This is a genomic window from Streptomyces kunmingensis (genome assembly GCF_039533535.1).
Classification (GTDB): Bacteria; Actinomycetota; Actinomycetes; order Streptomycetales; family Streptomycetaceae; genus Streptomyces; species Streptomyces kunmingensis.
In genome coordinates, this window is the sequence record NZ_BAAATS010000067.1 from 1 (window position 1) to 94,365 (window position 94,365).

The 94,365-nt window shown below is 69.6% G+C and carries 74 protein-coding genes and 6 pseudogenes; 33 read left to right on the forward strand and 47 right to left on the reverse strand.

The window, feature by feature from the left end:
- Nucleotides 1-156 precede the first annotated feature (156 nt).
- Nucleotides 157-818, forward strand: a pseudogene (locus tag ABD366_RS42000) (IS5 family transposase); the annotation flags it as partial.
- 39 nt (nucleotides 819-857) lie between these two features.
- Here the strand turns inward: ABD366_RS42000 and ABD366_RS42005 are convergent.
- A complete protein-coding gene (locus ABD366_RS42005; RefSeq protein WP_324770310.1) occupies nucleotides 858-1,706 on the reverse strand; it encodes a LysR family transcriptional regulator in 849 nt (282 codons plus the stop codon).
- A gap of 148 nt (nucleotides 1,707-1,854) precedes the next feature.
- On the opposite strand from ABD366_RS42005, the gene ABD366_RS42010 reads away from it, so the two are divergent.
- Nucleotides 1,855-2,592: an NADPH-dependent F420 reductase gene (locus ABD366_RS42010; RefSeq protein WP_324770308.1), complete on the forward strand. Its 738-nt coding sequence runs from the start codon at nucleotides 1,855-1,857 to the stop codon at nucleotides 2,590-2,592.
- A gap of 645 nt (nucleotides 2,593-3,237) precedes the next feature.
- On the opposite strand, the gene ABD366_RS42015 is transcribed toward ABD366_RS42010, so the two are convergent.
- Nucleotides 3,238-6,027, reverse strand: coding sequence for a helix-turn-helix transcriptional regulator (locus ABD366_RS42015; protein ID WP_324770307.1), 2,790 nt, complete (start codon nucleotides 6,025-6,027; stop codon nucleotides 3,238-3,240).
- 180 nt (nucleotides 6,028-6,207) lie between these two features.
- Between ABD366_RS42015 and ABD366_RS42020 the strand changes: the two genes are divergently transcribed.
- The 5 genes from ABD366_RS42020 (at nucleotide 6,208) to ABD366_RS42040 (ending at nucleotide 11,100) form a co-directional block, all read left to right on the forward strand.
- Nucleotides 6,208-7,119, forward strand: a complete 912-nt coding sequence (locus tag ABD366_RS42020) for an MBL fold metallo-hydrolase (protein WP_324770306.1) — start codon at nucleotides 6,208-6,210, stop codon at nucleotides 7,117-7,119.
- Nucleotides 7,120-7,165: 46 nt separating this feature from the next.
- Entirely contained in the window at nucleotides 7,166-8,689 is a 1,524-nt protein-coding gene (locus tag ABD366_RS42025) for a carboxylesterase/lipase family protein (RefSeq protein ID WP_324770304.1), read from the forward strand.
- Complete coding sequence (locus tag ABD366_RS42030; protein ID WP_324770303.1) at nucleotides 8,686-9,069, forward strand: RidA family protein; 384 nt, start codon at nucleotides 8,686-8,688, stop codon at nucleotides 9,067-9,069. The genes ABD366_RS42025 and ABD366_RS42030 overlap by 4 nt, the downstream gene beginning before the upstream one ends.
- An 876-nt stretch (nucleotides 9,070-9,945) precedes the next feature.
- Entirely contained in the window at nucleotides 9,946-10,677 is a 732-nt protein-coding gene (locus ABD366_RS42035) for an SDR family NAD(P)-dependent oxidoreductase (protein WP_324770302.1), read from the forward strand.
- A 126-nt stretch (nucleotides 10,678-10,803) separates the two neighbouring features.
- Nucleotides 10,804-11,100, forward strand: coding sequence for a hypothetical protein (locus ABD366_RS42040; RefSeq protein ID WP_324770301.1), 297 nt, complete (start codon nucleotides 10,804-10,806; stop codon nucleotides 11,098-11,100).
- 442 nt (nucleotides 11,101-11,542) lie between these two features.
- Here the strand turns inward: ABD366_RS42040 and ABD366_RS42045 are convergent, their stop codons facing one another.
- The 4 genes from ABD366_RS42045 to ABD366_RS42060 all read right to left on the reverse strand — a co-directional run bounded on the left by ABD366_RS42045 (nucleotide 11,543) and on the right by ABD366_RS42060 (nucleotide 13,868).
- Entirely contained in the window at nucleotides 11,543-12,133 is a 591-nt protein-coding gene (locus ABD366_RS42045) for a DUF4265 domain-containing protein (protein WP_344443567.1), read from the reverse strand.
- 62 nt (nucleotides 12,134-12,195) lie between these two features.
- Nucleotides 12,196-12,495, reverse strand: a complete 300-nt coding sequence (locus tag ABD366_RS42050; RefSeq protein ID WP_324770300.1) for a hypothetical protein — start codon at nucleotides 12,493-12,495, stop codon at nucleotides 12,196-12,198.
- A gap of 216 nt (nucleotides 12,496-12,711) precedes the next feature.
- Entirely contained in the window at nucleotides 12,712-13,362 is a 651-nt protein-coding gene (locus ABD366_RS42055; RefSeq protein WP_324770299.1) for a class F sortase, read from the reverse strand.
- 113 nt (nucleotides 13,363-13,475) lie between these two features.
- Nucleotides 13,476-13,868 (reverse strand): excalibur calcium-binding domain-containing protein, encoded by a 393-nt coding sequence (locus ABD366_RS42060; RefSeq protein ID WP_324770298.1) that lies wholly within the window; start codon nucleotides 13,866-13,868, stop codon nucleotides 13,476-13,478.
- Between the two features lie 1,274 nt (nucleotides 13,869-15,142).
- Here ABD366_RS42060 and ABD366_RS42065 point away from each other — a divergent pair.
- Together ABD366_RS42065 and ABD366_RS42070 are read left to right on the forward strand one after the other, a co-directional pair.
- A complete protein-coding gene (locus ABD366_RS42065) occupies nucleotides 15,143-15,688 on the forward strand; it encodes a hypothetical protein (protein WP_324770297.1) in 546 nt (181 codons plus the stop codon).
- Nucleotides 15,689-15,713: 25 nt separating this feature from the next.
- Nucleotides 15,714-19,775, forward strand: a complete 4,062-nt coding sequence (locus tag ABD366_RS42070) for an nSTAND1 domain-containing NTPase (protein ID WP_324770296.1) — start codon at nucleotides 15,714-15,716, stop codon at nucleotides 19,773-19,775.
- 544 nt (nucleotides 19,776-20,319) lie between these two features.
- Here ABD366_RS42070 and ABD366_RS42075 read toward each other — a convergent pair.
- The 5 genes and pseudogenes from ABD366_RS42075 to ABD366_RS42095 form a co-directional block, all read right to left on the reverse strand.
- Nucleotides 20,320-20,760: a hypothetical protein gene (locus tag ABD366_RS42075; protein WP_324770295.1), complete on the reverse strand. Its 441-nt coding sequence runs from the start codon at nucleotides 20,758-20,760 to the stop codon at nucleotides 20,320-20,322.
- A gap of 987 nt (nucleotides 20,761-21,747) precedes the next feature.
- A pseudogene (locus ABD366_RS42080) lies at nucleotides 21,748-21,880 on the reverse strand (cupin domain-containing protein); the annotation flags it as partial.
- 99 nt (nucleotides 21,881-21,979) lie between these two features.
- Complete coding sequence (locus tag ABD366_RS42085; protein WP_324770293.1) at nucleotides 21,980-22,549, reverse strand: TetR/AcrR family transcriptional regulator; 570 nt, start codon at nucleotides 22,547-22,549, stop codon at nucleotides 21,980-21,982.
- A gap of 184 nt (nucleotides 22,550-22,733) precedes the next feature.
- Nucleotides 22,734-23,195 (reverse strand): hypothetical protein, encoded by a 462-nt coding sequence (locus ABD366_RS42090; RefSeq protein ID WP_324770291.1) that lies wholly within the window; start codon nucleotides 23,193-23,195, stop codon nucleotides 22,734-22,736.
- A gap of 259 nt (nucleotides 23,196-23,454) precedes the next feature.
- The gene (locus ABD366_RS42095) at nucleotides 23,455-23,949 is read right to left on the reverse strand and encodes a MarR family winged helix-turn-helix transcriptional regulator (protein WP_324770290.1); all 495 of its coding nucleotides are present in this window, start codon (nucleotides 23,947-23,949) and stop codon (nucleotides 23,455-23,457) included.
- A 297-nt stretch (nucleotides 23,950-24,246) separates the two neighbouring features.
- Here ABD366_RS42095 and ABD366_RS42100 point away from each other — a divergent pair, with 297 nt between their 5' ends.
- From ABD366_RS42100 to ABD366_RS42120, 5 genes are all read left to right on the forward strand, one after another.
- Entirely contained in the window at nucleotides 24,247-25,419 is a 1,173-nt protein-coding gene (locus ABD366_RS42100) for a PP2C family protein-serine/threonine phosphatase (RefSeq protein ID WP_324770288.1), read from the forward strand.
- 422 nt (nucleotides 25,420-25,841) lie between these two features.
- Nucleotides 25,842-26,174 carry an STAS domain-containing protein gene (locus tag ABD366_RS42105; protein ID WP_344443582.1) on the forward strand — a complete coding sequence of 111 codons (333 nt, stop codon included), beginning with the start codon at nucleotides 25,842-25,844 and terminating at the stop codon, nucleotides 26,172-26,174.
- Nucleotides 26,175-26,387: 213 nt separating this feature from the next.
- Entirely contained in the window at nucleotides 26,388-27,626 is a 1,239-nt protein-coding gene (locus ABD366_RS42110) for a hypothetical protein (RefSeq protein WP_324770285.1), read from the forward strand.
- Nucleotides 27,627-27,913: 287 nt separating this feature from the next.
- The gene (locus tag ABD366_RS42115) at nucleotides 27,914-28,435 is read left to right on the forward strand and encodes a hypothetical protein (RefSeq protein ID WP_324770284.1); all 522 of its coding nucleotides are present in this window, start codon (nucleotides 27,914-27,916) and stop codon (nucleotides 28,433-28,435) included.
- Nucleotides 28,436-28,520: 85 nt separating this feature from the next.
- Nucleotides 28,521-28,796 carry a dsRBD fold-containing protein gene (locus ABD366_RS42120; protein ID WP_324770283.1) on the forward strand — a complete coding sequence of 92 codons (276 nt, stop codon included), beginning with the start codon at nucleotides 28,521-28,523 and terminating at the stop codon, nucleotides 28,794-28,796.
- Between the two features lie 401 nt (nucleotides 28,797-29,197).
- Here the strand turns inward: ABD366_RS42120 and hypE are convergent, their stop codons facing one another.
- The 19 genes and pseudogenes from hypE to ABD366_RS42215 all read right to left on the reverse strand — a co-directional run bounded on the left by hypE (nucleotide 29,198) and on the right by ABD366_RS42215 (nucleotide 48,138).
- Entirely contained in the window at nucleotides 29,198-30,232 is a 1,035-nt protein-coding gene (gene hypE, locus ABD366_RS42125) for a hydrogenase expression/formation protein HypE (RefSeq protein ID WP_324770281.1), read from the reverse strand.
- Complete coding sequence (hypD, locus tag ABD366_RS42130) at nucleotides 30,229-31,395, reverse strand: hydrogenase formation protein HypD (protein ID WP_324770280.1); 1,167 nt, start codon at nucleotides 31,393-31,395, stop codon at nucleotides 30,229-30,231. Before hypD ends, hypE begins: the two co-directional genes overlap by 4 nt.
- Complete coding sequence (locus ABD366_RS42135; protein WP_324770279.1) at nucleotides 31,392-32,051, reverse strand: CBS domain-containing protein; 660 nt, start codon at nucleotides 32,049-32,051, stop codon at nucleotides 31,392-31,394. The genes hypD and ABD366_RS42135 overlap by 4 nt, the downstream gene beginning before the upstream one ends.
- Nucleotides 32,048-33,406 (reverse strand): Ni/Fe hydrogenase subunit alpha, encoded by a 1,359-nt coding sequence (locus ABD366_RS42140; protein ID WP_324770277.1) that lies wholly within the window; start codon nucleotides 33,404-33,406, stop codon nucleotides 32,048-32,050. The genes ABD366_RS42135 and ABD366_RS42140 overlap by 4 nt, the downstream gene beginning before the upstream one ends.
- Nucleotides 33,403-34,179: an NADH-quinone oxidoreductase subunit B family protein gene (locus ABD366_RS42145; protein WP_324770275.1), complete on the reverse strand. Its 777-nt coding sequence runs from the start codon at nucleotides 34,177-34,179 to the stop codon at nucleotides 33,403-33,405. The genes ABD366_RS42140 and ABD366_RS42145 overlap by 4 nt, the downstream gene beginning before the upstream one ends.
- A gap of 5 nt (nucleotides 34,180-34,184) precedes the next feature.
- Nucleotides 34,185-34,997, reverse strand: a complete 813-nt coding sequence (locus ABD366_RS42150) for an FAD/NAD(P)-binding protein (RefSeq protein WP_324770274.1) — start codon at nucleotides 34,995-34,997, stop codon at nucleotides 34,185-34,187.
- On the reverse strand, nucleotides 34,994-35,458 hold the full coding sequence (locus tag ABD366_RS42155) for a Crp/Fnr family transcriptional regulator (protein ID WP_324770273.1): 465 nt from the start codon (nucleotides 35,456-35,458) through the stop codon (nucleotides 34,994-34,996). The genes ABD366_RS42150 and ABD366_RS42155 overlap by 4 nt, the downstream gene beginning before the upstream one ends.
- The gene (locus tag ABD366_RS42160; protein ID WP_324770271.1) at nucleotides 35,455-36,582 is read right to left on the reverse strand and encodes a 4Fe-4S dicluster domain-containing protein; all 1,128 of its coding nucleotides are present in this window, start codon (nucleotides 36,580-36,582) and stop codon (nucleotides 35,455-35,457) included. Before ABD366_RS42160 ends, ABD366_RS42155 begins: the two co-directional genes overlap by 4 nt.
- Before the next feature lie 62 nt (nucleotides 36,583-36,644).
- A complete protein-coding gene (locus ABD366_RS42165; RefSeq protein WP_324770270.1) occupies nucleotides 36,645-37,175 on the reverse strand; it encodes a flavodoxin domain-containing protein in 531 nt (176 codons plus the stop codon).
- 5 nt (nucleotides 37,176-37,180) lie between these two features.
- A complete protein-coding gene (locus ABD366_RS42170) occupies nucleotides 37,181-37,444 on the reverse strand; it encodes an SHOCT domain-containing protein (protein WP_324770268.1) in 264 nt (87 codons plus the stop codon).
- A 31-nt stretch (nucleotides 37,445-37,475) separates the two neighbouring features.
- Nucleotides 37,476-38,210 (reverse strand): CBS domain-containing protein, encoded by a 735-nt coding sequence (locus tag ABD366_RS42175; protein ID WP_324770267.1) that lies wholly within the window; start codon nucleotides 38,208-38,210, stop codon nucleotides 37,476-37,478.
- 36 nt (nucleotides 38,211-38,246) lie between these two features.
- Complete coding sequence (locus ABD366_RS42180; protein WP_324770266.1) at nucleotides 38,247-40,943, reverse strand: bifunctional acetate--CoA ligase family protein/GNAT family N-acetyltransferase; 2,697 nt, start codon at nucleotides 40,941-40,943, stop codon at nucleotides 38,247-38,249.
- A 112-nt stretch (nucleotides 40,944-41,055) separates the two neighbouring features.
- Nucleotides 41,056-41,352, reverse strand: a complete 297-nt coding sequence (locus ABD366_RS42185) for a HypC/HybG/HupF family hydrogenase formation chaperone (protein WP_324770265.1) — start codon at nucleotides 41,350-41,352, stop codon at nucleotides 41,056-41,058.
- 9 nt (nucleotides 41,353-41,361) lie between these two features.
- Entirely contained in the window at nucleotides 41,362-43,659 is a 2,298-nt protein-coding gene (gene hypF, locus ABD366_RS42190) for a carbamoyltransferase HypF (protein ID WP_344443572.1), read from the reverse strand.
- Between the two features lie 4 nt (nucleotides 43,660-43,663).
- A complete protein-coding gene (locus ABD366_RS42195) occupies nucleotides 43,664-44,164 on the reverse strand; it encodes a hydrogenase maturation protease (RefSeq protein ID WP_324770263.1) in 501 nt (166 codons plus the stop codon).
- 129 nt (nucleotides 44,165-44,293) lie between these two features.
- Nucleotides 44,294-44,770 (reverse strand): annotated as a pseudogene (locus ABD366_RS42200) (response regulator); the annotation flags it as partial.
- Nucleotides 44,771-44,931: 161 nt separating this feature from the next.
- On the reverse strand, nucleotides 44,932-45,855 hold the full coding sequence (locus ABD366_RS42205) for a universal stress protein (RefSeq protein WP_324770262.1): 924 nt from the start codon (nucleotides 45,853-45,855) through the stop codon (nucleotides 44,932-44,934).
- 93 nt (nucleotides 45,856-45,948) lie between these two features.
- Entirely contained in the window at nucleotides 45,949-46,950 is a 1,002-nt protein-coding gene (locus ABD366_RS42210; protein WP_324770261.1) for an Acg family FMN-binding oxidoreductase, read from the reverse strand.
- Nucleotides 46,951-47,127: 177 nt separating this feature from the next.
- The gene (locus tag ABD366_RS42215) at nucleotides 47,128-48,138 is read right to left on the reverse strand and encodes an Acg family FMN-binding oxidoreductase (protein ID WP_324770260.1); all 1,011 of its coding nucleotides are present in this window, start codon (nucleotides 48,136-48,138) and stop codon (nucleotides 47,128-47,130) included.
- A 257-nt stretch (nucleotides 48,139-48,395) separates the two neighbouring features.
- On the opposite strand from ABD366_RS42215, the gene ABD366_RS42220 reads away from it, so the two are divergent.
- The gene (locus tag ABD366_RS42220) at nucleotides 48,396-49,259 is read left to right on the forward strand and encodes a universal stress protein (protein WP_324770259.1); all 864 of its coding nucleotides are present in this window, start codon (nucleotides 48,396-48,398) and stop codon (nucleotides 49,257-49,259) included.
- A gap of 103 nt (nucleotides 49,260-49,362) precedes the next feature.
- Here the strand turns inward: ABD366_RS42220 and ABD366_RS42225 are convergent, their stop codons facing one another.
- The 3 genes from ABD366_RS42225 to ABD366_RS42235 are packed head-to-tail and all read right to left on the reverse strand — an operon-like array spanning nucleotide 49,363 to nucleotide 53,920.
- The gene (locus ABD366_RS42225; protein ID WP_324770258.1) at nucleotides 49,363-50,280 is read right to left on the reverse strand and encodes a universal stress protein; all 918 of its coding nucleotides are present in this window, start codon (nucleotides 50,278-50,280) and stop codon (nucleotides 49,363-49,365) included.
- Nucleotides 50,281-50,290: 10 nt separating this feature from the next.
- The gene (ppdK, locus tag ABD366_RS42230; protein WP_324770257.1) at nucleotides 50,291-52,975 is read right to left on the reverse strand and encodes a pyruvate, phosphate dikinase; all 2,685 of its coding nucleotides are present in this window, start codon (nucleotides 52,973-52,975) and stop codon (nucleotides 50,291-50,293) included.
- 12 nt (nucleotides 52,976-52,987) lie between these two features.
- Nucleotides 52,988-53,920 (reverse strand): universal stress protein, encoded by a 933-nt coding sequence (locus ABD366_RS42235; protein ID WP_324770256.1) that lies wholly within the window; start codon nucleotides 53,918-53,920, stop codon nucleotides 52,988-52,990.
- Between the two features lie 199 nt (nucleotides 53,921-54,119).
- Between ABD366_RS42235 and ppk2 the strand changes: the two genes are divergently transcribed.
- The 3 genes from ppk2 to ABD366_RS42250 all read left to right on the forward strand — a co-directional run bounded on the left by ppk2 (nucleotide 54,120) and on the right by ABD366_RS42250 (nucleotide 59,047).
- Nucleotides 54,120-54,902: a polyphosphate kinase 2 gene (gene ppk2, locus ABD366_RS42240; RefSeq protein ID WP_324770255.1), complete on the forward strand. Its 783-nt coding sequence runs from the start codon at nucleotides 54,120-54,122 to the stop codon at nucleotides 54,900-54,902.
- A 332-nt stretch (nucleotides 54,903-55,234) separates the two neighbouring features.
- Nucleotides 55,235-55,621 (forward strand): hypothetical protein, encoded by a 387-nt coding sequence (locus tag ABD366_RS42245; protein WP_324770254.1) that lies wholly within the window; start codon nucleotides 55,235-55,237, stop codon nucleotides 55,619-55,621.
- Between the two features lie 741 nt (nucleotides 55,622-56,362).
- Entirely contained in the window at nucleotides 56,363-59,047 is a 2,685-nt protein-coding gene (locus ABD366_RS42250) for a SpoIIE family protein phosphatase (RefSeq protein WP_324770253.1), read from the forward strand.
- Here the strand turns inward: ABD366_RS42250 and ABD366_RS42255 are convergent.
- Nucleotides 58,993-59,379, reverse strand: a pseudogene (locus ABD366_RS42255) (transposase); the annotation flags it as partial. The gene ABD366_RS42250 and the pseudogene ABD366_RS42255 sit on opposite strands and share 55 nt — an antisense overlap.
- A gap of 136 nt (nucleotides 59,380-59,515) precedes the next feature.
- Entirely contained in the window at nucleotides 59,516-59,866 is a 351-nt protein-coding gene (locus ABD366_RS42260) for a putative quinol monooxygenase (RefSeq protein WP_324770252.1), read from the reverse strand.
- A gap of 165 nt (nucleotides 59,867-60,031) precedes the next feature.
- Between ABD366_RS42260 and ABD366_RS42265 the strand changes: the two genes are divergently transcribed.
- The 3 genes from ABD366_RS42265 (at nucleotide 60,032) to ABD366_RS42275 (ending at nucleotide 66,298) form a co-directional block, all read left to right on the forward strand.
- Nucleotides 60,032-60,409 (forward strand): MerR family transcriptional regulator, encoded by a 378-nt coding sequence (locus ABD366_RS42265; RefSeq protein WP_324770251.1) that lies wholly within the window; start codon nucleotides 60,032-60,034, stop codon nucleotides 60,407-60,409.
- 948 nt (nucleotides 60,410-61,357) lie between these two features.
- On the forward strand, nucleotides 61,358-61,762 hold the full coding sequence (locus ABD366_RS42270; RefSeq protein WP_324770249.1) for a CU044_2847 family protein: 405 nt from the start codon (nucleotides 61,358-61,360) through the stop codon (nucleotides 61,760-61,762).
- A gap of 90 nt (nucleotides 61,763-61,852) precedes the next feature.
- Nucleotides 61,853-66,298, forward strand: a complete 4,446-nt coding sequence (locus tag ABD366_RS42275) for an nSTAND1 domain-containing NTPase (RefSeq protein WP_324770247.1) — start codon at nucleotides 61,853-61,855, stop codon at nucleotides 66,296-66,298.
- A 106-nt stretch (nucleotides 66,299-66,404) separates the two neighbouring features.
- Here the strand turns inward: ABD366_RS42275 and ABD366_RS42280 are convergent, their stop codons facing one another.
- Both ABD366_RS42280 and ABD366_RS42285 read right to left on the reverse strand, forming a co-directional pair.
- Complete coding sequence (locus ABD366_RS42280; RefSeq protein ID WP_324770246.1) at nucleotides 66,405-66,695, reverse strand: hypothetical protein; 291 nt, start codon at nucleotides 66,693-66,695, stop codon at nucleotides 66,405-66,407.
- A 320-nt stretch (nucleotides 66,696-67,015) separates the two neighbouring features.
- Nucleotides 67,016-68,065, reverse strand: a complete 1,050-nt coding sequence (locus ABD366_RS42285) for a PLL family lectin (RefSeq protein ID WP_324770244.1) — start codon at nucleotides 68,063-68,065, stop codon at nucleotides 67,016-67,018.
- Between the two features lie 1,219 nt (nucleotides 68,066-69,284).
- Between ABD366_RS42285 and ABD366_RS42290 the strand changes: the two genes are divergently transcribed.
- From ABD366_RS42290 to ABD366_RS42300, 3 genes are read left to right on the forward strand one after another with little or no spacing between them, the layout of a single operon-like run.
- Complete coding sequence (locus tag ABD366_RS42290; RefSeq protein WP_324770242.1) at nucleotides 69,285-69,722, forward strand: GntR family transcriptional regulator; 438 nt, start codon at nucleotides 69,285-69,287, stop codon at nucleotides 69,720-69,722.
- Nucleotides 69,723-69,726: 4 nt separating this feature from the next.
- Nucleotides 69,727-70,662 (forward strand): ABC transporter ATP-binding protein, encoded by a 936-nt coding sequence (locus ABD366_RS42295; protein WP_324770311.1) that lies wholly within the window; start codon nucleotides 69,727-69,729, stop codon nucleotides 70,660-70,662.
- A complete protein-coding gene (locus ABD366_RS42300; protein WP_324770241.1) occupies nucleotides 70,659-71,630 on the forward strand; it encodes an ABC transporter permease subunit in 972 nt (323 codons plus the stop codon). The genes ABD366_RS42295 and ABD366_RS42300 overlap by 4 nt, the downstream gene beginning before the upstream one ends.
- A gap of 658 nt (nucleotides 71,631-72,288) precedes the next feature.
- On the opposite strand, the gene ABD366_RS42305 is transcribed toward ABD366_RS42300, so the two are convergent.
- Nucleotides 72,289-73,050, reverse strand: coding sequence for an SDR family oxidoreductase (locus tag ABD366_RS42305; protein WP_324770240.1), 762 nt, complete (start codon nucleotides 73,048-73,050; stop codon nucleotides 72,289-72,291).
- 189 nt (nucleotides 73,051-73,239) lie between these two features.
- Between ABD366_RS42305 and ABD366_RS42310 the strand changes: the two genes are divergently transcribed.
- Nucleotides 73,240-74,421, forward strand: a complete 1,182-nt coding sequence (locus ABD366_RS42310) for an FCD domain-containing protein (protein WP_324770239.1) — start codon at nucleotides 73,240-73,242, stop codon at nucleotides 74,419-74,421.
- A gap of 474 nt (nucleotides 74,422-74,895) precedes the next feature.
- On the opposite strand, the gene ABD366_RS42315 is transcribed toward ABD366_RS42310, so the two are convergent.
- Both ABD366_RS42315 and ABD366_RS42320 read right to left on the reverse strand, forming a co-directional pair.
- Nucleotides 74,896-75,312: a nuclear transport factor 2 family protein gene (locus ABD366_RS42315; protein WP_324770238.1), complete on the reverse strand. Its 417-nt coding sequence runs from the start codon at nucleotides 75,310-75,312 to the stop codon at nucleotides 74,896-74,898.
- 192 nt (nucleotides 75,313-75,504) lie between these two features.
- Nucleotides 75,505-75,660, reverse strand: a pseudogene (locus tag ABD366_RS42320) (SDR family oxidoreductase); the annotation flags it as partial.
- Here ABD366_RS42320 and ABD366_RS42325 point away from each other — a divergent pair.
- From ABD366_RS42325 to ABD366_RS42350, 6 genes and pseudogenes are all read left to right on the forward strand, one after another.
- On the forward strand, nucleotides 75,660-75,884 hold the full coding sequence (locus ABD366_RS42325; protein ID WP_324770237.1) for a TOBE domain-containing protein: 225 nt from the start codon (nucleotides 75,660-75,662) through the stop codon (nucleotides 75,882-75,884). The pseudogene ABD366_RS42320 and the gene ABD366_RS42325 overlap by 1 nt on opposite strands.
- 180 nt (nucleotides 75,885-76,064) lie before the next feature.
- Nucleotides 76,065-76,316 (forward strand): hypothetical protein, encoded by a 252-nt coding sequence (locus ABD366_RS42330; RefSeq protein ID WP_324770236.1) that lies wholly within the window; start codon nucleotides 76,065-76,067, stop codon nucleotides 76,314-76,316.
- Nucleotides 76,317-76,533: 217 nt separating this feature from the next.
- Nucleotides 76,534-77,292 (forward strand): hypothetical protein, encoded by a 759-nt coding sequence (locus tag ABD366_RS42335; protein ID WP_324770235.1) that lies wholly within the window; start codon nucleotides 76,534-76,536, stop codon nucleotides 77,290-77,292.
- Nucleotides 77,293-77,398: 106 nt separating this feature from the next.
- Nucleotides 77,399-78,091, forward strand: a complete 693-nt coding sequence (locus ABD366_RS42340; RefSeq protein WP_324770234.1) for an ABC transporter permease subunit — start codon at nucleotides 77,399-77,401, stop codon at nucleotides 78,089-78,091.
- Nucleotides 78,088-78,974: pseudogene (locus tag ABD366_RS42345) on the forward strand (carbohydrate ABC transporter permease). The gene ABD366_RS42340 and the pseudogene ABD366_RS42345 overlap by 4 nt, the downstream one beginning before the upstream one ends.
- Nucleotides 78,975-79,020: 46 nt before the next feature.
- Complete coding sequence (locus tag ABD366_RS42350; RefSeq protein WP_324770233.1) at nucleotides 79,021-80,670, forward strand: type 2 periplasmic-binding domain-containing protein; 1,650 nt, start codon at nucleotides 79,021-79,023, stop codon at nucleotides 80,668-80,670.
- 410 nt (nucleotides 80,671-81,080) lie between these two features.
- Here ABD366_RS42350 and ABD366_RS42355 read toward each other — a convergent pair whose 3' ends face one another.
- The 6 genes from ABD366_RS42355 to ABD366_RS42380 all read right to left on the reverse strand — a co-directional run bounded on the left by ABD366_RS42355 (nucleotide 81,081) and on the right by ABD366_RS42380 (nucleotide 87,459).
- Nucleotides 81,081-81,932 carry a class II fructose-bisphosphate aldolase gene (locus ABD366_RS42355; protein ID WP_344443578.1) on the reverse strand — a complete coding sequence of 284 codons (852 nt, stop codon included), beginning with the start codon at nucleotides 81,930-81,932 and terminating at the stop codon, nucleotides 81,081-81,083.
- 95 nt (nucleotides 81,933-82,027) lie between these two features.
- On the reverse strand, nucleotides 82,028-82,978 hold the full coding sequence (locus ABD366_RS42360) for a DMT family transporter (protein WP_324768807.1): 951 nt from the start codon (nucleotides 82,976-82,978) through the stop codon (nucleotides 82,028-82,030).
- The gene (locus ABD366_RS42365) at nucleotides 82,975-83,967 is read right to left on the reverse strand and encodes an N-acetylglucosamine kinase (protein WP_324768806.1); all 993 of its coding nucleotides are present in this window, start codon (nucleotides 83,965-83,967) and stop codon (nucleotides 82,975-82,977) included. Before ABD366_RS42365 ends, ABD366_RS42360 begins: the two co-directional genes overlap by 4 nt.
- A gap of 49 nt (nucleotides 83,968-84,016) precedes the next feature.
- Nucleotides 84,017-85,180: an SIS domain-containing protein gene (locus ABD366_RS42370; RefSeq protein ID WP_324768805.1), complete on the reverse strand. Its 1,164-nt coding sequence runs from the start codon at nucleotides 85,178-85,180 to the stop codon at nucleotides 84,017-84,019.
- Nucleotides 85,177-86,472, reverse strand: a complete 1,296-nt coding sequence (locus tag ABD366_RS42375; protein ID WP_324768804.1) for a D-tagatose-bisphosphate aldolase, class II, non-catalytic subunit — start codon at nucleotides 86,470-86,472, stop codon at nucleotides 85,177-85,179. Before ABD366_RS42375 ends, ABD366_RS42370 begins: the two co-directional genes overlap by 4 nt.
- A gap of 198 nt (nucleotides 86,473-86,670) precedes the next feature.
- Complete coding sequence (locus tag ABD366_RS42380) at nucleotides 86,671-87,459, reverse strand: GntR family transcriptional regulator (protein WP_324768803.1); 789 nt, start codon at nucleotides 87,457-87,459, stop codon at nucleotides 86,671-86,673.
- 429 nt (nucleotides 87,460-87,888) lie between these two features.
- Between ABD366_RS42380 and ABD366_RS42385 the strand changes: the two genes are divergently transcribed.
- On the forward strand, nucleotides 87,889-89,964 hold the full coding sequence (locus tag ABD366_RS42385) for a glycoside hydrolase family 36 protein (protein ID WP_324768802.1): 2,076 nt from the start codon (nucleotides 87,889-87,891) through the stop codon (nucleotides 89,962-89,964).
- A gap of 399 nt (nucleotides 89,965-90,363) precedes the next feature.
- On the opposite strand, the gene ABD366_RS42390 is transcribed toward ABD366_RS42385, so the two are convergent.
- Nucleotides 90,364-91,194 carry a hypothetical protein gene (locus tag ABD366_RS42390; RefSeq protein ID WP_324768801.1) on the reverse strand — a complete coding sequence of 277 codons (831 nt, stop codon included), beginning with the start codon at nucleotides 91,192-91,194 and terminating at the stop codon, nucleotides 90,364-90,366.
- A gap of 628 nt (nucleotides 91,195-91,822) precedes the next feature.
- Here ABD366_RS42390 and ABD366_RS42395 point away from each other — a divergent pair.
- Entirely contained in the window at nucleotides 91,823-93,883 is a 2,061-nt protein-coding gene (locus ABD366_RS42395) for an ATP-binding protein (protein WP_324768800.1), read from the forward strand.
- Nucleotides 93,884-94,365 lie beyond the last annotated feature (482 nt).

A 94,365-nucleotide genomic window follows, 5' to 3' on the forward strand; every position in this document is an offset into this window, starting at 1 on the left:
ACCACCGCCAGCGACCGCCGTCAGCACCCCGACAAGATCACCAACAGAGTCACGGCATTGCGATTAGGCGCTGTTTCTCGGATCGCCTGACGTGACAGGGTTGTTGAGGTCAGGCTGGAGCCATGGGTCGTGGGGATTTAACGAAAGCGGAGTGGGATCGGCTGGGACGTGTCGGTGGACTCCACCGCGTTGCGAGCTCCTCAGCACGCCGCCGGCGCCCGCAACGCACCGCCCACTGCGGTCCCCCAAAAGAGGGCCCGCACAGGGACGAACCAGCCCGATCCGGTCCTACGGAAGCTGGCCGTCCGGCTGGCGGAGGTGGTCGCATCGGCGAATGCCTGGGACGTTCCCGCGGTGGCTTCACCATCAAGATTCATCTCGCGGCCGACGGAGACTGCCGGCCCCTCGCCCTCCTGCTGACTCGCGGCCACCACGGTGACGACCCCCAACTCGAGCCCGTACTACGACAGATAGCCGTCCCCCGCACCGGAGTCGGACGGCCGCGCACCAGACCTGACCGCGACCTGGCCGACAAGGCCTACACATCTCGGGCCAACCGTCGCTACCTGCGACGACGCGGCATTTCCCACACCATTCCCGAGCGGCGTGACCAGCGCAGACACCGGCTCAACCGCGGCTCCCGCGGCGGCCGGCCCACCGGATTCGACGACGAGCACTACAAGAAGCGCAACACCGTCGAACGTGCCATCAACCGCCTGAAAGGCTTCCGCGCCGTCGCCACCCGCTACGAGAAGCGAGCCTACATCTACCTCGGCACCGTCACCCTCGCCGCACTCATCATCTGGCTCCGCACATGATCCGAGAAACAGTGCCCAGCCCTCGCCCGAGGCGGAAGTTCAGTCCGCGAACGCGGCCACGTACGACGCCACGCACGGCTCCGGGGTGGCAAAGGAGGTGACGACGTGGCCATCGACGGTCACCGGCGGGTCGAGCGGCCTCTGGAGCAGCCGCTCGGAGCGGGACACATCGAGCTGCTCGGCCGGCATCAGCGTCCAACCCTCGGCGTCCCGGCCCACCTCGAACAGCACGTTGAGCATGTCCCCGGCAGGAGGCCGCAGCGGAGCCAAGGGCAGGGCGGCGAGGATCGCGTCATGCATCGGCGGGTCACTGTCTCGGGCGGGAAGCCGCAGACCGTTCGGGTCGAGGTCGTGCAGGCTGACCACGGGCTTGTCGGCGGCCGGGTGTTCACGCGGGAGCACCGCGTGCAGCGGCTCGGACCAGGCGCGCACCACCGTCACCGCCGCGGAGGTGAGTGCGCCCCGCACCAGCGCCAGGTCCAGCTCTCCGTCGCGGACGGCGTCGAGTCGCGCGGCCACCGGCAGGTCGACCAATTTCGGCTCGGCGGGGCGTTCGCCGGCGCTCAGGCGGCCCACCGCCCGGTCGAGCCGTCGGGTGACGCAGGACGCCACACCGATCCGCAGGACGGCCGCCGGTTCTCCGGCAACCACCCGCACCCGGGCCGCCGCAGCGAGGGTCCTACGGGCCGCGGCGAGCACTCGCTCGCCGGCCGGGGTGAGCCGTACCCGGCGCGAGGTGCGGTCGAGCAGGCGCACGCCGAGCTCGCGTTCGAGCCGGGCGATCTGCTGGCTGACCGCCGGCTGCACAATGCCCAGCCGTTGCGCCGCGCGCCCGAAATGCAGTTCCTCGGCCACGGCCACAAAGTACTGCAGCGCTCTCAGTTCCATCTGCCTGATCTATCACATGATGTGATTACTGCCGGGCGCTTCTGATCATTGTTCGCACAGGCCACTCCGGCTGTGATGGGTACAAGCCCGCCTGGGCGGCCCTGCCCGCCGGATGCCGCGACGCGGGGACACGCGAACGGAGAACAGAGTGAGCACAACAACCCTCGGCGTCATCGGCACCGGCATGGTCGGCCTCGGGGCCGCCCGCCGCGCCGTCGACGCCGGCCTGAACGTCGTCCTGAGCAACTCACGCGGCCCCGAAACGCTGGCCGGTCTCGTTTCGGAGCTCGGCGAGCGGGCACGCGCGGCCACCCCGGCCGAAGCAGCAAGGGCCGGCAATCCTGTCATCGCGTCCGTGCCGCTGGCCGCCTACGAGCGGTTGCCCCGGGCGGAGCTTTCCGGCAAGACCGTCATCGACCCGATGAACTACGCGCCACATAGCGAATTCGGAGTACCGGAACTCGACAGCGACGAGCTGACCTCCAGCCAACTGGTGCAACGCCACCTCGCAGATGCCCAGGTGGTGAAGGCACTGCACAACATCGGCCCCAAGCAGTTGTTGGAGCTGTTCCGCCCGGCCGGAGCCCCCGACCGCACCGCGCTGCCACTTTCCGGCGACGACCCGGACGCAATGAAGGAGGTGGCCGACCTACTGAATGTCCTCGGCTTCGATGCGGTGGACCTCGGCCCCCTGGCCGAAAGCTGGCGCAGCGAACCGAACACCCCTCTGTACGCCATCCCGTACGTGGGACAGCCGCCGTCCGGCCTCACCATCATGGAATTCGTGGCTTGGGTCCAACAGGCACCCGGTGTGCCCGTACCCGTCGCCCGGATCAAGGAGCTCGCTGCCGCCGCGGTGCGAGGGCCCGCGGGGTTCCGGATGTAACAGCGGGCGATCAGTCCCTCAGTCGCGTGCGAAGCCACGGCCGAGACCAACGTGAGCTAGCGGAGGCGCCCAGCTTGGAACCGCCGTCAGCCGCGCGGCCGGGATACCTGGCCGCGCGGCTGTCCATACCGCTCGCCGTCACACAACAGCGATCACTTGTTGCGACAGTCCTCGGAATCCGTCCGGCCGCCGTCAGCATTCCGCCACGACTCGATCAACGCTCGGGCGCACCGGCAACTGCTCTGTGACGTCGAGGAGTTGCTTGTAGCTTCCGTAGGTTGGTGAGCGCCTGCGCGACGGGGCGCGTGATGGTCGGAAGGCGGGGTGGCTCCTGCGGGGCGGCGGTATTGCGCCCGGGCTCTCGCTCTGCCGTCGATTTCCAGTTCCCGGGAGTTCATAGGTGCTGCGGAGACACTGACGGCATGCCAGAGACAGTCGCCGTCGCCGCACGACGGACGACGGGAACCAGCCGGGGGCCGGGTCTGCATCGACTCGGGCAAGTGTCTCTCTCAGGGGCATGAACGCATGAACGGGTGCCGCACTGACCTACGTCGACCTGGTTTCGCCGCTCAGCACCTGCCCGCTCCTGCCCGCATCGGCCGGACCCCGCCGAGACGGGACACCACCCCACGGCCCGGGATGCCTTTATTCCTGGTGGCCGGCCGTCACGAGGGCGCCCTCGATGAGGTCGCGCAGCTGAGATCGGGCGGTGATGCCCAGCTTGGGGAAGCTGCGGTAGAGGTGCGAGCTGACCGTGCGCGGGGAGAGGAAGAGCTTTTCGCCGATCTCTCGGTTGGTCAGCCCGCGGGCGGCTAGCCGGATGATCTGCTGCTGTTGCGGGGAGAGTTCGGCAAGCGCGTCGGGGGCCGCATCTGTGACGTCGAGGCCGGCGGCGCGTGACTCGGCCCGGGCGCGCTCGATCCACGGCCGGGCGCCTAGGCGACGGAAGATCTCCAGGGCCTGGGTCAGCGGCGCACGCGCCTCCGCGATGCGCCGACGGCGCCGCAACCACTCGGCGAGGTCGAGCAGGGTCTGTGCGCGTTCGAAGGGCCAGTACTCCAGTACCGGATCCGCCAGGGCCGCCCGGAAGTGCGGTTCGGCGTCGTCGGGGTCCGCCAGCAGGCCACGGGCTCGGCTGATCAGCGCACGCAGACGAGGTGAAGCGTTGTCCGCCAGCGCAGATGCCGAGCGCTCGACGATCGCGACAGCCTCCTCACGGCGGCCGCAGCGCACAGCGGCGGCGGCCAGATCCGCGAGGGCCGGGTAGGAGGCGTGGTAGTGCACGGGCGCGCCGTCTACCGTGAAGACCATACGGAGTTCGCCGTACGCGGTCTCGTAGGCGCCTTCCGCAACTGCCGCGGCACCGAGCGCACGACGGGCATAAACGAAGACCGAACGGCTTTCCAGCGGATCGATCAGGACGAGCGCGTCCTCAGCCCGGGCACGGGCCGAGGACGCATCGCCCTGGAAGGCCAGCACGGTGGCATCCACGGTGGCCGCACAGGCCACCGCGTGGTCGAGGCCGGCCGCCCGGCCGACCGCGATGGTGCGGGCACATGCCTCACGGGCCTGATCCCACCTTCCTCGCTCCAGGTAGGCCCAGGCGACCGCGCCGCCCAGACCCTCGGGCAGCGCTCCCTGCAACTCCCATCGGTCGAAGGCCTCGTCGAAGGCGCGGACGGCCTGTGGGGTCTCGTCCAGGAGCCACGCCATGATTCCGACGGCGGTGAGCCGTTCCGGCCGGGCTTCCGCATCGGTGGCCAACTGCGGTAACAGGCGTATGAGTTGGGCCCGGTCGTCGAAAGGGTCCGACACGGCCCTCACCCAGGTACGCAGACCTGCGTGTGAGGCTTTCTCGGGAAGGCGCCGCAGGACGTCCTGGATGCGATGGCGCTGTGTGTCCTCTCCGGAGTAGAAACGGACCACGGCAGCGCCGGCCACGAGATCCAGCCCGGCGGCGGGCTGGGAGACCGCCAACTGCTCGGCATCGTCGGCCAGTCGGGAGAAGACCACGGTGTGGCGCACGGTCAGGACCGCCAGCCGTCCCGCCTGCACGGCGGCGGAGGCCAGCAGGGTTGCGTCATCCGTGCGCGCGCGTGCCGCGGCGACCAGTTCCTCGACCCAGGCGATGTCTCCGGTGAACACGGCCGCCGCGGCGGCTTCAACCAGCAGCCGGGCACTGTCCTCGCGCTGCGGTGCGAGTTCCGCGGCGCGCTGCAGGGCCTGGGCCGCCGCCGCATGGCCGCCGCGGCGGCGGGCCCGGCCGGCGGTCCGCTCCAGTTCCGCTGACGCGGCCGCGTCCGGATGCGGGCAGGCGGCGGCAAGATGCCAGGCACGCCGGTCCGGTTCGTCCCGCAGCATCTCGGCGAGCGCCAGGTGAGCCTCGCGCCGGGCGGCCAAGGACGCGGCGTGATACACGGCGGACCGGACCAGTGGATGGCGGAACCGGACGTCCCGGCCGGTCCGCCGGACCAGCCCGGCCTGCTCGGCCGGCAGCCAGGCCGCGTCCTCGGCGCGCGGCAGCCCCGCCGAGACAGCGATCGCAGAGTCGGGGCTGTCCATGGCGGCCAGGAGCAGCAGAACCCGCGTGGTGGAGGCGGGCAGACTGTTCAGGCGAGCGGCGAAGATCCGCTCCAGGTGATCGGTGAGCCGAAGCGGACCGGCAGACGGCAGCCCCGCAGCCGTGTCCTGTGCCGAGGCTGTACTCGCCAGTTCCAACAGCGCCAGCGGGTTGCCACCTGCCTGGTCGAGGATCCGCGACCTGGTGTGCCCGGTGGGGCTCTTCGGCTGCAGGTCCAGCAGGTGATCGGCCGCAGCTTTGTCAAGCGATCCCAGGGTGAGCATCGGCACGTGCCGGTCGAATCCCGGAAGGTGATCGCCGCCACGGGCACCGATCAGCATCGTGACCGGTTCACCTTCCAACCGTCTGGCAACGAAGGACAGCGCATCCAGGGAAGCACGATCGAGCCACTGCGCATCGTCCAGCACCACGAGCACGGGATGGTGGTCGCCCAGGCCTGACAACAGACTCAGGACGGCGATCCCGACCAGCATGAGATCGGGTCCCGGCGTGGCCGCCCCCTCGCCGAGGGCCTCCTGCAGCGCCGCGCGCTGCCTCCCCGGCAGTGCGTCCACCTCGGCCGGCACCGGCCGCAGCAACTGATGCAGTGCGGAGAATGCCAGGCTCGACTCCGACTCGCTCCCCTCGGCACGCAGTACGCGAGCGCCGCCGGCTTCAGCCCGGTGCACCGCGTGCTCCAGCAGCGCGCTCTTCCCCGTGCCCATGTCACCGACCAGCATCAGCACCGGGTCGGCCGACACGGAGTCCACCGCACGAAAGAGGCGTGCCAATTCCGCGTCCCGGCCCACGATCAGCTCCCCCGGATCCGGCTCCGGTCCCATGACCGCACCGCGGTCGCCTGTGTGCTCGTCCACGGAGTCTCCCGGAATCGCGGCTGTCGATCAGAGTCGCCTTGCCCTGCCCCGTCCAGGCTACAAGCGCGGCCTGGCCCGGTGCCCGGGCCATGCGCGCAGGTGCAGTCACGTTACGGATACCGCGCGCGCCGAGGCCGCTCGTACGGTTCCAGGAAACTTCCACATTCCCAAGGACACCCCATGGAACAAATCGCGCTCGGCAATGTCACCATCACACGGATATGGGAGTACTTCGGTTCCGTCGAAATGACGCCCGAAACCTTCTTCCCCGAAAGTCCGAAGGAAGTGTGGAACGGCGCCGCCTCATGGCTGGACCCGCATTTTCTCGATTCCGAGACCAATATCGTCAATTCCGCGATCCAGACCTGGCTGCTGCGCAGCGGAGGCAAGACCATCCTCGTCGACACCGGCGTGGGCAATCACAAGGACCGCCCATACGCGCCCGTCTGGAACCGCCTCGAAACAGACTTCCTGGCCAATCTCGCGCGCGCCGGTGTCGCGCCCGAGGACGTGGACATCGTGATCAACACACATCTCCACGTCGATCACGTCGGCTGGAACACGTACCTGAGCGGCCGACAGTGGATACCTACTTTTCCCAACGCCACCTATCTTATGCCGAAGGACGACTTCGACTTCTGGAATCCCGAGAACAGCCACAGGTCGCTCGGCAGCGGCAACCAGAATGTCTTCGAGGACAGCGTGGCCCCGGTGCACCGGGCCGGCCAGACGCTGCTGTGGGAAAACAGCCACCAGATCGACGCAGACCTCCGCCTCGACGCGGCTCCCGGGCACACCCCCGGCTCCTCCGTACTGACCCTCACCTCCGGGACCGACCGCGCGGTGTTCGTCGGCGACATGCTGCACAGCCCCGTGCAGATCATCGAGCCCGACTCCAACAGCTGCTTCTGCGAGGACCCCGCGGGCGCCCGCGCCACTCGCCGCAAGGTGCTGGGCTGGGCGGCCGACAACAACGCGCTCGTGATCCCCGCACACCTGGGCGGGCACGGTGCCGCCGAAGTGGCGCGCGAGGGAGACAAGTTCGCCATCAAGGGCTGGGCCCCCTTCACCCCATACACCGGGAAGGCATGAGCCCTACGGAAAGAGCAGGCCTGAGTCCTACGGAAAGACACGAGACATGAGCCACCACACCGACGCCATCGTGACCACGGCGCAGGGAGCCGTCCGCGGCCTGCGCCAAGGCGACACCACCGCTTTCCTGAACATCCCCTACGCCGCCCCGCCCCGCGGCGCCGGCCGGTTCGAGCCGCCGCAGCCGCACGAACCGTGGGACGGTGTACGGGACGCCACCGTACCGGGGCCCAACGCACCGCAGCCCGAGCGCAAGCTCGGCAGCGTGGACATGTCCCCCTACTTCGGCACCGGTTGGAGCCGCGGCGAGGACCACCTCACCGTCAACGTCTGGACGTCCGCCGCCTCCGGCGGCGACCTGCCCGTCATGGTGTTCGTCCACGGCGGCGGATTCGTCGCCGGATCGACGCGGTCCGCGCTGTACGACGGCTCCGCCTTCGCCCGCGACGGCGTCGTCCTCGTCACCCTCAACTACCGGCTCGGCATCGCCGGCTTCCTCGACATCCCCGGCGCGCCGGCCAACCGCGGCCTGCTCGACGTCGTCGCCGCACTGGGCTGGGTGCGGGAGAACATCGCCGCTTTCGGCGGTGACCCGCACAACGTCACCCTCTTCGGGCAATCGGCCGGGGCGACCATCGTCAGCGGCATCCTTGCCACCCCCGAAGCCGCAGGCCTCTTCCGCCGGGCGATCGTCCAAAGCGGCAGCGGCCTGGGGGCTTTCACCACCGAGCAGGCCGCCCGCGTCACCCGGGCAGCGGCCGAGGCCCTGGGCATCGAACCCCGCGCCGAGGCCTTTGCGAACATCTCCGACGACCGCCTGGTCGAGGCCGCCTCCCGGCTCACGGACATCGACCTGCAGACCGAGACGCACCACGATCCGCTGATCGGACTCAGCCCCTTCAGCCTGGTCCTCGACACGCAGCCCGCCGAATCCGTCGCCGCCGGCCTCGGCGACGACATCGACCTGCTCATCGGGACCAACACCGAGGAAGGAAACCTCTACCTGGTCCCCGTGGACAAGTACGCCACCTCGACCACCGGGGACGTCGGCGACGCGGCGGCGCGCTCGCACCCGAAGCCGGCGCAACTCGTCGAGACGTACCGCAAGGCACGCTCCGGTGCGTCCTTCGGCGAGCTGCGCTCCGCCATCATGGGCGACGCACTGTTCGGCGCGGGCAGCTGGGCCCTGACCGACGCACATGCCACCCGCCCCCAATCCGCCACCTACGCCTACGAGTTCGCCTGGCGCTCCCACGCTCTGGACGAGGAGCTCGGCGCCACCCACACGGTCGAACTGCCCTTCGTCTTCGATCTCGCGCACCTCCCCGAGCTGCACGGCCCATCCGCCCTGCTCGGCCCCGACAAGCCCCCCACGGACCTTGCCGCCCGTATGCACGCCGCCTGGGTCCGGTTCGCCAGGACCGGCAACCCCGGCTGGGACTCGTACGACGACGAGCGGCGGGCCACGATGCGCATCGATGCCGAGTGGACCCAGGTCGACGACCCCCGCAGCCAGGAACGACAGGCGTGGCACTGGCCTCCGGCCACCCTTCCCAAGGACACACCGTGACCAGAACCGTCATCACCTCCGAGAACGCACCCGCCCTGGCAGCCCCGCTGTCCCAAGGCATTCGCAAGGGCCCCGTCCTGCAGGTTTCCGGGCAGCTTCCGCTCGATCCGGACACGGGCGAGGTCGTCGGCACCACGGTCGCCGAGCAGACCGAGCAGACCCTGCGCAACGTCACAGCCGTACTCAATGCGGGCGGTGCGGGCCTGGAGGACGTCGTGATGCTCCGCGTGTACCTCACTGATCCCGCCCACCTGGCCGAGATGAACGGGGCGTACGCGGCAGCCGTCGGCGAGCCTTTCCCCGCCCGCACCACCGTCTACATGCAGCTTCCGCCGGGACTGCTCGTGGAGTGCGACGCCCTGGCAGTGCTGGACGACTGACGCGGCCATGGACGTGCAGGCGGGACCTTCTGGACGGACTCGCCGCGCACACTCTGGTGGAGGAGATCGCCGAACTCCCCCGTGTCACTGGGGCCGACACCACGCCGATGGGGTACGCGCCGCGCTGTACCGGGGCCTGGGCAACCTCGCGGAGGCCCTTCTGGAAGTGTCGGAGTCGACCCCGACACCCCTGGACTGGACTGTCGACGACAACAGCGAGAGGTACGCCACCGCGGTGATCGACGGGATGGCGTACGGCCTACTGATCGAGACGGAACAGAACGCGTCCTCGGCCGCCGCGCCCGTCTGGTATCACCCCGCGCTCCCTGCCGCACGCATCGCCTGGCAGTGGCGGATCGCGAGCGGGCCGGCCGACCGGCGCCCGGCTCACGGTGGGTCATCGAGGACGATCCGTTCTTTCTCAAGCGCATGGAGGATCCGCAGGCACGGGCCCAGTCCGGGTCGCTGGGGCCCGATCTGCGCTCGCTGCTCGCCTCGGGAACGCGAGAGGGCCCCGGCGCATGGCTGCGTGAGCACGGCTGGTCGTGGAGTCGCGGCTCCTGCGCACCGTGGCCCGGGAGTACGGCCGGGTGCTGATCCCGATCGGCGACCGAATCAACGGACAGTTCGTACTGACCAACACCCGCAAGGTGTGCGGCCCGAGGCCGTGCCGAAATCTGATGGGCGATAGCTTGGTCAAGCACCCACTACAACATCGGTGTGCGGGCGCCTCGGCCGCACAACCAGGACCGCCTCAAGCGCGACACTCGTCGAGCCAGACTCCGGCACGGGTCCTGGTCCGACCTCAACTAGTGATCACCCGTTCCTGAACGGAGTTCCTGCCCGGACCCTGTCCGGGCTGATTGGAGACGAGCAGTGCCGACCATCGCCATCGTAGGTGCCGGGCCGCAGCTGGGCCTCGCCATCGGGGAGACATTCGGGCGGAAGGGCGGCTTCGATGTCGCCCTCGTGGCGCGGGGCGAAGCGCAACTCGCCCGCATGGTACGCAGGTTACGCGACCAAGGGATCCGAGCCGCGGCCTTCCCGGCCGACGTCACCGACCGCCCGAAGCTCGCCGAGGCACTCGCCGCCGCGGAGAGTCACTTCGGATCCGTCGACGTCCTGGAATACTCACCAGCCCCCACACTGACGGACCTGGCGGCGCACCCCCTCGTCGAGGCCGCCGACCTCACGGTCGAGGCCGTACTGCCCGAACTGGAGAGGTACTTCTTCGGCGCCCTCGCGGCCGTGCGTCAGGTGCTCCCCGGCATGATCGACCGCGGGAACGGGACGATCCTCGCGACGAGCGGCAGCGGATCCGGTCCCATGGTCGTACCGCAGGTCGCCAATGCGAACGCGGCGAACGCCGCCATGCGCAACTGGCTGCTGGCGTTGAACGAGTCGGTGGCGGCCAAGGGAGTGCACGTCGCGCACATCGCCCTGGGCGCGGCGATCGGCTGCGGCAGGCCGAACTCGGAGCCGGACGTCATCGCCGGTGTCTACTGGAAGGCCCACGTCGAGCCGGACTCTGCCGAGGTCTTCCACTTTGATCTGCCCGAAGACTTCGCGTTCCAGCTCGCCGACAAGTTCATGGCCGACGGGGACTAGCCTCCTCGCTCCCGAATGCGCGGTGCACGCCGCGACGCCCTCGGCCGGTTGGCAAGGCCGCGGCCAAGACTGCGGCGGCCGGCCGGCGCGGGCGCCCGGCGTCGGGTGAGAAGCCCAACCGCAAGCGTGCCACGTAACGCCTTGATCGCCGGGGCTGACTTCGTCGTCTGGGACGGCCTGGTCCCGGCCAGCCGGCACGCAGGCGTCTTTCGGGGGCGAATGCAGCACTCCTTGAAGCGCGGCCACACGATCGATGGCCTGGGCGACAGTGTCGACCTCCTCAAGCTGGCCGGGGAAGAGCCGCTTCGTACCGGATCTATCGACGCGGTGGACAGGTCATCCTGGTTCACGATCTTCCTGAACTCCACGGCGGCAGCAGTGGTGGCCTGCTGCGGCGGACGCCGACCCACCACCATCGAGTAGGCCGACACCCCCGAGTCCAATGCCCAACCTCGCAGTAACAACAGCCTGTCGATATGCCCCTGCTCGCACGCGCGAGGCCCTGGCCAAGCTGTCAGGGCGCCCGAGCAGGTGGCCGTTGAGTTTGAGGAACGCCTGCACGACTCCTGCGAGCTGGGGCAGATGGTGGTGGTCACCGCCGACGGCGCAGACGTCGCTGAGCAGACGGTGCAGACGATACGGAACAAGAGGGGGCGGCCGAAGAGGATGAGCGGCCCGTGAAGCGGACGCAGGACCATCAGCGGGCCCTCAACCTCGCCGCCCGCCAATTCCACGCACGCGAAGGACATCTCAACACCCCCCATTGAGGCTCTGCCGTACGCCGCAGGGCCGGCAAGCTCACCAGTGAACAACGAGCGGCGCTGGATCAGCTCGGCTTGCGCTGGGAGGCGAGTGGAGCGCTGGGTCAGCGACGCTTCTCGAAGCGCCGCCCGTCCCCCTTCGCCCCCGGTTGAATCGACGACTTATCCCGCGTCGTGCTCGTCCTCAAGGAGCACCCGGATGGTGTTCGCTGCGTCGCGCACTCCGGCACGGCCCGCGCGGAACTCCCCGCCAGAGCCCACAGCGCCTGCGGCTCGGGGTCGAGTGGAAGGCTGCACGTCCCCGCCGGTTTCGCCGAGGACCGGCCGCTGGTCGGGGTGTGCTGCGGTTCACCCGCTGTCGCGTCCACCGGCGGAACACTGCCCAGGGGCCCGGCTTTGGGATGAGTGTGGCTGAGGAGGGGACAGTGGCCCCGGGCCTCACCTCCAGCCCATGAGGACGATCGTCCGGCTGCGGATGCCTCGTAGTCGATCTCCACCCGGATGACGTCGTCGCTGGCGACGCCACGGACGAAGCGCGGGGTGCTGTCCAGCCGCACGGTGCCGTCGCCGAGGTCCACGGCCCACAGACTCTCAGCACTCGCCGGCGGCCGGCCTTCCGCATCAATGTCCATCCGGAAATGGACCTTCACATGGTCGCCACTGATGTTCGTCACGGCGCCACGCCACATCCACATGATCGGACGTGGTCATGCGGACGGAGACTCGTTGCCAGCACGCACCACGAAGCGTCTACTGGTCAGACGGGATCGGTGAACGAGATCGGCTTGCCTGCGGCGTGGGCATAGGCGATCTCTCTGCTCGTGGACTCGCCGATATATCCGCCGGGGTTGACGACCAGAACCCGGTCAGCCAGGTCGATCTTGCGCAAGTGGAGAGCGCCCAGCGTGGTCTTCTGCTCATCGGTGAGCAACTCGTCAGCTTCGGCCGGCGCGACGACGATGACACCTGCGAAGGTCAGATCACGGTTCACCGCACGCATCTCGTCCACGAACCGGGCAGAGCCGCAGATGCAGACGATCTCAGGCCGGTCGGGCACCACTCAGTCCTTCGGTCGAACGGGATGCCGTCAGTCTGCACGCTGCCCTCACAGACAGGCACACGAGCCAACAGCCCATACAGCGAGACGGGCACCACGCGGCTGCACCGCCGCAGGCGGAAGTCGTAGCCGGTGCAGGGAACGGCGCTGCTCGACGACGGGATCTGGGGGTGCGCCCCCAACTCACCAGCCTCCTTCGGGTGCAAAGACCAGATACTACGGAGTGACCATGGTCGCGCTCACGACCGTGTTAGCGAGATAGCGTCCTGCCGCGCGGTCGTAAGCGCCGCCGCAGGTGATCAGACGCAGCTGCGCATCGGGCGTGGAACCGTAGACGGCATCGGTAGGAAAATCGTCCTGGGGGTATTCGGCCGCTCCGCGTACCTCGAAAACCGCCCTGCTCTGATCGGCACGGGTGATCTCGACACGGTCACCGGGGCGGAGTCCAGTCAGGTTGGCGAATACCGCGGGACCGGACACCGTGTCCAGGTGACCTGCGATGACGGCCGGTCCTGCCTCGCCGGGCGAGGGCCCCTCGCGCCACCAGCCGACGTCGGTGTAGTCGGCGGGGGCAGGCAGACGGCCCTCGGAGTCCAAGGACAGGGGGCCGATAGCGGTGTCGAGGTGGAGTGCGGCGATGCGAAGACGGACCGGGTCTGCGGCATGAGAGACGGGTGGAGGTAGTACGCGGGGGCCGCTGTCCTCAGGACTGAGTGCTGCGGGACTGGAAGGTGTACGCGACGCCACGGGGTGCGCCTGCCTCGTCTGTTTGCTGGACGAGTTGTCGGGCCAGTGGGCGGGGCCGGAGCCGGCCAGCCAGTCGAATACCAGGGACAGGGCGATCAGGGCACATGCGGCGGCGGTCACGATCCATAGGAGATCGAGACCTCTGTCGTGGTTGGGAGGCGGCGAACTGGTCATGGCATGCGCCTCCCATCCACGTCGTGATGCGGTAGCAGCACGTTTCGGACGTCCTGACCTCAGCTGCCGTGCCGGGCGCGGCGGCGCAGCACGACGACGCCGCCCGCGGCGAGCGCGCCTGCAGCAGCGAAACCGATCGCGAGGCCCGTGGCTGTGCCGTCGGCGGCCAGCCCGCCGGAGCCGGCCCGAACGCCGCCCTTGGGGAGGTCCGTGGAAGCCGACGAAGAGGGCGAGTCGGACGACGAGTAACCGGTGTAGTCCTCACAGGCCTTGGTGTCGTTGTCACGGTCGAGACGGTCCACATTGCCGGGGTGGGAGTCGTACCACGCCTGCGCCTGGGACTGGGATGAGAAGTCAGCGCAGTCTTTGTCGGCAGCGTACGCCGTGCCTGTTGCGGGCACGAGGACTGCGCCCGTTGCTGCGGATATCAGCAAAGCGGATACCAAACGCATGATTTCCTCCACTGTGTGCGGTGTGTCGCTTGACAGTTACACAACGTAGAAACCGGCTGGGCGCCGCGCGACCGGGCGCATCCATTGGAGTGTCTCTGCACCTCACCAACAGAGCGCGCATCAGACCGAGGGTTGACCACGAGCGGAATCCCGGTTGGCCTTCACGTCCCTGAGCGCGGACGCGGGCAAAAGATCTGCACCCCGAACCCCAACCGCGCCGTGCTCAGCCCACGCGGACCACGACCGCGGTCGGATGACGCTCGGCACCCAACGCAACCTGCCCCACCGGGCCGCGGGGCACGACCGCTTGAGGTGCACGTCGGGATGCACGCCGGGCTGGGCGATCTCCGCGCCTGTCTGGGGGGGCCGCGATGTCGGGGTCGCGCCCCCTGCAGCAGCGCCTGTTCCTGCCCAAGAAGTGGGCCGACGACGCCAAGCGCCGCGTGACACGCAGCGTGCCGGTCGGCGTCGGTCGCCTCGAGTCATGGCGGCCCAACCTGGGTCCGTCCGCCTTCACCGAGTCACCTGGCGCCACGGCTCCCACAATGCGATGCGCTCACATTTTGCAGCCCTGCGTGTCCGCCCCGCCCACAACTCCACCACCTGCCCGATGCGACCCCAACCTCGTCCGAACAAGGCCGATGGGACGGCGTTCTCCCCGACCTGTGGCTGCCGGCCGAGTGGCCCAGGACGCCGAACCACCCACCGAATACTGGTTCACGAACCTTCCAGCCCGGACCTCGATGAGGGCAAGCTGCACAGGCGCCGTGGTGGGGCGGACGCCGTTGGGTCGCGGTAGCGGACCCGTGGCTCCGCCTGTCGCCCTACGGACGCTGGAATCACCCGGCGGACGGTCCACAACAGCCGCCCGACGCCGGGCACTCCGCACGTCACATCGTGACTATCGGAATGAGAGGAGCCTGCGGTACGGACGTCGGCGGAGGCACTCCCATACCGATTTCTTCGCTCGTAGGCATGGGGCACAACAAGTGTGCGTCCGGAGCCGCTGGAGTGGAGCACCAGAAAGCGCAGGCGCCACCTCTGCCTTCCGTATTTCGCCGTTCCGCGTGCCGCCCCGTTCAGGGATGAAGGTTGTGCATTTATCTGCCATATCCGCGAGGTGAGGAGGATTGGCTTCCGATTTCAGCGTGCGCCTTTTCTATGGATGGCACAGGGTGTTAATTCTCTTGACCCGCCAGGCGCCAGGGGTACGCTCGAATGTTGCGCGTACCGATTGCCGCGCGCCCCTCACATCGACCACGAAGGGAACGGTCATGAACCGAAGGTTGTTTGGTAAACGGCGGACGATTCTGGCCCTCCCGCTGGTCGGCGCTCTTGGCGCTGTGCTCGTAGTGGGAACGGCTACCGATGCATCAGCCAAGAGGTACAAGCAGGACATGAGCCAATCGTTCGCCATGTTCTCGGATTCCTATCAGCCACAGAATTTCCTGGACTGCAAGTACGTCGACAAGAAGCAGAACAAGCTTGTTGATGATTATCGATGCTCCGACGGGAGCGGGACGTCACGCCTTCTGGCTGACATTCTGACGCAGGACTCGGATAAGAACAGGATGCTGCCACCCGACGGCTCGGGATGGAAATATCTGGCTGCTCCGGATCACTTCAAATGCCTCTGGAACAAGAACAACCAGGGAATCAGGACCGCGGAGACGTTCAAGTGCAAGTATGACAGCCATCACTTCCCGCTCGACTGGATGGTTTTCGCCACCCAGGATGTCCCCCAGGGAGTTCCGCCGCAAGACACAGTTTGGTACGTCCCGAACGGAAAGTGCTGGATTCCGAACGGCAAGTGCTGGTAAGCCACGCGCCCGGAGCGGCTGACCCGTGGTTTCCCTGTTCATAAGCCACAGTGGCCGGGACCGTGCCGTGGCCAGGCGAATCGCAGCGCGGCTCAAGGCAGCGGGATTTGCCGGGCTGTTCCTCGACTTCGACCCCGAGCTGGGCATCCCGGCCGGTCGCTCCTGGGAACGGGAGCTCTACACACAACTTCGCCGAACCGACGGCGTGGTCTTCGTGGCCAGCGGCGCTTCCACCGCATCGTCCTGGTGTTTTGCCGAGATCGCGCTGGCCCGCTCGTTGGGCACCCCCGTCTTCCCACTGCGCATCGACAACACCGCACGGCTCAGGCTTCTGTCCGAGGTGCAGTGGGTGGACCTCGCCGACGGTGAGGAAGCCGCACTCGACCGCCTCCTCGCCGGTCTTGGGCGGGCCGGTCTGAAGGCGTCCGACTCCTTCGCCTGGGACCCCACCCGCGCCCCATATCCGGGCCTCGGTCCGTTCGCGCCCGAGGACGCCGCCGTCTTCTTCGGGCGCTCGGAGAAGACCGAGGAACTGCTGAAACGGCTGCAACCGACGCTCGCGCACGGTGCAGGACGCTTCGTAGCGATCATGGGCCCCTCAGGAAGCGGCAAGTCCTCCCTGCTGCGCGCGGGCCTGTTGCCCCGCCTGCACGAGCGCCGCAACCGCTGGGAGGTACTACCGCCGATGCGGCCCGGGCAGTATCCGACCCGGGAGCTGGCCCGCAGCCTGGTCCTGGCGTTCGGCAGCCACGGCTCCGTGCGCTCCGAGGACGAAGTGTTGAGGAGGCTGGACACAGGATCCACAGCCTTGATGGACCTCGTGAGCGAACTCAGCAGGGCCGGAGAGGAGGGCTCCGCCGGAGGCGAACGGCGCAGTGTTCTCATGGTCGTCGACCAGGCCGAGGAACTCATCAGGCGCACCGGTGTCGAGGAACAGCGATCCTTCCTGCGGCTCCTGAGCGGCGCCTTGAGCGAAGAGAGCCCGTTGTGGGTCGTGGCGACCGTGCGCTCAGAATTCCTGAGCGCTGACCCGGAGCGTGCCGGGCTGACGGAAGCGGTCAACGAGACCCTGCCCGTCGAACCGCTGAGCCGGGCCCTGCTGCCCGAAGTGATCGGCCTCCCTGCGCGCCGGGCGGGGGTGGAGTTCGCCCCGGGTCTGGTCGAGCGCATCGCCGAGGACACCACGGGCGGTGACGGGCTGTCGCTGATGGCGTACACCCTGCGCGACCTCTACGACCGGGTCGGCCCCGAAGGGGTGATCACTACGGCCGACTACGAGGCGGTGGGCGGGGTGGTAGGCGCCATGGAAGGCAGGGCCGATGCGTTGCTCGACGACCTGACCCGACGCGGGCACGGAGAAACCGTACTGCCGACGCTGTTGAAGCTGGCGACGGTCGAGGGCGATGAGGAGCCGACGCGAAGGCGCCTACCACGCAGCGCCCTGGACGGGGATGAGGCAACGGTGGTGGACGCCTTCGTCGACGCCCACCTGCTCACCAGCGGAGGCGGTGGGGGTGGGGGCGGCGGGGGCCCGGCCGGGGGGACGGCAGGTGCTGAGGCGGTGGAGGAAGCCACGGTCGAGGTGGCCCATGAAGCTCTGCTGCGACAGTGGCCGCCGCTACGAAAGGCCATCGGTGACTCTCGCGAGTCACTGCGGATGCGTTCGGATCTGGAGCGCCTTGCGGCCGACTGGAATCGCAGCGGGCGCGACGAGGCGTATCTGCTGCGCGGCGGACGGCTGGCCGACGTCGGGGGCTGGGCCGCCGAGCACACCGGCGAACTCACCCCCGTCGAAAGCCGGTTCCTGGCCGCGGCCCAGGCCCTGGCCGCACGTGAACTCAATGCGGCGCAGCGCTCGAACCGTCGGCTGCGCGGTCTGGCGGCCGGCCTGGCCGTCCTGCTGATTCTCACCCTTCTGAGCGCCGGCCTCGCGTACAAGAGCAACCAACAGGCCCAGTCCCGCGCCCGCCTCGCCCAGGCCGACGCCCTGAGACTCCGGTCGGATTCGCTCGTACGCAATAGGCCCGACGTCGCCATCCTGGTGGGCTTGGAGAGTCTCAGCGTGGCCCGTGCGGACCGGCCCGAACCGCAGCCTCCCGCAGGACTCGTCACCGGTCTGGCCCGGGTCACTCACGTCTCGACACTGCTCCGCCACGGCAGTCGGGTCCAGGGGGCAGCGGTGAGCCCGGACGGCAGGGTGATCGCGACCTGCGGCTGGGACCTGAGGGTGCGGCTGTGGGACCGCGCGTCGGGGAAGCCGCGCGGTGAGCTGCAGACCGGGCACCGTCGTGCGGTCATGGACGTGGCCTTCTCTCCTGACGGGACACTGCTCGCGACAGCGAGCCTCGACCGCACGGTGCGCCTGTGGAATGCGTCGACGGGCAAGCCGTACGGGAGGCCTCTGCGCGGTCACCGCGCCGGAGTGCAGGACGTGGCATTTTCCCGTGACGGCAAGCTGCTGGCCACTGCCGGGCAAGACGGCACGGCGCGGCTGTGGGACGTAGCGGCCGGGAAGTGGCAGGGCGTCGCGAGGGCCGGCACGGCAGCAGTGACGGGCGTGGCGTTCAGCCGCGACGGACGCTTCCTCGCCACCTCGGGCCAGGACGGCAGGGCGCGACTGTGGCAGTTGGGGCCGGGAGACCCTCGGCAGACACGGGTATTCGTCAGCAGCCACCACAAGCGGCTGCGGGCCGTGGCCTTCAGCCCCGACGGTACGCGGCTGGCCACGGGAAGCTCCGACGGAAGGGCCCGGCTGTGGCGGGTGGCCTCGGGAAAGCCGGACGGTCGGCCGCTGAGCCGCCAGGGTCTCAACGTATGGGACGTGGCCTTCAGCCGCGACGGGAGGGTGCTGGCCACGGCCGGGGGTGACGGCACCGTTCGGCTCTGGGACGTAGCGACGCATCGTCCGAAGGGGCAACCGCTCGTCGGACACACGAACCTGGTGAACCGCGTGGTGTTCACGCCCGACGGCAAGCAACTCCTCACGACGAGCTGGGACTCCACCGCGCGGCTCTGGGACCTCGCCGAGACGCCTTCGATCAGCCGACCGCTCACCGGACACGACGGGGATGTGGACGGCGTCGCCTTCAGCCCCGACGGCAGGCTGCTGGCTACCGCGGGCGACGACGCGACGGCCCGGCTGTGGCGGCTTGGTTCCGGTAAGCCGTTCGGCCGCGTGCTGCGGGGGCACAAGGGCCCGATATACAGGATTGCGTACAGCCCCGACGGGCGGCTTATCGCCACAGCCAGCATGGACGGAACGGCGCGTCTGTGGGATGTGGCCTCCCGCGCACAGCACGTCCGTAGGCTGACGGCACATCAGAAAATGCTGATGGATGTGGCATTCAGCCCCGACAGTGAACTGCTTGCCACCGCGGGCGGGGACGGTAGCGCACGCCTGTGGTCCGTGCGTACGGGTAAGCCCCTCGGCGAGCGTCTCGTCGGGCACACCGAAGCGGTGAACGCACTGGCCTTCAGCCCCGACGGGCAGCTTCTCGCGACGGCCGGCAACGACCAGATGACGCGCCTGTGGAACGTACCGTCGGGAGCACCACGTGGGCACCCACTGAGGGGCCACACCAACGAAATCACTGCCGTGGCCTTCAGCCCCGACGGCACCCTGTTGGCGACGGGGAGCGCTGATGGTGCCGTGCGACTGTGGAACACGGACTCCGGGAAGCAGGTGAGAAAACCACTCACCAGCGATTCCGGTGCGGTGGCGGACGTGGATTTCAGCCCGGACGGCAGGCTGCTGGCGACGGCGGGGAACGACGGCTCGGTGCGGGTGTGGAACGTGGCGGACGGCCGGCCGGAGGGTCCTGCGTTGACAGGACACCAGGGAGAAATCTTCGGGGTCGCCTTCAGCCCGGACGGCGCGCTGATCGCCTCCGCCGGCGCCGACGACACGGCGAGGATCTGGCGTCTGAACTTCACGGAATGGGCGGAATACGGCTGTCGGCTGGTCAACCGCAATTTGTCGTCATCGGAATGGGGGCAGTTCGTACCGGGCGCCGATTACCGGCGCACATGCCCGGATCTTCCGTCCGGCCCGGGAGCGCCACGGGACGCACCGGCCTCTCGCTACTGACACACCCGGTTGTGGTCACTCCACCGACCGCGCGCCTCCGTGAGGCAGAAACGACCCCTGACACCTGATTGTGCTGATCGCCCCCCGATGGCCGCACCTCGCCACCGGCCAACTCAGTCCTCTCCTCAGGACTCATCCCCAGCTCGCCCTACATACGGGCGGCGCCGCGCTGACGACCCTGGCCTCACTGACCATTTGGGCAGAAGTGCGTCATGACACCCGACAAGAGCTGTCTGAAGCCTTGCAAGCGACGGAAGAAGCGCCAGAGATCTACCGCGAATTCGCGACAGCCGTACCCGCGCGATTCCTACCGCCGCTCCATGCTGTGCTGGGCCTGCAGGCGAAGCCACTCACCGACCTTGGACGTTTGCGGGAAGCGGATGTCATCCGGTCCTGGGTCGCCACGAACGCGCCGTGCGGCCTTGCGTGTTGCTGTGCGCCCAGAGGTCTCGCAGAACTGCTCATTTCTGCGAGCGGTGAACGGGCTCGCCGCCCGCGCCCCTGGTGCACGGGGGCGCGAACGGCTCCGGCCTCCGCTGACGGATCAACCACCTCCGGTGATTGACCACACGGGAAGCGAGCACCAGGAGAGCTCCTTGGTGTTCAGGTCGATGTTGCAGACGCTGAACGTGACGTGACCGCTCTCGTCGAAGCTCTTGTTGAGGTTCGTCCAGCCGGCCGCCACGCCACGGTCGTTGTAGATGACCCCGCTACGCGGTCCCCCGATGCCCCGGTAGTCCCACTCGATCGCGACGGGCTCCCCCTCCGCGTGGGTGTCCTGCAACCAGAACCACTCCCCGTGGGGCTGGAAGCAGGCGTCTCCCACAAACGCCTGCTCGACACAGGTGACCTTGCTGGGGTCCGGCCCCACCGAAGTGTCGGTCGTCCGCTGGAGACCGTCGGCTGCGGACGCCGGTGAGCCGGCCAGTCCAACGGCCAGAACGCCGGCGAAGAATCCGCCTGCGACCATATGACGCTTACGCATTGTTCATCCCCCTGATGATGGATTGGCCTCTTCGCCCCGAGACCGGGGCGCATTGCCAGTGAAGCCATCCCGGACGGCCGCGATCAACGGCAAGTGGTTGTCCGGGACAGACCCAGACAACCGACGCAATGTCCGGGCAGGTCAGAGAGGGCGGCCGAGTGCGTGTCCGAAGGAGCCCTCACCTCCGGCGGATCCGGATCGCGTGCGAATTATGCGGATCCGGCGCCAGCGGTCGCGCCAGAAAACCGACGAGTCGGCGACGTAGTGGGCGAAGACGTCGCGGCGTCCGGTAATGCTCAGCCAGCCAGCGCACGCCGGATCATCTCCGCCAGCGCCTTGGCGGCCTGCCCGAGCAAGTCCCACCCCGCGCCTATTCCCGCCCACGGGCGCCGCATTGTGGGCCGTTGTCCTCCATTGGGGAACGGCAGAACCCCGACAGAGGAATGTCCCGCAGCTGCACGACACGTGGGAACCCGCCGGCCAGACGTTCCGGACGGGGAGTCATACCGGGGGCGGCTGGGTGGGCAGGAATCTGGGATGTCGACCTACGTGCCCTCGCCCGATGAAGTCGCCGCCGCGCAAAGCGCTGACGGTGGGTGGACGAAGAAGCAACTGGCCGCCTGGGGCGTCCCCTGGCCTCCCCCACAGGGCTGTAGGAAGCACCTTGAGGCGAAGTGGCGAGGCGGCGCGGAGGTCCCGCCGCTTCGTAACCCGCACGAGCCTGACCAGGAAGCTCTGTTCTGAGCCGGGCGGGGCGATGCCACCGGTTCCTCTCTGCCTGGGTCTTCTTGCTGCCACACAGAGCGGGCCGGCCCGGCGAGCGCGGAGACGACGTCGTTGCTGCGAGTGTCGGTGCCGTGGTGTTGGTGCCGTTCGGGTCGATCAGGTTGATCGGGTCGCCTTCGGCGTACAGGGCCAGTTGATTGCCGGGACGGTGGCTACAGCCAGATCCAGTCCGGGCTGCCCGGACCGTAACTGTGGAGTCGTTCACTCCCATACGTCACGGGCAGCCCGCCAGGCGGGGCTGCCGACGTAGTGGTTCGTTGTCGAACCTCTGTGAGGAGGCGGGGATCTCGTTCGCGTCGGCCTCGCCACGCATGACCCGGCCGAGCAGGAGCAGTGCACCGCGACAAAGGCGGTTCTGTCATCACGCCGGATGACCAGTTCGCCATGTAGGTGAGCTGCCGCAACGGCCCAGGACGTCGTTCGGCGTCAGTCGTCAGTCGTCGTCGGAGCGCCTGAGTGCGAGCTGATGATGGACGGCGGCGGTCACCCGAGGTTCATCGTCGGTGGCGAGGAGGTCGAGCAGGACGCCGCGCAGAACGGGCATCGCAGCGGTGCGACGGACCGATCCGGCCTCGGCGTCCCGCTGCGGTTCGGGCGGACAGGCGGCCAGGAGGTTCAGCCAGTCCTCCACCGTGACTTCGGCGAACCCGGCCCAGGGCCCTTCGGGCTCGACGAGGGAGCGAGTGCACGCCTCGGCCCACAGGCGCAGCAGCGGACAGTGTTCGCCGGCGGCGAGCCAGGTCCAGACCCGCTCGGCCGCGGTGGCCAGGCCGACAGGGTTGTCCTCTTGGCGCAGCTGGGCCAGGACCGCCGGCTCGTGCACGCGGGCCCGCTCCAGGAGGGCGCGTACCAGTCCGTCCTTGCTCCCGAAGAGAAACATCAGGACCCGGGTGCTGGAGCCGATCGCCTCGGCCAGCGGGCGCAGCGACAGATCCGCGAGACCGTGGGCGAGGGCATAGCGGTAGGCGGCTTCGAGCAGTTCGCTCTGTCCGGCGGACGGCAAATCGTGCTGCGTCGCGCCGACCGCCCCGGCGATCTGGGCTGGATGGTCATGGCTACCTCGTGAGTCAGACCTGGTCCCTCGACCTCTCACCCTGCCGGGCATAGCAGCACTCCCGTACCAAACCGCGCGCCACCTCGCCGCCCTCCTCATCTGGGCACGGCGATGACGGTGCGGAGTCAGCCGTTCAGTCGTAGAAGAAGAGCTCAAGGTCTTCGATGGACCCCGGCCCGGTGAAGAAGCCCTCGGCTTTCGCGACCTCGGCTTCTGGTGGCAGTTCGCCCTTCATGAGCTGCTGCATCCAGATTTCTCCTTGCTCGCCGACCGCGTAGATGCCAGACAGCAACTCGGTCATGCCGGCAGGGTGCGGCGGGTTGCGCCCGGCGACCGGTCGGAGCGCCCAGCCGCCCGAGCGGGCCGCGAGCCGTAGCACCCCGGCCCAGTTCGCGATCCTCCCGATGCGTACATGCCATGAGTCCTCGGTGAACGGGGCCATGCGCCCACCATGAAGAGGGTTTGTGGCGGCGCGGATGTCCGCGATCACTTGCCGTTCCACGGCGTCGCGGACCCAGCGACCCTCCTGCGCTTCTTCGATGGCGGCCTCCCACCACTTCCACCCGCCGTCGAGTCGGTCCGTGAATGTGTCCATGTGGAGAGGCTTCCATGCACGCTGCCGCAAGCGTTCAGGGGGCCGCCGATCAGTGGATCAACCCGTCTAGAAGACAGGCCCTACCTGGTCTCGCCCGTCCAGCCAGGGAGGTGCTGAACCTCGTGTGAGGGCGTGATCGGAAAGCTTCGAGTTGCGGCTGGCCGTCGCGGAGCTGGAGTGCTCGGTGGCGTCCGACGGCCCCGCGCAGGGCCGGGCGCGGGCGCCGTCCGCGGATGTTTCCTGACCGGATGCTGCCGGGTCAAGCCTGGTCTAGCCCGCCGGAAGGGGCCGCGCGCAGGACTGCGGCGAACGCATGGAGGCCTGACAACAGCTCGTGTCGTGCGGCAGCCGGCATCTCTTGCAGGACAGCGCTGAGAGTGCGAGCTCGTTGCACAGCTACGTTGTCGAGGACGTCCCGCCCCCTCCGGGTGAGCACCAGGCCGATCTCGCGTCGGCTTGCGGGGGCGGGTGCACGGCGGAGCAGGCCGGCCGCTTCGAGACGGTCGCACAGTCGACTCGCCGCGGACGGTGCTACACCGATCTCCTCGGCAAGCGTTCTTAGATTGATTGCCGGAGACGCCTGAGTGGCGAAGAGCGCCTGCAATTGCAGTGCGGACAGTTGCGGAGTGCCGGTTCCAGAGGCTCTGGCCCATAGGGATGTCAGTGCGTCGACGGCCTCGAGGGTGGTTGCGGTCACGGCGTGGGGGAAGTTCGTGAGTGGACCGGGGAAGTCCGGGCGGCCGTCGATGTCCATGGATCGGGCGTGCACCTCTCGGTGGCCGAGGCTCTGGGGGTACACCACGTCTGCCCGATCTGGCGCATCTATCCCTCATCAGCCGGACTGCGCAGGGAGTTCCCTCAGATGGAAGGCCGCCACCGGAGCGCGGATACACTTATAAATAGTTGATGTAGAACAACATTTCGACGATGCCCCGCCTGCCCAGGCGGCCGGCCGGCCGGTATCCAGACCGAGGGTCGCGCCGGCCTGCCTCGGGGTACTACCGGACGAGCGGGTGACCCAGGCGGTGCCCGAGCTGTGGAGAAGGCTGCTGTGACGAAGTTTCTGGCCGTGGAGCGCGCGATTCGCGGTGCCGCACCGTACGACCTGCTCGACACGGCGCGCACCGCTGTGATCACGCATTACGGCGCGCTGTACGTCGACCTTCTGATGGCCGACTACAGCCTCCAGGTCCTGCAGCCCGTCACGGTGATGCCGCACACCGCGCCGCCCCTGCCGGTGCACTCGACCCCTGAAGGCCGCGCGTTCGCCAGCCAGGAACCCTACGGGCATACCGTGACCGACGAGGGAGCGGTTGACCTGTTCCTGCCCGTGACCGTGCGCGGTGACCGACTCGGCATCCTGTCCGTGCGCCTCCCCGACGAGCACTGCACACCGGAGGCGGTCGAGGAACTGACCGCCCTGGCCGAGATCCTCGGCTACGCGGTCGTCGTCGCCGACCGCGACACCGACATCTACCTACAGGCCCGCAGGGCCACCCGCCTCACCTTGGCGGCAGAAATGCAGTGGCAGCTGCTGCCCGGACGCGCCTGCTCCCGCGCCGAATACACCATTGGAGCCCAGCTCGAACCCGCCTACGCGATCCACGGCGACAACTTCGACTGGGCCGCGACCGCCGAGACGCTCACCCTCACCATCATGAACGGCATGGGCGAGGGCATCGAGGCCTCTCTCCTCACCAACCTCGCCGTCAACGCGCTGCGCAACGCCCGCCGGGCCGGCATCGACATCGCGGACCAGGCCGCCCTCGCCGACCAGGCCCTGTACGCCCAGCACCGAGGTGAGCAGTACGTATCCGCCCTCCTGCTCTCCTTCGATCTGGAAACGGGGCGGGTGCAAGCGGTGGACGCCGGATCTCCCCAGCTGTGGCGCCAGCGCGGCCGAACCGTGGAGCAGATCCCCTTCGAGGCACAACTGCCGCTGGGCATGTTCGAGGAGACGGACTACGTCGCCGAGGAATTGCAGGTACTGCCGGGCGACCGTCTGCTGTTCGTCAGCGACGGCGTCTACGCGGCACTCTCCGAGAGCGGCGAATCCTACGGAGAGCGGATGCTCTCAAGAGCGATCAGGGAGGCGCGCCTGCTGCCCGCTGCGGCCGTGCCGCGCGCCGTTCTGCAGGAACTGGCCGGCTATCTGAAGGCCGACCTGGATGACGACGCTCTCGTCGTATGCCTGGACTGGACGGGCCGCAAGCCCAAGGGCTGAGAGCCTGTCTTTGAACCCCCGTCGTCCGCGCGGAGCGCGGGCGCAGCGGCGGTCGGTGCGTGCGATCGGTGTGCGGAGTCCCAGGTCATGTGGCGGAGCCACCTGTCTTGGGACACCGTGCGGCGAGCGTGCGTGCCGGGCGTCGGGGCGCAGACGGGGGTTCAAAGACAGGCTCTGAGTTCTGGGACCGTTCCGCCGCCCCGCGCAGGGCGTTGCCTGCGCGGGCGCTCGGCCGGTTCTCCGCACGCCTGCTTGTCGAAGGACTGGGTAGGCTGCAATTAGTTCCGCGAGGCAATTACTGTCATAGTGCAACAGTCTCCCAGGTGGATGTGATCCACCACGTGAACTGTCCGGGCAGGTCACACAGGAAACAACGGTACGTACGAGACGGGGAGCCGATGGACTGGACGGACGAACGCGGGATGGGTGAGGGCATACGGTCGTCACAGCAACGGGGACCCCTGTGGTTGATCGAGCTGGCCGGCGACTTCGATCACACCGACGTCAACACCCTCGCCGAGACCACCGCGCACGCGCTGCGCTCCCACGAGGGGCCGGTCGCCTTCGACTTGAGCGCCGTGACGTTCTGCGACTCATCCCTGCTCAACCACTTCCTCCAAGTGCGCCGGCAACGTCCGGTGCATCTGGTTGGCCTGCCTGCGCAGACACGACGGGTCTTTGAGATCACCGGAACACTGGCGGCTTTCAGCGTATTCGCCACCGTGCAGGACGCCCTTGACGCAGCCTCCACCTGAAGAGGGCGGACAGCACGCCTGTAATCATCCTGCCGCCGCGATGTCTCGGCTGTGAGAGCCTGCGAAACTCGGGCGAACATGTCCGATCTCGCTGGAGATGCGGGCTTGTCAATGCGTTTCGTCGTAGGCAGGACATACACGAAGAAGAGACACTGTCGCACCACGTGTCACATCTGTGACGGCGCAGTGGGGTGGCGCGAATGGGAGACGTTTTTGGGTACGAAGGAAGACGCGGCAGAAGCAAGCAGCGCCACGGACGATGCTGAAGCCGTTCTCGGACTGGTCGCCGACCCTGGCCTGTCGGCCGAGCTTGTGAAGTCGATCAGCCGGGAGCTGCCTGCTCTGCTCGCGGAGCGGGAGGACGGCCGGGAGCGCTGGCGGGTGGAGACCTCGCTGCAACTGCTGCCCTTGGACGAAGACGGTTCGTTGCCGCTGCTCGACATCGGCCGTCGCCAGTGCGAGGAGCAGGGCTGGGATGTCACTGTCCTGCTGACCGAGCTGCCGCGTCGCGCGGGTAAACAGCCGGTCTTCGCCGACTACCACCCTGAAGCCGGGGTCGGGCTTGTTTCTCTGCCCGCTCTGGGCGTGTTTCGGGTGGGTAGGCGGGCGCGCGACACGATCGCGTACCTGGTGGCCGAGCATCTCGGGGACAACGCTCGGTCCGCGACCACAGATGCGGTCGAGGAGCAGAAACTACCCGGGCCCGGACTGGGATTCCCTTGGGAGATCGTCAGCGACAGTGAAGAGCGGCGCGCTGACGCAGAGGAGGGCGGCGGTGACGAATCCGACGTCCGGCTCGGCTCTCAAGGTGCGTCCCTGCACCTCGCACTGCCGGGGGTGCGCGGCAAGCTCCAGCTGCTGACCGGGATGGTGCGGACCAACCGTCCTTGGCGTCTGGTCCCGAGCCTCTCGCCCGCCCTGGCGGGCGCCGCTGCCGGCGCCGCGTTCGGTGTGTTCTATTCCAACATCTGGCAGTTGGCGGACGCCTTCAGCACCGGTCGACTGATCCTGGTGAACGCGGCCGCGGTACTCGCGATGATCGCCTGGCTGATCTTCGACAACGGCCTGTGGGAGAGCCCGAAGAATCGCCGTCTGCGTTCCGAATCGGCGTTGTACAACTCGGTGACGACACTGACGGTGCTTTTCGGTGTCCTCTGTATGTACCTGTTGCTGTACGTCGTCACGCTCTGCGCCGCGTTCGCTGCCATTCCTACCGGCTATCTTGCGATCACGCTCCGGCACAACGCCGGCTTTCCCGATCTCGCGACCATCGCGTGGCTGTCCGCTTCCATGGGGACGATCGCCGGCGCTCTGGGCTCCGGTCTCGCGGGCGAGGACGCTGTACGTCGGGCTGCCTACAGCGAACGAGAGCTTGAGCGTCAGGCGCAGCGCGAGAAGGAAGAGAAGCGGAACGACCGCGAGGCGACACGCGCCGAAGAGAACGAGAGTTGAGGGCCCCGGCGCCGGCCCTGGTGACCGGAGCGACCCGGGTGCCCGCCGTGTGAGCGCCGGCATCGCCTGGCGGGTGCCTATGGGTTCCTCCTATAGGCACCCATACGGCTCCCATACGGCGTAGGGACTTCGGTTCTCTGCCCCGAATGGCCCCTCTTCATCGGCGAAATGCCTCCCAGCCGGCCCGAGGCACTGCCCTGTTGTCCCTCGAAAGTCGGGGGCTTCAAGCGTGTAATGACATGTGAAGGGCGTGTTGTCCTTCCTCGTCGCGCAGGAAGGGGAGCGTCATGGCCACACCCCAACAGACCCCCCGCTACCTGCGACGTGCCACCGCGTGCGCCGCAGTACTTGTCGTGGGAGGGGCCGGCTCAGCAGTCGCTCACAACCCTGCTGTCTCCACCGCCCCGGCGCCGAACGGTTCGTCGGTCACGACCAGCGACATAGGGCGCGGCGGCAGCCCCGTCTCCTCCGTCGACCGGGTAGCAGATTTCTACGGCAGCTACATCGACGTACGGTACGACTCGGGCCCGGACCCGCTGAACACCTCACTTCGAGCCCACTACCTCACGCATGACCTGCAGCACACCCTGTCGCGTTGGGAAGCCGTGCACCACAAAGACGGCGTACTGCGTGGAAACGTGACTCCGGTGGAGTGGCGAGTCGTCTACCACGACAGCGGGATGGGGCACTGCTGGTCGACCGTCACCCTGACCTGGAAGAGCCGGGGCCATCACCACACCCACCACACCCGTCTGATGGTGCAGTCCGATCTCGCCACGCGGCTCATCTCCGATATCCGCGAAGCGTGACGACCGGCGGAGAGTGCACGGTCCGAAGGTCCGTTGTACATACCGACGGCGCAGGGAGAAATATCCGTAGAGAGAGGTGATCGTCATGGCCGCCAAGGAGTGGACCGTTCTCATTCGCATCACCGAGGAGGGCGACGAGACCCGGGCCCGCGCCGAACTCACCGCCCCTGGATCGTCGATGACGGTCTTCGGCCGTGGTGCGGCGCGGCGGAACCCCATCGACCGTCCGGTGCCGGAGATAGGTGCCGAACTCGCCGTCAGCCGCGCCCTCGAGGACCTGGCCCTGCGCGTCCACGATGTCGTCACCAATGACATCGTGGAGCTGACCGGGCCCGTCGACCCTTCGCACCGGACGCTCTGAAGGGCACGGTCTCGATGACCGTTCTGGTCGCGTACGCGAGCGCGGCAGCGCCGTGCACGACGGAGCCTGGCTGCCTGAGGCGGCCGACTACGTCCGGCGTCGGTGTACGGAGTCCCGCGCACGGCCAGTGTGGATGTTCAGCGTCGGCATGGCCGCAGCTCTCCCACGTCACCGGCGGGGACGGAACACCTTCCGGCTGCTGGGGTGCCGCTACGGGGACTTCCGCGACTGGACCGAACTCGACGCAGGGACGGACGACGCGGCCTCGGGTGATCGAGTCGTACGCCTGTCGCCCGGCCGACCTGCGCCGACCGGACCGCACGGGCCCCATGCCCCTCCCCCGCGGCCCGTCTCGTGGCGGCAGCGCCTTCGGGACGCCGGGGACTCGGTCCGGTCCCCGTTCAACAGATACGCGGCAGCTGTTCCCCGAGCGGCAGGTCCATGATGCGTCGAGCACCGACCAGCGTGCGCAACACCACTTGGCCCGGAACCTCGTCACCGGCCTCTCCGATACGAGCCGCGTGCCGCCCCTCGGGCCGTTGCCGTAGCGCCTGCAGAGCGGCTTCGGCCGACCGGGGCGCGACGAAGGCCACGAAGCACCCTTCGTTGGCCACGACAAGGGGGTCGAGCCCCAGGAGATCGCAGGCGGCCGCGACCTCGGACGGTATCGGAAGTGCGCATTCCTCGATCTCGACACCTACCCGGGCGTCCCGCGCGATCTCGTTGAGGACCGCGGCGACCCCGCCGCGTGTCGGGTCGCGCAGCGTGTGGATGTCGGCACCGAGGGGAGTGAGTGCCCTCACGAGGCCGTGCAGCGGTCGGGTGTCCGAGACGAGGGTCGTCTCGAAGCCGAAGCCCTCTCGGGTGGAGAGCACGGCGGTGCCGTGCAGGCCGATGGGTCCGGAGAGGAGGACCTGATCGCCGGGCCTGGCGCGGGCGACGGACGGCGTGAGTTCCGGGATACGCCGGCCGATGCCCGTCGTGGTGAGAAAGAGCCGGTCGGCGGCGCCGCGGCCGACGACCTTGGTGTCACCGGTGAGGACGGGGACGCCGATGCCGCGGGCGGCTTCGCCCGCCGACCGCAGGACGGAGCGCAGTTCGGCGAGCGGGAGGCCCTCCTCGGCGATGAGCGCGAGGGCGAGCCCGACGGGCAGGGCCCCGCGCATGGCGAGGTCGTTGACGGTGCCGTGCACGGCCAGCGAGCCGATGTCGCCGCCGGGGAAGACCAGGGGGTCCACGACGAACGAGTCGGTGCTGATGACCAGGTCGCTCGCGCCCGGCAGCACGGCGGCGTCCTCCAGCATGCCCCCGGGCGGCGTTCCGAGCGCGGGTAGGACGAGCTCTTCGAGGAGTTCGGCGCTCAGTCGGCCCCCCGCGCCGTGCCCCAGCAGGAGTGCTGTGTGCTCGGTGCGCGGCGCCGGGCAGGCAAGGGTCATGGTGTGCTCCTCCCGGACGACGTGCGTGCCGTGAACCGCTGTCGGGCGGCCTCACCGGGGCGCTCAGGCGATGCGTGGGGGACGCGGCCCGCAGAGTAATAGGCGGCGCAGGTCCCTTCGGCGGAGACCATGGGAGCACCCAGCGGAGTGCGCGGGGTGCAACGGGTGGCGTAGGCACCGCAGTCGGTCGGCCGGGCGGCTCCGGTGAGGACGGCGCCCGCGATGCATTCCGGGTCCTCCTCGGGGTGCAGGTCGGCGACGTCGAAGCGGCGTGCGGCGTCGAACCGCTCGTAAGGCGACGTGAATTCGAGGCCGCTCCGCGGGAGGGTGCCGATGCCGCGCCAGGCCCGGTCGGTGACGCGGAAGACGCGGGATATCGCGTCCTGAGCCTCCGGGTTGCCGTCCCGGCGTACGGCTCGGACGTACTGGTTCTCGACGAGGTGACGTCCGCGCTCCAGTTGTCGGACCGCCATGAGCACACCTTCGAGGAGGTCGAGCGGTTCGAAGCCGGTGACGACGATCGGCACGCGGTATCGGTCGGCGATCGGCTCGTAGGCGCTCCAGCCCATCACCGCGCAGACGTGCCCGGCGGCGAGGAACGCCTGTACCTCGCAGTCGGGGTCGTCGAGCAGCGCGGTCATCGCGGGCGGGACGAGCACGTGGCTGACGATGACGGAGAAGTTGGTCAGGCCGAGGCGGGCGGCGTGCAGCACCGCCATGGCGTTGGCGGGGGCCGTCGTCTCGAACCCCACCGCCAGGAACACCACGTCCTTGTCGGGTAGTTGCACGGCGAGCTGCACCGCGTCCATGGGGCTGTAGACGACACGGACGTCGGCGCCGTGAGCGCGTAGCGTCAGCAGGTCGGTGGTGGAGCCGGGCACGCGGAGCATGTCACCGAAGCTGGTGAGGACTGTGCCGGGGCGGTTGGCGATCGCCATGGCGCGGTCGAGGGTCTCCAGCGGGGTGACGCAGACCGGGCAGCCGGGGCCGTGGATCATCCGGATGCCGGCGGGCAGCAGTTCGTCGATGCCCTGGCGGACCAGGGTGTGGGTCTGGCCGCCGCAGACCTCCATGATCCGCCAGGGCCGGGTGGCGGTGGCCGTCAGCTCGGCGAGGAGTCGGCGGGCCAGGACGGGGTCACGGTATTCGTCGAGGTACTTCATCGCGGCTCGGGCTCGGTGTCCGGGCCGGCGAAGTTCATGCGGATGTCGACCACGCCCTCCACCGCACGGGCCAGGCGCGCGGCGACGGGGACGAGGTTGCGGTTGCGCAGGGCCCCGCCGAACGTGACGACGCCTTCGGTGACGGAGACGGTGACCGGCTGGTCCGGGAAGAGGTAAGTGGTCACGGTACGGCTGACCTCCTCGGCGATGTCCTCGTCGGAGCGCAGGAAGACCTTGAGCAGGTCCGAGCGGCTGACGACGCCTTCGAGGATGTTCTCCGCGTTGACGACGGGCAGTCGTTTGATCTTCCGGTGGGCCATGATGCGGGCGGCCTCGGCAAGCGTGGCGTCGGCATGGACACAGACGGCGGGACTGGTCATCAGCTCGCCCGCGCTGACGGCTCCCGCCTTGGCCAGGTCGGACAGCCGGCTCAGCTGGTCGTGCCGGTCGGGGTCGGTGTCCCGGAACTCCTCCTTGGGCAGCAGGTCCGCCTCGGAGACGACGCCGACGACCCGGCCCTCGCCCTCCTGGACCGGCAGCGCGCTGACGTTCCACTGCCGCATCAGTTCGACGATCTCCTTGAAGGGGGCGTCGCGGCCGACGGCGACGACGGTATGGGTCATCACGTCACTGACGATGTGCGGGCTGGTGCTCACGGCTGCCTCCTCGATGACGATGGGAGTCGCTCGACGGTGAGGTCGAGGAAGTGGGTGGAGCAGGAGATGCACGGGTCGTGGTTGCGGATGGCGCGCTCGCACAGATGCGTCAACTCGGCATCGTGCAGGCCGCCTTCGGTAAGCGCCGCTTCGGCGACGCGTCGCAGTTCCTCCTCGATGGCGCCCTGGTTCTGCGCGGTGGGCGGGACGAGACGGGCGTCGGTGACGGTGCCGTCGGCGGCCAGGGCGTAGCGGTGGTAGAGCAGTCCGCGCGGGGCCTCGGTGGCGCCGTGCCCGATCCCGGCGCGCGGCGGCACGTCCACGTTCGGCCGCGCGGGCTGTTCGTAGCCGTCGATGATGCGCAGTGCCTCGTCGACCGCGTACACGGTCTCGACGGCGCGTACGAGGATGCTGCGGAAGGGGTTGCGGCACACGGCTCCTTTGCGCGGGTCGCCGAGGCCGGCCGCCTGGGCGGCTTCCAGCGCGGTGGGCGACAGGGACCGCCCGTTGATGGCGTAGCGGGCGAGCGCGCCGGTGAGGTGGCGTCGCCCGCGCAGCGTGGCATGCAGGGCCGTGGAGTGCGGGACCTGTTCCTCCACGACTTCCCGGGTGAAGTCCGCAAGGGGGAACTGCCATGTGTCCTCCGCCTGTCGGCCCAGCACGCACGGGGTGCCGCTCTCGATGGCGTACCGGTCCGGTTCGTGCAGGGCAAGGAAGTCGTGGTCGGCCTCGGCGTCGGGGAAGTCGAACGCCGACACCCAGCGCACGGTCGTCCACGCGTCCTCGAGAGCGCGGCGCAACTGCTCGGCGACCGGACGCAGTGAGGCCTTGTCCGGGGTCCGGTGGAAGCCGCCGACGCGGACATTGACGGGGTGGATGGCACGCCCGCCGAGCAGTTCGAGCAGCGCGTTGCCCGCCTGTTTCAGTCGCAGGCCTCGCTCGACGTCGGCGCGGTGGGTGCGGGCGAGGTCGATGGCGCCGTCGCGGCCGAGGAAATCGGGGGCGTGCAGCAAGTAGATGTGCAGAGTCTGGCTCTCGATCCACTCCCCGCAGTACAGAAGTCGACGCAACTGCCGGATCGCGTGCGGAACTTGCACCCCGCATGCGTCCTCGATCGCCGCGCAGGCGCTCATCTGGTAGGCGACCGGGCAGATCCCGCACACCCGGGCGGTGATGTCGGGCGGCTCGGTGTGCGCGCGGCCGCGCAGGAACGCCTCGAAGAAGCGAGGGGGCTCGTATATGTGCAGGCGGGCGGCGCTGACGGTGTCGCCATCGACCGTCAGGTGCAGGGCGCCCTCGCCTTCCACGCGGGCCAGCGAACCGACGTGCAGGACGCGCGTTCCGCGATGGGTCACGGCCGGGGCTCCTCATCGAAGGTGTCGAACGCATCGAAGGCGACGGCGTTGAAGGTGCGCAGGAGGCGCTCGGTGTCCCGTTCGTCGAGACCGTCGCGGCGCAGCAGCGGGATTAGGGCGGGCAGGTTCACGGATCCGGAGGGGCCGAAGCAGCCGTAGCAGCCGCGCCCGTACGCGGGGCAGAGCGCGCCGCAGCCGGCGTGGGTCACGGGTCCGAGGCAGGGGGTTCCGTGGGCGACGGTGACGCAGACGGTGCCGCGCCGCTTGCACTCGAAACAGACGCTGTGGTTCGCGATGTCGGGCTTGCGGTCGGCGAGGAACGCCGTGATGACCTCGAGGAGTTGACGGCGGTCGATCGGGCAGCCGCGCAGTTCGAAGTCGACGTCCACGTGTGCGGAGACCGGTGTGGACGTGGCGAGGGTGTCGATGTAGTCGGGGAGGGCGTAGACGGTGCGCCGGAACTCCTCGACGTCGGCGAAATTGCGCAGCGCCTGGATGCCGCCCGCCGTGGCGCATGCGCCGATGGTGACCAGATGGCGTGAGGCGGCGCGGATCGCTCGGATCCGTTCGGCGTCGGCGGGCGTGGTGATCGAACCCTCGACGAGCGTGAGGTCGTACGGCCCGGGCAGCACCGCGCTCGACGCTTCCAGGAAGTGCGCGATCCGTACCTTGCCCGCCAGCGCCAGCAGTTCGTCCTCGCAGTCCAGGAGCGTGAGCTGGCAGCCGTCGCAGGAGGCCAGCTTGAAGACGGCGAGCGTCGGGTTCTCCACCATCGCGGTCACAACTCCCTTACGGACATGAGCCGTTCCGCCCGGTCGAAGCCGAGCACGGGGCCGTCCCGGCACAACAGCAGGGGGCCGAACTGACAGTGGCCGCAGTGACCGGTGGAGCACCGCATGTTGCGTTCCAGGGAGACCCGGACGCGTGCGGCGGGCACCCCGCGGTGGACGAGGTCGCGTGCGGTGGCGCGGATCATCGGTTCGGGGCCGCACACGAAACCCGTCGCGCGGCCGGGATCGAAGTGCGCGCCGTCCAGAAGCCGGGTCACCAGGCCGATCTCACCGCGCCATTCTGGGCCCGGGTGGTCAACGGTCACACCCGTGAAGTCGGTGGCCCATCGCCGGATCTCCGTGCGGGCCATCAGGTCGGCCGGTGTACGCGCGCCGATGAGCACATTGAGGCTGCCGTAGGTCCTCCGGTCCGCCAGGGCGTGCCGGATCAGTGGTCGCAGCGGTGCGAGACCGATGCCGCCCGCGACCACGACCAGGTCCCGGCCGTGCGCCTCCTCCAGCCCCCAGCGGGTGCCGAACGGACCGCGCAGGCCCACCGTGTCGCCCACCCTCTTGCGGCACAGTGCCGTGGAGACGGCGCCGACCGAGCGGATGGTGTGGGCCAGACCACCGTTCGTCAGGATCGCGCTGACCGACACCGGGATCTCCCCCACCCCGAACGCGTAGACCATGGCGAACTGCCCGGCGCGGAAGGGCGCGAGCGGCTCCTCCACCGGGTCGAGGCAGAGCGTGACCGTGTCGTGTGTCTCCACCGAGCGGTCGACCACGCGGTACGGCACGGGAATGGTGGCGGTGGTCATCGCGGGGGGCCACTGCCATAAGGGGCGTACAGATCCAGCAGCCGGGTCCGGGCGGCCAGGAGGCGGTGGGCGAGGACTTCGCCGACCCAGTGTTCGATCTCTCGGCCGAAGTCCGTGTCGGCCTCGCACCGCTCCCGTACCGCCGCCGCGTCGAACTCGTAGGCACGCAGTGCGGTGACCGCTTCGGCGCTCAGCTGCCACACGTAGGGCTTGAACAGCCAGGACCAGCCGACCAGTTCACCGTAGCCGAGTGTCTCGATGACCACGGGGCGACGGCCCGGCACGTGCATGTCGAGGGCGACCGTACCGGTGCGCAGGATCCAGAAGCGGTCGGCGTGGCCGCCCTCCTCGAGCAGGCGTGTGCCCGCCTCCACGCCGACCTGCCGGGCCAGTCCCATGAGGGCATCGCGATGATTGGCGTTCAGCGTCCGGGCCATGCGGGGGGCGGTGGTCGCGATCACGGCTCTGCCTCCTCCGCCAGGGCGGCGGCCTCCTCGGTGATGTCGATGCCGACAGGGCACCAGGTGATGCAGCGTCCGCAGCCGACACAGCCGGTGGAGTCGAACTGGTCGTACCAGGTGGAGAGTTTGTGGGTCAGCCACTGCCGGTAGCGGCTGCGCGGGGTGGCACGGACCGAACCTCCGTGCAGGTACGAGAAGTCGAGGTCGAAACAGGAGTCCCAGCGCTGCCACCGCTCGGCGTGGTCGCCGGTGAGATCGGTGACCTCCTCCGTCGTGGTGCAGAAGCACGTGGGGCACACCATGGTGCAGTTGCCGCAGGTCAGACAGCGGTCCGCGACGTCGTCCCAGCGCTCGGCCTCCAGACTCGCACCCATCAGGGCGCGCAGGTCGACGGGAGGCATCGCCCGGCCCATCCGGTCCCGGGCCGCGTCCACGGTCATACTGGCGGCCTGGACCGTCGCCGCGTCCGCTGCCCGGGACGGGATCAGCGCGAGAATCCTGGCACCCTCGTCGCTGCCGATCCGGACGAGGAAGCGGTGACCGTCGGCGTCCACGAGCTCGGTCAGAGCGATATCGAAGCCGGCGTCCACGCCCGGGCCGCTCCCCATCGACACGCAGAAGCAGGTCGCCCCCGGTTCGCCGCACTCCACGGCTATGAGGAACGCTCCCCTGCGGCGCGCCGCGTAGCCCTCGTCCTTGTAGTGCCCGCCTGCCAGGACCCGGTCCTGGATCGCGATGGCCCGCAGATCACAGGGGCGCACACCGAGGAAGGCGTACGCGGGCCGCTCCGGTTCGCACTGCCGCATGCTCACGCCACCGTCGGCGTCGCGTTCCGCCTCCCACAGTTTCTCTCGCTGGGGATGCAGGAAGGACTTCCACGACTGAGGCCCCGAGGTGTGTGCGAAGGCGGCACCGTCGGGACGGCGCACCAGCCGATAGCGGCCCGCCTCCAGCTCGGTACCCCACCCCCACGGCAGCGCGTCGGCACTCTCCAGTTCGGCGAGGACGACTGCGCCGTCCCTGGGCGTCGGGCCGACGACCGTGCGGCCGTCCGCCGCCAGGACCTGGACGAGGGCGTCGAGGCCCGCCCTGTCGAGGACCGCCGGGACATCGGTGACCTGCATGGCGCTCTCCTTCGTCAGCTGTCTGGCCGGAGCAACGATGGCCGGGCGAGACCTGGCCCCGGCTATGCCCTTCCGGGACCGGAGGGCGCCGGGACGATGTCCCGGGCGACACCCTCCGCCCACGAGATGATCTGGGTGAGGTCACGGAAGTCTCCGCCCCTGCCGGACTTGACGATCATCTTCGCCACGCGCCCGCGGGCGTCCTCGTTCAGACGACCACCGAACGTGGCGTGTCCGCGCGCTTCGATGCGATCAGCCAGTCGCCGTACGCCGGGCACCGGCGGGATGTCGCGTTCCGACGCGGAGGCGTCGAGCGGTCCGCTGCTGAACAGCCATACAGGACGCGTCTCCAGTTCACGGCGGAAGCGACGTGCGAAGCGGCGGGCCGCACGGTGCCAGCGGCCCGTATAGAGCGCGCCGCCGAGCACCACGGCGTCGTACGTGTCGAGATCGCGTCCCGCCTCGGCCGCCGGGCATACGGTGGCGACGCAGCCCGCTTCGCTCAGGACGCCACTGATATGTCCTGCGATCTCGGCCGTGGATCCGTTCCTCGACGCGTAGACGATCAACACTCGAGGCTGTTCGCCGTCCATCACTGTCAACCTCCTTTACGGTTCACGGCGTTGTCGTGCGGCACAGCGAGGCGCCGACGGTACTCGTCCTCGTCCACATCACCCCGGGCGTAGCGCTGGGCAAGCAGCCGCTCGGGCTGCGGCAGTGTCGCTTCGTGATGACTGCCGCCGTTCGGAATCCCGCGCAGAAGGGCGAACGCCACAAGGCCCAGCACCCCCCAGAAGACGACACCCATCACGATCAAGGTGTACGCCCACGCACCCATGTCCTGGCCCCAGTTGCCATACATCGCCGGCCCCCATCCCGTAGTCGCGACGCACTCAGATCTTGCGCAGCCAGTCGTCCGCGATTCCGTGCAGCGCCTGCTCGTCCGGCCGCAGATGCGCGTCGTCCTGCCGGTACGTCAGCTTGTCCACCACGGCGACGACTCCGTCGATGTGGCCGGTCATGCGGGCGGCGATCTCCGCCTCGCTGCGCCGCTCGACCTGGCCGTCGAGCGTGACCACTCCCTGGTGGACCTGGACGGAGAGGGTCTGCGGCATCAGCCACAGGCTGCGGACGAGGACCTCGCCGATCACCTCCCGGCGGATCTCGTCGTCGGGACGCAGGAACATCTGCAGCAGGTCACGGCGGGTGACGATGCCGACCAGTCGCTCCTCCTCGTCCACCACAGGCAGCCGTTCCACCTTGTGGTGGGCCATGGTGCGGGCCGCTTCGGCGATGGTGGCGTCGGCGTGAACTGTGACCGGCGGCTCGGACATGAGCGTTCCGGCCGTGCGGGCCGTGGCCCTGCGGTGCTCGTCACGGCGGGTCCGGCCCAAGGCCGGCACCCGGATACGCCGCTTTCGCGCGGCGGGGCCGTCCTCGGCCTGTGCCTGGCGGGCCATCAGATCGGTCTCGGAGATCACCCCGATGACCTTGTGGTCCTCGTCGACCACCGGAAGCCCGCTGATGTGGTGTCCGTTCAGCAGTCGTGCCACTTCCTTGAACGGGGTGGCGTAGGTCGCGTGGATGACCTCGCTCGCCATCACCGAGCCGACCTTGCTGTGCTTCATCGCTTGCCTCCTTCGGACGGAGCGGTTGGGTGCGCGTCAGCGCAGGCGCCGCAGGTAGGGGTCGTGGGCCGAGGCAGGTGCCAGCCTGACCCTCACGTCGAGTGCGGTGACTCCACCGGCCCAGGCGAGCACGGGGTTCAGGTCGGCCTCGGCCAGTTGCGGCACGTCACTCGCCATCCGGGACAGGCGCAGCAGAAGTTGCTCCAGGCCTTCGAGGTCGACGGGGCCCTCGCCGCCGTGCCCGAAGAGCATGGGTGCACAACGCGGCGCGGTGATCAGATCGTGCACGTCGTGGTCGGTGAGGGGAGCAAGCCGAGCCGCGTGGTCGGCGAGGACTTCGGTGGCGGTGCCGCCGAGCCCGAAGAGGACCAGCGGGCCGAACACCGCGTCCTGGACGACACCGGCGACCAGTTCGATGCCGCGCCGGGCGAGCGGCTGGACGACCACGCCGGTCAGCAGCCCGGCGAAGCGCGTCTCGAAATCTCGGAAGGCGGCCCGTACTTGCGCGTCGCCGCGCAGGTCGAGGTGGATGGCGCGCTGCTGGTTCTTGTGCAGCAGGCCCGGCCAGTGCGCCTTGAGGACGACGAGGCCGTCGGGGCCCCTGAGGCGGTCGGCGGCGAGGACCGCGTCGTCCTCGGTCTCGGCCCAGGCCCACGGCAGTTGCGGGATGTTGTAGCAGTCGAGGAGTTCGGCGCAGGTACGCGGGTCGAGCCATCCTCCGTCCTCGTGGCCCGTGAGGTAGGTCTCGACGACCTCCGTGGCGCGCCCGGGATCGGTGTCGGCGAGGACGGGGACCGTGCCGGGCGGACGGGCCAGCCACCGGCTTCGGGTGACCGCGTGGGCAAGGGCCCGTGCGGCTGTCTGTGGGTCGGCGTATGCGGGAATCCGCCCTCCGTCCCCGGGCAGCAGGCGGACGGGTTCCGCTTGATCGAGGAGGACCGCCGCGACGGTCCGGGTGCGGCGCCGTCCGGGGGCCCGGGTGAGGGAGAGAACGAGATCGTCACCGGTCGCCGCGGAGACAGCGGTCGGCACGAGGGCCACCAGGATCGCGTCCACGGTGTCGGATGCGGCGATCGTGTCGAGGCAGGCGCGCAGTTCGCCCTCGGAGACAGCCGCGGTGGCGTCGACCGGATTGGTGGCCGTGGCACCGGGTGGCAGCACGGACAGCAGGACGTCGATGAGTTCACCGCTCAGTTGCGGGATGGTGAGCCCGGCTTCGGCGCAGGCGTCGGCGGCCAGGACTCCGGCGCCGCCCGCGTTGGTGACGACGGCGACCCGGCCTCCCCGAGGCAGTGGCTGGGCGTGGAGCAGGGCGGCGGCACCGAGGAGTTCGGGGACGGTGCGGGTCGCGGTGATCCCTGCCTGGGTGAAGAGGGCCCGGCGGGTCATGGTGCGGGTGGCCGCGGCCGCGGTGTGGGAAGCCGCGGCCCGACGGCCGGCCTCGGTACGGCCCGCATCGACGGTGAGGACGGGCATGCGGCGGGTGACGCGGCGGGCGGTGCGCGAGAACGCCCGCGGGTTGCCGAATGACTCGAGGTGCAGCAGCGCGAGGTCGGTGTGTTCGTCGCTCTCCCACCACTGGAGCAGGTCGTTGCCGCTGACGTCGTACTTGTCGCCCAGCGACACGAAGGTCGAGACGCCGATGCCGAGGCGTGCCAGACCACCCAGAAGCGCGATGCCGACGCCGCCGGACTGCACGGCGACTCCGGCGGTGCCCGGCTGAGGGCGGGTGGCGACGAACGTGGCGTCGAGGAGCAGACTCGGATCCGTGTTGGCCAGGCCCAGGCAGTTGGGTCCTACGCACCTCATGCCGTAGGTCCGGCAGGTTTCCAGCAGCGTGGCCGCCTGCGCGGCATCGAGGCCCGCGCTGATGACGAGCAGGGCGCGGACGCCCGCTGCGCCACAGTCCTCGGCGACCTTGCCGACCTCCCCGGCGGGCACCACTACGACCACGAGGTCCGGGACCTGGGGCAGGGCCGACACGGTCGGGGCGGCGTGCACGCCGAGTATGGACGCGGCGTGCGGATGGACGACGTACAGGCTTCCCGTGTAGCTGCCGGAGCGCAGGTTGTGCAGGAGGGCGCGGCCGACGGAGCCGGGTTTGCGGCCCGCTCCGGCCACGGCCACCGAACGTGGCCGGAGCACCGGGACGAGGCTCGCGACATCGGCGGCCCGGCCACGCTCCTCCACAGCCGCTAAGTAGTCCTCGTCCTGCGAGAGTTGGACCGTACAGTGCACCTCGGGACCGTCGAAGTGGCGGGCGGTGCGCAGCCCCAGGTCGGCGAAGACCTTGAGCATCTCGTGGTTCTCCGACAGGGCGTCCGCCGTGAACGCGCTGATGTCCTCCCGGCGGGCGGCGGACACCAGATGCTCGAGGAGCAGGGTGCCCACGCCGCGGTGGTGCCAGGCGTCCGACACGGCGAGGGCGATCTCCGCGCGGTCCTTGTCCGCCGTCCGCTCGTACTCGGCCAGGCCCACCAGCGTCCCCTCGGCCTCCGCGAGCAGCCCGTGATGGCCGGGACGGGCAGCCCCGCACATGCGGTCCGCGGCCGTCCGCGCCGAGGACCGGCTGAGGCCGAAGAAGCGCAGCCTCAGGTTCTCGGCCGACATCGCTTCGTAGAGTCCCCGCACCGCTTCGTGGTCCGAACCGAGCGCCGCACGGATCCGCACGGTCGTTCCGTCCGCGAGAAGTGCGTGCCTCGCCTCCCCCATGGCTTCTCCCCTGTCCTTCATGTCCTCGCCTTCCGAAGCTCGGGACGGGCCGGCAACGCCGTCGGCCCGTCGGCCCGTCGCTTTCAGCGTCCGGCGCGCGCCCCCGGGACCCCAGGGACCGGCCGGGCACGGGTCAGGGCCGTCCGGCCTCTGCCTCCTCGTCGGCCGGCCCGTCGGGCAGAGGCTCCCCGAGCTCACCCTCGACGGCGCCGGCCATCGCACGCAGCACATCGAGCGTGCGCCGCGCCTCGGCCTCGTTGACGGTCGTGATGGCGAAGCCGACGTGCACGATGACGTACGTCCCTGGGCGCGCCTGCGGCGTGTACGCCAGGCACACCGAGCGGCGGATGCCGCCGAAGTCGACGGTGGCCATGGTCAGTCCGGCGCTGTCATGCACTTCCAGCACCTGTCCGGGAATTCCGAGGCACATGGTGTTCCCTCACCCCCGCTCCTTCGCGAGTCCGGCGGCGGCCACCGCCGCCTGCCCGTAGCTGATGCCGCCGTCGCCGACCGGCACCACGGTGTTCACCAGAACCCGCAGGCCCTGTGCGCGGAGCAACCGGCGCACCTCGGTGAGCAGTCGGCGGTTGACGAAGCAACCGCCCCCCAGACAGACGGTGCGCGGCGCGCCCGCTTCGACGGCGCGTCCGACGAGCTCGGCAGTGGCCTCGGCGAGCGCAGTGTGGAAGGCGGCGGCCAGCGAGGCGACGCTCTCGCCGTTCGCCTGCCTGGTCAGCAGGTCGGTGAGGGTGGGCTGGGGATCGTAGACCCACAGGCCGTCCACCCGCACGACGCGACGGGCGAGGGGCACGGGGCGCAGTCGCCCGGCCGCCGTCTCCAGGACGACGGCCGCCTCGCCTTCGTACGTCACGCTGTCCACCAGGCCCAGCAGGCTCGCCACCGCGTCGAAGAGGCGGCCCGCGCTGGAGGCCCGCGGGCTGTTGAAACGGCGGTCGATCATGGCACGTACCGTGCCGGCGGCACCCGCGTCGAGGCGGTCGGTGAAGGTGCGGATCAACTCCTGCGCGGGGCCCGGGACGCCGAGGGGTTCGGCGCCGTGCAGGTACCCCAGGGCGGTGCGCCAGGGATGCCGTACGGCCACGTCACCGCCCGGCAGCGGTGCGGTGGCGAAGCGGCCGACACGTCGGTAGGAGTTGAGGTCGGCGATCAGGACCTCGCCGCCCCACAGGGTGCCGTCGTCGCCGAGCCCGAGGCCGTCATAGGCGATGCCCGTGAACGGGCGCGTCAGGCCGTGCTCGGCGGCGCACGCGGCGAGGTGGGCGTGGTGGTGCTGGACGGGTACGAGCGGAAGGCCCGTGGCTCGCGCCCACTGCGTGGACAGATAGCCGGGGTGCAGGTCGTGGGCGACGACACCCGGCACGATGCCGGTCAGTGCGCTCAGATCCTGGTACGCGGTCTCGAAGGCGGCGTACGTCGCCGGGTCCGTCAAGTCCCCGATGTGCGTGCCTAGATGGGCCCGGTCGCCCCGGGCGAGCGTGAAGGTGTGTTTCAGTTGCGCGCCGACGCCCAGCAGCGGGGCCGGGGCCGGTCGGGGCAACCGCAGAGGGGCCGGTGCCAGGCCCCGGGCCCGGCGCAGGGTGAGGACGGTCCGGCCGGTGACCTGGACGACGGAGTCGTCGTACCGGGCGCGGACGACCCGGTCGTGCCCGAGGAAGCCGTCGGCGGCCCGGCCCAGCGACCGCCGTGCCTGCGCGTCGTCGATGGCGATCGGCTCGTCGGCGCGGTTGCCGCTGGTGACGACGAGCGGCCGGTCAACGGCTCGCAGCAGGAGATGGTGCAGTCCGGAGGTCGGCAGGAACAGGCCGATCCGGTCCGTGCCGGGATGCACGCCCGCCGGCAGCCGAAGGGGACCGGCCTCGAGCAGCACCACGGGCCGTACGGGCGATGTGAGCGCCGCCCGGCCCATGACGCCGATCCGGGCCAGGCGTCGAGCCTCGTCCACGTCCCGCACCATGACCGCGAGCGGCTTGTTCGGCCGGTCCTTGCGTCGCCGCAGTTCCGTCACCGCCGCATCATTCGTCGCATCGCACACGAGCTGGTAGCCGCCGAGTCCCTTCACCGCGACGATGCCGCCGCTGCCCACCGTCCGGGCCGCCGCGCGCAGTGCTTCCTCGCCACGCGACGTCTCCCAGGACAGGGTCGGCCCGCAGGCGGGGCAGGCGTTCGGCTCGGCGTGAAAGCGCCGCTCCCGCGGGTTCGTGTACTCCGCCGCGCAGGCCGCGCACAGCGGGAAGTGGCGCATGGTGGTGCGTTCCCGGTCGTAGGGCAGGGATTCGATGATGGTGGAGCGGGGCCCGCAGTCCGTGCAGTTGATGAACGGGTACCGATGACGCCGGTCCGCCGGGTCGAACAGTTCCTCCAGACAGGCCGAGCAGATCGCCGCGTCCGGTGCTACCTCGCGCGGGGCCGTTCCCGACGGTGGGCTCAGCCGGCTGGCGCGCACGGCGAAACCGCTCCCCCGCTCGGGTATCGTCGCGGTTCCCTCGACGATGCGTAGCTCGCGGACCCGGGCAAGGGGCGGCGGTGCCGACCTGATCCGCTGTGCGAACTCCTCGACGGCCCCCGGCGCCCCGGCGACCGTACCGGCGACGTGTCCGTCCACGTTGGCGACCCATCCGTCGAGTCCGAGGGCCGTGGCGGTGCGATGCACGAACGGGCGGAATCCCACGCCCTGCACGGTTCCCACGGCCGCGAAGTCCCTTACTACGCGGTGCACTTGATCACCCCCGGGCCGCGGCGTCGCGATACCGGACGATCTCGTCCTCGACCGAGGCGGCCAGCGGATCGATGACCGCCGTCACCGCCCCGGACATCGTCGTGCCGAGCGAACTGTCGACGCCCTCCACCGCGTAGACGACGAGGTGGCCGGGCAACCGGCCCAGGACACGGGCGAGTTCGACGGCCTCCCCCAGGCCCAGGCCGTGGGAACTCGTCGTGGGCGGCTGGTTCAGCCGCTCGGAGTCGAGTTCGATCCGGTGTGTCCGCCCGGGCCGCCCGGGGTGGGCGTGAGCGGCATCCACCACGACGGCGAGGCCCGCACCTTCCCACAGCCCGATCAGCCGTCCCGGATCCCCGTCGCACGTGGCGAGCACGGTGCCCAGGGGCAGCGGCCGCCGCTCGGCGTGCTCGCGCAGCCGCTCCACGACGGCCCAGCCGATGCCGTCGTCCCGCCGGAAATCGTTGCCCACACCGATCACCGCGATACGTGTCCGCCCGTCCATCGCCGCTCCCTCCCCCGGTCCGGTCTGCCGTCCGGTGCCCGGTCTCGGCTCGGGTTGTGCAGGGCTCGGAGCGTCCGGCCCGTCACAGAACGATCGTCAGGCTCGGTCCTGGTCCTGCCGGTGCCTCTCTTCCGGCTCCGCCTTCTTCGTCTGCTCACCGCGCAGCCGGGCCATGAGCTTGGTGGTGGCACCGGGGTCCGGCAGCGACTGGCCGGCGGCCACCGTACGGACGGCCGTGACCAGGTTCCACCCCTCGATCTGCTTCGGGACGTATCCGGACGCGCCCGCCATGATCGAGTCGAGCAGTGCCTCCTCGTCGTCGAACGAGGTGAGCATGAGACAGGCGAGATCAGGCATCCGCGAGAGCAGTTCCCGGCGGAGCGACACCTCGTCGCCGTCGGGCAGCCGGATGTCGAGCACGGCGACGTGCGGGCGCAGCGCCGGTATACGGACCAGGGCCCGGCCGACGGTGGCGGCCTCGCCGACCACCGTGATATCCGGCTCGTCCTCCAGCAGATCGTGCACTCCACGACGGACGACCTCGTGGTCGTCGAGGAGGAGGACCCGGATCGGGCCCGGGGGGACGAGGTGCTCGCTGTCCGTCATGGACGGCTCCTGTTCCTGCGTCGTCGGGCTCCCCCGTGCACCGGCGGTCGCCCGCCTGCCGCCATCCTTCGCGCTCACGCGTCCGAGGGAAAGTGCCGGTCGGCCCTTGTCCGCGCGGCCCGGGCGGCCGACCGCGGTGACGGTAGATTCGGGTCCGCCGCTCAGTCATGGGGAACCACCGCCACCGGCACGGTGGCGTGATGGAGGACGGCCTGTGTCACCGGCCCGACGTGACCGCCCAGCGCGCTGTGCCGGTGCCGGCGCCCCACCACGACCAGGGACGCGTCGCGCGCGGCCCGCACGAGGTGGAGACCCGCGCCCCCGGTAAAAGCCTGTTCTGTCACGTCGACGCCCGGATACTTCCTCCGCCACGGCCGCAGCACCGTGTTCAGTACCTTCCTGGCTCCGGCCACCAGTTGCGCGTGCAGCTCAGGGCCGAGCGAACCGGCATGGCGTGTGTAGTAGGGCGGCAGACGCAGCCCGTGGACGACGCGCAGCCGCCCCGCCCGGCGGCCGGCCGCGTCGAACGCGAACTCCAGGACGGCGTCGTCCGGACGTTCCAGATCCAGGCCGACCACGACGTCACGGTAGGGGGTGGCGGTCGTCCCCTCCCCTTCCTTGTCACGGTCGTGTTCGTCCTCGGCGCGTTGCTCCGCTCGTACGAGGACGACAGGCCTTACCGTGCGCGCGACGACGGCGTGCGCGACGGAACCGACGACGAATCCGGTGAGGCCGCCCAGGCCCCGGGAGCCGAGCACCAGGAGCCGAGCCTGGTCGGATGCGGCCAGAAGAGCGGCGACGGGCTCCTCGGACATGTCACGGGAGCTGATCCGCAGGCCCGGGTATCGCTGTGCGAGTACGGTCTCGGCGTCGCCCAGCATCTTCCCGGCCCAATTCGGCTCCGTGGCGTCGACGTTCGGCGGGATGCAGACATCGCCCAGCGGCGCGTAGAGGTAGGGCTGCCACTTCCAGGCGTGCAGCAGGTCCAGGGGCAGCGAGCGGAGCAACGCCTCGCGGGCGGCCCAGTCGGCCGCGGCCATGCTTTCCGCGGTGCCGTCCAGACCTACGGTGATGGGGTGGGCCATGTGCGGCATCCTCGCGCCGGCGGACGGGAGCGCGCAGGGGCCTACCGGCCGCGGACATGGGGCCGAAGGTCCCCGGGAACAAGGACGGCTTCGTCATCCCACGCTCAGGATGTCGTTCACCGGCCGCCGCGGACTGGCCGGCCCCCTGGGCCCGTAACCGACCCGAAGGACCATCTGGACGTGTCCGATGGCCGAGAGGGGGTCACGCGCGAGGCTGCGCAGGTCCGGCCATTCCAGCGCGTGCGAGGTGAGAGAGGCCACGAGGTCGTCCAGGGTGGCGACAAGCAGCACGCGTTCCAGGGCCTGCCCTGCGCGCAGCCAGTCCAGCGGCCGGTCCTGGGCGGTTCCCAGCAGGGCCAGGTGCGGAGCGTGTTCGAAGACCTGCGAGCCACGACCGCTGGTCTGCCGCCGCCCGGCGAAGTCGCGCACCGGTGCGTTGCCGTCCCGCATCCCTGGCCCGAAGGCGTACTCGGGGACGCCCTCCGCCATGGCCTCCGTCTCGTCCCCGAACCGGGTCCATCGCTCAAGGTCGTCCGTGCGGCCGGGATCCATCAGGTCGCGTCCCTCGGCGTCCCGCACAAGGTCACGCAGCAGCTCACTGTGCCATGGCCCGGTGAACAGCAGGCGGGACTGCTCCAGACGAGCGGCGTCTACGAGAGCGGCCCGCACGCGTTCGGGCAGAGCGGTCTCGGCGAACGGCCAGCGACTGGTGTGCCGTTGCAGGATCGCGGGGTACAGCTCCGCCAGGGCGTCGTTTCCCGCTTCTGTCGCTTCCGGCGTGGGGGTCCTGAAGTCCACTGTCGCCAGCGACAGCTGGTCCGCCGGGTCGGGCAGCAACCGTACGTGAGGGTGCCGCCCGATCCGGGCCGCCGCGACCCGCAGGTTGAAGAGAGCGGCCCCGCAGCCCAGGTGCAGTCCCCGATGGTCGGGATCGGTAGTAGGCATGGCACGTGCCAGGTCGGCGCGGAGCCACAGCGTCTGGGTGTCGGGCAGGAAGCGGAACTGCCACGGTTGGGCGTTGTGCATGGAGGGCGCCGTGCCGGCGTCCCGGACGAGCCCGGCGAGTATGCCGGGGTCCAGTGGTTTCATCTGCATGGTCACTCCTCGACTGTCCCTGTCCGCGCACGCCTTTCCCCGCGTTGCGCGGCAAAGGACCAGAGCGTCTTCGCACACCCTGCTCAAACCCGCCGCCCTCTAGTACAAGTACTCGACAACCCACAGAGCTGTTCAGGCAGGAGAGGAGCCCGGGGCCCTGAACCGGTGCACCATCCTTCACGACCGTTCCGCCCTGCGCGTGGGCATCAGCAGAACCTCGTTCGGTGCCCGGCGCGGGCTGGACGGGCCCTCCGGACCGTAGCCCAGCCGCACCAGCATGTGCGCGTGCCCCACATGCTCGGGCTCAGGGCGCAGCTTCCTGCGCAGGTCGGGCCATTCCATGGCTTGGTGCAGCAGGGATGTGCGCAGACCGTGTGCCGTCGCCACCAGCAGTACGTGCTGGAGGGCCTGGCCGGCACGGAGCCAGTCGGCGCGGCGGTCGTGCGCGGTGGTCAACATGGCGATGACGGGGCGGCGCTCGAACTCCCGGGCCGGCAGACGGGTGAGGTGGCGTTGCGCCGTGAAGTCCCGCATCGGCAGTTGCTCGCGGGAGTCCTGTACACCGAGGCTCGCCCGCGGCAGGCCGACATCGGCCTGGCCCCGCTCGTCCCGGCGCACCCAGCGGCAGCTCTCCGCGGCACGCTCGGGGTGAGTGCGGTCGCGCTCCTCCGCCTCTGCCGTGACCCGAAGCAGGAAGGCCTTCTCGGTGGTCGTCGGAAAGGAGAGCACGGCGCCGTTCGTGTGTGCCGCGTCGGACAGCTCGGCGCAGACTTCGGCGGGCAGCGGCCGGTTGGAGAAGGGGAACCGGCTGCTGTGTCGCCGCCAGATCACGTCGTACAGATCAGGACGGTGCTCCGGGAAGGTCTTTCGCCGGGCTCGTTCCGGCCGTACGGTGGCCAGTAGTCCGGGCTCGTCCGGGCGGGGCAGCAGGCGCGTCACCGGCATCCACCCGTCATGCGCCATCGCGACCCGCAGGTTGAAGACAGCCGCGCCGACCGACAGGTGCAGGGCTCGCCCCGTCGGATCCGTCGCGCGCAGGCAGCGTTCCGGCGCGGCCCGCACCTCGACCGCGGTGCTCTCGGTGTCGAGGTGGAAACTCCATGGCTGGGTGTTGAAGATGGAGGGTGCCGCGACGGCCGCCGACAGCCACCCCTCCAGAACCGATGCGTTCAACGTCGTGACGTCCACGGCCACCACCTCCCGGCAGGCTCCGTATACGAGTCCTTCCGTCAGGGTGCGGTGAGCGGCGGGGCAGGGCGAGGGGCCGGACGTCCCCCCTCGCATTCCGACCGGGTCTGACCGAAGTCCGGCTCGCGCCTCGGCGAGAGCGGGGTCGAACGACCCGGTTCCGGGGCCGGTTCGGCCCTCCCTTCCTCTTCTGCCTCGGTGGCAGCGTGGCGGGGCGGGCCCTCGGACGCAGGGCCGACCCGAAGGAGGCGGGGACAGTGGAGCATCGGCTGACCGTGGGGATCGACGGCTCCGAACCAAGTCTTCAGGCACTGGACTGGGCGGTGGACGAGGCCGTGCGGCGCGACTGCGAACTGCGCATCGTGCATGCCTCACGCTGGGAGCGGTACGAGACCAGGAAACCGTCGCTCGCTCTCCATCGCAGTGCCGTGCGGCAGTATGCGGAACACCTCGTGGCGCAGGCCGTCGAACGTGCCTGTCGTCGCGCTCCCCAGCTCACGGTCACCAGCCAGGTGGTGCCGCAGGATCCGGCGGACGCGCTGGTCGAAGAATCCCGTGACGCCGGCGCGCTGATCGTCGGCAGCCGGGGACACGGCACGCTCACCGGACTGTTGCTCGGCTCCGTGAGCCTTCCGGTGGCCGCCCACGGCGAATGCCCCGTCATCGTCGTACGCGGCAACGACAAGAACGTGCACGGCGGCTTCCACCAGATCACCCTGGGTGTCGGAGCCTCGGAACGCGCCACGGTCGCGGCCGCGTTCGCGGTGCGCGAGGCGCAGTTGCGGCGCACGGACGTGCTCGCCGTGCGCGCCTGGCGTTGTCCCGCCCACGAGCTCCCCGACTACCCCACCGATGACAGTGGGGCCCATGCGATCCGCGCCGAGAACGAGCTGATGACCGTGGTGCAGGACCCACGCGTGGCCCACGGCGCGGTCACTGTGCGGGCGCATCCGCACGAGGGCCGCGCCCGCGACGTGCTGTTGGAGGCGTCCGCGCTCTCGGACCTGCTCGTCGTGGGCGCGCGACGGCGCAGGAGCGGTGTCGGCCTGCAGCTCGGCCCGGTCACTCACGCGGTACTGCACCACTCGGCGTGTCCCGTGGCCGTTGTACCGCATGACTGACCCCCGAACGGCCGGGCGATTCGTGAGCCGTCGCGGCCCCGGAGCGCCATCGAGCTGCGGTGTGTGAGGCATCACGCCTGTCGGATGTCGGACACGGCGGCGCTCAGTCGTGCGGAACGACGGCGACCGGGCAGCTCACATGATGGATCGCCGCATGGGTGACCGGCCCCGCGTGCGACCCGAGCGCGGCACGTCGAACGCGTCGGCCCACGACGAGCAGTCCCGCACCACCCGCCGCCTTGACCACCTGGTGAGCCGGATGGCCTTCGATGACGATTTCGTGCACGACGACTTGCGGGAATTTGCTCTTCCATGGTCGTAGAGCCGCGGCGAGGTTCCTTTCCGCCTGGTTCCTGGCCACTGCGCGCTCATCCGGGCCGACCAGTCCATGTCGCAGCGCAACGTGCCAGGTGTGCACGCACCGCAGCGGCGCGCCGCGCATGTCCGACGCGCGGAAGGCGAACTCGACCACTGGGTCACATGGTTGGCACGGGTCCACGGCCAGCGCTATGTCACGGAAGGGCGCCCTGGTGCCCGTGGCGGTCGCGCCCGGTAGGCGTTCGGCGTCGCCGGTGCACCCTGCCCGCACCAGGACGAGCGGGCATGGCGCGTGCGCTGCGGTCGCCAGGGCCACCGAGCCTGCGAACGCGCCGCTCACGCTCCCGAACCCCTGACTGCCCAGGACCAGCAGCTCCGCCGACTCGGCTTCGCGCAGGAGCGCAGGGCCGGGCGGCAGGGCGATCTGTTCCGAGAACACGTCCAACTGGCCGTGTGTGGCGCGCAGTTGCTCGGTGATGGTGCGCAGGGCGCTCCGCGCCCGACGGTGCGGGACATTCAGCTCGGGCAGCGTAACCTCCGTGCCGTCGGCCGGGGCGCCCTCCCAGGCGTGCACCAGGCGCAGTGGACGATGGCGACGCAGCGCTTCCCGGGCGGCCCAACTCGCCGCCGCGGAACTTTCCTGTGAGCCGTCGACGCCGACGACTATCGGTTTAAGCATGCCTTCATCCCCCTTGTCACGCACAACCCGGGCCTCACCGGCTGTCGCTCGACCCGACCGGGCCGAGGGCCGCCCGGCCCGCTTCGAGCCGTGCTGTCGGAATCCGGAACGGGGAACACGAGACGTAGTCGAGACCGGCGCGATGGAAGAAATGAACGGAGGCGGGGTCGCCGCCGTGCTCACCGCACACCCCGGTCATCAAGCCGGGCCTGGTGCGGCGTCCGGCTTCCACCGCGCGGATCACCAGTTCGCCGACACCCTCCTCGTCGAGGCTCTCGAACGGCGAGACGGCGAAGACCTCGCGGTCGAGGTAGAGCGGGAAGAACGCCGCTTCCGCGTCGTCACGCGACATGCCCCAGACCGTCTGCGTGAGGTCGTTGGTGCCGAAGGAGAAGAAGTCGGCGCAGGACGCGATGCGGCCGGCCGTCACCGCGGCCCGCGGCAACTCGATCATCGTCCCGATCGGGCAGTCGACGCGGCGTCCCGTCTCACGGCTCACGTCCGCCAGCACCTGGTCCACCTCGGAGCGTGCCATCCGCAGTTCGGTTTCCGTGGCCACCAGCGGGATCATTATCTCGGCGCGAGGGTCGCCTCCCGCACGCCGGCGCTGGTCGACCGCCTCCGCGACGGCCCGGGTCTGCAGAGCCATCAGGCCGGGTACGACCAGACCGAGACGTACGCCGCGCAGACCGAGCATGGGGTTCCGCTCATGCAGTTTCCGTACGGCTGACAGAAGTTCCCGGGTCCGGGGCTTCGGGTCCGGCGACATCGCCACGCGTACCGACAGCTCCGTGAGGTCCGGCAGGAACTCGTGCAGCGGCGGATCAAGCAGCCGGACGGTGACCGGCAGACCGTCCATCGCCCGCAGAATGCCGGTGAAATCGAGCCGTTGCAGGGGCAGCAGCGCCGCCATGGCTTCCGCCCGCGCGGCATGGTCACGCGCGAGGATCAGGTCTTCGACCAGGAGGCGACGTTCACCCAGAAACATGTGCTCCGTGCGACACAGTCCGATCCCCCGGGCACCCAGCCGTCGCGCGAGTGCGGCGTCGGCCGGGGTGTCCGCGTTGGCCCGGACCTCCAGGTGGGCCGCTGTGTCCGCGTGCCACAGAGCGCGCCGTACCGCATCGCTCAGTGCCCCCATGCGCACCCCGGTCTCCAGGGACTCGCGGACCTCGGAGTCGACCAGGGGCAGCGACCCCAGGTGCACGGTGCCTGCCGTACCGTCGACGGACACCGTGTCGCCCTCGTGCACCACCACGCCGGACGGCGTGGTCAGCCGGCGCTCGGCCGTGTCGACCGTGAGCGCAGCGGCCCCGCAGACGCACACCTTGCCCATGCCCCGCGCCACGACGGCGGCGTGGCTGGTCTTGCCGCCGCGGCTGGTCACCACCGCTTCGGCGACGATCATGCCGGGCAGATCGTCGGGGGTGGTCTCCGCGCGCACGAGAACGACGCCTTGACCTTCTTGGTGCCGCCGTACGGCGCTCGGCGAGTCGAAGACCACCGCACCCACCGCGGCACCGGGGGACGCCGCAATACCTTGCGCGAGGGGCGTATCGGAGGGACGCCGCGCGAAGCGCGGGAACATCAGCCGGTTCAGGGACGCGCCGTCGACACGTGCCAGCGCCTCGTCCTCGCTGACGCGCTCTTCGTCCACCAGGTCGTAGGCGATACGGAAAGCCGCCTCCGCCGTCCGCTTCCCGATCCGCGTCTGAAGAACCCACAGCTTGCCCCGCTCAACCGTGAACTCGACATCGCACAGATCACGGTAGTGCCGTTCCAGCATGCCCAGATGGCCGGCGAGTTCGCCGTACACGTCCGGGAGGACCGTCCTCAGCACCTCGAGGGACAGAGCGTCACGCACCCCCGAAACGACATCCTCGCCCTGCGCGTCAGGGAGATAGTCCCCGTACAGGCCGCAGGCGCCGGTGGCGGGGTCCCGGGTGAAAGCCACGCCGGTTCCGGAGTCACGCCCGAGGTTGCCGAACACCATGGCCTGCACATTGACCGCAGTTCCCAGGTCATCCGGGATGTGCTCGCGCGAGCGATACAGGCGCGCCCGTTCGCTGTTCCATGAGGTGAAAACGGCACGCATGGCCAAGTGCAACTGCTCGACGGGGTCCTGGGGGAAATCCGCGCCGCTCTCCTTGCGGATCAGCGACTTGAAGTCGGCGACGAGCGATTCGAGTTGACCGATGTCCAGGGCGCTGTCGTCCTTCAGGCCGTGCGCCCGCTTGCGGCCCTGGATGAGGTCTTCGAACAGCCCGACGCCGACGCCCAGCACGGTGTGGCCGAACATCTGCAACAGACGGCGGTAGGAGTCCCAGGCGAACCTCTCATTGCCGGTGACGCGGGCCAGCCCCGCCACACTCGCATCACCCAGACCGATGTCGAGAACCGTCTCCATCATCCCGGGCATGGAAAACCTGCCCCCGGAGCGCACCGACACCAGCAACGGATTGTCCGGGGCGCCCAGAGTGCGACCCGCGACCCGTTCGAGGGAGGCGAGCTGTCGTGCCACCTCGAGACCGAGCTCCGACGGCTCCTCACCGGTGGCCAGAAACGTCCGACACGCTGCGGTGGTGACAGTGAAACCGGGTGGCACGGGAAGTCCCATGCGGCTCATCTCGGCGAGACCCGCGCCCTTGCCACCGAGCAGCTCGGCCATCTCCCTGCTGCCGTCGGCGAACGCGTACACGTACTGCTGAGGCGTGCTCATCACGGCTCTCCTTCAGGGATACGGCACGATGGCGACGGGGCATCGGGCATGGTGCATCACCGCGTGCGTGACGGGACCGTTGTGCTGCCCGAGCCGGTGGCCCGCGTGCGCGTGCCGTCCGACCACCAGAAGACAGGCGTCTTCGGCGGCACCGAGCAGCGGTGTCACGATCCTGCCCTCGACCACCGTCCCCACCACCTCGACCTCGGGGAACTTGCCGCGCCACGACCGCAGCACCGCGTCCTGGAAACCGCGCCACTCCTCCTCACGTCGCGGCTTTTCGGCCAGGGCGAGTTCACCGGGACCGAGCGTGTACAGGGCGGGGCTGCGCCAAGCGGACAGCACCCGCAGGCGCACGCCCCGTGCTCGGGCGGCAGTCAAGGCGAACTCGACCACCTCGTCGCACGGATCGGCCAGATCGAGGCCCAGCACGACATCCGCGCAGGGCCTCTCAGGCTTCCCCTTCGAGGTCACTTCGCCCTCGAAGTGGACGCGGGCGCATGCCCATCGGGGTTCGCCGGCCCGGACAAGCACGAGGGGCACGGGTGACGCGGCCGCGACGCTCTGTGCCACCGAGCCCACCACGACGCCGGTGAACGCCGCCAGCCCTCGTGATCCGAGGACCATCACCTCGGCCTGCTCCGCGGCCCTCAACAACGCGGCCGAGGCGGGGCCCTCCAGCGGATCGGCCGTCATCCGCACCCGCGGGCAGGCGGCGCGCGCACGCGTCTCCGCCTCGTCCAGCATCGCGCGGGCCCGTACGCGTTGCGCGGCCCCGACCGCCGCGGCATCCGCGGGCACATCGGATGCCGGGTGCGGGCTCCAGTTCCAGGCGTGCACGAGTCGCAAGGGCAGGTCGCGCAGGCAAGCCTCCTGCGCCGCCCACTCCGCGGCAGCGAGGCTCTCGGCGGAATCGTCGACTCCGACAACCACGGGTCGCAGCATGGTGCGGCACCTTCCGTGAGCTCTCCTTCGCCGTCCGCCCTCATGGTTTCGTGCCTTGCCAGCGGCAAGCAGGGGCCTCCCGACCCCCGCGCGGGCCCATCCGGCCCCTGCCCGCAGAGGCGTCCGCCCCGAACCCTGGTGCGGCGACTTCCGGCATGCCCGGTCAGCCGGGACGTGTCACCGAGGAGAGGGGCGCCCGGTGAAGAAGGCCTTGTACGAACGGGAGTTGTACCGCCTACAGACCGAGCTGGTGAAGCTGCAGACGTGGGTACGAACGGAGGCCGCCCGCCTGGTCGTGGTCTTCGAGGGGCGCGACGCCGCGGGCAAGGGCGGCACGATCAAACGGATCGCCGCACGTCTCAACCCCCGCTTCGCCCGCATCGTCGCACTGCCCGCGCCGACCGAGTCCGAGCGAACGCAATGGTACTTCCAGCGATACGTGGAGCGGCTGCCCGCGGCCGGCGAGATAGTCCTGCTCGACCGCAGTTGGTACAACCGGGCCGGCGTGGAGCACGTGATGGATTTCTGTACGCCCTCCGAACACCGCCGTTTCCTTCACCAGTGCCCGATCTTCGAACGGCTGTTGGTGGAAGACGGCGTCCTGTTGCGCAAGTACTGGTTCTCCGTGAGCGACGCCGTGCAGGAAAGGCGCTTCCTGCGCCGTCTCGAGGACCCGACCCGACGGTGGAAGCTCTCGCCTCTCGACGTGGAGTCGATCACCCGCTGGGAAGCGTACTCACGAGCCAAGGACGAGATGCTGGTCCACACCGACATTCCGGAATCACCCTGGTACATCGTCGAGAGCGACGACAAACGCGTTGCTCGCCTCAACATGATCGCGCACCTGCTGTCGACAGTCCCCTACCGAGACATCCCGCCGCCCCGACTCGATCTTCCAAAACGGCCGGCCGCCTCGGGCTACCTGCGCCCACCACGTGAACTCCAGACCTACGTTCCGGATCACGCGGCCGGATTGTCCTGACGAACCATCCGCAACACCTGCGTCTAACGTGGACCGCAACCCGCCCCCCTCGCAGGCCCCGCCCTCACCGGCTGGCTGCACCACCTGAGCGGACTCCACGAGACCCTCGGTGTGCTGTGGCGCGAGCCGCTGCACACCCGTCTCGCCGAGGGCGAGCGGCACCCTCCCATCCGCAGCCCTGTGCCGAGTCGGTCCCAGCCGCATTCCGCCAACCTTCGGGCCGGGCGTAGTGCGGGGGCGGCTGGTACACGGGGCCGCCCGAGCTGTACGGCGCGGACCCGTTCGAGACCCGTGTATGGAGGCCGGAGCGGACCGGCTCACCATCACGCGCGGTGGGGCGCCTCGTCCACCAGGGCCGTGACGCCGGCGTCCCCGACACCGCCCCGGCCGCACCGCAGGTCGAGGGCTTTGTGTTCAGTGCCTGCCAGTTCCCGGCCCTGGACGAGGACCTCGCGCAGCGGCCGGAGACCGCCCTGGGCCTGTCCGTGCACGGCCGGGTGCGCTACCTGCCCGAGCCGGGCGCACCATGCGGTGAGCGCTTCGAGATCCGCTTCGGCGTCGACGGCGCCCTGGTGCTACCGGCCACCAGCAGCCACGGACACGACGTCCACCTGTGGACCCACGCACCCGGCTTCACAGGGCGCACCGAAGTCTGGTTGCACCAGGCGCACTTCGATCCGGCGCAGTGCGGCACCCCAGGGCGGGGAGGGGTGGGCTGAGATCAGAGGCGCACAGGCCGCGGGCGCTCCTTGCACCGCGTCGCGGAAACCGACGTCCCCGTACCCGCCACAGCCACGCCCACCCCCCTCCTGGTGCGAGAGGACCGAGCGGTGAGCGACCGACTCGCGGCTCAGCCCAGGGCCGTGGAGGTGCACGGCCTGTCCCTCGTGACCTACCCCGCAGGTCCCCTCGCCGGACTGCCGGGCCACAATCCCGCTCGCACAGACGAGCACGTCGGGCAGTCGTGCGCCTGGCCGTGGACGGCCACCCCGTGTGCAACAGGGCGTGCTACTCGATCAGGGGGCGGCGTCTGCTCATCGCAGGCGCGTCGCGGTCACCACCGGGTGCCGTGCAGTACACGAAGCGACCTCAACCACCAGGCCGCGGGCCACGGTGGCGAAGCTGTCGCCCGCGTTCGTACGCGCGCGCCGCGTCGGGCAGTCGGCGGCGGGCAGGTGCGCAGCGACCTGCGCGGCGAGCGTCGCGGTCCGCGTGAGCCCGCTTTCTGTCGACGGTCAGGTAATTCCCGCCCTCATCCGGGCCGCGGTGCTCGGCTGCGGCGTTGGGAACGCATGGGTTCTGCTCGCCGACCGGTGACGACGCCACTCTCGTTCGGGACCGAACGACGGCCCGGCCCGGGGCGGCACCGTCACCCGACCGGCGGACAAAGCGGCACCGTGAGCGGCGCCGACACCGCCGGTGGGCTGCGAGGCGGAACGTGCGGGGCGCAGACTGAGCCCATGGGCTTCTCCGATCCGGCCGCAGTGTCACGGCGATTTCCCGCGCGGCCGGGCAGCGTGTCAGCGGCCCGGCATTTCGTACGCACCGCACTGGACGGCGTCGCCGCTGACCTCGTGGACACGGCTCAGCTTCTGGTGAGCGAGCTGGTCACCAATGTGGTGCTGCACGCGCGCACCGAGGGCGAAGTAGTGGTGTCACGCCCTGACGGCCGGGTCCGCGTACAGGTCGGTGATCATCGGCCAAGCCGTGAACCCGTACCGCAGCGCTTTCCACCGTGCGCCGCCACGGGGCAAGGGCTGGCACTGGTGGAACAACTGGCCTCGCGATACGGGGTCGGCTCCGTCCACGAGGGCAAGACGGTGTGGTTCGAGCTGTGGCCCGACAGTCCGCAGCCGCAACCGCAACCGCAACCGTCGTCATCGTCACTGTGGTCGTCCCCCGCACGGGACGGCGCCGTACCGCCGTGGCCCTGCGACCAGACGGTGACGCTCGTCGATGTGCCGGGTGCGCTGTACTGCGCGTGTGCGCAGCACCGGCACGCGATGCTGCGCGAGGTGACGATCGCCGCGTCCGTCAGAGGCGACCTACCCGTGGCGCCCGAGGACCTCACCACCGCCCACGACATCAACAATGTGATCAGTGCCTGTGTGGCAGCCGCGCTGAGGGAGCCGCTCCCCGAGTCGGGTCTGCGCTCCTTGGTCCTGCCGATGCCTGCCGACGCCGCACCGGCGGTACGGACCCTGCGGCGCGTGCTCGACCTGGCCGAGGAGGCCGCACGGGAGGAACTGCTGCTCACCCTGCCGGCGCTGCCGCGCAGCCGTGCCTTCCGCGACTGGCTGTTCGACCAGATCGTCGGCCAGCTCACCGGAAGCCGCCCCACCGCATGGACGGTGATGCCCCGCGAACCCGACGTCAGCTCCTCCGAACTCGTACCCTGGGAGGTCGGCCAGGTGCAGGTCAGCAGGATCCCGACCATCGCGGCCGACGAGGGCAACTGGATCATCGCGGCGAACGATCCTGCGGCGGATCTGCTGGGCTGGGCACCGGACGATCTCGTCGGACGCAAACTGACCACGCTGATCCCCGAGCACCTGCGCGAACGGCACACGGCGGCGTTCACCTCACTACTGCTCACCGGTCGAGCCCGCATCGTGGGCCGCTCCGTGCCGCTGCCCGCGCTGCACCGAGACGGCGGGGTGGTTCCGGTGCGGCTGTACATCCAGACGCAGGAGACGGCCGACGGCCGCACCGTCTTCGTCGCCCAGCTCACCCCGCGGACGCCCACACCCCTCGACGTGCCCAAAGCGGCGGCTGTCGGCGAAAACGAGCAGACGCCGGGCCTGAGGGACCTGGAGATCGACGAGAGCCCGCCACCAGCAGGCCCGGAGGGCTGGGGAAGGCCAGCCGGCACCGAGCGCGACATGTCGGCGCTGGACAGGTTGTCCCTCCTGGCCGACCTGGGGGCGCAGCTCAACAACACCCCGGATATGAACGCGGGGTTGCAGGGTATCGGCCGGCTGCTGACGCAGCGACTGGCAGACGGGTGCGTGGTGGATCTGCTCACCGAGGATCTGCACGTGGACCGCGTCTGTGTCGCCCACCGGGAGCCGCGGGGGCTTCGCCTCTCGGCCTATGAGGGCAGGATCCCCGCGGTCGCCGAGGAGTCGCACGGCCCGCTGGCCCGGGTACTGCGCGGCGCGGGCCCACTGCTGCTCACCGACGTACCGCCACCGGCCGGGACCGAGAGCGCGCTCGACACGAACTACCTCGAACTGCTCCGGAGCCTCGGGGCGGGCAGCGCCGTCGTCGCCCCGCTGCGGGCCCGCCGGAAGATCTTCGGGGCGCTGACCCTGACCCGCGCACCCGGCGCCCGGCCGTTCTCCCCGGACGACCTGGCCTCGGTCGACGACCTGGTCCACAGCCTGGCGCTGGGGGTGGACAACGCCCGGCTGCACCAGGAGACCCGCTCCATCGCCGGGCGGCTCCAGCACTCCCTGCTGCCGGTACTGCCAGAAGTCGATGGGCTGCAGATGGCCGCCCGCTACGCCGCCTCCTCCACCACCGCCCAGGTCGGCGGGGACTGGTACGACAGCTTCGCCCTGCCCAACGGGGACACCGCCATGGTCATCGGTGACGTCGCGGGTCACGACCTCGACGCGGCCATCGCCATGAGCCAGCTGCGCAACATGCTCCGCGGCATCGCCGTCGACCGCCAGGAGCCGCCCGCGGTGGTGCTGCGTCGCCTGGACCTGGCGAACCACAGTCTCTACCGCGAGGCCACCGCCACCTGCGTCTACGGCCTCGTCAAGGGGCCCCCGCAGGGGCCCTGGGAACTGACGCACTCCTCCGCCGGTCATCTGCCGCCGCTGCTCACCACCTGGGAGGGCGAGACCCACTACCTCGAAGACGGCGCGGGCATCCTCCTCGGCGTCGACCCAAAGATGACGCGCCCCACGGCATGTACTGCGCTACCGCCCCACTCGACCCTGCTGCTCTACACCGACGGCCTCATCGAGCGTCGAGATGAACCTCTCGACGACGCCATGGAACGCCTGCGCCGTCTCAGCGCCGATCTGGCCCGCGAACCCCTCGACACGTTCTGCGACGAGCTCCTGATCCGCCTGGGAGCCGACAGCGCCGACGACATCGCCGTTCTCGCCGTCCGCCCCTCGCCTTCCGTCTGACCCGGGCGACGGGGTGAACGGCCTGGACTCAATCGCTTCTGGCCCGATCGTTTGCGGTGCGGAATGAGCAGGCCGGTGCCCTGGTAGCCGCCATCGGCGATCACGGGAACTCCCCGGCGGGCCACATCAACGCCGGACTCGGCGAAGGCCCGGCAGTCGTTGCGGCTGCCGGGCAGCGGATTGCCGACGGTCACGACCAGGCGGCTGTTGGCGTCGATGACGACCTGCAGGTTCGTCGATTAGCGGCAGTTCTTGCTCGAGGCGGCGATGCCGCGGTACCGGGTGGGAACGAGTGTGCCGTCGACGATGTGCACGGTGTCCTCGCGCTTGCGGCCCCCGCCGCACGTCGACGGACCTGACACCCTCATGTGCGGCTGGTGGCAGCGTTCTTGCCTGCCCCCCGTCTCCAAGGACGGGGCCCCCGACTCCGGGCCCGGCGTGGGGCGGGGCCCGGGCCGTATGGCGTGGTCAGGAGACGGGGTTCAGCCAGTGGGCCTCCAGCTCTCCGTCGACCAGGTCCGCGATGGCTGCGAAGTACTTCTGCATGAACGGCTGCGATACGTGCGCCAGCAGGTGAGCGCCGGAGGACCAGCGCTCGTAGAAGGCGAAGGCACCCGGCTCGTCGCGTGCGGTGTGCACCACGTACTGCTCGCATCCGGCCTCCTCGCGCGTGGGGCTGATGATCGCCTGGATCTCGCCCAGCAGGCGCGTCTCCTCGCCCGCCCTGGCCCGGGCGAATCCGTAGACCGCGACGGGCGTGGCCGAGGCGAGGATGTCGGCGGAAATGAGGCCGTCGGTCACGGTGTTTTCAGTGCTCATGGGTTCCTGCTTCGTCATGGTGGGTTCTGCCGGTGTTGATGGCCGGCTGTCCGGAGTGTAAAAGTTGACGTTGACGTCAAAGGCAAGTCCGTGGTCGACGAGCCGCAGGATCGTCCCCGCGAAGGCTCGGGACCCGGCATGGGCCTGGATGGAAGGAGGGACAGGATGCGCATAGGCGAGGTGGCAGCTGCCGCGGGGGTGAGCACGCGTGCGCTGCGCTACTACGAGCAGCAGCGACTCATCACGTCGAGCCGCAGCGCCGGCGGGCAGCGCCTCTACACCCCGGATGCGGTGCAGCGGGTGCGGTGGATCCAGGCCCTCTACGCCGCGGGGCTCAGCAGCCAGACGATCGCGGAGTTCCTGCCGTGCGCACACACCGGGGTGGTCACCCCGGAGATGGTCGCCCGGCTCCGCTCGGAGCGGGCGCGCATCGACCATCACATGCGGGAGCTCGCCGCCACGCGAGCCCAGCTGGATGCCGTCCTCGCGGCCACCTGCGAGCCCGGCACGGTGTGGCCGGCCGACGGGGGTTCGGGGACCTGAGCTCCACCACCACCCGCGCGCCCTCGCCCGGCGACCTTGGTTTGTCCCCGATCGGGGATGGTCCCCGTAGGCGCGCACCAGGACCTGTGATGGCACGTCACCTCCGGCATGAACACCCGCGATGCCACCTGGAACACCCGGTCTCGTGTGCCTGACTCTCGAGGCAGCCGACACCCGGACCGTCCTCGCCCTGGCCTACGAACTGACGTCCTGCCACAACCTCACCTGACCCGGCACCCCCGAGCTCGTCCTCGGCGAACACGGAGCACGGGGAGTGGGGATCTGGCAGTACGGCTATCCCGCAACCATCCCCAACTGCTGACCACCACGGGCAGGGGGCTGCGTCCCACCGCAGACGCATCATGGTCACCACTGCCTGCCGCGCTGGAGTCGTCTGCGAGGAAGGTGTTGATCGCCTGGCATCGTTCTTCGAGGTCCTGCGGTCCGAAGCACACGGCCAGGCGCCGGCTCCATGTCCAGATGGTTTCGGCCTGCGCGGCGGTGAGTGCGCGGTGGACCACGCGCTAGGCAGACGGGTCAGCCTGCGGTCGCGCCCTGAGCAACAGACCTGCCCTGGGTGAGCGCAAGGCGGCCAGAGGTGCAGTCAACACACCACGACCGGTCCGGCCGGTACAAACCCGTTGCACGCTTGGCCACCATGCCTCCACTCCCTGCTCGGGCAGGACCTCGAACCAGGTGCGGGCGACGTCGATGTTCGGTCCGCGCGTCCGACCAGCGAGAGCGACAAAGGACGTTCTTTCGCGGGCTCCGTCACCGCTGCCCCGCCACCCGCCGTGCCACAACGTCGACACACCGCCCCACCGGCCCCGTGACTCCCGGCACACCGCCGGGTAGCCTCTCCGCGCACCTTCCAAGCCGTTCAACTTGCCTACACCGAGGTGCAGTTCGCGAACCGGAGACGTCATGCCGCAGTCGGAAGGTCAAGCCGTGTACACAGTCGAAGTGCCGCTGGGAGGCGGCGACGAGGTCGTACGAGTGCAGGTGAACGACGCCGGGGAGGACCTCGTGCGCGTCGGACGCGGCAGCCGTACCGTCGCCCGGGCCGAGCAGTCCCTGGAACAGATGCTGGACGTCGTACGGCCGGTCGCGGACGCCTTTGTCGGACGCTGCCGTGGCATGCTCCGGCCACCGGACGAGGCGACCCTCGAATTCGGCATGTCGCTCTCCGCCGACGCGAAGGTCCTTGTGGCGGGGTCTTCCGCGGAAGCCAACTTCTCCGTCAGCCTCACCTGGCAGAGCCGCGCCACCGGACCGGACTCGGTGCCGGAAACCGCGCCCGGCCCGGAGTCCGCCGACCGGGGCCCGGCGGGCGGACTCGCCTCCGGGGGCTGACTCCCACGAGCCAGGCCGGGGCTCCGCCGCAGCACTGCCGGCGCCCCCACTCCCCCATCCCGTCTCACCTCACCCCATCGAGGAGGTCCCGTGTACGACCAGGGCACTCCCGGCCGTGCTGCGGCCGGAGACGGGCACGCCGAGCCCGCCGGCCACGGTGGACAAGAGGACGCCGACACCGTTCTCGCCGCCGGGACAGTCCGCCTGCGGGACGAGCACGGCGACTCCGCCGGTACCGGATTCCTCGTGGGCGACGGTCTCGTCCTCACCTGCGCCCATGTGGTGTGCGATGCGCTCGGACAGCCCCGTGACACCGAGGTACTCCCCCGCGCCCGTGTCACTGTCGACATGCCTCTCCTCGCGGGGCCGGGCGCCCCGTGGCATGACGTAGAAGCAGAGGTGGCGCATTGGGTGCCGATCCGGGAGGACCGGAGCGGCGATGTGGCCGTGCTTCGGCTGCTCGCACCGGCACCGGGGGCGCGGCCGCTGCCGACCAGCCTGTCCCGGCGGCTGTGGGAACACGGGTCCCGCATCGTCGGGTTCACCGGTCGCTCCGACCGGCCCGTGTGGCAGCGGGGCAGTCTCCTCGGCCCTGCGGGGAAGGGCTGGGTACAGCTGTCCCGGGCCGACGGGCAGACGGTCCGTGTCACCGGCGGTTTCAGCGGCAGCCCGGTCTGGGACAACGCCCTCGGCGCCGTCGTCGGCATGATCGTGGCCGCGGAGCCCGCCCGGGACGACCAGCAGGCGTACATGCTGCACCTCGGGGCGCTCGCCGACGAGATCCCTGCTCTCGCCGAGGCATTACTGGTCCCGGCGCCCTTCCGTGGCCTGGAGCCCTTCCGCGAGGAGGACGCCGACGTCTTCTTCGGTCGTGAGGAGGACACAGAGACCGTGGTCAGGGCAGTGCGCGGGGAGCGTGCAGCGGTGACGTTGTGCGGGCCCTCGGGGTGCGGCAAGTCCTCTCTCGCCCTCGCGGGGGTGGCGCCCGTGCTGCGCCGTGCCGGCCACGAGGTGGTGGTCGTCCACTGCGGCCGCACCTCCCGTCCGGTGGGCGCCCTGGCGGTCGAACTCCTCGAACTGGCACGCCAGGAACGGTTCGGGCCCCCTCGCGCCATCGGCGTCGAGCGGGTCGTCACCTGGCTGACCGGGGCAGGCCTCGCGGACACCGTCCACCGGCTCACCGGCAGTGCCACCACCGACCTCCTCGTCGTACTGGACCAGGCCGAGGCTCTGCTCGACCTGCCCGAGGGGGACCTCACGGCCCTCTTGTCGGTGCTTTTCCCGTCCCGGCGCACCGCCGGGATGCGGGTGCTGCTCACCTTGCGCGCCGACTTCATCGACGCTGCCCTCAGCCACGAGCATCTCGGCCCGGTGCTGAAACGGGGAGCCGTCCTACCGCTGACCCCGATGACCCGGGAGCAGCTGCACGCCGTCATCGCCTGTCCCGTGGACCGCGTCCCTGGTGTCTCCTACGAACCGGGGCTCGTCCGGCGCATCCTCGAGGATGCCGGCAGTGAGCCCGGCTCCCTTCCCCTCCTCTCCTTCGTCCTGCGGCACCTGTGGGAGGAGCAGTCGGGCGGCCGTCTGAGGGTCGAGGCGTACGAGAGGGCCGGCGGCGTATCCGGCGCACTGCGCAGGCACGCGGAGGAGGCATGGCGGAAGTACGTCCCGTCCGTGACCGGTACCGGCTTTTCGGACCCCGCAGACGCCCCGGACATCCCTGACCCCATGGAGGCCGTCACACACGCGCGTCGGCTCCTCGCCGGACTGGTACGAGTGGTGCCGGGCAGCGGCGCCCCCGCACTGCGGCGGGTGCTGACCCGGGCGGAGGCCGGCGAGCAGCGCTGGCGCCTGGCCGTGCTGTTCGCCGGGAAGGACGAGCGCCTCTTGGTGCTCCACGGCGGGGCCGGTGCGCCGGAGAGCGTGGAGCTCGCCCATGAAGCTCTCATCACGGCCTGGCCGACTCTGTCCGAAGTGGTGCGCGAGGACCGGGACTTCCTCGCCGCGCGCGCGGAGTTGCAGCATGACCGGGAACGCTGGGAAAGAGCCGGGCGTGCTGACGAGCTTCTGCCGCGGGGGGCACAACTCGTCTCCCTCGAGAGCCGTCTGGCCGGGCGGACCGACGAACTGGCGGCGGCGGAGACCGAACTCCTCGACCTCGCAGCCCAGCAACGCGACGCGATACAACAACAGCACCGTGCCAGGCAGCGGCGCATCCGGTGGGCCTGGGCGGGCGGAAGCCTCTCTCTCGCCCTCATCGCCACGTTGATCGCGTTCTCCGTCCAGGAGTCCCGGGTGAGCGAGGAGCGGGAAGCGGAAGGCAGGTCCAGGTCGCTGGCCGTGCAGGCGGACGAACTGGCTGACACCAATCCCGCCCAGGCCGCTCTGGCCGCGATTGCGGGCTACGACACCTCCCCGACGCAGGAAGCCCGCAACGCGTTGCTGCGCCGGTACACCTCGGTCAAGGACAAGGCGTGGATCCTGTCGGGCGTCGAGGGAAAGATCGACAGCGTCGCCTTGAGCGCGGACGGCGCGGCGACTCTGGCGACCTCCGACACCCGGCGCGCGACCCTGTTCCTGCGTATGAAGCAGGGCAAGGTGCGTCAGGTCAACCTACGCCTCCGTCCCAACGTCCAGCAGCCCACGGTCAGCCTGGACGGGCGGCGCATCGCCTATGTGCGCGACGAGGACCGAGCTGTTGTCTGGCACGATGTCACGCCCACGGCGAAGTATCCGGTGGGGCCTGCACATGTGCTCGAAGGTCCGCCGGTGAAGGCCGATCCGGATGACTGGGGCAACCTGCGTAAGCTGATCGACTTCTCGCGCACTTCCCGATACCTCGTCGAAGCAGCGGCCGATTCCACGACGTTCCCGGTGCGTGTCTGGGATCTGAAGACGGGGCGCCGGCACGACCTGCCGAAGATCATTCCCGGGATCAGGTCCATCTGGTTCGGCCCGGACGACACCACGCTGGTGGCCATGGGGACCACCGCGTCCCAAACCGAGATGATGGACGCGGTCGACATCAGGACCGGTACGAGACGGCGCCTCGTCAAGGATGGCCGAAACAGCGGTGTGTCGGGGGACGGGACCGTGGCCATCACCTGCCACCAGAAGGACGGGGACTCCTCGGCCAACGCCCTGTACCAGACGATACGAGTGGCGGACCGGCGGGTTCTGCGCAGTTACCGACCCGACAGGACCTCGTGCCAGCCCATGATCTTCGACGCCAAGGGCGACCGGTTCGCCCTGACCGACTACGGAGACACCTGGGAAATTGTCAGGACTGACGGCGACGATCCGCCACGCAATGTCATAGCTCCTTCACGCGTTTCCACCGAAGTCACTCCTTCACAATTCCTGCTCGGCTCCGAGAGAGAGCCTGTCCTGGCCTCCAAGGGGGACAGTTCGATCTCCGGGCAAACCCTGGTCAGTGCCGATGGAGACACCGCCTACGGCGTGCCGAGACTGCTCGGGGACGGACGAACGATGGTGGTCCGCCTCGGAGAGAAGGGCGACTCCCTGCGCGTCATGGAGACCGAGGGCGACAACCGCGACCTGGCCGAAGTGACCGTCAAGGCCAAGACACCGCCGGCCAAGGAACAGGTCATCGCGATCAACAGGGCCGAGACGCTGATGGCGGACGTGTCCGACAAGAATCGGGTGACGGTCCGCCGACTGCCGTCCCTGAGCCGCGTATCGGAGTTCAAGACAGCCGCCGAACCACCCGTCGTCGACCGGGACCCCCACGACCTCTTCACCCCGCCCGGCGACGTAGGCGAACTGGAACCCGTCGACCTCGTCTTCCTGCCCGGTGATCGGCTCGTGACGACCGTTGGTTCCCTCGTCGAACAGTGGGACACCCGCAAGGGACGTCGCCTCTCCTCGATCGATCTGAACGACCTTCGACTTACTTCCCGAAAACGGCCGGAGTACTACGTGACTCCCCACCGTGACCCGGGTCTCCTGGCGGTCAGTGTGGGCGACGAACCGGACCTGCACGCCGTCGACCTGCGCACAGGCCGGGAGAGGAAAGACCTCGGCATCCGATTCGCCGACAACTTCCTCACCGCGTATTTCCTCAAGGACACGCGCTATATGGCCGTCCTGACCTCGGGACGCATCCTGGAACTGTGGTCCGTCGAACCGGGACAACGACCACGTCGAGTGGCAGCCTTCCCCAAGCCACTGCGACCTGGCGAGTGGGCAACGGGAAACCCCAATGGCGCACACTACTTTCTGGCCGCTGACAGTTCTGTGACCTTCCTGAAAGCAGACGATCCGTCGTACCGGGAGACCTACGAGTTCGCCGAGAGCCAGCGCGTCGTCTCTGCCACCAGGGACGGCAAGGCACTGTTCGGCTCTCCCGCCCCGGAGTCTTCCCTCGATGCGCTGGGGAAATCTCCCCTCTCCCTGACCCGGCTGGACCCCCTCCTGTGGAAGCGGCACCTGTGCAAGGTGATCGGCCGTGGCCTCACCGACGACGAACGCCGCGGCCTGCCCGGCCAGCTGCCGGACAAGATCTGCACCACATGATCCGCGAAGGTCTTGTCGGTGCCGCGGGGGTGTCCTGGCCGGTCAGGGGCGGCGTCATGGCGGTGCGGGTACGGCAGCGGGTCGATGTCCTCGGTGACGCGCCGGATCAGACGTCGGATGCGGGTGATCTCCGCGTCCGAGGGCATGGCCTCAGCGCGGGCCAGTCGTCTGCCTCGGCCATCGACCTCAGCTTCTCCCGCTGCCGCAGGAGGTCGTCGAGGTAGGTGCGCAGGTCGGGGAGGTAGGAGACGTCGGTGGAGAAGTGGTCGCAGCTCACGCAGCGCAACCGGAGCGTGCAGGCTGAGCCGCTGACAGCCACGTTGGTGGGCTCTGAGCTGGTGCCGAAGGGGACGACGCCCCCGCCGATGGCGCGGCGGGTGCGTTCGGCGTCCAACACGGTGGGGACGGCTCCCCAGATGCGGGTGCCGTGGCGGTCGAACTGCAGCTGGGTGACGCGCTCGACCGCCTCGCGCAGTCATACTTCCGCGACGCGGCAGTAGGAAGGGGTGGATTCGAGGCTGCCGTGGTCCATGAGTTCGGCCAGGACGTCGACGGGGACTGCGGCGTCCGCGTGAGCGTTCGCGAGCGCTGACTGCGGTCACCGTCAGTCACCTGCCTCGGGATTCCGCGCACGCTACTTCAAAGACGAACAAAGTCCGACTCGGAGACACCCCTCCGCCACCGGGACGGACAATGGCTCAGCTGTACCGCTGACCGCTACAGGTCCGCGATGCTTCCGCCGAGGCTGGCGTGCTGCATCCAGGGTCCGCCGGGGCTGAACTCCGCGGTGTGCCAGACGGTGTTGTCGGCACCGCGGTAGAAGACTTCCAGGCGGCCGTCGGCGTTGCGGGCGGCGGTCGGGCCGGAGATGTCGAGGCTGCCGGTGTCGTGGCGGAAGGGGGCCCAGACACCGTTGACCACCTTGTAGTGGTTGGTGTGGGTGGCGTGGGAGCGGGCGAAGACCTCGATCTGATTGTTGGAGTTGAGGACGGCGGCCGGGCGGTGGCTGAGTGGATCGCTCGCACTGGAGACCTGCTGCCAGCTGCCCCAGCTTCCGTTGGGGCTGAGCTGGGGCAGGTGCCACAGGGCGCCGTCGGCCCCGATGGTGAAGACGTGGATGGTGCCGTCACCGCCCAGGATGGGTGTGGGGTCGCTGTGGAGGATGCCGCCGCGATCCACCCAGCCCCCGTAGCCGCCGCCCGGGCTGCTCTGGGCATTTTCGTAGAGATGGTTGTCACCGCCGCGGGTGAAGATCACCAGGCGGCCGTCCTCGGCCTGGATCAGGGACGGGTCGCCGATGGTGCCGCCGCCCGGGGTGGGCCAGCGGCCCTGTTCGCTGGTCCAGGTGCCCGACGGTGCGCCCTGCTGGTAGGTGACCGCGACCTGCCGGTTGGTGTCGGCGACGGCGACCTCCATGCGGTCGTCGGCGTTGCGGAAAACCGCGGGCTCACTGGTGATCCGTCCGTTGAGGGTCTTCCAGATCCAGTCGCCCGTACCCCCGTTGGCCTTGGTCTGGTAGTCGACCCACAGGGAGTTGTCGGCGCCGCGGGCGAAGACTTCCAGGCGGCCCTTGTCGCCGGCGGGGAAGACGACCGGGTTGGTGGTGATGATGCCGCCCAGATTGACCCAGCTGCCGGGTCCCGCCCAGACACCGGGAGAGGCCTGGGTGAGGTTGTGCAGGGCGTTGTCCATGCCGCGGGCGAAAATGGCCAGCCGGCCGTCGGCGGCCTGGGCCACGCGGTGCCCACCGGAGTACAGAAGTCCCATGATCGATGTCTCCTTGCAGAGGGAGGTGCCGTACCGGACAGGGCCCGGACTCCGGCCCGCGCAACCGCACCCGGGAGCAGGGTGGGCGGCAGGGGGCCCGGGGAGGGTGGGATGGACACGCGGATGCCGTGCACCGCAAGGGGCGGCGGCACTCTTCGGCGAACTACAGGACGCCTGCGCGGATCCGCACCGGTGAGGTAGGCGGTGAAGGAGGGGTGTCGGGTTGCCGCGGGCGCGGTGATCGCCAGGCCTCTCCGGGAGGCGGCTCTCGGATCATCGCTCCGACCGGTCGGCGGTGCGAACGATTCCCCAACGCTGCCGGTCACAAAGAGAAGTTAATGAGGTACGGAGGGTGACGGAAGGGATAGGGAAGGCATACGCCCGAACGAAGCACCACTTCCGCCCCAAACCTGCCCGCAGGGGCTCGGGTTGTACAACGTGTTCAACAGCGCGCGCCGGCGCGAGCGATGCACTATACCTGCGGCCTCGTGTGTGACAGCGTGCGGAAGCCCTGCCCCGGCGCAAGGACTTCGGTGGATGTGACAGCGCGCGAAAGTCCTGCCCCGGCGTAAGGCTTTGGTGCTTCTGCGCGGAGCCTCAGGACCGCGGCCGCCCCCGCGCCGGGCAGTGTGGGCGACAGGACGCGTGACTGTCCATCAGCCGTTCGCCGTCGGCGCGGTGGCCGCCCTCGCCGCCTGTCCCGGCGCCGCCCGAGCTCGCCTGCCCCTGACTGGGCAGGACCAGGAATCGACCTCGTCGTACGGTGAGAGCCTGTTTTTGCACCCCGGTCGTTCGCGCGAAGCGGGGGGACTCGCATGGCAACTGACAGCTCGTCAGGACCTGCCATACCCCCCTCCCCCGAGATGTCTGCCGGACGTCGACGTCGGCCTGGCCCACCCTGTTGGCTTGATCTTCAGCTGGTCCGCCATTTCGCCGTGACTCATCACAGTTCTGCCATGTGGTGACTCCACCCAGGCCGACGCCGACCATGGTCGTCCCGCCCGCGAAGGACCGCTTCCGGCCGCACGCGGCGGCCACGGCCAGGTTCGTGCGCTCCACCCAGCGGCAGCCGCCCAGGGGTTCACGGTGTGCACCAGAGCGACGGCCCTGGCGTAGGGGCCGTCGTCGACGGGCCAGGTGTATTGAGCCGCAGCCCCCAAGGGCCGTTGACAACCGGTCGCGCTCACCTCCATCATCATTCCACTAATCAAGTAGTGAGATGGTGGTGATGGTCATGGAGTTCCGCATCGACAGGCGGAACGGGGTCCCCGCCTTCCAGCAGATCGTGCAGCAGACCAAGCAGGCCCTGCGGCTGGGTGTGCTGGTGCCGGGTGACCGGCTGCCGACCGCCAAGGACGTCGCCGAGGTCAGCGCGGTCAACCCGAACACCACCCTCAAGGCGTACCGCGAGCTGGAGCGTGAGGGGTTGGTCGAACCGCGCCCCGGCAAGGGCACGTTCGTACTTCGCACGCTGGCCCGCCCCTCGGCAGGCACCGACTCACCGTTGTACGGGGAGCTGGCGGCGTGGGTGTCCCGGGCGGCCGAGGCGGGACTGGAGCAGGAGGACGTGGCCGCGCTGGTCGCGGCGGCCTTACAGAAGCAGTACGCCACCGGTAGGGCGACGGCGGCCACGACACTGAGGAGCACTGGTGACTAACGGTATGTACGCGGGAGCGGCGGCGCTTGAGGCGCACGGCCTGGGGATGCGCTACCGGCGGGGATGGGCGCTGAAGGACTGTTCCTTCCGGCTCCCGGCGGGACGGATCTGCGGGCTGGTCGGTCCCAATGGGGCGGGTAAGACCACTCTGTTGAGCATCGCTGCCCACGTCCTGGAGCCGACGCAGGGCACGCTCAGCCTGTTCGGCGCGGCACCGGGGGTGGCGGACTCGGGGCGCACCGCGTTCCTCGCCCAGGAAAAACCCCTGTTCCGCGGGTTCACCGTGGCGGAGACCCTGCGGCTGGGGCGAGAACTGAACCCAAGCTGGGACCAGCGCGCCGCCGAGGACATCGTCCGAGCGGGCGATGTGCCCTTCGACGCGAAGATCAACACCCTCTCCGGCGGCCAGCGCACCCGCGTCGCCCTCGCTCTCGCCCTCGGCAAGCGCCCCGACCTGCTGCTCCTCGATGAGCCGATGTCGGACCTCGACCCGGTCGCGCGTAAAGAACTGATGGGCATCCTCCTCGGCGAGGCCGCCGAGCGCGGCACCACCGTCCTCATGTCCACCCACGTCCTGGCCGAAATGGAGAACGTCTGCGACTACCTCGTCGTGCTGTCCGGCGGCCGAGTACGCCTCGCCGGTGACGTGGACGAGTTGCTGTCGGTGCACACCATGGTCACCGGTATCAAGGAGGGCGAAGGCCTGCCCTCCTCCCTCGCGCACCACCCCCTTGTCGAGTCCCGGATCAGCGGACGGCAGTTCACCGCCCTGATCCGCCCAGAGGGCCCGGTCGCCGGCTTCGGGGAGACGGACAGCCCGAGCCTGGAAGAACTCCTGCTCGCCTACCTCCGCTCACCCGACGCGTCCCCTCTGATCACCCCCACCGCCCAGGCCCAGGAACGGGACCAGGCGTACAGCACCCGGACGGTGGCAGCATGAGCTCTCTCACCAGCACCTCGACGACGACCGGAGCCGAGGCCACGGGCACTTCGGGCACTTCGGGCACCGGACAACTCCCCCATCTCCTCAAGGGCATGCCGTGGCTGGTGTGGCGCCAGCACCGGACCGTGTTCTGGACCGTCCTCGGCGCCTCCGCACTCGCCGTGGCATGCATCGTCTTCCAGCGCTCCCAGCTGCATCTCGCCGGATACACCCCCGTCTCCACAGGATTCCGGCTGGTACCGGTCCTGCTCGGTGTCTTCCTCGGCGCCCCGCTGTTCGCCGGCGACCTGGAGAAGGGCACCGCCAAGCTGGTGGTCACCCAGTCCGTGGACCGTAGTCGCTGGCTGACCACGAAACTGGTCCTGACCGCACTGGTGGTCACGGTGAGCACGGTCGCGCTGTCGGCCGCGTTCGGCTGGTGGTGGAACCTCTACAAGTCCGAGGTCACGGCCACGGAGTGGATCTCCGAGGCCACCTTCAACAACACAGGACCCGCGCCCGTCGCCCTCGCCCTCTTCTCCGTCTTCGGCGGAGTGGCGATCGGCGTGGTGCTGCGCCGCACGCTGACGGCCATGGTGGTCACCCTCGGCTTCACCGTCATCGTCCAGCTCGTCTGGTCCCACTTCCTGTTGTCGCTCGGCAACGTCGTCACGATCACCACGAGCAAGGGCGTCATGGGCCGATACCCGGCCCAGATAGTGCCCACGGGCGCATACCGGATGGGCGAGGCGTCGTACGTCACGGGCGACGGGAAACTCCTCGGCTGGGGCACCTGTGCCGACGCGCAGACGGAACAGACGCTCGAGCTGTGCCTGAAGAAGGCCGATGTCGTGGGCTGGTCGGTCGACTACCTGCCGATCTCCCAGATGAACGGAATGCAGTGGTTCGGCGCGTCAATCCTGCTGGCCCTGACGGCCGCCGTCACGGTGTTCCTCTTCCTCTGGGGCCGTAAGCGCCTCGCCTGAGACCCGCCACGAGCTCCCCTCCTCCTCGTCCGCAGCGCGCCTCTTTCGCCACCCTTGTGAACGTCTCCCGGGTCTCGGAGCGGGCGAAACGGTCTGCCACTGAGGCCAACAGGCCCCTGAACGCGCTGTCGCGGGCTTCTTGGTCCGCCGTGGCCGAAGCGACCGTCTCGTTCTGATGCTGCGTCACACCACGCCATGCTGCAGGCGGTCGTCCTCTTGCCCACAACTGTCCGACGTTCATGCAGGCGCGGGAGCCTACCTCCACCACCGCTGGCAGGAGGCCGTACCAACGCCTGGAAACCATGGAGGGCCTGGGGTGGCGGCGCGGGAGACGTGCAACATGATGTTGGGCCCATGCCGAGCTGCCGGCCGACGGGCCGCTTGCTGTGCTCAACCAACCGGCGGGGAAGGGCGTGTCGAGCGCATCGTCCACGCACGCCAGGCCCGGCCGCACTACCGCTCGAAGCGTCCCGATCGCAGGCCACGACCACGTTCCGTCGTGCTCCTCACCCCGCAGGCGGATTTGTCGCCGAGCTGGCCCAGATGGATAGGGCCGGCCGGGTGCGCTCGGTCTGGTCCTCAACGCTGCCGTGCTGTGGACGACCCGCTGAGCTCCGCGCCGGTGAGCATTCGGACGGCGGGGTTGGTGGCGGGGGTGTCAGCTGTGGCGACCGGGGAGCATGCTCAGCGCTCGGGAACGCTGTGCGACGAGGTCGTCGTAAGTGCCGGCGCGCTCGGCCCACCGGTGCACGAGAGCCGCCTTCACAACGATTTCGCGGGAGGTCGGGTCCTGCGAGAGCAGGTCCATGACCTCGGTGGCGAAGTCGTCGAGCGGCAGCGCGTGCGGGTTCACTTTTTCCTGGCCTGCTGTGGCCACGGCCGGCGGGACGAGTTCGATGACGCCGAGGCCGGTGCCGTCGAGCTGGGCGCGCAGTGCCTCGGAGTAGGCGTGCACGGCGGCCTTCGAGGCAGCGTAGGTGGGCATGGGCGGGAACGGCAGGAAGGCGATGCCGGAGGTGACGGTGATGAAGGTGCCGGCGCCCCGCCGCAGCAGGTGGGGGGTGAAGGCGTCGACGACCCGGATGGTGCCGAGCAGGTTGGTGTCGATCGTGGTTGCCGCCGCCTCGAAGTGCGCGGGGTCGCGCAGGTCTTCCAGCAGCATGACGCCCGGCATCGTCACCACGGTGTCCAGCTCGGGATATCGGTCGAGCACGGCGTCACGGGCGGCTGCGACGGAGGCGTTGTCGGTGACGTCGATGCTGACCGTGCCGAACCCTTCCTGGGCGAGTTCCGCGAGTGCCTGAGGGTTACGGCCGCCGACGGCCACGGTGCTTCCTGCCGCGGCGAACCGCCGAGCCAGCTCTCGCCCGATACCCGAGGTCCCGCCGACGATGAGTACGGTGCGGTGGGAGAGGTCCATGAGGTTTCCCCTTCAGTCCAGGGCGTCGACGGCGTTCAGTTCCGCGGCGCAGGCAATGAGGTCGTCCGTCCCGTGTGGAACAGTGCTTCGCAAGTGTTCGCGGTAGCGCCCGGCGGTGGCAGAGCCCCCGTCTTCTCTGGTCCTGCCAGGGCCCCCCTTCTCACGCGCGCACCGCGTTAGCGTGGCGGTATGAAGGATTCGGAATCCGGCAACCGGCTCGGCAGCTACCTTCGTGCCCGGCGCGAGCTGGTCTCCCCGGCGCAGGCGGGGATCCCGGCCCGCTTCCAGAGCGGACGCGCGTCCTCGGCGCTGGACCAGATCCGGCGCACCTACGGCTGGATGGACAGCCATGACCCCGGCATCACCCACTGGGAAGGCACCGGCCCCGACGGGTCCCTCTACGAGGGCGCCTATACGAGCATGGCGCACGGGTGGTCCACGGGCGTACTGCCGGCCCTGACGCACCAACTCCTGGGCGCACGGCCGACGGCGCCCGGCTACACCGGCTGGGAGGTCAGGCCCCACCCCGGCGACGTGACCTGGGCCCATGGTCAACTGCCCACTCCCGCCGGGCCGTTGACGGTCGACTGGACGCACACGACGACGACGTTCACCCTCACCGTCGAGGCACCTGGCGGCACCCGGGGCGCGGTCTCCCTGCCGGTCGACGCCGCACGCTCGGTGGTGCGGCAGGAGGGACACGTCGTGCGGGACGGCCGGCGCGCGCGCGTGGTGCTGCGCACGGCGATCACGACAGGCCAGTACCGGCCCGGCGATCACCTGGGCGAGGTGGAGATCGCCGAGCGGCTGTCGGTCAGCCGTGGCACGGTGCGCGAAGCTCTGCGCCATCTGCAACAAGAAGGGCTGGTCACGCCCGGCGCCCGCGGGATGCTGCGCGTCTCGCAGCTGACGCCCACCGAGGTACGGGAGTTGTTCCAGGTCCGCGAGGTGTTGGAGGGCCTGGCCGTGGCGCACCTGATCGCCTCCCCGAAGCGAAAGCAGTCGGCCAAGGCCCTGCGCGAAGCTCTCGACCAGCTTCAGTACGCCTTCGACAAGGAAGCCGACCTGACCGCCAAGGTCGAGGCCGACCTCGGCTTCCACCTCCTGCTGTGCGAACTCGCGGGAAACTCCATGCTGTTGCGCACCTGGAAACAGCTCGAAGGCCCGATGCGGGTCGCGATCATGAGCGCGGGCGACGAGCACCGGGACGACGCCATGTCCCCCGCCACGCACGCCCCCATCGCCGACGCAATCGAGCGCGGGGACGCGGCGGCGGCCCAGGAGATCCTGCACGACCACATGGCTGCGGCGATCCGCCGGCTCGGCATCGAGAACGAGCGCATCGAAAGCGGCGGACACGAGAGCGCTTGAACCTGACGGACCAGATACGCCACACAACAGGCCCGGCTGACCCGCCTCGATGCGGCGCCGCCCATGGGAGCGAGGCCTGTTGCCGTAGGGGCCGTTCCAGTCGGGCGAACGCGATCGAGCCACTCGCGCTGCCTACGGTGTCATCGTGCCGCGCAGTCGGCGCTCGAATCCTCATCAGATGACGTGGTCCGATCGCGCCCTGCCGTCTGCAGTTGAACCTCGCGCTCTACCCGTTCTTCGTGGTCGGCAGTTACACCGAACACGAACGTCGTCCTACAGGCCCGAGCCCGCTGAAACTCCGCCGGGCGTGTTGTGCAGCGCCGATACGGCGCTGTCGCACGGCACCGGGCTCTGTATCTGCTCTGCACCCCTCCGGGAAGCAGATCCGGTGGGCTCCGGCCACACCGGGACTCGGCGAACGCGAGGTCCTGGCCGCCGGGGCCCCATAGTCACGGGGCCCCGAGCGCTCTCCACTCAGCCGGCGTTGAACGCCTTGTCGACGGTCAGCGTGTCCTCGTACAGGTGCAGGCGGACGATCCGGCCGTCCTCGACCTTCAGGTGCATGGCCGCCGGTGTGGTGAACTCCTTCCCGGTGGCCACGACGGTGTGCGTCCAGACCGCCAGCAGCACCACGTCACTTCCGTCGACGATGAGGCGTTCCAGCACGACCTCGCTCTTGCCGGGCACGAAGTGCGGCCACATCGTCGTGAAGTACGGCGCGACCTCCTCGCGGCGGGTACGGGGCCCGGTCCAGGACAGCGCGTCACTGCCGGGGACGTACCAGTCGATCTCCTCGGCGAACAGTTCCTGGATGCCGTTGGGGTCCTGCTTGCCGAGGCGCTCCACGAACTGCTCGGCCACGGTCTGCGAGGTCTGAGTATCCGTTGTCATCGTCTATGTCCTTTGTCCTTTGTCCTTTGTCTTTTCGTTCGTGCGGGGTGTGTGGGTGGGTCGGGCTGCGGCCCTGGAACAGGAAGTGCTTGCAGCTCAGCGGTCCGCCGAGCTGCATGAATGCCCCGCCTTCGCGCGCGGAGCCGCCGAGGCCGACCGGCGCGAACCCATTGCGGTCGGCAGGGTCATGTCCTAGAGCTGCGTGGCGCCGCCGTCGACGAGCAGTTCCGCGCCGGTGGTGAAAGTGCTGTGGTTGCCGGCCAGGTAGAGGGCGGTTGAGGCGACCTCGTCGGGGTGGCCGACGCGGCCGAGCGGAGTCGGTGGCGCGGGCCCGGCCGCGGTGGGCCGTGCATCGCATCACCGTGACCGGCCGCGCCGACCGCCCGTCCGACGACGCCATCAACGTGCTGCGCGCCGAGGTCAAGCAGTGCTCCTACACCGGCGCCCGGTACGAGTACGAACTCGCCGTCGACGACCTCCTCGTCACCGCCGAGAGTCCGGTCCGTCACGAGGACGCCGAGGTCAATCTGCTGATCCGTGCGGAGGATTGCCTGGTCTACCCAGCGGCGTGAGCTGGCTCGACCGTGCTCGCACGCCGGTACACGGCCGGGCCCACCGTGGGCGGCACGGTCAGCACTGAACCGAAGACGTCTACGTTGAGGGGGAGTTGGTCGGCGCCGACGCTGACGGCGACCTGCGGTCGCCGATCACGCACACCACGGTTGAGCCGGTGGCGATCGGTACGCCCGGAAGTGGCCGGGACTGGCGCGGCAGCGCACAGTGCGAAGGATGGAGACCGCCAGGCCAACCGCGCGCTGCACACCATCGTGCTGGTCCGCATGCGCCACGACCCGCGCACCCGCGAGTACGTCGCACGGCGCATCCTCGAAGGACTCAAGACGAAGGACATCTTCCGATGCCTCAAGCGCTTTGTCGCGCGCGAGGTCTACCACCACCTCACCAGCGCATTCACCGGCACATCAGCGCCGTCTCCTACGGCTTGACGATCTATAGAAGCTTCAGAGTCAGCTTCTGAAACTTCGGGGGGATCGCCCTTCTGCCTCAACTCCGTTACGGATCTCCGGGTTCGGTCTGTACCGCCGCGCGCCGACCTAGTGTGCCGCCATGACTCCCTCCGCCGATGCGACTCCACGGCCGTACGAGTCCGGGAACGACTCTCCTTCCGGGTCCGGGTCCGGGTCTTCGTCCGGGTCCCGGAACGTGCCCTCCTCGCTGTCGCGGCGGCGCGAACGGCGACGGCGGTATACCGCGATCGCGAGTGCCGCCCTCGCCGTGATCGGCGTGGTCGGTTGGCAGCTGTCGGTCATGGGGCCCAAGCCCGGCAGTCACGCGCCGATGGAGATATGCGCGCTGAACAACACCACCCTGCGCGCCGACGTGGACGCCGACGGACATCAGGACGAGATCTACGACAAGACCCGTGAGGGCGACCCCTTGGTCGTCTTCAAAGGCGGCGACACCGTCCGGGTCGAAAAGGCGCGCGGGCGCTGGCAGAAGTTCCGAGGCTTGTGGTCCGACGACATGGAAACGCGCGGGACCTTCGGGGACTTCGACGGTGACGGGTACGTCGATCTGGCCCTGTTCTACAGCCAGCACGACACCGGAGACTCACCGGAGGACAACATGATCACACACGAGGTGCACTACGGACCGCTCGCGACCGACTTGAGCAGTGCCAGGACCGGCACCATCCGCATGCCGTACGGGTCGTTCGTGTCGGGGGTGCGGGCCACGGACGTGAATCACGACGGCCGCGCGGAACTCCAGATCTTCCAGTCGACCGGGGACGGTACAGAGGGCCACTACGTCGGTCGTCAGGACGGGGACGGCATATCGGCAGCGGTTTTCGACCAGGAGAGCGGTGGCTACACGACGGGGGGATGGCACCGGCTGAAGCTCGATTGGCTCGATCTGGGAACGTGCCACGACGCTGCGAAGCCGAGGGCCACCGGCCGGTAGCCCCAGGCCCACCCACTCCGCGTAGTGGTCCAACGGGACCAGGCACGGCGCTCCGTCGTAGTCCCCGTTGTGACTGAGCGCGACACCTGGCCTTTGAGCACGATAGGTGGCCACCATCAACGTGGTGATCGCCGTACTGCAGCTCGTCTTCTACTTCCCCGTGCCGCTCGCCCTCGCGCTGTTGCTGCACAGCCTCACCTGGGGCACCGTCCGCCGCTTCGTGCAGTCGGTCGCCTACCTGCCGCACTTCGTGTCGTGGGTGATCGTCGTCGCCCTGTTCCAGCAGGTCCTGGGCGACACCGGAATGGTGAACGGGATCCTGTCCGACGCGGGGCTGCACACCGTCGACATCGTCGGCAATCCGGACGCCTTCAAACCGCTCGTCGTAGCCCAGGTGATCTGGAAGGACGCCGGCTGGGGCACCATCATCTTCCTCGCCGCGCTCTCCCAGGTCGACGAGCAGCAGTACGAGGCCGCCGCCATCGACGGCGCGGGCCCCTGGCGCCGCTTCTGGCACGTCACATTGCCCTCGATCCGTCCGGTGGTCGTGCTCCTGCTGATCATGCGGCTGGGGGACATCCTCTCCGTCGGCTTCGAGCAGATGCTGCTGCAGCGCGACTCGGTCGGCCCCCAGGCGGCCGAGATCATCGACACATTCGTCTACTACCAGGGAATCGTCGGCGGCGACTACGGATACGCCGCTGCGGCCGGCCTGTTCAAGGGCCTTATCGGGGCGGCACTCGTGTACGCGGCCAACAAAGTGGCGCACCGACTCGGGGAGCAGGGGGTCTACCGATGAGCGCGCAGACACGTCCCGGGTGGATGGAGAAGCCCAAGCCCATCACGCAGGTGGGCAAGGTGATCGCCCTCGTCGCCGTGGTGGCACTGGTGTGCGTCCCGTTCCTGACGATCGTGGCGACCTCGCTCGCGTCACCACGCGATGTGGTCGACAACGGCGGCTGGGTGTGTGGCCCGAGCACCCCACCCTCGGCGCCTACCGCGACATCCTGGACGGCGGCATCGTCACCCACGCCCTGGGGGTGAGCATCGGTGTCACCCTCGTCGGCACGCTGCTCAGTCTCGCCTGCACCGTCTTCCTGGCCTACGCGTTGTCCCGGCCGCAGGTGTACGGCCGCAAGCCCGTACTGCTGCTGATCCTGTTCACGTTCCTGTTCCCGCCGGGCATGATCCCCAGCTTCCTCGTCGTCAAGGAGCTGGGCCTGCTGGACAATTACGCCTCGCTGATCCTGCCCGTGCTGGTCAACGTCTTCAATCTGGTGGTCCTGCGCGGCTTCTTCCAGGGCATTCCCGAGGAGTTGTACGAGGCCGCTCGCCTCGACGGCGCGGGCGACCTGCGGGTGCTGTTCTCGATCGTGCTCCCTCTGTCGAAGGCGGCCCTCGCGGTCGTCGGCCTGTTCTACGCGGTGGCGTACTGGAACTCGTGGTTCTACGCCTCCCTGTACATGGAGAGCGGCCACTGGCCGCTTCAACAGGTGCTGCGCACCTACGTCGTGGCGGGGGAAGGGCTGACGGACACCACCACCGGTGAGGGCACGGTCAGCGCGCCGCAGACCGTGCAGATGGCCGTACTGGTGATCGCCACCGTGCCGATCCTGCTCGTCTATCCCTTCCTGCAGAAGTACTTCACCAAGGGCGTGCTCACCGGCGCCATCAAGAGCTGAACCTCATCTTCTTTCGTACGAGCCGCCCTCGAAAGGTCGATCAGCCATGCCCGAGATATCGCGGAGAACCGTCCTGCGCACCGTGGCCGTCGCGGGAGCCGCCGCCGCTGCCTCTCCTCTGCTCACCGCCTGCTCCGACTCCTCGGGCGGCGGTGACGTCACCAACGCGGGCAAGAAGCAGGCCTCTTGGCCCGTGTACAAGGCGGCCGCCGGCGCCAAGCCCGACCTCGCCCCGACGGAATCGGGCGTCCAGGCCGGCTACACGCACTACCCGGCGGACCTGCCTGCTTCGGTCAAGCGCACCCCGGGCGACGGCAGCACCATCAAGGTCATGTCCGTCACGTTCGGCACGCCACCGAAGGCAGCCGCGCAGAACCAGTACTGGAGGGCCGTCGAGAAGGCCCTCGGCATCAAAATCGAGTACACAGTCATCCCACAGGCCGACTGTCAGAAGAAGATGGCCACCGTGATGGCCGGCGACGCCGACGCGCTGCCGGACATCATCAACATGTTCTCCGGCTATGTGCTGCCACGCGAGGCGCAGTTCGTGCAGACGCGGGCCCAGGATCTCACCCCCTACCTGTCGGGCGATGCGGTCCTCGACTACCCCAATCTGGCGGGCATTCCCACCCACGCCTGGCGCGACATGGGCCGTGTCGGCGGGCAGATCTACGGCATCCCGCTGGAGCGTCCACTGACGGGCTCGACGCTGTGGCTCAACCAGAGCGTGTTCACCGACGCGGGGATGAAGGAGGGCTGGGCGTCCGACGACTTCACCGCTGTCGCCAAGAAGGCGACGCACGGCAAGCAGTACGCCCTGGGTGCGGCGATCGGTTCGAACTTCTGCAATGCGGTCCACTCCGCCGCGCACAACGCTCCGCAGGGCTGGGCCGTGGACAAGAGCGGTGATTTCCACTCCAATTATGCCGACGAGCGGTTCCGGCAGTCCGTCGCCTACCAGGTACAGCTGCGCAAGGCAGGCTTCTACCACCCCGACGCGACGTCGCTGTCCTCGCCCGACCTCAACACGCTGTTCCTCAACGGCACCGTGGCCTCCATGCAGAACGGCTTCGGCGCGTACACCGCGCTGTACCCGGACTCGAAGGGACTGCTCACGCCGGCGCCGGCACTGCCGTATGCCGTGGACGGCACGCCCGGTGGCCAGGTGGCCGCACGCCGCTCGTTCGGCTACACCATCCTGAAGAAGGCCAAGAAGGACCGCATCCAGATGCTGCTGCGTGTCCTCGACTACCTGGCTGCTCCCTTCGGCACGAAGGAGTGGGAGCTCATGCAGTTCGGCGTCGAGGGTGTCCACTTCAACCGGGCCGAGGACGGCCCCCCGGAGCGCACCAGGCTGGGCGAGGTGGAGAACATCACCAACCTGCCCTTCCGTTACCTGGCGGAGGGCCCGCAGGTGCTGTTCGTCCCGGGCCGGCCCGAGGCCGTCCAGGCCATGCACGCCTGGCAGCAGAAGGTCGTGCCGGTCACCATCCGCAACGCATCGTTCGGTCTCGTCTCGCGGACCGACGTCGCGCAGGGCGCCACACTCCGCGCACTGATGGACGATGCGATCACCGCGGTGATCGCCGGCCGCTCCTCCATGTCCGACCTGGACGCCGCGGTGAAGAAGTGGCGCTCGCGCGGCGGCGACAAGATCGCCCAGGAGTTCGCGAAGGAACACGCCGCCAACAACTGAGACAGCGGACAGACGCGCACACCGGCGACAGAGAGGACCGGAGGATGGCGGCCAGCGGCCGGATCACCATCCGTGATGCGGCAGCGCGGACAGAGATGTCTCCGGCCACCGTCTCGCGAGTACTGAGCGGCAACCACCCCCGTGCCTCCCACCACCCGGGCTCGGGGGCTGCAGGCCGCGCACGCCCTGGACTATGTGGCCAATGCCCGGCCCGCGCTCTGACGGGCGCGGGCCGGGGAAGCGTCGGAGTGGTCCTGCGTCACGTCACCCATCCCTTCGGCGCGAAGGTGGCGGGGGCGGTGGAAGCCGAAGGGACGCAGTTCGCGCTGGTGGCGTCGGCGCCCTCGTGACCACACGGTCCGCTGTCATCGGCCAGGCGACATCAGGTGCGGGGAAAGCTTCGGCCCCGCTCAGCCACTCACCACACCGAGAAGGACCCGGACCGTCTCCGCCATCGTCTCCCGACCGTGGGCGACGTAGGGGCGGGGGTCGGTCAGGTCGGGGCGCTCCGCCAGCGTCTCGCGGACCGCGCCGGTGAACGCGACGTTGAGAGCGGTACCGATGTTGACCTTCACGATGCCCGCCTGAACGGCTTGTCGCAGATCGTCGTCGCCGACGCCCGACGAACCGTGCAGCACCAGAGGTACGGGCACGGCCTCCCGCAGGCGTTCGATGAGCGCGTGGTCCAGGGTCGCGGAGCGTTCGGTCATCGCGTGGCTGCTGCCGACGGCGACGGCCAGGGCGTCCACGCCGGTGTCCGCGACATAGCGCGCCGCCTCGTGCGGGTCGGTGCGCACCCCGGCCGCGTGGGCACTCGCGGGGGCGTCGGGTTTGCCGCCCACATAGCCGAGTTCGGCCTCCAGCCACAGGCCCGCGCCGTGGGCCCACTGGGCCGCGGCGCGGGTGGCGGCGAGGTTCTCGGCGTACGGCTGCGCCCCGGCGTCGAACATCGCGGAGGAGAACCCCGCGTCGGCCGCCGTGCGCAGCAGCCGCATGTCCGTCACATGGTCCATGTGCAGTGCGACGTCGACGTCGCACGCCTTGCCGACCTCGGCCGCTGCCCGTGCGATCGGCTCGACCCGGCCGCCGTGGAACCGTACGGCGTTCTCGCTGATCTGCAGGATCACCCCCGGGGCGCCCGCGGCTGCTGCGCCGGCGGTGATCGCCTCGGCGTGTTCCAGCGTGATCACGTTGAACGCCGCGACGGCCCGGCCTGCGGCGGCCGCCTTCGAGACGAGTTCGCGCGTGGGAACCAGGGGCATGAGGGTGTCCCCTCGCTTTCATGTCGGTTCGGTGGGTACGGGCCGGTGTCGGCCCGTACCGCTACGTGGTTCGGCCGGTACGGATATGTGGGCGATCAGGACTTCTGCGGGGCCGGACTCACGTCCGCGCCGTCGTCCGCTGCCCCCGGGGCCACGGAACTCTCGCCGCTCTTCTCGTCGCTGTAGACCATCAGGGTCGAGCCGGCGAGGGCCAGCACGATGCCGAGGGTGCCCCATACGTTGGGGAGCGTTCGGTAGACCGCCAGGGACAGCACGATGGTCAGCACCGGCGCCAGTGCGTTGGTGACGGGGGCGACCACCGTGGCCTTGCCCCGGCTGAACGCCATGACCAGGAACAGCGCGCCGACCGCGTTGAGGACCTGCGTCACCGCGGTGAGCGCGGGCGCCTGCCACGGGGCATCGGACGGGAAATCGCCCATCATCACGAACGCCACAGGCACCAGCAGCAGTCCGCTGATGGTCATCCAGCCGAAGGTCGTCGCGTCGTTGACCCCGACCACCGCGGCCTTGCGCATGCAGAACGCCTGCACGCCCCAGGCCACGCAGATCAGGACGGCCATCAGCAGCCACGGGCCGTGCGAGTTCGAGTCGTCCTTGCCGCTGGGAATGCTGAGCAGCACGATCGCCGCCAGCGCCGCGACGACACCCACGAGGGCGAGCCGGTTGATCCGCTCACGCAGCAGCGCCATCGCCATGAGGACGGTGACCACCGGGGAGAGCGAGACCAGGGGGAAGATCAGGTACGCCGGGCCGTTGGCGAGCGCGTGGAACAGCAGCAGTTGTCCGCCGGCGCCGGTCAGTCCCGCGATCAGTCCGTACACCGCGGCTATCGGCCGGCGGTCGAACGTGTTGCCGCGCATCGCGAAGTACGCGGGAATGAGCATCGTGAAGGCCCAGATGATGTAGATCATCTCGTTGGGGTAGCCGTACCTGCTGTTCGGCTCGCTGGAGAAGGCGCCCCACACACCCCAGAACAGGACCAGCAGCGACGCGTACAGGATCCAGCTCTTCGTGCCTCTGTTCATCGGTCGTCCTCTCCTGAGGCAGGGGTCCCGGGGGCCGTGCGCAGCGCGTCGAGCGCGGGCTGGTCGAGCGGGGTTCCGGCGAGTTTTGCCGCGTACAGGGCGGCGCCTACGACAGGCTCGTAGAGAGGGTGTCGCAGCTCATAGTTGGTAGAACGATCCTTCAGTCCGGAGGTGAACGCCTCCAGAACCGTGTGGGCGCCGAAGGTGCCGCCGGAGTAGGAGACCGGTACGGTCTCGTCCGGGCCGAACTCCAGCCGTTCGCGGGTGACTTCGACGAGCAGGGCGAGTTCCCGGCCTGCGTCGGTGAGGATCTCCGTGGCGACCTCGTCGCCCAGAGCGGCCGCCTCGGCCACCGAGCGGCTGAGTGCGGCGATCCGGCTCCGGTCGCCCTGCCACTGGTTGTGGACGACGTCGATCACGTCGAGGTCGGACGCGAGATCCAGGTGACGCCGGAAGACCTCGGCCAGGGGGCCCTCGGGGAGCCGTCCGTCGCCCATCCGCGAGAAGGCGTTGAGGCCGCGGACCGCGATCCAGTGCGCCGATCCCTCGTCGCCGAACATCTCGCTCCAGCCACCGATGCGCACGCCCCGGCCCAACCGCTCGCCGTAGGTCATCGAACCGGTGCCGCTGATGACGTTGATGCCGTCGACCGCGCCCAGCGAACCCGCCCAGCCGCAGACCATGTCGTTGTCGCAGGCGTAGCGGTCGTGCCCGAGCACCGCTCGCGGGGTGGCGTCCAGGACGGGCAGATCGCGGGCCGCCTCCCCGTAACCGGGCAGCCCGAAAAAGGCGTACTCGATGTCGGCGGGGGTCAGCCCGGCCGCCGCGCAGACAGCGTCGACGCCTTCCTTCAGCACATGCTCGACGAGCTCGATGCCGTGGGAGAAGTAGTACGAACTTGCCGCCTGCGCTCGCGCCACGACTTGTCCGCCCCGGTCGACTAGGCAGAATGCGGTCTTCGTACCGCCACCGTCGACACCTAGGAACATCGTTGTACCTCCGTCCGGCGCCCTGGATCCGCGCCGTTGATGCCTTCGATCAGTTGTGCAAGGAGTGCAGGGTCACGCCCTGCACGACGCGGTTGATCTCACCCGAGGGGAACGGGTTGTCGGGCCGCAGGCCCCGGGCCTGGGAGGCGCGCAGGGCGATGAGCTGGGCGTACACCACGGCGGACAGCGCCAGGGCGACATCCTCGACGCCATCGAGGCCCGGCAGCGGCCAGGCGTCGGTGCCTGTGCCCTGCGTTCCCGCGCCGGAGTCCGCGGAGACCGTGACGACGCTGCCGCCGGGCAGATTTCCGCGCAGCTCCGCATAGATGTCCTGGTCGTACTTGCGGGTGTACGGGTCGTTCGACATGTACACCACCGCGACCGAACGGTCGTTGAGCACCGCCTTGGGACCGTGCCGGAATCCCAGCGAGGATTCCGCGACGGCCATGAGCGTCCCACCGGTGAGCTCGAGCACCTTCAGCGCCGACTCTTCGGCGAGGCCCTTCAGCGGGCCGCTGCCGAGGAAGACGATCCGCTCGGGCGCGCGCTCCAGAAGGGCGCCGACGGTGCGGTGGACAGCGCTGTTCTCGGTGATCGACTCGACTGCCCGGGCCAGGCGTTCGGCGACGCCGTCGTAGACGCTGCCGCCCAGGGCGAGCAGTGCCGCGAGCGTCATGCACGTGAAGCTCGATGTCATGGCGAAGCCGCGGTCGTTGGACCCGGGCGGCATCAGCAGCACGTGGGACTTCGGCAGCTCCGCGTGTTCGCGCGCCAGGCGGCCCTGCTCGTTGCAGGTGATCACGAGGTGGTGCACCTCGGAGAGGACCTGGTCGGCCAGGGCGGTGGCGGCTACGGACTCCGGGCTGTCACCCGACCGCGCGAAGGAGACCAGCAGCGTGGGAACGTCCTCGGCGAGAGAGCCGCGGGGGTCGGCGACGAGGTCCGTGGTCGGTACCGCGTCGACACGCCGTCCCAGGCGCCGGGCCAGGGCGGGCTGGAGCACCTGGCCGGCGAAGGCGGAGGTGCCGGCGCCGGTGAGCACCACGCGCAGGTCGCCGCGGGCGACGAGCGGACGCAGGAAGGCGTCGAGCGATTCCCGGGAGGCCGCGACGATCTTGTCGACCTCGCGCCACAGCGCGGGCTGTTGGGCGATCTCGCGGACGGTGTGGGCAGCGCCGTCGTCCAAGGACAGGGTGCCGGAGGGCGTGGTCACACGTGCTCCTTCTGGTTCGGGTGGGAGGCGCGGTCGTAGTCGCGCAGGACGTCGCGGACGTGGTCCACGGCCAGGTCGCGCGGCCGGGCGGCGAGCTCGCCGTGGCGGACGCGGGCGTACTGGAGCGGAAGATGTGCGCTGAGCAGCGGCAGGGGGATGTCCACGGCCGAGAGGTTGTCCAGCAGCCGGGCCTGGGCCTTTTCGATCTCGGGGTCGGGCCAGTAGTAACGCATCCGGTCGCTGTAGCTGTAGCGGCGTGCGAGGCGCTGCTCGGCGGCGCCTCCCGGGTAGTAGCCCTCCCATTTGGCGGGCTCGGCGAGCATCCGCTCCTCGACGACCTCGGCAAGGCGTGACCGCTCGGCGGCCGGCACCAGTTCATCCTCGATCGCCGCGAGGGCGAACAGCGCCTCGCGCAGGGCGAAGGTCAGCCCAGGGCCCACCTTGAGGACCGCCCAGTGGTCCTCGACCAGCGCGGTGAGCGCCTCGGCGGTCTGGTAGTCGGTCGAGTGGGCCTCGTAGACCATGGTGGGCTCGTCGTCGAGGACCTGGCGCAGCTCCTCGGTCAGCTCGCGCCGGTACTCGACGACCTGCACATGGTCGAACTCGACGGCCGGCTGGACCACGAGGGCCATGACGCGCGGCCAGACCTCGTCGATGCCGTGCTGGGCGAACGCCTTGCGGTGCTGCTCCAGAGTGGTGCGCGCGGCCTCGGGCGTGGTCGGGACGAGCGCGTCGAGCGTCTCGTGCGCGCCGCCGGGTGTGGGTACCTCGGTACCGATCACGTACCGGATCCGCTCGGCCTGCTCGGGGCCGGCCGTCTCCTCGGCCACCCGGATCAGCCGCGCGGCGCGTTCGGCGACCACGTCGTCCGTCAGCGGCAGGGGGTCACCGGCGCACGCGAAGCTGCAGTCCAGGTGGATCTTGGTGAAGTCCGCCGCCACGTAGGCGGCGACCAGGGCGTCGGCCCGCTCCATCGCCTCGTCGGGCGTCAGGGACTGCCACCGGTTCGGTCCGAGGTGGTCGCCGCCGAGAATCACTCGGTCCAGTGGCAGACCACTTTCGGCGGCGATGCCGTACACGAGGTCGCGGAAGTCCGCGGGCCGCATGCCCGTGTAACCGCCGTACTGGTCGACCTGGTTCGAGGTCGCCTCCACCAGTACATGACCGCCGGTCTCCCGTGCTTGCACCACGGCTGCCTCGATGACCAGCGGATGAGCCGAACACACCGAGGTGATGCCCTGCGGCTGCCCGGCCTTCTGACGCCGGACCACCTCGCTCAATGGGCTCTGCATTGCCAACCCCTTACTCAACGTGCATCTCAAGCCAATGTGCCGTCATGGCCTGCGGCTCATTTCGGACAGTACTGGTCTTACTTAGGGTCGTCAATAGTCTTGTTCTGGTATGCAACTGGTATTACTCAGCCGAGCCGACAGATCCGCGGCGATCGTCCAAGTCCGGTTGGCGATCCTTGCAGTCCGATTGGTGACCGTTTAGGTCTGGTTGGTGATGGAGGCCCGGAACCGGTAGCGGTCCCCCCGGTAGACCTGGACGGTCAGTTCGATCGGGCGGGATTCCTGATTGGACGTCAGCTGGGTCGCGACGAGCATCGGCATGGTCTCGCCGATCTCGAACAGCTCGGTCTCCCGTGGCGTCGGGTGGCGGGCCTCGACCGAATAGTCGGCGACGCGGGGCAGCTGCGGCGGGTCGGCGGCGCGCAGGGTGGCGTAGAGCGAGGCCGTGTTGAAGTCCGTCTCGGCCAGGGCCGGGCAAGCCGCCAAGGGGAGCCGGTTGTGCTCGAGCACGACCAGCAGACCGTCGAGGAAGCGCAGTCGGTGGAGGTCGAAGAGGTCGGCGCCCGGAGCGATCCGGAGCTGCTCGGCCTCGGACACCGTGGCCGGGCGGACGGTGGCGGAGAGCACCTTGCCGGCCGTCGTCAAGCCGTTGGCCTGGGCATAGTCGGCGAACCCCTGGACCTGCGGGGCCGCCGAGGCGGACGCCATCGTCGCCTCGGGGAGCAGACCGAGCTCGGCGACGAACCACCCGCGCGACGACGACGGCCGCACGATGCCCCGCGACTCCAATTGCGCGAGGGCCGCTCTCAGCGTCACGCGCGACACGGCGTACCGCTCGACCAGAGCCCGCTCGGAGGGCAGCCGGTCACCGGGGCGGGCGGCAGCGGCGCGCAGGTCGTCGAGCAACTGCGTGGCTGTGCGCTCGTACAACGGGAGGACGTCGTCCCCGAACAGACCTCTGGGCATCGGCGTTTTCGCATCCGTCATACCAGAAACATACCAATCCGATCGCCCGAGCGAACCCTCGTCCAGGCGGCCCACCCGTTGACATGCCACTCGAATACCACTTACGTTCTCGAAGCAGGCCACCCGGTGATGAAGAAGTCGCCCGTGAGCGACCTTTCGTTTCGCCGCGCCCCGGACGCCCTCCGGTGATCGAGGCAGCATTGTCGGAGCTCACCGGGGATGGCCTCGCACTGCCGCCGGAGGCGACCTCGCACCGGGGTGCCCGTTCGGACGACACGCCGTCCCCCGACCCCACCCGACCCCCTGCGAAAACCGGTGGCAGACCAGGCATCGACCAGCCTTACGGACGGTCGCTTCGTCGCGAGCAGGCGGCTCGACTCCGACGATCCACAACGACGGACAAAAGGCGGCTGCCCCAGTCGGGCACGCACGACCGAAAGAGAGTTCGACATGACGGACATGAACCGGCGAAGCGTACTGAAGGTGGCGCTGGGGGGTGCCGGCCTGGCCGCCCTCCCCGCCGTGGCCATGGGCGCCTCACCCGCGGCCGCCGCACCGAACTCGGGTCCTGACCTCGTCGGAGTCGGCGACACCTCCATCACCCTGGAGTTCGACGACCAACTGCGCAGCCGGGTGGCGCTGAAGGGCGTCGACCTCACCCGCTTCGACGCCGGCGAAGCCCTGCTGGTGGGCGATAAGGCCATCGAAGCGTTCGCCTACCGCGGACACCGGACCCGCAGCACCCGGCACCCCCGCCACGGCGCGGGCGTCCGGGTGACGATCGAGGGCACGTCCAAGGAAGGCCTGCACAAGGCGGTCGAACTGACCTCCTTCGAGCGTCTGGCCGGCATGATCGTGATGAAGGTGACCTACACCAACAGGTCCGCCACTGCGCTGAAGGTCACCGGGTGGCGCAACGGAGCCCACGAACTCCTGGAGACCCCCGGCGGCTTCTACACCTTCTCCGGCACCACGTACACGGACCGCCGCGACTGGGTGATGCCGGTGAAGGACGGCTACGTCCAGGAGAACTCGCTGGGGATGGACTCCTCCGACTACGGCGGCGGCACCCCGCTGGCGACCGTTTGGCGCCGGGGTGCGGGCCTCTCCGTCGGACACGTCGAGCCCGTGGCGACGATCTTGCGCATGCCGGTCCGCAAGACGGCCGCCGGAGCGAGCATCGCCATCCAGGACGACACCGCCCGCACCCTGAAGCCGGGCCGTCGGCTCAGCACCGGCACCACATTCCTGACCGCCCTCCCGGGCGACCACTTCGTGCCGCTCCAGCGCTACCGCGACTACATGAGTGACATCGGCCAGCGCGCCCCCGAGGTCCCCGCCTCGGCCTTCGAACCCATCTGGTGTGCCTGGGGCTACGAGCGCGACTTCACCATCGAGCAGGTCACCGGAACGCTGCCGAAGGCGCACGAGGTCGGCCTGCGCTGGGTCGCGCTCGACGACGGCTGGCAGACGAACGAGGGCGACTGGGACATCAACACGGCGAAGTTCCCGCGCGGCGAAGCGGACATGCGGGCCTTCACCAAGCAGATACGGGACGCCGGCCTGCGACCGCGCCTGTGGTGGGCCCCGCTGGCGGCGGACCCCGACAGCAACCTGTTCCGGGACCGGCCCGACATGCTGCTCCTTGACCGCGACGGCAACAAGCAGGACGTCACCTGGTGGGACGCCTACACCCTCTGCCCGGCCTACCAGCCGACCGTGGACTACTTCGTCGAGCAGGCGAAAAGGTTCATCGGCGACTGGGGCTACGAGGGGCTCAAGATCGACGGCCAGCACCTCAACAGCGTCGCGCCCTGCTACAACCCGAAGCACCGGCACGCCCGCCCCGAGGAATCCACCGAGAGCGTGGCCCGGTTCTGGAAGGCGATCCACGAAGCCGCGCACGCGGCGAACCCCGACGCCCTCGTCGAACTCTGCCCCTGCGGCACCGCCTTCGCCTTCCACAACCTGCCCTACGTCGACCAGTACCCCAGCTCCGACCCGGAGTCCTCCTACCAGGTCCGCAGCAAGGGCAAGTCGATGAAGGCGCTGATGGGCGCGGGCAGCAGCTACGCCGGCGACCACGTCGAACTGAGCGACGGCGGGAACGACTTCGCGTCCTCCTACGGGGTCGGAGCCGTCCTGTCGACCAAGTTCACCCTCCCCGGAACCGGAGCCCCGGACAAGGCGACCGACCTCACCCCGGAGAAGGAGGTCCTCTGGCGCAAGTGGGTGTCCCTGTACGAGAAGAACATGCTGCCCACCGGCGAGTACCGCGGTGAGCTGTACGACATCGGCTTCGACAAGCCCGAAGCACATGTCGTGGCCAAGAAGCGGACCCTCCACTACGCCTTCTACGCCGACCAATGGGACGGGACGGTCGAGCTGCGCGGTCTGGGCCGCACGCGGTACCGCCTGACCGACCCGTTCACCGGCAAGTCACTCGGAACTGCCACTGCTCAGCACAACACCGTGCAGCTGTCCTTCGAGCGGTTCCAGCTCATCGTGGCCGAGCCCATCGGCTGATCAGCCGGGCGGGGGGCCGGGTGGCCGGGGGGCCGGGTGGCCGGGGCAACGCTCTTTGATCATGCGCGTGGCGTGCCACAGGCTTGCCGGGCCCCCGCCTCCCCACCTGTGACGTGGAGTCCCGCATGCCAGACGGACCGGCGCACCGCTCTCGACCTCGTGGGGCACGGCTTCCAGGAGATCCCTCGGCGCGGCACCCGATTCCAACGGCGAGTCACACACAGGACAACACCGCTGAAACGCTCGCCCGACGAAGCCGGATCGCTCAGTGCCGTCCGTGCACTCGTCCGGGGCTGACGTCGCGCTCGTCGCGCATGGGGATCCAACCCCCCACGGGCGTGAAAGTGCCCAGCCACCGTGGCCACTGTCCTCGGGCGATGGAGCGCAGCATTGGCCGCCTCATGATCCCGTCCCGCCCGCGTCCTCAGCGATGAACCGCAGTTCAGGGTGGGCCGGGTCGGGCCTCGGCGTCCCCGGCGGCAGTACCGGGCGCAGTGCCTCGAACACCTGACGCAGGGTCTCATCCGAGAACTCCGCGATGCTGGCGGTCGCCTGGAGGACCACGCCGCCCGCAGTCAGGGGCACGACCGAGTGAAACGCCCCGGATGCCCGAAGCCCCGCGGCCCCGCCCAGCCGATCGATGAGTTCGGCCGGGCAGACGGTGGTCCAGGAGTACCCACGCAGAAAGGTCCGCGCCTCAACGACCGACCGCCTGACCTTGCGACCGAGTACGAGATCCAGCCCCGTGTGCTCGATGCGCGGCTCGTCGTCCGCACCCAGCCGTGCGAAGGCGGGCCCCACTCCGTCCAGTGCGGCGACCAGGAACCCGACCGCACGCGCACAGGAGGCGGGATCGTCCGGCGCGGCCTCCGTCTCGTCGAACAGGAGCGACGCCTCCGCGTTCGGCCGTCGCACGATGATGCTGGAGCTGTGCACTTGGGCCACCGGCTTGTAGGAGCGCTCCCGGTGGAAACGCACATGCGCGGTCTCGGGGGCTCTCAGCAGTTCCGCGCGCATCGCGGGCCACCGCGCGGAGACCGGCGAGAAGTCCTGGCGGGACGAGCTTTCGTCGGCCTGGGTCCCGGCGTACGAGGCACCGATCCCTTGCCGGTCCTCCGCCGTGAGATCGCGTAGCGGACCGTCCAGGGCGGCTCCGAACCACGCGGCGAGCCCACTGCCGACCCCGCCTTCGGTGTGTGCGTCGAAGGTCGCACTCGCCAGCAGCCTCACCGTTCGTCTCCCTCCCTGTGTCGTCGCGGTCCTTCGCGCGTGGCTCGCTCACCCGTCGTCCGCTCCGGCCCGTCGGTCTCCCACGGGCCCGAGAGTGCGTCGGCACAGTCGCCCGCCGCGCTGACGGCGAGGCATATTCACGGACTGCCCACGACGCTACTCCCCCGGCGGGACCGCCCGACAGCCCTGGGTCGAAGCAGAGCAGAGCGCAGCCGGACTTGCGGGCCGCGCGGTAGGCACGGTGCAGGCCCTGCCCGACCGCGCGCCGGCCCGGTGGTCTGCCGCACACAGCGCAGTTGATCAGGTGATCGACGTAGGGCGCGGCTCGTTCTGAGTGAGGTCGTCGTCAAGCGGCGAGCAGATGTCCGGCTGTTGGTGGACACACCGGGGCATCCTCGGCGTGCGGCCGATAGACCGTGCGAGACGGGGCATCGGCCGCCATCCCCTGAACGGCCGCGGTCCGCTGCCGTCATTGTCGGTCGGTTTCTTTCCAACGGTCGCGCGGTCCGGTAGGAGGCGGCAGGCTGGGCCGCTGCCTGTGCGGGTGCGCACAAACGGGTGCGCACAAAGCGGGAGGACGATCGTGGCCGGGGCCGATGACAGCCGACGGGTGGGCAACCTGCCGGCGGTGAAGACCAGGTTGGTGGGCCGCCGTGCGGAGCTGGCGGAGATTCAGCGGCGGTACGGGCGGGCGGCGACCCGGCTGGTGACGCTGACCGGAGTCGGCGGAGTGGGCAAGACCCGGCTGGCGCTGGAGGCCGCAGACGTACTACAGCACCGGTTCCGGGACGGGGCGTGGCTGGTGGACCTTTCGCCGCTCCGCCAGGGGACGGTGCTGGCCCACGTCATTGCTGAGGCGCTGCCGCTGGCCGACCAGACCACCCGGCCCATGCTCGAAGTCCTCGCCGACTTCCTCGCCGAGCGGGAACTCCTTCTCGTCCTGGACACCTGCGAGCACCTGACCGAGGCCTGCGCGACGACCGCCGATGCACTGCTGCGGGCCGCTCCACAGCTGCGGATCCTGGCCACCAGCCGCCGTGCCCTGAACGTCTGCGACGAGCAGGTGTTCACCGTCCAGCCGCTGGCGGTACCCGAGATCGAGGACGATCCGCAGGGCGAAGCGGACGCGGTGACCTTGCTGGCCGAGCGGGCCGCCGAGGCGGTGCGCGACTTTACTGTCACCGACGCCAACCGGGCCGACCTGGTCCGGTTGTGCCGCCGCCTGGACGGCCTCCCCCTGGCCATCGAACTGGCCGCCGCCCGCCTTCGCGAACTCCCTGTACAGGAACTGACCGCACGGCTGGAGGACCGCTTCGCCGTGCTGGGCACGACCGACAGGGTCGTGGACGATGCCGAGCCGCCCTGGCATCAGGCGCTGCGCACCGCGATCGGCTGGAGCCACCAGCTGTGCACCCCGGCCCAACGGCTGCTGTGGGCGCGGCTGTCGGTGTTCGCCGGAAACTTCGACGCCGAGGCCGCCGGACAGGTCTGCGCCGACGAACGGCTTCCCGACAATCAACTGCCGCAACTGCTCGGCGCGCTGGTCGATGACTCGCTCCTGATCTGGCAGCCGACCGGGGGCGGGGAGCGGTACCGGATGCTGGACAGTGTCCGGGAGTTCGGCGCCCACTGGCTGCACGGTCTGGGCGAGGAGACCCTGCTGCGCCGACGGCACCGGGACTACTACCACCGGCTGGCCCGCCGAGGCTGTGCCGAGTGGGCCGGTCCCGACCAGGTCCTGTGGTGCGACCGCGCCACCACCGAGCACGCCAACATGCGGGTCGCCATGGACTTCTGCCTGACCGAGCCGGACGGTACTGCCCTGGACATGGCCGGGTGCCTCGGGTTCCTCTGGCGTCACTGCGGGTTCCCCCGGGACGGGCAGCGGTATCTGGATCTGGTGCTGACCCCGGACCCGCGGCCCGGCCCGGAGCGTACCTGGGCGCTCTTCGCCCGCGGCTCCATCGCTTTCGCCCGGGGAGACCTGCAGGCCGGCAGCCGTTGGGGCGAGGCCTGTGCTGACGCTGCCGCGCGCCCGGGCTACGAGGACCCCGACGCGGCCGTCGCAGCCGCAGCCGTCCTCGGGATGAGCCTGGCGATGCGCGGAGAGCTCACGCGCGCGGCCAAGGTGCTCGACGCCGCTCCGCAGGGGCCCGTACGGGACGTCCGGTACAGGATCGCCCCGCTCCAGGTCCGCCTGAGCCGCTTGTACACCCACCTCCACATGAGGGAGTTCGACCGTGCCCGGGTCGTGGCCGACGAGCTGCGCGCGGACTGCCGGCGATACGGCGAGCGCTGGGTGTGTGCCTACGCCGACTATCTGCGTGCCCTGGTGGACCTCGCGCACGGGAAGCCGCACTTGGCGGCGGAGCACGCCCGCATGGCGATGGAGGGGCATTGGCTGCTCCACAACAGCACAGGCACCGCCGTGGTCCTGGACGCCCTGGCCTCGGCGGTCGTCGCCGACGGCGACGGGGAGCACGCGGCATGGCTGCTCGGGCTGGGCCAGCACGTCTGGCGGACCCTCGGCAGCACGCACATGGACTCACCAGGACTCATCGCCATCCGCCAGGCATGCGAGCACCGCACCCAGCAGGCCATCGGCGACACGAGGTACGAGGCAGCCTTCCGCAAGGGCCTGGAGAGCAGCATCGACGAAGGCATCACCTCAGCATTGCAGCAGGCGTGATTCCAGCCGAACCCACTCCGCATCGGACAAGAGGGCTCCTCTGCAGTGCGCCCTTTCGGGCGCGCTCGTTGCAGATCGCGGTGGTTTGCCGAAACGTCGTGTCCAGGGCGCAGGTTCTCGGTCGCCAAGGCAGGCGCCCCTCACTGCTTCGGAGCCTCACAGACGACGCGGTACAAAACTCAGGTGGCGCTCGCGGCCCTTTCCCGGCGTCGGACAGCCATCTGGTTCACCTCATCGGGCAACGCGGCCAACTGGGAGCCGGACGGCCCCTCCGCGAGGCGGGAACGACTCCAACTGTTCCCACTCCGCGTTCGTCGGAGCCCCACGGCCCGTACCACCGGAGTGACCCCAACTCCCCACCCGCGTACGGAAATCCGAGAAACGTCGCCTACTGAGGTTCTCGTTAGTTCTGTGGTGTTTCTGGATGGATTGTCAGTCTGGTGTGGGTGAGGAAGGACCACGGGAGCTGTTCGTCGCAGCAG

Excerpts from the sequence above, each read along its gene's own strand:
- ABD366_RS42005 (WP_324770310.1), bottom strand. The coding sequence starts at position 1,706 with ATGGAACTGAGAGCGCTGCAGTACTTTGTGGCCGTGGCCGAGGAACTG.
- ABD366_RS42020 (WP_324770306.1), top strand. The coding sequence starts at position 6,208 with ATGGAACAAATCGCGCTCGGCAATGTCACCATCACACGGATATGGGAG.
- ABD366_RS42025 (WP_324770304.1), top strand. The coding sequence starts at position 7,166 with ATGAGCCACCACACCGACGCCATCGTGACCACGGCGCAGGGAGCCGTC.
- ABD366_RS42045 (WP_344443567.1), bottom strand. The coding sequence starts at position 12,133 with ATGTGGATGTGGCGTGGCGCCGTGACGAACATCAGTGGCGACCATGTG.
- ABD366_RS42060 (WP_324770298.1), bottom strand. The coding sequence starts at position 13,868 with ATGCGTTTGGTATCCGCTTTGCTGATATCCGCAGCAACGGGCGCAGTC.
- ABD366_RS42065 (WP_324770297.1), top strand. The coding sequence starts at position 15,143 with ATGAACCGAAGGTTGTTTGGTAAACGGCGGACGATTCTGGCCCTCCCG.
- ABD366_RS42075 (WP_324770295.1), bottom strand. The coding sequence starts at position 20,760 with ATGCGTAAGCGTCATATGGTCGCAGGCGGATTCTTCGCCGGCGTTCTG.
- ABD366_RS42090 (WP_324770291.1), bottom strand. The coding sequence starts at position 23,195 with ATGGACACATTCACGGACCGACTCGACGGCGGGTGGAAGTGGTGGGAG.
- ABD366_RS42095 (WP_324770290.1), bottom strand. The coding sequence starts at position 23,949 with ATGGACATCGACGGCCGCCCGGACTTCCCCGGTCCACTCACGAACTTC.
- ABD366_RS42105 (WP_344443582.1), top strand. The coding sequence starts at position 25,842 with ATGGGTGAGGGCATACGGTCGTCACAGCAACGGGGACCCCTGTGGTTG.
- ABD366_RS42115 (WP_324770284.1), top strand. The coding sequence starts at position 27,914 with ATGGCCACACCCCAACAGACCCCCCGCTACCTGCGACGTGCCACCGCG.
- ABD366_RS42120 (WP_324770283.1), top strand. The coding sequence starts at position 28,521 with ATGGCCGCCAAGGAGTGGACCGTTCTCATTCGCATCACCGAGGAGGGC.
- hypE (WP_324770281.1), bottom strand. The coding sequence starts at position 30,232 with ATGACCCTTGCCTGCCCGGCGCCGCGCACCGAGCACACAGCACTCCTG.
- hypD (WP_324770280.1), bottom strand. The coding sequence starts at position 31,395 with ATGAAGTACCTCGACGAATACCGTGACCCCGTCCTGGCCCGCCGACTC.
- ABD366_RS42145 (WP_324770275.1), bottom strand. The coding sequence starts at position 34,179 with ATGGTGGAGAACCCGACGCTCGCCGTCTTCAAGCTGGCCTCCTGCGAC.
- ABD366_RS42150 (WP_324770274.1), bottom strand. The coding sequence starts at position 34,997 with ATGACCACCGCCACCATTCCCGTGCCGTACCGCGTGGTCGACCGCTCG.
- ABD366_RS42160 (WP_324770271.1), bottom strand. The coding sequence starts at position 36,582 with ATGCAGGTCACCGATGTCCCGGCGGTCCTCGACAGGGCGGGCCTCGAC.
- ABD366_RS42165 (WP_324770270.1), bottom strand. The coding sequence starts at position 37,175 with ATGGACGGCGAACAGCCTCGAGTGTTGATCGTCTACGCGTCGAGGAAC.
- ABD366_RS42170 (WP_324770268.1), bottom strand. The coding sequence starts at position 37,444 with ATGTATGGCAACTGGGGCCAGGACATGGGTGCGTGGGCGTACACCTTG.
- ABD366_RS42175 (WP_324770267.1), bottom strand. The coding sequence starts at position 38,210 with ATGAAGCACAGCAAGGTCGGCTCGGTGATGGCGAGCGAGGTCATCCAC.
- ABD366_RS42180 (WP_324770266.1), bottom strand. The coding sequence starts at position 40,943 with ATGAAGGACAGGGGAGAAGCCATGGGGGAGGCGAGGCACGCACTTCTC.
- ABD366_RS42185 (WP_324770265.1), bottom strand. The coding sequence starts at position 41,352 with ATGTGCCTCGGAATTCCCGGACAGGTGCTGGAAGTGCATGACAGCGCC.
- ABD366_RS42195 (WP_324770263.1), bottom strand. The coding sequence starts at position 44,164 with ATGGACGGGCGGACACGTATCGCGGTGATCGGTGTGGGCAACGATTTC.
- ABD366_RS42205 (WP_324770262.1), bottom strand. The coding sequence starts at position 45,855 with ATGGCCCACCCCATCACCGTAGGTCTGGACGGCACCGCGGAAAGCATG.
- ABD366_RS42210 (WP_324770261.1), bottom strand. The coding sequence starts at position 46,950 with ATGCAGATGAAACCACTGGACCCCGGCATACTCGCCGGGCTCGTCCGG.
- ppdK (WP_324770257.1), bottom strand. The coding sequence starts at position 52,975 with ATGAGCACGCCTCAGCAGTACGTGTACGCGTTCGCCGACGGCAGCAGG.
- ABD366_RS42235 (WP_324770256.1), bottom strand. The coding sequence starts at position 53,920 with ATGCTGCGACCCGTGGTTGTCGGAGTCGACGATTCCGCCGAGAGCCTC.
- ABD366_RS42250 (WP_324770253.1), top strand. The coding sequence starts at position 56,363 with ATGGGCTTCTCCGATCCGGCCGCAGTGTCACGGCGATTTCCCGCGCGG.
- ABD366_RS42260 (WP_324770252.1), bottom strand. The coding sequence starts at position 59,866 with ATGAGCACTGAAAACACCGTGACCGACGGCCTCATTTCCGCCGACATC.
- ABD366_RS42265 (WP_324770251.1), top strand. The coding sequence starts at position 60,032 with ATGCGCATAGGCGAGGTGGCAGCTGCCGCGGGGGTGAGCACGCGTGCG.
- ABD366_RS42285 (WP_324770244.1), bottom strand. The coding sequence starts at position 68,065 with ATGGGACTTCTGTACTCCGGTGGGCACCGCGTGGCCCAGGCCGCCGAC.
- ABD366_RS42290 (WP_324770242.1), top strand. The coding sequence starts at position 69,285 with ATGGTGGTGATGGTCATGGAGTTCCGCATCGACAGGCGGAACGGGGTC.
- ABD366_RS42295 (WP_324770311.1), top strand. The coding sequence starts at position 69,727 with ATGTACGCGGGAGCGGCGGCGCTTGAGGCGCACGGCCTGGGGATGCGC.
- ABD366_RS42300 (WP_324770241.1), top strand. The coding sequence starts at position 70,659 with ATGAGCTCTCTCACCAGCACCTCGACGACGACCGGAGCCGAGGCCACG.
- ABD366_RS42305 (WP_324770240.1), bottom strand. The coding sequence starts at position 73,050 with ATGGACCTCTCCCACCGCACCGTACTCATCGTCGGCGGGACCTCGGGT.
- ABD366_RS42310 (WP_324770239.1), top strand. The coding sequence starts at position 73,240 with ATGAAGGATTCGGAATCCGGCAACCGGCTCGGCAGCTACCTTCGTGCC.
- ABD366_RS42315 (WP_324770238.1), bottom strand. The coding sequence starts at position 75,312 with ATGACAACGGATACTCAGACCTCGCAGACCGTGGCCGAGCAGTTCGTG.
- ABD366_RS42350 (WP_324770233.1), top strand. The coding sequence starts at position 79,021 with ATGCCCGAGATATCGCGGAGAACCGTCCTGCGCACCGTGGCCGTCGCG.
- ABD366_RS42355 (WP_344443578.1), bottom strand. The coding sequence starts at position 81,932 with ATGCCCCTGGTTCCCACGCGCGAACTCGTCTCGAAGGCGGCCGCCGCA.
- ABD366_RS42360 (WP_324768807.1), bottom strand. The coding sequence starts at position 82,978 with ATGAACAGAGGCACGAAGAGCTGGATCCTGTACGCGTCGCTGCTGGTC.
- ABD366_RS42365 (WP_324768806.1), bottom strand. The coding sequence starts at position 83,967 with ATGTTCCTAGGTGTCGACGGTGGCGGTACGAAGACCGCATTCTGCCTA.
- ABD366_RS42375 (WP_324768804.1), bottom strand. The coding sequence starts at position 86,472 with ATGCAGAGCCCATTGAGCGAGGTGGTCCGGCGTCAGAAGGCCGGGCAG.
- ABD366_RS42380 (WP_324768803.1), bottom strand. The coding sequence starts at position 87,459 with ATGACGGATGCGAAAACGCCGATGCCCAGAGGTCTGTTCGGGGACGAC.
- ABD366_RS42385 (WP_324768802.1), top strand. The coding sequence starts at position 87,889 with ATGACGGACATGAACCGGCGAAGCGTACTGAAGGTGGCGCTGGGGGGT.